Annotated in this window: 84 protein-coding genes and 2 tRNA genes; 60 read left to right on the top strand and 26 right to left on the bottom strand. The window is 58.1% G+C overall.

Annotation, left to right across the window (positions count from 1 at the left end):
• Window positions 1-129 precede the first annotated feature (129 nt).
• The 3 genes from K0H48_RS03535 (at window position 130) to ntrC (ending at window position 3,623) form a co-directional block, all read left to right on the top strand.
• Window positions 130-717, top strand: a complete 588-nt coding sequence (locus K0H48_RS03535; protein WP_257626826.1) for a chorismate mutase — start codon at window positions 130-132, stop codon at window positions 715-717.
• Between the two features lie 387 nt (window positions 718-1,104).
• A complete protein-coding gene (glnL, locus tag K0H48_RS03530; protein ID WP_017138631.1) occupies window positions 1,105-2,190 on the top strand; it encodes a nitrogen regulation protein NR(II) in 1,086 nt (361 codons plus the stop codon).
• Window positions 2,187-3,623 carry a nitrogen regulation protein NR(I) gene (gene ntrC, locus K0H48_RS03525; protein ID WP_017138632.1) on the top strand — a complete coding sequence of 479 codons (1,437 nt, stop codon included), beginning with the start codon at window positions 2,187-2,189 and terminating at the stop codon, window positions 3,621-3,623. Before glnL ends, ntrC begins: the two co-directional genes overlap by 4 nt.
• 622 nt (window positions 3,624-4,245) lie before the next feature.
• Here ntrC and K0H48_RS03520 read toward each other — a convergent pair.
• The gene (locus tag K0H48_RS03520) at window positions 4,246-4,686 is read right to left on the bottom strand and encodes a hypothetical protein (RefSeq protein ID WP_219266420.1); all 441 of its coding nucleotides are present in this window, start codon (window positions 4,684-4,686) and stop codon (window positions 4,246-4,248) included.
• Here K0H48_RS03520 and K0H48_RS03515 point away from each other — a divergent pair.
• Entirely contained in the window at window positions 4,685-5,140 is a 456-nt protein-coding gene (locus K0H48_RS03515; RefSeq protein WP_010563141.1) for a tRNA (cytidine(34)-2'-O)-methyltransferase, read from the top strand. The genes K0H48_RS03520 and K0H48_RS03515 overlap by 2 nt on opposite strands.
• A 160-nt stretch (window positions 5,141-5,300) precedes the next feature.
• Here K0H48_RS03515 and secB read toward each other — a convergent pair whose 3' ends face one another.
• From secB to K0H48_RS03500, 3 genes are read right to left on the bottom strand one after another with little or no spacing between them, the layout of a single operon-like run.
• Window positions 5,301-5,780 (bottom strand): protein-export chaperone SecB, encoded by a 480-nt coding sequence (gene secB / locus K0H48_RS03510; protein ID WP_083355711.1) that lies wholly within the window; start codon window positions 5,778-5,780, stop codon window positions 5,301-5,303.
• Between the two features lie 42 nt (window positions 5,781-5,822).
• Window positions 5,823-6,077: a glutaredoxin 3 gene (gene grxC / locus K0H48_RS03505; RefSeq protein WP_219266419.1), complete on the bottom strand. Its 255-nt coding sequence runs from the start codon at window positions 6,075-6,077 to the stop codon at window positions 5,823-5,825.
• Between the two features lies 1 nt (window position 6,078).
• The gene (locus tag K0H48_RS03500) at window positions 6,079-6,492 is read right to left on the bottom strand and encodes a rhodanese-like domain-containing protein (RefSeq protein ID WP_177024929.1); all 414 of its coding nucleotides are present in this window, start codon (window positions 6,490-6,492) and stop codon (window positions 6,079-6,081) included.
• Window positions 6,493-6,643: 151 nt separating this feature from the next.
• Between K0H48_RS03500 and gpmI the strand changes: the two genes are divergently transcribed.
• On the top strand, window positions 6,644-8,170 hold the full coding sequence (gene gpmI, locus K0H48_RS03495) for a 2,3-bisphosphoglycerate-independent phosphoglycerate mutase (protein ID WP_219266418.1): 1,527 nt from the start codon (window positions 6,644-6,646) through the stop codon (window positions 8,168-8,170).
• Between the two features lie 216 nt (window positions 8,171-8,386).
• On the opposite strand, the gene K0H48_RS03490 is transcribed toward gpmI, so the two are convergent.
• Complete coding sequence (locus K0H48_RS03490; RefSeq protein ID WP_219266417.1) at window positions 8,387-8,899, bottom strand: PBECR2 nuclease fold domain-containing protein; 513 nt, start codon at window positions 8,897-8,899, stop codon at window positions 8,387-8,389.
• Between the two features lie 242 nt (window positions 8,900-9,141).
• Here K0H48_RS03490 and K0H48_RS03485 point away from each other — a divergent pair, with 242 nt between their 5' ends.
• The 4 genes from K0H48_RS03485 (at window position 9,142) to K0H48_RS03470 (ending at window position 13,924) form a co-directional block, all read left to right on the top strand.
• Window positions 9,142-10,437, top strand: a complete 1,296-nt coding sequence (locus tag K0H48_RS03485; RefSeq protein ID WP_219266416.1) for a murein hydrolase activator EnvC — start codon at window positions 9,142-9,144, stop codon at window positions 10,435-10,437.
• Between the two features lie 30 nt (window positions 10,438-10,467).
• Window positions 10,468-11,781, top strand: coding sequence for a S41 family peptidase (locus K0H48_RS03480; RefSeq protein WP_138817256.1), 1,314 nt, complete (start codon window positions 10,468-10,470; stop codon window positions 11,779-11,781).
• A gap of 1 nt (window position 11,782) precedes the next feature.
• Window positions 11,783-12,568 (top strand): divergent polysaccharide deacetylase family protein, encoded by a 786-nt coding sequence (locus K0H48_RS03475; RefSeq protein WP_219266415.1) that lies wholly within the window; start codon window positions 11,783-11,785, stop codon window positions 12,566-12,568.
• Window positions 12,569-12,631: 63 nt separating this feature from the next.
• Window positions 12,632-13,924: a Vps62-related protein gene (locus K0H48_RS03470; RefSeq protein WP_219266414.1), complete on the top strand. Its 1,293-nt coding sequence runs from the start codon at window positions 12,632-12,634 to the stop codon at window positions 13,922-13,924.
• Here K0H48_RS03470 and K0H48_RS03465 read toward each other — a convergent pair.
• From K0H48_RS03465 to K0H48_RS03435, 7 genes are all read right to left on the bottom strand, one after another.
• Window positions 13,877-14,632, bottom strand: coding sequence for an ABC transporter substrate-binding protein (locus K0H48_RS03465; RefSeq protein ID WP_219266413.1), 756 nt, complete (start codon window positions 14,630-14,632; stop codon window positions 13,877-13,879). The genes K0H48_RS03470 and K0H48_RS03465 overlap by 48 nt on opposite strands.
• Before the next feature lie 66 nt (window positions 14,633-14,698).
• Window positions 14,699-15,469, bottom strand: coding sequence for an imidazole glycerol phosphate synthase subunit HisF (hisF, locus tag K0H48_RS03460; RefSeq protein WP_017138643.1), 771 nt, complete (start codon window positions 15,467-15,469; stop codon window positions 14,699-14,701).
• A gap of 9 nt (window positions 15,470-15,478) precedes the next feature.
• Window positions 15,479-16,216: a 1-(5-phosphoribosyl)-5-[(5-phosphoribosylamino)methylideneamino]imidazole-4-carboxamide isomerase gene (gene hisA / locus K0H48_RS03455; RefSeq protein WP_048723388.1), complete on the bottom strand. Its 738-nt coding sequence runs from the start codon at window positions 16,214-16,216 to the stop codon at window positions 15,479-15,481.
• 39 nt (window positions 16,217-16,255) lie between these two features.
• Window positions 16,256-16,513, bottom strand: coding sequence for a DUF2164 domain-containing protein (locus K0H48_RS03450; RefSeq protein WP_005783916.1), 258 nt, complete (start codon window positions 16,511-16,513; stop codon window positions 16,256-16,258).
• Complete coding sequence (gene hisH / locus K0H48_RS03445) at window positions 16,513-17,151, bottom strand: imidazole glycerol phosphate synthase subunit HisH (protein WP_219266412.1); 639 nt, start codon at window positions 17,149-17,151, stop codon at window positions 16,513-16,515. Before hisH ends, K0H48_RS03450 begins: the two co-directional genes overlap by 1 nt.
• Window positions 17,151-17,744, bottom strand: coding sequence for an imidazoleglycerol-phosphate dehydratase HisB (gene hisB, locus K0H48_RS03440; RefSeq protein ID WP_017138645.1), 594 nt, complete (start codon window positions 17,742-17,744; stop codon window positions 17,151-17,153). The genes hisH and hisB overlap by 1 nt, the downstream gene beginning before the upstream one ends.
• Before the next feature lie 268 nt (window positions 17,745-18,012).
• Window positions 18,013-19,674 (bottom strand): OFA family MFS transporter, encoded by a 1,662-nt coding sequence (locus K0H48_RS03435; protein ID WP_065930809.1) that lies wholly within the window; start codon window positions 19,672-19,674, stop codon window positions 18,013-18,015.
• A 326-nt stretch (window positions 19,675-20,000) separates the two neighbouring features.
• On the opposite strand from K0H48_RS03435, the gene K0H48_RS03430 reads away from it, so the two are divergent.
• From K0H48_RS03430 to K0H48_RS03295, 28 genes are all read left to right on the top strand, one after another.
• Window positions 20,001-22,217: an AsmA family protein gene (locus tag K0H48_RS03430; protein ID WP_219266411.1), complete on the top strand. Its 2,217-nt coding sequence runs from the start codon at window positions 20,001-20,003 to the stop codon at window positions 22,215-22,217.
• On the top strand, window positions 22,214-23,281 hold the full coding sequence (gene mutY / locus K0H48_RS03425) for an A/G-specific adenine glycosylase (RefSeq protein WP_219266410.1): 1,068 nt from the start codon (window positions 22,214-22,216) through the stop codon (window positions 23,279-23,281). The genes K0H48_RS03430 and mutY overlap by 4 nt, the downstream gene beginning before the upstream one ends.
• Complete coding sequence (locus K0H48_RS03420; protein WP_056860676.1) at window positions 23,278-23,550, top strand: oxidative damage protection protein; 273 nt, start codon at window positions 23,278-23,280, stop codon at window positions 23,548-23,550. Before mutY ends, K0H48_RS03420 begins: the two co-directional genes overlap by 4 nt.
• 103 nt (window positions 23,551-23,653) lie before the next feature.
• Window positions 23,654-23,729: transfer RNA gene (locus tag K0H48_RS03415), tRNA-Phe, on the top strand.
• A 208-nt stretch (window positions 23,730-23,937) separates the two neighbouring features.
• Window positions 23,938-25,143, top strand: coding sequence for an integrase arm-type DNA-binding domain-containing protein (locus tag K0H48_RS03410; RefSeq protein WP_219266409.1), 1,206 nt, complete (start codon window positions 23,938-23,940; stop codon window positions 25,141-25,143).
• Window positions 25,144-25,249: 106 nt separating this feature from the next.
• Window positions 25,250-26,299: a hypothetical protein gene (locus K0H48_RS03405; RefSeq protein ID WP_219266408.1), complete on the top strand. Its 1,050-nt coding sequence runs from the start codon at window positions 25,250-25,252 to the stop codon at window positions 26,297-26,299.
• A 109-nt stretch (window positions 26,300-26,408) separates the two neighbouring features.
• Window positions 26,409-26,663, top strand: coding sequence for an AlpA family transcriptional regulator (locus K0H48_RS03400; protein ID WP_219266407.1), 255 nt, complete (start codon window positions 26,409-26,411; stop codon window positions 26,661-26,663).
• Entirely contained in the window at window positions 26,664-26,969 is a 306-nt protein-coding gene (locus K0H48_RS03395; protein ID WP_219266406.1) for a helix-turn-helix domain-containing protein, read from the top strand.
• Window positions 26,966-27,439 (top strand): Rha family transcriptional regulator, encoded by a 474-nt coding sequence (locus tag K0H48_RS03390; protein WP_219266405.1) that lies wholly within the window; start codon window positions 26,966-26,968, stop codon window positions 27,437-27,439. The genes K0H48_RS03395 and K0H48_RS03390 overlap by 4 nt, the downstream gene beginning before the upstream one ends.
• Window positions 27,440-27,911: 472 nt before the next feature.
• The gene (locus tag K0H48_RS03385; RefSeq protein ID WP_219266404.1) at window positions 27,912-28,175 is read left to right on the top strand and encodes a hypothetical protein; all 264 of its coding nucleotides are present in this window, start codon (window positions 27,912-27,914) and stop codon (window positions 28,173-28,175) included.
• On the top strand, window positions 28,172-28,681 hold the full coding sequence (locus tag K0H48_RS03380) for a hypothetical protein (RefSeq protein ID WP_219266403.1): 510 nt from the start codon (window positions 28,172-28,174) through the stop codon (window positions 28,679-28,681). Before K0H48_RS03385 ends, K0H48_RS03380 begins: the two co-directional genes overlap by 4 nt.
• 106 nt (window positions 28,682-28,787) lie before the next feature.
• On the top strand, window positions 28,788-29,075 hold the full coding sequence (locus K0H48_RS03375) for a hypothetical protein (protein ID WP_219266402.1): 288 nt from the start codon (window positions 28,788-28,790) through the stop codon (window positions 29,073-29,075).
• Window positions 29,068-29,295 carry a hypothetical protein gene (locus tag K0H48_RS03370; RefSeq protein WP_219266401.1) on the top strand — a complete coding sequence of 76 codons (228 nt, stop codon included), beginning with the start codon at window positions 29,068-29,070 and terminating at the stop codon, window positions 29,293-29,295. Before K0H48_RS03375 ends, K0H48_RS03370 begins: the two co-directional genes overlap by 8 nt.
• Window positions 29,292-30,173: a toprim domain-containing protein gene (locus K0H48_RS03365; protein ID WP_219266400.1), complete on the top strand. Its 882-nt coding sequence runs from the start codon at window positions 29,292-29,294 to the stop codon at window positions 30,171-30,173. The genes K0H48_RS03370 and K0H48_RS03365 overlap by 4 nt, the downstream gene beginning before the upstream one ends.
• Window positions 30,160-31,962: a DUF927 domain-containing protein gene (locus tag K0H48_RS03360; protein ID WP_219266399.1), complete on the top strand. Its 1,803-nt coding sequence runs from the start codon at window positions 30,160-30,162 to the stop codon at window positions 31,960-31,962. The genes K0H48_RS03365 and K0H48_RS03360 overlap by 14 nt, the downstream gene beginning before the upstream one ends.
• A 336-nt stretch (window positions 31,963-32,298) precedes the next feature.
• Window positions 32,299-32,607: a hypothetical protein gene (locus tag K0H48_RS03355; protein WP_219266398.1), complete on the top strand. Its 309-nt coding sequence runs from the start codon at window positions 32,299-32,301 to the stop codon at window positions 32,605-32,607.
• Entirely contained in the window at window positions 32,604-33,212 is a 609-nt protein-coding gene (locus tag K0H48_RS03350; RefSeq protein WP_219266397.1) for a hypothetical protein, read from the top strand. The genes K0H48_RS03355 and K0H48_RS03350 overlap by 4 nt, the downstream gene beginning before the upstream one ends.
• A gap of 106 nt (window positions 33,213-33,318) precedes the next feature.
• Complete coding sequence (locus K0H48_RS03345; protein WP_219266396.1) at window positions 33,319-33,699, top strand: hypothetical protein; 381 nt, start codon at window positions 33,319-33,321, stop codon at window positions 33,697-33,699.
• A gap of 12 nt (window positions 33,700-33,711) precedes the next feature.
• Window positions 33,712-34,314 carry a tail assembly protein gene (locus tag K0H48_RS03340; protein WP_219266395.1) on the top strand — a complete coding sequence of 201 codons (603 nt, stop codon included), beginning with the start codon at window positions 33,712-33,714 and terminating at the stop codon, window positions 34,312-34,314.
• Between the two features lie 48 nt (window positions 34,315-34,362).
• A complete protein-coding gene (locus tag K0H48_RS03335; protein ID WP_219266394.1) occupies window positions 34,363-34,785 on the top strand; it encodes a hypothetical protein in 423 nt (140 codons plus the stop codon).
• 137 nt (window positions 34,786-34,922) lie between these two features.
• A complete protein-coding gene (locus tag K0H48_RS03330; RefSeq protein WP_219266393.1) occupies window positions 34,923-35,546 on the top strand; it encodes a hypothetical protein in 624 nt (207 codons plus the stop codon).
• 607 nt (window positions 35,547-36,153) lie between these two features.
• Window positions 36,154-39,918 (top strand): hypothetical protein, encoded by a 3,765-nt coding sequence (locus K0H48_RS03325; protein WP_219266392.1) that lies wholly within the window; start codon window positions 36,154-36,156, stop codon window positions 39,916-39,918.
• Window positions 39,919-41,279: 1,361 nt separating this feature from the next.
• Complete coding sequence (locus K0H48_RS03320) at window positions 41,280-42,086, top strand: TIGR04255 family protein (protein WP_069868853.1); 807 nt, start codon at window positions 41,280-41,282, stop codon at window positions 42,084-42,086.
• The gene (locus tag K0H48_RS03315; protein ID WP_069868851.1) at window positions 42,087-42,701 is read left to right on the top strand and encodes a hypothetical protein; all 615 of its coding nucleotides are present in this window, start codon (window positions 42,087-42,089) and stop codon (window positions 42,699-42,701) included. It begins immediately after the preceding gene.
• Between the two features lie 20 nt (window positions 42,702-42,721).
• Window positions 42,722-43,219 (top strand): hypothetical protein, encoded by a 498-nt coding sequence (locus K0H48_RS03310; RefSeq protein ID WP_219266391.1) that lies wholly within the window; start codon window positions 42,722-42,724, stop codon window positions 43,217-43,219.
• Between the two features lie 228 nt (window positions 43,220-43,447).
• Window positions 43,448-43,672, top strand: coding sequence for a hypothetical protein (locus K0H48_RS03305; RefSeq protein ID WP_219266390.1), 225 nt, complete (start codon window positions 43,448-43,450; stop codon window positions 43,670-43,672).
• Window positions 43,673-44,436: 764 nt separating this feature from the next.
• Window positions 44,437-44,637, top strand: coding sequence for a hypothetical protein (locus tag K0H48_RS03300; protein ID WP_219266389.1), 201 nt, complete (start codon window positions 44,437-44,439; stop codon window positions 44,635-44,637).
• A gap of 605 nt (window positions 44,638-45,242) precedes the next feature.
• Window positions 45,243-45,917: a hypothetical protein gene (locus K0H48_RS03295; protein WP_219266388.1), complete on the top strand. Its 675-nt coding sequence runs from the start codon at window positions 45,243-45,245 to the stop codon at window positions 45,915-45,917.
• An 8-nt stretch (window positions 45,918-45,925) separates the two neighbouring features.
• On the opposite strand, the gene K0H48_RS03290 is transcribed toward K0H48_RS03295, so the two are convergent.
• Together K0H48_RS03290 and K0H48_RS03285 are read right to left on the bottom strand one after the other, a co-directional pair.
• On the bottom strand, window positions 45,926-47,533 hold the full coding sequence (locus tag K0H48_RS03290; RefSeq protein ID WP_219266387.1) for a glycosyltransferase family 39 protein: 1,608 nt from the start codon (window positions 47,531-47,533) through the stop codon (window positions 45,926-45,928).
• An 88-nt stretch (window positions 47,534-47,621) separates the two neighbouring features.
• Complete coding sequence (locus K0H48_RS03285) at window positions 47,622-48,587, bottom strand: arsenic resistance protein (RefSeq protein ID WP_219266386.1); 966 nt, start codon at window positions 48,585-48,587, stop codon at window positions 47,622-47,624.
• 170 nt (window positions 48,588-48,757) lie between these two features.
• On the opposite strand from K0H48_RS03285, the gene K0H48_RS03280 reads away from it, so the two are divergent.
• Together K0H48_RS03280 and K0H48_RS03275 are read left to right on the top strand one after the other, a co-directional pair.
• Window positions 48,758-49,666 (top strand): alpha/beta fold hydrolase, encoded by a 909-nt coding sequence (locus tag K0H48_RS03280; protein WP_219266385.1) that lies wholly within the window; start codon window positions 48,758-48,760, stop codon window positions 49,664-49,666.
• A 72-nt stretch (window positions 49,667-49,738) separates the two neighbouring features.
• Window positions 49,739-50,152 (top strand): hypothetical protein, encoded by a 414-nt coding sequence (locus K0H48_RS03275; RefSeq protein ID WP_138817268.1) that lies wholly within the window; start codon window positions 49,739-49,741, stop codon window positions 50,150-50,152.
• Between the two features lie 550 nt (window positions 50,153-50,702).
• On the opposite strand, the gene gabP is transcribed toward K0H48_RS03275, so the two are convergent.
• Entirely contained in the window at window positions 50,703-52,094 is a 1,392-nt protein-coding gene (gabP, locus tag K0H48_RS03270) for a GABA permease (protein WP_219266384.1), read from the bottom strand.
• A gap of 554 nt (window positions 52,095-52,648) precedes the next feature.
• On the opposite strand from gabP, the gene K0H48_RS03265 reads away from it, so the two are divergent.
• From K0H48_RS03265 to K0H48_RS03245, 5 genes are all read left to right on the top strand, one after another.
• On the top strand, window positions 52,649-53,422 hold the full coding sequence (locus K0H48_RS03265) for an ABC transporter ATP-binding protein (protein WP_017138656.1): 774 nt from the start codon (window positions 52,649-52,651) through the stop codon (window positions 53,420-53,422).
• Between the two features lie 13 nt (window positions 53,423-53,435).
• Complete coding sequence (locus K0H48_RS03260) at window positions 53,436-54,188, top strand: ABC transporter substrate-binding protein (RefSeq protein ID WP_017138657.1); 753 nt, start codon at window positions 53,436-53,438, stop codon at window positions 54,186-54,188.
• A 77-nt stretch (window positions 54,189-54,265) separates the two neighbouring features.
• Window positions 54,266-54,961 (top strand): ABC transporter permease, encoded by a 696-nt coding sequence (locus K0H48_RS03255; protein WP_219266383.1) that lies wholly within the window; start codon window positions 54,266-54,268, stop codon window positions 54,959-54,961.
• A gap of 38 nt (window positions 54,962-54,999) precedes the next feature.
• Window positions 55,000-55,689 (top strand): ABC transporter permease, encoded by a 690-nt coding sequence (locus K0H48_RS03250; RefSeq protein WP_026013808.1) that lies wholly within the window; start codon window positions 55,000-55,002, stop codon window positions 55,687-55,689.
• On the top strand, window positions 55,670-56,857 hold the full coding sequence (locus K0H48_RS03245; RefSeq protein ID WP_219266382.1) for a methyltransferase: 1,188 nt from the start codon (window positions 55,670-55,672) through the stop codon (window positions 56,855-56,857). Before K0H48_RS03250 ends, K0H48_RS03245 begins: the two co-directional genes overlap by 20 nt.
• A gap of 241 nt (window positions 56,858-57,098) precedes the next feature.
• Here the strand turns inward: K0H48_RS03245 and bcsQ (K0H48_RS03240) are convergent, their stop codons facing one another.
• Together bcsQ (K0H48_RS03240) and bcsQ (K0H48_RS03235) are read right to left on the bottom strand one after the other, a co-directional pair.
• Entirely contained in the window at window positions 57,099-57,998 is a 900-nt protein-coding gene (bcsQ, locus tag K0H48_RS03240) for a cellulose biosynthesis protein BcsQ (RefSeq protein ID WP_219266381.1), read from the bottom strand.
• Window positions 57,999-58,165: 167 nt separating this feature from the next.
• Window positions 58,166-59,113 (bottom strand): cellulose biosynthesis protein BcsQ, encoded by a 948-nt coding sequence (bcsQ, locus tag K0H48_RS03235; protein WP_368862084.1) that lies wholly within the window; start codon window positions 59,111-59,113, stop codon window positions 58,166-58,168.
• Between the two features lie 343 nt (window positions 59,114-59,456).
• Here bcsQ (K0H48_RS03235) and K0H48_RS03230 point away from each other — a divergent pair, with 343 nt between their 5' ends.
• The 6 genes from K0H48_RS03230 (at window position 59,457) to K0H48_RS30925 (ending at window position 65,444) form a co-directional block, all read left to right on the top strand.
• Window positions 59,457-59,690 carry a DUF2790 domain-containing protein gene (locus K0H48_RS03230; protein ID WP_219266380.1) on the top strand — a complete coding sequence of 78 codons (234 nt, stop codon included), beginning with the start codon at window positions 59,457-59,459 and terminating at the stop codon, window positions 59,688-59,690.
• A 127-nt stretch (window positions 59,691-59,817) separates the two neighbouring features.
• Window positions 59,818-59,893 (top strand) — tRNA-Thr (locus tag K0H48_RS03225).
• 164 nt (window positions 59,894-60,057) lie between these two features.
• The gene (locus tag K0H48_RS03220) at window positions 60,058-61,386 is read left to right on the top strand and encodes an integrase arm-type DNA-binding domain-containing protein (RefSeq protein WP_219266379.1); all 1,329 of its coding nucleotides are present in this window, start codon (window positions 60,058-60,060) and stop codon (window positions 61,384-61,386) included.
• A gap of 912 nt (window positions 61,387-62,298) precedes the next feature.
• Complete coding sequence (locus K0H48_RS03215) at window positions 62,299-63,276, top strand: integrase domain-containing protein (RefSeq protein WP_219266378.1); 978 nt, start codon at window positions 62,299-62,301, stop codon at window positions 63,274-63,276.
• A complete protein-coding gene (locus tag K0H48_RS03210) occupies window positions 63,273-63,548 on the top strand; it encodes a hypothetical protein (protein ID WP_219266377.1) in 276 nt (91 codons plus the stop codon). The genes K0H48_RS03215 and K0H48_RS03210 overlap by 4 nt, the downstream gene beginning before the upstream one ends.
• Window positions 63,549-63,785: 237 nt before the next feature.
• Window positions 63,786-65,444 (top strand): hypothetical protein, encoded by a 1,659-nt coding sequence (locus tag K0H48_RS30925; protein ID WP_219266376.1) that lies wholly within the window; start codon window positions 63,786-63,788, stop codon window positions 65,442-65,444.
• Between the two features lie 372 nt (window positions 65,445-65,816).
• Here the strand turns inward: K0H48_RS30925 and K0H48_RS03200 are convergent, their stop codons facing one another.
• Window positions 65,817-66,677 (bottom strand): hypothetical protein, encoded by an 861-nt coding sequence (locus K0H48_RS03200; RefSeq protein WP_219266375.1) that lies wholly within the window; start codon window positions 66,675-66,677, stop codon window positions 65,817-65,819.
• Between the two features lie 513 nt (window positions 66,678-67,190).
• Here K0H48_RS03200 and K0H48_RS30665 point away from each other — a divergent pair.
• From K0H48_RS30665 to K0H48_RS03185, 3 genes are all read left to right on the top strand, one after another.
• Window positions 67,191-69,842: an AAA family ATPase gene (locus tag K0H48_RS30665; RefSeq protein WP_257626825.1), complete on the top strand. Its 2,652-nt coding sequence runs from the start codon at window positions 67,191-67,193 to the stop codon at window positions 69,840-69,842.
• 201 nt (window positions 69,843-70,043) lie between these two features.
• Window positions 70,044-70,748: a TOPRIM nucleotidyl transferase/hydrolase domain-containing protein gene (locus K0H48_RS03190; protein WP_219266374.1), complete on the top strand. Its 705-nt coding sequence runs from the start codon at window positions 70,044-70,046 to the stop codon at window positions 70,746-70,748.
• Window positions 70,749-71,603: 855 nt separating this feature from the next.
• Window positions 71,604-71,888, top strand: a complete 285-nt coding sequence (locus K0H48_RS03185) for a DUF3077 domain-containing protein (RefSeq protein WP_068931363.1) — start codon at window positions 71,604-71,606, stop codon at window positions 71,886-71,888.
• A gap of 211 nt (window positions 71,889-72,099) precedes the next feature.
• Here the strand turns inward: K0H48_RS03185 and K0H48_RS03180 are convergent, their stop codons facing one another.
• On the bottom strand, window positions 72,100-72,585 hold the full coding sequence (locus tag K0H48_RS03180; protein ID WP_200431112.1) for a hypothetical protein: 486 nt from the start codon (window positions 72,583-72,585) through the stop codon (window positions 72,100-72,102).
• Window positions 72,586-72,706: 121 nt separating this feature from the next.
• On the opposite strand from K0H48_RS03180, the gene K0H48_RS03175 reads away from it, so the two are divergent.
• Window positions 72,707-73,594 (top strand): AraC family transcriptional regulator, encoded by an 888-nt coding sequence (locus K0H48_RS03175; protein WP_219266373.1) that lies wholly within the window; start codon window positions 72,707-72,709, stop codon window positions 73,592-73,594.
• Between the two features lie 18 nt (window positions 73,595-73,612).
• On the opposite strand, the gene K0H48_RS03170 is transcribed toward K0H48_RS03175, so the two are convergent.
• The 4 genes from K0H48_RS03170 to K0H48_RS03155 form a co-directional block, all read right to left on the bottom strand.
• Complete coding sequence (locus K0H48_RS03170) at window positions 73,613-74,314, bottom strand: SDR family NAD(P)-dependent oxidoreductase (RefSeq protein ID WP_219266372.1); 702 nt, start codon at window positions 74,312-74,314, stop codon at window positions 73,613-73,615.
• A complete protein-coding gene (locus K0H48_RS03165; RefSeq protein ID WP_219266371.1) occupies window positions 74,311-74,532 on the bottom strand; it encodes a 4-oxalocrotonate tautomerase family protein in 222 nt (73 codons plus the stop codon). Before K0H48_RS03165 ends, K0H48_RS03170 begins: the two co-directional genes overlap by 4 nt.
• A gap of 342 nt (window positions 74,533-74,874) precedes the next feature.
• A complete protein-coding gene (locus tag K0H48_RS03160) occupies window positions 74,875-76,152 on the bottom strand; it encodes a hypothetical protein (RefSeq protein ID WP_219266370.1) in 1,278 nt (425 codons plus the stop codon).
• Between the two features lie 91 nt (window positions 76,153-76,243).
• Entirely contained in the window at window positions 76,244-77,530 is a 1,287-nt protein-coding gene (locus K0H48_RS03155) for an OprD family porin (protein ID WP_200431115.1), read from the bottom strand.
• A gap of 407 nt (window positions 77,531-77,937) precedes the next feature.
• Here K0H48_RS03155 and K0H48_RS03150 point away from each other — a divergent pair, with 407 nt between their 5' ends.
• Window positions 77,938-80,025, top strand: coding sequence for a TonB-dependent siderophore receptor (locus tag K0H48_RS03150; RefSeq protein WP_219266369.1), 2,088 nt, complete (start codon window positions 77,938-77,940; stop codon window positions 80,023-80,025).
• Window positions 80,026-80,350: 325 nt separating this feature from the next.
• Here the strand turns inward: K0H48_RS03150 and K0H48_RS03145 are convergent, their stop codons facing one another.
• The 3 genes from K0H48_RS03145 to K0H48_RS03135 form a co-directional block, all read right to left on the bottom strand.
• Window positions 80,351-80,569, bottom strand: a complete 219-nt coding sequence (locus K0H48_RS03145; protein WP_219266368.1) for a hypothetical protein — start codon at window positions 80,567-80,569, stop codon at window positions 80,351-80,353.
• A gap of 234 nt (window positions 80,570-80,803) precedes the next feature.
• Window positions 80,804-81,910 (bottom strand): agmatine deiminase, encoded by a 1,107-nt coding sequence (gene aguA, locus K0H48_RS03140; protein ID WP_219266367.1) that lies wholly within the window; start codon window positions 81,908-81,910, stop codon window positions 80,804-80,806.
• Window positions 81,911-82,031: 121 nt separating this feature from the next.
• A complete protein-coding gene (locus K0H48_RS03135; RefSeq protein WP_219266366.1) occupies window positions 82,032-84,941 on the bottom strand; it encodes an aminotransferase in 2,910 nt (969 codons plus the stop codon).
• A gap of 151 nt (window positions 84,942-85,092) precedes the next feature.
• Between K0H48_RS03135 and rfbB the strand changes: the two genes are divergently transcribed.
• From rfbB to K0H48_RS03110, 5 genes are all read left to right on the top strand, one after another.
• Window positions 85,093-86,175, top strand: coding sequence for a dTDP-glucose 4,6-dehydratase (gene rfbB / locus K0H48_RS03130; RefSeq protein ID WP_219266365.1), 1,083 nt, complete (start codon window positions 85,093-85,095; stop codon window positions 86,173-86,175).
• A gap of 41 nt (window positions 86,176-86,216) precedes the next feature.
• Window positions 86,217-86,762 carry a dTDP-4-dehydrorhamnose 3,5-epimerase gene (rfbC, locus tag K0H48_RS03125; RefSeq protein ID WP_219266364.1) on the top strand — a complete coding sequence of 182 codons (546 nt, stop codon included), beginning with the start codon at window positions 86,217-86,219 and terminating at the stop codon, window positions 86,760-86,762.
• 65 nt (window positions 86,763-86,827) lie between these two features.
• Complete coding sequence (locus K0H48_RS03120; protein WP_138817292.1) at window positions 86,828-88,636, top strand: ATP-binding protein; 1,809 nt, start codon at window positions 86,828-86,830, stop codon at window positions 88,634-88,636.
• Window positions 88,633-90,018, top strand: coding sequence for a sigma-54 dependent transcriptional regulator (locus tag K0H48_RS03115; RefSeq protein ID WP_065930830.1), 1,386 nt, complete (start codon window positions 88,633-88,635; stop codon window positions 90,016-90,018). Before K0H48_RS03120 ends, K0H48_RS03115 begins: the two co-directional genes overlap by 4 nt.
• 17 nt (window positions 90,019-90,035) lie before the next feature.
• Window positions 90,036-90,491 (top strand): thioesterase domain-containing protein, encoded by a 456-nt coding sequence (locus K0H48_RS03110; protein ID WP_219266363.1) that lies wholly within the window; start codon window positions 90,036-90,038, stop codon window positions 90,489-90,491.
• Window positions 90,492-90,636: the final 145 nt, after the last annotated feature.

The raw sequence follows: 90,636 nt of genomic DNA, 5'->3' as shown, positions 1-90,636 counted from the left end.
AGATCGCATTAACCCTGGGGCTGCTGCGCAGCCCAACGCAGGGCAAGCCTGCTCGCCACAACAACGCACTTCCCCGAGATTTTGTGTCGATATCCATGACGCGATAGCGCACTGCCTGCCACCTGATGTATGACTGACCCACACAATCGCGGGCAAGCCCGCTCCCACAGGAGATCCGCTTTGAAACATCGACTTGTGTTCGCTCTGTTATTTGTCAGCGTCAGTGCGAGTGCCGCGCCGCCCACTCTGGAACCCTTGCTCAACAGCATCGCCGAGCGACTGGAGATTGCCGATCAGGTAGCCCTGAGCAAATGGGACAGCCACAAGCCCGTAGAGGACAAAAAGCGCGAACAAGAGGTGATCGCCAGCGTCACCGCTCAAGCGCCCACGTACAAACTCGATCCCGCCGCCGCCGAGCAGTTTTTCTCGGCGCAGATCGAAGCCAACAAACTTGTGCAATACACCCACCTGTCCGACTGGCAGTTCCAGGGCAAAGCCCCCGACGACCCGCGCCCGGATCTGGTGAAGCAGATTCGCCCGCAACTGGATCAATTGCAAAAAACCCTGCTGCAGCAACTGGCCGACTTCACCCCACAGCGCACCGACCCGCAGTGCCCACAGTGGCTGGCGACCGCCATCCATGAGCCGCTGAATGACCCGACCCGCCAGCTCGCAATGATCCGCGCCACTGCCGAGCTGTGCATCTTCAAAGGTTAAAGCCTGCAAACCCAATCAAAACTGTGGGAGCGGGCTTGCTCGCGAAGGCGGCGAATCAGTCGATACATGTGTTAACTGGCACACCGCCTTCGCGAGCAAGCCCGCTCCCACATTTGGATTGGGCGCATTCAGATGTACCTTCCGCGCCTTCCTGAACAGACTTCCCAAAACCGCACTATATTGGTGCGATAGCCTGCACACTTCCCACCCATCCAGCCCATTTTGGTTCGATTCTTCCCGAGCCAGCTGGCAGAACGCCACAGTTTCGCGCCTAAAACCCTTATTTCAGGGGTTTAACGCTTCTTTTCGGAGCCTTGGTTTGGTTTTTGCATTTTCCTTGTATCAGCGTGTGCCTCAAGCCCGCGCCTTGCTCCAAAAGAGGTCCCGATGACCATCAGCGATGCACTGCACCGTTTGTTACTCGACAACCTGACCACCGCGACCATTCTGCTCAATGACGACTTGCGTCTTGAGTACATGAACCCGGCGGCGGAGATGCTCCTGGCCATCAGCGGCCAGCGCAGCCATGGGCAGTTCATCAGCGAATTGTTCACCGAGTCGGCCGAGGCCTTGAGTTCGTTGCGCCAGGCCGTGGAGCAGGCGCACCCGTTTACCAAGCGCGAAGCGATGCTCACCGCCCTCACCGGCCAGACCCTGACCGTCGACTACGCCGTGACCCCGATCCTGAGCAATGGCGCGACCCTGCTGTTGCTCGAAGTGCACCCCCGCGACCGTCTGCTGCGCATTACTAAAGAAGAAGCGCAGCTGTCCAAACAGGAAACCAGCAAGATGCTGGTGCGCGGCCTGGCCCATGAAATCAAAAACCCACTGGGTGGGATTCGTGGCGCCGCGCAGTTGCTGGCCCGTGAGTTGCCGGAGGAACACCTCAAGGACTACACCAACGTCATCATTGAGGAGGCCGACCGCCTGCGTAACCTGGTGGACCGCATGCTCGGCTCCAACAAGTTGCCGTCCCTGGCGATGACCAACGTGCACGAAGTGCTGGAGCGCGTGTGCCAGCTGGTCGAGGCCGAAAGCCAAGGCTGCATCACCCTGGTGCGCGATTACGACCCGAGCATTCCCGACGTATTGATCGACCGCGAGCAGATGATTCAGGCGGTGCTCAATATCGTGCGCAATGCCATGCAGGCCATCAGCAGCCAGAACGAGCTGCGCCTGGGCCGCATCAGCCTGCGCACCCGCGCCCTGCGCCAGTTCACCATCGGCCATGTGCGCCACCGCCTGGTGACCAAGGTCGAGATCATCGACAACGGCCCGGGCATTCCTGCGGAACTGCAGGAAACCATCTTCTTTCCCATGGTCAGCGGCCGCCCGGACGGTACCGGGCTGGGCCTGGCCATTACCCAGAACATCATCAGCCAGCACCAGGGCCTGATCGAATGTGAGAGCCATCCCGGCCACACCACGTTCTCGATCTTCCTGCCATTGGAACAAGGAGCCCCCACGACATGAGCCGTAGTGAAACTGTCTGGATCGTCGATGACGACCGTTCTATCCGCTGGGTCCTCGAGAAAGCCTTGCAACAGGAAGGCATGACCACCCAGAGCTTCGACAGCGCCGACGGGGTGATGAGCCGCCTGGCTCGCCAGCAGCCGGACGTGATCATCTCCGACATCCGCATGCCCGGCGCCAGTGGCCTGGATTTGCTGGCGCGCATCCGCGAGCAGCACCCGCGTTTGCCGGTGATCATCATGACCGCGCACTCAGACCTGGACAGCGCTGTCGCGTCTTATCAGGGCGGCGCCTTTGAATACCTGCCCAAGCCGTTCGATGTGGACGAGGCGGTGGCGCTGGTCAAGCGCGCCAACCAGCACGCCCAGGAACAACAAAGCCAGGAAGCCCCGCCGGCCCTGACCCGCACCCCGGAAATCATCGGTGAAGCACCGGCGATGCAGGAAGTGTTTCGCGCCATCGGGCGTTTGAGCCACTCCAACATCACCGTGCTGATCAACGGCGAGTCGGGCACCGGTAAAGAGTTGGTGGCTCACGCGTTGCACCGTCACAGCCCACGGGCGGCCTCGCCGTTTATCGCGCTGAACATGGCGGCGATTCCGAAGGACTTGATGGAGTCCGAGCTGTTCGGCCATGAAAAAGGCGCGTTCACCGGCGCGGCCAACCTGCGTCGCGGGCGCTTTGAACAGGCGGACGGCGGCACGCTGTTCCTGGATGAAATCGGCGATATGCCGGCGGATACCCAAACGCGCTTGCTGCGGGTATTGGCAGACGGTGAGTTCTACCGCGTCGGCGGGCACACGCCGGTCAAGGTTGATGTGCGCATCATTGCGGCGACCCACCAGAACCTCGAAACACTGGTGCACGCGGGCAAGTTCCGTGAGGACTTGTTTCACCGCCTCAACGTAATTCGCATCCACATCCCACGAATGTCGGATCGACGCGAAGACATTCCGACCCTGGCCCGTCACTTCCTCAGCCGCGCCGCGCAAGAGTTGGCGGTGGAGCCGAAGCTGCTCAAAAGCGAGACCGAGGAATACCTGAAGAACCTGCCATGGCCGGGCAACGTGCGCCAGCTGGAGAACACTTGCCGCTGGATCACGGTGATGGCGTCCGGGCGCGAAGTACACATCAGCGACCTGCCGCCAGAGCTGTTGAGCCTGCCGCAGGATTCGGCACCGGTGACCAACTGGGAGCAAGCGTTGCGTCAATGGGCCGACCAAGCCCTGGCACGCGGCCAGTCGAACCTGCTGGACAGCGCCGTGCCGGCGTTCGAGCGCATCATGATCGAAACCGCCCTGAAGCACACCGCCGGCCGCCGCCGCGATGCCGCAGTGTTGCTGGGCTGGGGCCGCAATACCTTGACGCGCAAGATCAAGGAGTTGGGGATGAAGGTCGATGGTGGGGATGATGACGAGGGTGATGAAGCCTAACTGATGATCGTTCCCACGCTCTGCGTGGGAACGCCTCCCAGGACGCTCCGCGTCCGAGCCTCACCGCAAGTTCAGTTCTGTGCACTGGTGACGCGGAGCGTCACGCGATGCATTCCCACGCGGAGCGTGGGAAAGATCAGGTGGAGTGCACCGCTTCAATGCACCATGAACTAGCATCGCGCACATCCCACACGCCCGAAACACCCGCCGAATTAAGAAAAGATCAAATCCCAAAAACACCAAAGCCCCGTATTCCGGGGCTTTGCGCTTTTTGGCGTAATTTTTTGGCACACATTGCAACTTCTGGCACGCGCCCTGCAATAACCCTTACATCACCCAGTTTCGGGGACCTTGGTACAGGCAGGCCGAGAATCCCCTCTTTACACCCGGGGTGCTTGATGCGGATCGCGTCGCGCCCCACACCCGTTTCGGGAACCTCGGTACAGGCAGGCCGGGGATTCCCTCTTTAACACCGAAGCCTTTGGCTTCACCCCGTTTTGGGAGCCCTGGTACAGGCAGGCCGGGAACTCCCTTCTTTACACCCGGGGCTGATGCGGCACAGCGCCCATAGCCCCAGCCCGTTTTGGGAACCTTGGTACAGGCAGGCCGGGGATTCCCTCTTTTATTCTTCGCGCAGATGGATCTGCAGCCGCCAGCGGCCTTCGGCCTTCTCGCCTTTCCACTCCCCGCGCAACGGCCGAGCCGCCACCAGGTTCAGCAGCAAGCCGCCATCGGTTTTGCGGATGCGCCAGTTAACGTCCTTGTCATTGACCTTGAGTTGCCCGCTGGCAGCCTTGCCTTGCGCGTCGAACAGCACTGCAACGGTGCCGTCGACGTGTTCGCCGTGCAGCTTGGGCTCGCTGTTGAACCATACCACCACGCCGTCTGCCGCTGTTTCCAGCTGCTGCAACTCGACCGGGTCCGGCGTGGTCAGGCGGCCGATCATCAGGCCCACCATCAAGCCGACAATCGCCAATGAGCCCAAAACCCTCGGCAATAGCTTCGGCCTTGGGTCGTCTTCAGGGGTAGAATGCAGCGCATCTTTGCCTTCGGAGCCGTGCATGTTTCACGTCATCCTTTTTCAACCAGAAATTCCGCCGAATACCGGCAACGTTATCAGGCTGTGCGCCAACAGTGGCTGCCACCTGCATTTGATCGAGCCTTTGGGCTTTGACATGGACGACAAGCGCCTGCGCCGCGCCGGGCTGGACTACCACGAGTACGCCACGCTCCAACGCCACGCCGACCTCGCCAGCTGCCTGGAAAGCCTGGGCCACCCACGGCTGTTCGCGTTCACCACCAAAGGCTCACGGCCGTTTCATGATGCCAGCTTTGCCGAAGGCGACGCCTTCCTGTTCGGCCCGGAAAGCCGTGGCCTGCCGGCGGAGGTGCTTGATGCCCTGCCCGATGGCCATCGCCTGCGTTTGCCGATGCGCGAGGGTTGCCGCAGCTTGAACCTGTCCAACACCGTGGCCGTCGCCGTGTATGAAGGCTGGCGCCAACTCGGCTTTAAATAACACATAAACAAAATGTGGGAGGAGACCTCTGTGGGAGCTGGCTTGCCTGCGATGCAGTCACCTCGGTGTATCAGTGATACTGAGGTGATGCTATCGCAGGCAAGCCAGCTCCCACACAAGCCCGCTCCCACATTTGAACGGTGTCGTTGCTCAGAACAGCTTATTGAACAGTCGACGAACCTTCCTGTTGCATGCGCTGCAGCTCTTGCGCGTACAGGGCATCGAAGTTCACCGGCGCCAGCATCAGCGCAGGGAACGAACCACGGGTGACCAGGCTGTCCAGGGTCTCACGGGCATACGGGAACAGGATGTTCGGGCAGAACGCGCCCAGGGTGTGGCTCATGGACGCTTCGTCCAGGCCCTGGATCAGGAAGATACCGGCCTGTTGCACTTCAGCGATGAAGGCTACTTCTTCGCCGTTCTTAACAGTCACGGACAAGGTCAGCACGACTTCGTGGAAGTCGCCTTCCAGAGCCTTTTGACGGGTGTTCAGGTCCAGTGCAACGCTTGGGGTCCATTCCTGACGGAAGATGGCCGGGCTTTTCGGCGCTTCGAACGACAGGTCACGCACGTAGATCCGCTGCAGCGAAAACTGTGGGCCTTGAGTTTCTGCTGCTTCGGTGTTCTGTTGGTCAGTCATCGCAGATCCTTCTTGATCTTGGGGTCTTTTAGGGTTTAGGAGTCAGACGAGCAGCAGCGCATCGAGTTTACCGGCGCGCTCCAGAGCGAACAGGTCATCGCACCCACCGACATGCTTGTCGCCGATCCAGATCTGCGGCACGGACGTGCGTCCCGCTTTCTTGGCCATTTCGGCGCGCACTTGGGGTTTGCCGTCGACCTTGATCTCTTCGAAAGCAACACCCTTCTTCTCAAGCAGGGCCTTGGCCCGCATGCAGTAAGGGCACCAATCGCTGGAGTAAACGACAACCTGGCTCATATCACTTCACCAGCGGCAGGTTATCGGCCTTCCAGCTGCCGATACCGCCGGACAGTTTAGCGGCAGTGAAACCGGCCTTGAGCATCTCGCGGGCATGGGTGCCGGCGTGCTGGCCTTGGGCGTCGACCAGAATAATGGTCTTGGCCTTGTGTTTTTCCAGCTCGGGCAAGCGTGCGATCAGCTTGTCCTGTGGAATGTTCAGGGCGCCGACGATATGGCCAGCGGCGAAATCCTTGACCGGGCGGATATCCACGACAACGGCCTCATCCTTGTTGACCAGTGCGGTCAGCTCCGACGTGCTCAGGCTGCGGCCACCGCGGCTCATTTCATGAGCGATCAGCAGCGCCAGCAGGATGACGAAGGCACCCGCGAGCAGGTAGTGGGCAGTGGCAAATGCAATCAGGTGATCAACCATCAAGGAGGTTCCAGGGCGTTAAAATGGCGGTAAGTATACACAGCCGTCAGGGTCGGCCAACCCCCGTAAAGCGGTGACGTGGTCGGAACTTCGCTTTAAACTGCGACTCCCTTTTCAATTGTCTTCCTTTATTAACGCCGCGAGAGGATCTATGACTACTACGCCTAAACCTTTGGTCCTGATAATTCTCGATGGCTTCGGACACAGTGAAAGCCACCATGACAACGCCGTGTACTCGGCCAAAAAGCCAGTACTCGACCGCCTGACCGCCACTGTGCCCAACGGCCTGATCTCCGGTTCCGGCATGGATGTAGGCTTGCCGGACGGCCAGATGGGCAACTCGGAAGTCGGCCACATGAACCTCGGCGCCGGACGAGTGGTATACCAAGACTTCACACGCGTGACCAAATCGATCCGCGATGGCGAGTTCTTCGAGAACCCAGCCATCTGCGCGGCGGTAGATAAAGCCGTAGCCGCCGGCAAGGCCGTGCACTTTATGGGCTTGCTGTCCGACGGCGGTGTTCATAGCCACCAGGATCACCTGGTCGCCATGGCCGAACTGGCCTTCAAGCGCGGCGCTGACAAGATCTACCTGCACGCCTTCCTCGATGGCCGCGACACGCCGCCGAAAAGCGCGCAATCGTCCATCGAACTGCTCGACGCCACCTTCGCCGCCCTCGGCAAAGGCCGCATCGCCAGCCTGGTTGGCCGTTATTTCGCCATGGACCGTGACAACCGCTGGGACCGTGTGGCCCAGGCTTACAACCTGATCGCTGAAGGCCAGGGCGAATTTCACGCCGCCACCGCCCAGGAAGGCCTGGAAGCCGCCTATGCACGTGGCGAGAGCGACGAGTTCGTCAAAGCCACCACCATCGGCGAGCCGGTCAAAGTCGAAGACGGCGACGCCTTGGTGTTCATGAACTTCCGCGCCGACCGTGCCCGTGAACTGAGCCACGTATTCGTTGACGCCGGTTTCAAGGACTTCGAGCGCGCACGCCAGCCGAAAGCCGAGTTCGTAATGCTCACCCAATACGCCGCCAACATCCCGGCCCCTTCGGCATTCGCGCCGGGCAGCCTGGAAAACGTGCTGGGCGACTATTTGGCGAAAAACGGCAAGACTCAGCTGCGCATTGCCGAAACCGAAAAATATGCCCACGTGACCTTCTTCTTCTCCGGTGGCCGCGAAGAGCCGTTCCCGGGTGAAGAGCGCATCCTTATCCCGTCGCCAAAAGTCGCCACCTACGACCTGCAGCCAGAGATGAGCGCGCCGGAAGTCACTGACAAAATCGTCGATGCCATCGAGCACCAGCGTTACGACGTGATCGTGGTCAACTACGCCAACGGCGACATGGTCGGCCACAGCGGCAACCTGGAAGCCGCCGTAAAAGCCGTGGAATGCCTGGACCTGTGCGTCGGTCGCATCGTCGATGCCCTGGAAAAAGTCGGCGGCGAAGCGCTGATCACCGCCGACCACGGCAACTGCGAGCAAATGTCCGACGAATCCACCGGCCAGGCCCACACCGCCCACACCACCGAGCCGGTGCCGTTCATCTACGTCGGCAAACGCGACCTTAAAGTGCGTGAAGGCGGCGTGCTGGCGGATGTGGCACCGACCATGCTGAAGCTGATGGGGCTGGAGAAGCCGAAAGAGATGACCGGTACTTCGATTCTGGTCTGAAACAGTTCGGGGGTTGCTCAAAGCGAGTAGCCCGTCAATAATGAACGTGAGCGCGAAACCAGTTGCCTCCAGCGGCTATAACTGGCGTAGGAACCCCGTTGATGGCTGGACATCAGCGTAGGGTGAGACCTCCACACCCCTGCTTGAGGGTGTGTATATGAATATCAAGCGCTCTAATTTAGGGCAGTTCGAGAGAACTGTCCTTTTCTTTGCCTGTTATAAAAGTTGGTAGCGTTTGTAAAGCAGTTCCCCATGGCGATGCTTATTCAGCGCCTTGGCATCGGTCTGCATGAAATTCCACAACACATTGCCTGCCTGGATATTCACCACCACCAGCATTTGTCGCTTGGTTTCATAAGCACCGATGAACGCCAGCCGAGCCGAGCCGTCGCTATAGGCGACACGCCAGATTTCCAGAGGCCCTGTCAGCGTATCCAGCGCAAATTTTACGTATCGCTCTCTGGCATCCTGCCGCTTTTCAACGATGTGCCGCAACGTCGTGCGCTGAATCAACACCCTGCCCAGAGGGGAATCTATACAAACCTGAGGGCATGCCGAATCGGTAATCCCCAGATTTGAAGCTACGATATCGACAGCATCGGTAATGTCCTTGCCCGCCAACACCTCCTCAAGTGCGCAAGAACGCAGCGCCCGATCGAGGCTACGCAGGTCGGGCAATCCGTAATCGAGCCAGGTTTGCTGGCCTTTTGACTCATGAATACCGGACATTGCCGATCGCGCCAACTGCCTGATTAGAGGGCTCGTGAGTCTATTCTCAGAAGCAAAAACCAGTGCAGGTGGAGCGTTTCAAAGCGTTTCTTCGATAGTATTTAACCTTCAAACCGCCCAATTAAATCGCCCTGAACGGCTTTTTATGACGAACGCCTTAAAGCAGTTGGCGTTGAGGCGTTTTTTTTGCGGCGCTTGGCGGGCATACTAGGCCGTCCCTTTCCCTGGTGTCGCCCGCCTCTATGCTTCGCGCCTTGATTACCCTCGCTCTAGTCTGCTTGCTCCAACCGGCGTTTGCCGATGAGCGCGCACAAACCCAACAACAGTTGGACGCTACGCGTCAGGACATTACCGAGCTGAAAAAACTGCTCGGCAAGCTCCAGGAAGAAAAATCCGGGGTGCAGAAAGACCTGCGCGGCACGGAAACCGAGATGGGCAAGCTCGAGAAGCAGGTCCAGGAGCTACAAAAAGAATTAAAGAAGAGCGAGTCGGAACTGGAGCGACTCGACGCTGAGAAAAAAAAACTCCAGAGCGCACGCGTTGAACAGCAACGCCTGATCGCGATCCAGGCCCGCGCCGCCTACCAGAGCGGCCGTCAGGAATACCTCAAGCTGCTGCTCAACCAGCAGAACCCCGAGAAATTCGCCCGCACCCTCACTTATTACGACTACTTGAGCAAGGCGCGCCTGGCGCAATTGAAGGGTTTTAACGAAACCCTGCGCCAGTTGGCCAATGTCGAGCAGGAAATCGCCGACCAGCAGTCGCAACTGATGGATCAGAAAACCGCCCTCGACACCCAGCGCGACCAGTTGGACAAGGTGCGCAAAGAGCGCCAGCAAGCCCTGGCTAAGCTCAATAACGATGTGAAGGCCCGCGACGCCAAGCTCCAGGCCCGCGAGCAAGACCAGGCTGACCTGGGCAAAGTACTCAAAACCATCGAAGAAACCCTGGCGCGCCAGGCACGTGAGGCCGAAGAAGCGCGGCAAAAAGCGCTGATCGCCCAGCAGGAAGCGGAAAAAAAGCGCCAGCGTGAAGCCGAGCTGGCCGCCACCACTGACGCGCCGGCGCCGCGTAAACCGGCGCGTGCAGCGCCTGGGCCGCTGGTTTCCAGCTCCGGCGAGAACTTCGGCGGCCCTTTTGCTTCAGCCCGCGGCAAACTTCCATGGCCAGTTGATGGTCGATTACTGGCACGCTTTGGTGAAACCCGTGGCGATGACACCCGCGCCAAGTGGGATGGGGTGATGATCAGCGCCGCTGCCGGCAGCCAGGTCCACGCCGTTCACGGTGGTCGTGTGGTATTTGCCGATTGGCTGCGCGGCGCCGGTTTGTTGGTGATTCTTGACCACGGAAATGGCTATTTGAGCCTTTATGGCCACAATCAGACATTACTTAAGTCGGCAGGTGATGTTGTAAAAGCCGGTGAATCCATCTCCACTGTCGGTAACAGTGGTGGCCAGGACACCCCGGCGCTGTACTTCGCTATTCGTCAGCAGGGCCGCCCGAGCGACCCTGCACAATGGTGCCGTTCCCAAGGATAGGGCTGCACCTACATTAGGAGTTCGTTCGACATGCTGCATTTGTCCCGCCTCACTTCGCTGGCCCTGACGATCGCCCTGGTGATCGGCGCGCCGCTGGCTTTTGCCGACCAGGCTGCACCGGCACCCGCCGCCACCGCAGCGACCACCAAGGCGCCGCTGCCGCTGGACGAGCTGCGTACCTTTGCCGAGGTCATGGACCGGATCAAGGCAGCCTATGTCGAACCCGTAGACGACAAGACCCTGCTCGAAAATGCCATCAAAGGCATGCTCAGCAACCTCGACCCGCACTCCGCTTACCTGGGGCCGGAAGATTTTGCCGAGCTGCAGGAAAGCACCAGCGGTGAGTTCGGCGGCCTGGGCATCGAAGTCGGCTCTGAAGATGGCCAGATCAAAGTGGTCTCGCCGATCGATGACACGCCGGCGTCAAAGGCGGGCATTCAGGCTGGCGACTTGATCGTGAAGATCAACGGCCAGCCGACCCGTGGCCAGACCATGACCGAAGCCGTCGACAAGATGCGCGGCAAACTCGGCCAGAAAATCACCCTGACCCTGGTGCGCGACGGCGGCAACCCGTTTGACGTGACCCTGGCCCGCGCGACCATCACGGTCAAGAGCGTGAAGAGCCAGCTGCTGGAGTCGGGCTACGGTTACATCCGTATCACCCAGTTCCAGGTCAAGACCGGCGACGAAGTGGCCAAGGCCTTGGCCAAGCTGCGCAAAGACAACGGCAAGAAGCTCAACGGTATCGTGCTTGACCTGCGTAACAACCCAGGCGGCGTGTTGCAGTCGGCGGTGGAAGTGGTCGACCACTTCATCACCAAAGGCCTGATTGTTTATACCAAAGGCCGTATCGCCAACTCCGAGTTGCGCTTCTCGGCCACCGGCAACGACCTGAGCGAAGGCGTGCCACTGGCCGTGCTGATCAACGGCGGCAGCGCTTCGGCGTCGGAAATTGTCGCCGGTGCCCTGCAAGACCAGAAACGCGGCGTGCTGATGGGCACCACCAGCTTCGGCAAAGGCTCGGTGCAAACCGTATTGCCGCTGAACAACGAGCGCGCACTGAAGATCACTACGGCGCTGTACTACACGCCGAACGGTCGCTCGATCCAGGCCCAGGGCATCGTGCCGGACATCGAAGTACGCCGGGCCAAGATCACCAACGAGGTCGACAGCGAGTACTACAAAGAGGCCGACCTGCAAGGTCACTTGGGCAATGGCAACGGCGGCGCCGACCAGCCGACCGGCAGCGCCACCAAAGCCAAGCCGATGCCGCAGGACGATGACTACCAACTGGCCCAGGCGCTGAGCCTGCTTAAAGGCCTGAGCATTACGCGCAGCCGTTGATATGCGTTTTGCCCTGATCATCGCTCTGCTGTGCAGCCTGGCAGGCGTCGCCCACGCGACGCCTGCCGGCGAACCGCAAAAAGCCTACCTGACCCTCATCATCGACGACCTGGGGCAAAACCTGCCCCGGGATCGTCGCGTGCTGGGCCTGCCTGGGCCAGTGACCACGGCGATCATGCCCGACACGCCCCACGCCGCCGAATTTGCCCGTGAAGCGCACAAGGCCGGCAAGATCGTGATCCTGCACATGCCCATGGACCCGGCCACCGGCCCGTTCGCCTGGCACCCCGAGCTGCCCATCGAAGAACTCGGCAAGCGCCTGGACGCTGCGTTCAAGGCTGTGCCCTACACCGCTGGCATCAACAACCATATGGGCAGCCGCATGACCGCCCAGCCGGCGGCGATGGCGTGGCTGATGGCCGAGCTGCAACGGCGCAACAAGTTCTTTGTCGACAGCCGCACCAGCGCGCAGACCGTCGCCGCCGCCGAGGCGCAAAAGATCGGCCTGGCGCATGTCTCGCGGGATGTGTTCCTGGATGACGAACGCACCGAGGCGGCGATTGGCACGCAACTGCAAACCGCAATCAAGCTGGCGCACAAACAAGGCTCGGTAGTGATGATCGGCCACCCTTATCCACAGACCCTGGCAGTGCTGGAGCGTGAGTTGCCCAAGCTCAAGGCGCAGGGCATCGACTGGATTGATATCAAGTTGATGATCAGTGTGCGCAGCAACCAAGCCATGGCGGCACACGGCAAAAACGGTACGTATCTTCCGGCGCGTAGATAGTTACCGCTCGGTACTGACTGCCCTGCTCGATAGTTGATGCTCCCATCAACTGGAGAGCCCTCCATGAAGCCTCTGCAATTCAACGACCTGCTCATCAGCTTTACCAGCGAGTTTCTACCGCTGTGGAACGACAAGGGTTCGGGCGCGCATAAAGCCGTCGGCCTCTGGCGGCCGAGCACCGCCTCCGATGCCCTGAGACCGTTTTTTACCTTGGGTGATATTGCGGTCAACCACTATCGCAATATCAACTACGGCAACGTTGTCGCCGTCGTCAGCGACGTGAACAACGTCGACGGCACGGCCCTGCGGGCGCCAGTCGATTATCAATTGGTGTGGCAGGATGAAGGCTCCGGTGCGCTGGGCAATGCGTCCCTCTGGCGCCCGCTGCCGCCAGAGGGCTATGTGGCGATGGGGCTGGTGTACGGCGTGGACTACGACAAACCCTCACGCCATGCCGTGCGGTGCGTGCGAAAAGACCTGGTGATGGCCGCTCAAGCGGGCGAATTGATCTGGGACGATAAAGGCAGCGGCTCCACCAACGACTTGAGCCTCTGGTCAGTGACACCTCCCCATGCACCTGCGGGCGAAATATACCTCGCGCCCGGCACCTTCATCGGCAGTGGCAGTTATGCCAGGCCAAGCTTTGAGGCCTATTCACTGCGCCTGACATTGACAGCGCTGTTGCACGACCTGCCGCCACCACCCGCGCTCAGCGGGTACGAAAGCCCGGGCAATGATGAGTCCATCCACGCGCCTCAGGTGTGTGAGCTGCCATGGTTCTGTGTCAAAGACCCGGAGTTGGCTGTGATCGAACAGTTTCAGGCATCGCCCATCTACCGCCTGGAGCGCACGGACCGCCACCTGTGTGTCGGTTTCGGGCACAACGCTGAGGCCACCAGTCAGCCATTCATGTGGACGGCCGCCAAAGGTGAAGTAGAAGGGACTGCCAAGGCACTGGCGGCCAACACCAGTATCGGTATGGGCAAAGAGTGGCCGGCGGGCGAACACGTCTTCGAATTGAGTTTTTCGGCGCACCTGGATCGCGACTTCACACACACGCAGCGCTCAGCGAAAGGCTGGAACCAGCCTTCGTCGCTGGAAATCATCACTTATGTTCCGCCGAAAAAAGCCGTTGCGGCGTACCTTGTCCAAAGCGAATACCGCCTGCTGCGACAGGACGGCAGCCAGGTTTCAAGCACCGCCAGCTATATCAATGGTGACAACATCTACATGAGCGATTATCCAAACGCCGAGGTGCTGCCTGATGAACAGCCTCTACCGGTAGAAGCGTCTCAACCAGAGCCCGAACTAGAGGTAACGGGCCATGATCTGATCGACACCACCCTCACCCCGTAACTGGTCGAGTGCTGCCTGAAGCTTGGCCACCACCTCATCCGGCACGTCTTTATTGAGCGCCAGGTACAACTGGGCGCTGTTGAAGCGCAGCACGGTTTTCAGTTGGGTCACCCCCACCTGGCGGGCCAGATAACGGCCCGCCGGATCACCGGTGGCCCACAGGTCGATCTGGCCATCCACCAGTTTTTGCGCATTGTCCTGGTCACGCAGTGCAACGATCGGCTTAAGGCCCTGCTTTTCCAGGGTCTGCGCAATGGCGTCACCCTTATAGGCGCCGATTTTGTAACGATGAGCCTGCTCAAGGTCTGTCAGTTCTATCTTGCTGTCGGCCCTGGCCAGCATCACCCAATCATCCGGACCGATGGGGCCGACCCATTTGAACAGGGCTTCGCGGTCCGGCAGGCGCGCCATCACAAAGACGCCGTAGCCGGGTTTTTCCAGGGCGAGTTTGTAGATTCGCTCCCAAGGAAAACGCAAAGTCAGGTTGTAGGAAATGCCGGCACGCTTGAACGTCTCGCGCACGATATCGACGGCAATGCCTTCGATGTTTTCTTCCTTGGCGAAGTTCTTGCCGTTTTTCGCCATGTTGTAGGGCGGGAAGTTTTCCGTCAGCAACACCAGGGAGGCGTCGGACGGTTCCTCGGCGTGAGCCAAACCCGTCAACAGAATGGACGTACTGGCGAGGGCAAGCAGAAGGGTCTTGAACATGAAGGCTACCGGAATCCATGGCAAGCGCAGAGAGTGCCCCGCGCCTGCCAGGGTGTCCAGCAGCGTTTAGCGAACGACGATACCGCGCGCGGCCATATAGGCTTTAGCCTCAGGCACGGTGTATTCGCCAAAGTGGAAAATGCTCGCCGCCAGCACCGCACTGGCGTGGCCTTCGATCACGCCGTCGGCCAGGTGCTGCAGGTTACCAACGCCGCCGGAGGCGATCACCGGAATGCCCAGCGCATCGCTGATGGCGCGGGTCACGCCCAGGTCGAAACCGTTTTTCATGCCATCCTGGTCCATGCTGGTCAGCAGGATTTCACCGGCGCCCAGGGCTTCCATCTTCATCGCCCATTCCACCGCGTCCAGGCCGGTAGGCTTGCGACCGCCGTGGGTGAAGATCTCCCAGCGCGGGGTTTCGCCCGGGCCGGAGACTTTTTTGGCGTCGATGGCGACCACGATGCATTGCGAGCCAAAGTGCTGCGCGGCTTCGCCGACGAACTCCGGGTTGAACACGGCAGCGGTGTTGATCGAGACCTTGTCCGCACCGGCGTTGAGCAGGTTGCGGATGTCTTGCACGGTGCGCACGCCACCGCCCACGGTCAGCGGGATAAACACCTGGCTGGCCATGCGCTCGACGGTATGGAGCGTGGTGTCGCGGCCGTCGACGCTGGCGGTGATGTCGAGAAAGGTAATCTCGTCAGCACCTTGCTCATCATAGCGACGGGCGATTTCCACCGGGTCACCGGCGTCGCGGATGTTCTCGAACTTGACGCCCTTGACCACGCGACCGTTGTCGACGTCCAGGCAAGGGATGATGCGTTTGGCCAGCGCCATGGTCAGTCCTCAGCCGTTGTAGGCGTCGCAGTAAGCCTGGGCTTCGGCGACGTCCAGAGTACCTTCGTAGATCGCGCGGCCAGTGATGGCGCCGATAATGCCGGGCGCCTTGGCGTCCAGCAGCGACTTGATGTCGCCCAGGTTGTGAATGCCACCGGAGGCGATCACCGGGATCCTGGTCGCGGCGGCCAGCGCTGCGGTGAACGGCACGTTGCAGCCCTGCATCATGCCGTCTTTGGCGATGTCGGTATAAACGATGGCGGACACGCCGTCGGCTTCGAACTGCTTGGCCAGGTCGATCACCTGAATGGTGCTGATTTCAGCCCAGCCATCGGTGGCGACGAAACCGTCTTTGGCGTCCAGGCCGACAATCACCTTGCCGGGGAACGCACGGCAGGCTTCGGCCACAAACGCCGGGTCTTTCACGGCCTTGGTGCCGATGATCACGTAACTCACGCCAGCCTTGACGTAGTGCTCGATGGTTTCCAGGGAGCGGATACCGCCGCCGATCTGGATCGGCAGGTTCGGGTAGCGCTTGGCGATGGCAGTAACCACTTCGCCATTGACTGGCTGGCCTTCGAAGGCGCCGTTCAAGTCCACCAGATGCAGACGACGGCAGCCCCCTTCTACCCATTTGGCAGCCATGCTTACCGGGTCATCGGAGAACACGGTGGAATCTTCCATGCGGCCTTGGCGCAGGCGTACACAAGCGCCGTCCTTGAGATCGATAGCGGGGATAATCAGCATCTGGCAAACCTTATTCGATATTCAGCAATGCTTGGGAAATCAGGGTTTCTCAAGCGACCACAGGTCGCTCTCGATGCTTTCGAACCTTTCTTTAAGGAGCGTCTGCGTGTCGAAAATCGCCCTGTTGTAATAGTGCGGCGCCACTTCGGTGGTGAACAGCTCAAGAATCTCGGCGACCTCGAACGAGCCTAACTTAAGCTCGAAACGGTCCTCCATGAAACGCTTGATCTTATCGGTAGCCTCACGCTCCTGTTCGGGCGTGAGGTTCAAGATCGGCGGCTTCGGCTTCTTGGCCATTACCAGCGACCATCCCACGCGGCGAAGTTCTGCAGCAATTGCAGGCCATGGGTATGGCTCTTCTCCGGGTGGAACTGCACGGCAAAGCGCGAACCGTCGGCCAGCGCTGCGGCAAAATCGACGCCGTAATGCCCGCCGCCCACCACCTGGCCCGGGTTACCGGCATTGATGTAGTAGCTGTGCACAAAGTAGAAGCGCGCCAGGTCAGGGATGTCGTGCCACAGTGGGTGATCGACGGTCTGGCTGACTTCGTTCCAACCCATGTGCGGCACCTTCAAGTGCGCGCCGTCTTCGTGCAGGTCTTTACCAAAGAACTTCACCTGGCCAGGGAACAGGCCGATGCAGTCGACGCCGCCGTTCTCTTCACTGCTGTCGAGCAAGGCTTGCATGCCCACGCAGATGCCGAGGAACGGGCGGTCCTGGCTGACTTCGCGCACCAGGCTGTCAAAGCCCAGGCGGCGGATCTCGGCCATGCAATCGCGAATCGCGCCAACGCCTGGAAATACCACGCGGTCGGCTTCGCGAATCACATTGGCGTCGCTGGTGATCAGCACCTTGCCGGCGCCCACGTGCTCGAGCGCCTTGGCCACCGAGTGCAGGTTACCCATGCCGTAATCGATAACCGCGACCGTCTGCATTACAGAACGCCCTTGGTCGACGGCATTTGCCCGGCCATGCGGTCATCGAGCTCTACGGCCATGCGCAGTGCGCGGCCGAAAGCCTTGAACACAGTTTCGATCTGGTGGTGGGTGTTGGTGCCGCGCAGGTTGTCGATGTGCAGGCTGACGAGTGCGTGGTTGACGAAGCCCTGAAAGAATTCCTGGAACAGGTCGACATCAAAGCCGCCCACGGTAGCGCGGGTGTACGGCACGTGCATCTGCAGGCCTGGGCGGCCGGAGAAGTCGATGACCACACGCGACAGCGCTTCATCCAGCGGGACATAGGCGTGGCCGTAGCGACGGATGCCTTTTTTGTCGCCGATGGCCTTGGCAAATGCCTGGCCGAGGGTGATGCCTACGTCTTCCACCGTGTGGTGGTCGTCGATATGCAGGTCGCCCTTGCTGACGATATCCAGGTCGATCAGCCCGTGACGGGCGATCTGGTCCAGCATGTGCTCAAGAAAAGGTACACCGATATCAAATCGGGCCTTTCCGGTGCCATCCAGGTTGATCGAGGCTTTGATCTGGGTTTCCAGAGTGTCGCGCTCGACGGATACCTTACGTTCGGCCATCACCAGCTCCGCAAAATCATTGGGCGAAAAAGGCAGCCATTATAGGGGCGCGGGCGCTAAACAGAAACATCGAAGGGGATAAGACTGACGAGTTGATGAATGCGCCCCAGCATGGTGCGCAAACATCGTTCCCACGCTCTGCGTGGGAATGCCGCTTGGGACGCTCCGCGTTCCGCTGTCGACGCTCGACTGAAGCCTTGCGCCATGGTGACGCAGAGCGTCACAGCCTGCATTCCCACGCGGGAGCGTGGGAACGATCAGGTCGGGATTAGTGGAACAACACCGCCGTCTTCTGCAGGGTCACCCACACACCCCACGCCAACGGAATACCCACCACCAGCCAGGCAGCAATGGCCATCGGCACAGTACCAGGAGCCGCTTTCCACTCCAGCGAAGTGCTGGCATCGGCGCCTTTGTCATGGCCCAGCGCCTGTTCGGCAGCCAGCTCGGCGTCGGTCATGAAGTACTTGTCGGCCACCGGGCGCACCAGCAGGTTGCAGAGGAAACCCAGCACCAACAGGCCTGCGAGGATGTACAAGGTAATGTCGTAGGCCGCAGCGCGCGGTACGCCGATGCTCAGCTGATACTCACGCAAGTAGTTCACCAACACCGGGCCCAGCACGCCCGCCGCCGCCCATGCGGTCAACAGGCGACCGTGGATCGCGCCGACCATCTGGGTGCCGAACAGGTCGGCCAAGTACGCAGGCACGGTCGCAAAACCGCCGCCGTACATCGACAGGATGATGCAGAACGCCGCCACAAACAGCGCCACGTTGCCCAGGTGCCCCAGGTTCGGGATCAGCGCATACAGGGCAAAGCCCAGGGCGAAGAACACGAAGTAGGTATTTTTACGGCCCAGGTAGTCGGAGAACGACGCCCAGAAAAACCGGCCACCGATGTTGAACAGGCTCAACAGACCAGTGAAACCTGCAGCGATGGCCGCAATAGAGGCCAACTGGCCCGCGTCCAGTTGACCGAACGGCACATCCACACCCAGCAACTTGCCACCGAATACTTCCTGCAGCAGCGGCGAAGCCATGCCGAGGATGCCGATACCGGCGGACACGTTCAGGCACAGCACCAGCCACACCAGACGGAATTGCGGGGTTTTCCACGCCACGTTCACGTGTACGTGACGGTGGGTGATCATCGCGTTGCTGGCTTTTTTCGCCGGGGCGGTCCAGCCCTCAGGCTTCCAGCCGGTCGGCGGCACGCGGTACGAGAGTGCGCCACCGATCATGAACACGAAGTAGATCACGGCCATGACCACAAAGCTCTGCCACACGCCCACGCTGGTTGGCGAGGCGAAATGGCCCATCAGCGCTGCGGCCAACGGTGCACCCACCATTGCGCCACCGCCGAAGCCCATGATCGCCATGCCAGTGGCCATGCCGCGCTTGTCCGGGAACCACTTGATCAGGGTCGATACGGGCGAGATATAACCCAGGCCCAGGCCGATGCCGCCGATCACGCCGGAGCCGATCCACATCAGCCAGATCTGGTGGGTATAAATCCCCAGCGCCGAGATCAACAGGCCGCCGCACCAGCACAAGGCCGATACAACACCGGCTTTACGTGGCCCGGCATGTTCCAGCCAGCCGCCCCAGATGGCTGCCGAGCAGCCCAGGAAGATGAAGAACAGGGTGTAGATCCAGCCCAGCATGGAGATGGGCCAGTCGCACTGGGACGAGAAGACTTGCGCGATAAAGCTCATGTCCGGCGCGCAGGCGACCGGCGCGGTGATACCCAGTGCTTTGGACAGAGGCAGCCAAAATACCGAGAACCCGTAGGCCATGCCGATACAGAGGTGGATGGCCAGGGCGGCCGGCGGAACCAGCCAACGGTTGAACCCGGGCTTGGCGATAATGCGCTCCTTGGACAGGAACGCAGGCTGCGCGGCAGTGCTGCCGGCCGCAGTGCTAGTGCTCATTGGTGTTTCCCCCAGTTATTAGTATGTGTCCGTCAGGCGCTCTCTCCCTCGACCTTGCACGCAGAGCGTTGGCCGTTGTTGTTGAGTAAAGCTCCATTTAAACGCGACGTTGTGTCGCAGACGACAGACGAACCCGCGAAGATTAGCACCAGTGGATGACAGAAAAACCAAACTGACATCACCTTTTTCACTCAATCTGATCTGTCTGGCGTAAAAATCCGATTTTGCCGGCGCTAGATACAATGTAACGATGCGTGAACTGACGCAGGCCTTCGGGCGTTATACTCTGCGGCTAAATTTTGAAATCGACATACAAGGACTCGCCCATGAAAGCGTTCGGCAAAATCCTGGGTCTGGTACTCCTCGGGCTGTTGCTGATCATTGTGGCCCTGGGCTTTGCCCTGACCCACCTCTTCGATCCCAACGACTACAAAGACGAGATTCGCCAGATTGCCCGCGACAAGGCCCACATCGAGCTGACGCTCAATGGCGATATCGGCTGGAGCCTGTTCCCCTGGCTGGGCCTTGAGCTGCATGAAGCCAGCGTAGCGACCCTCACCGCCCCGACCCAACCGTTCGCCGACTTGCAGATGCTTGGCCTGTCGGTACGCGTGCTGCCGCTGCTGCGCCGCGAAGTGCAGATGAGCGATGTGCGTGTCGAAGGCCTGAACCTGCGCCTCAACCGCGACAAGCAAGGCCATGGCAACTGGGAAGACATCGGCAAGAACCTGCCGGATGCGACCGAAACGGCCAGCGCCCCTGCTCCAGCGCAAGCCCCGGCCGAGCCCGAACCGGAAAAGCCGCCCAAGCCGATCCGCCTGGACATCGACAGCCTGACCATCAACAACGCCCGCGTTGAATACAACGATGAGCAGACCGGCAAACAGTTCAGCGCTGAAAGCATCCAGCTGAGCGCCGGCGCCGTGCACGAAGGCGCGAGCATTCCACTCAAGCTCACCGCCTTCCTGGGCAGCAACCAGCCACTGATGCGCGTCAAAACCGAGCTGAACGGCAACCTGCGCATCCAGCGTGCCCTGCAGCGCTACCAGTTCGAAGACATGAAACTTAGCGGCGAAGCCACCGGCGAGCCGCTGCAAGGCAAGACCGTGACCTTCTCCACCCAGGGCCAATTGCTGGTGGACCTGGCGGCCAACATCGCCGAATGGACCAACCTCAAGCTCTCCGCCAACCAACTGCGCGCCTTGGGCGAACTGAAGGTCAATGACCTGAACAAAACCCCACAAGTCAGCGGCGCGCTGTCGATTGCCCAGTTTGACCTGGCCAAGTTCCTCGACAGCGTCGGCCACCCACTGCCGCCCATGGCTGACGGCAGCCTGAGCAAGGTCGAGCTGGTCAGCCGCCTCAAGGGCACGCCCACCAGCGCCACGCTGGAAGACCTGAACCTGAAGCTCGACGGCAGCACCTTCACCGGTCGCATCGCCGTGGATGACTTCGCCAAGCAAGCCTTGCGCGTGCAGCTCAAAGGCGACACCTTCAATGCCGACAACTACCTGCCGGCCAAGTCCGAATCGGCCAAAGGCGCAACCGCCGCCCGCCAGGCTGAAGTGCAGAACAGCGAAGCCGGCGCCATGGCCGCCGGTGGCACCACACCGCTGCCGGAAGCGCCAACCAAAGGCGCGTGGAGCACCGACAAACTGCTGCCACTGACCCGCCTGCGCGCCCTGGACGTAAACGCCGACCTGGCCTTTGGGCAACTGACCCTGAGCAAGCTGCCGATCCAGAATGCAGCGCTCAAGGCCTCCGGCGCCGATGGCCAGCTCAAGCTCGACACCTTGAGCGGCGGCCTCTACAACGGAACCTTCCAGGCCAACGGCACGCTCGATGTGCGCCAGGACATACCGCTGCTGGCGCTGCAAACCCACATCAAGCAAGTGCCGGTTGAACGTATCCTGCAAGCCCAGGGGCAAAACCCGCCGGTCAAAGGCCAGGTCACTCTCGACAGCAACCTCAGCGGCCGTGGCAATAGCCAAAAAGCGTTGATCGACAGCCTCAACGGTACCGCCAGCTTTGTGATCAACAACGGCGCGCTGCTCAACGCCAACATTGAACAGCAACTGTGTACCGGCATTGCGCTGCTCAATCGCAAAACACTGAGCACTACGCCACAGGGCAAGGACACGCCGTTCCAGGAGCTGCGCGGCACCCTTAACTTCCGTAACGGCGTAGCGAGTAACCCGGACCTTAAAGTGCGCATCCCGGGCCTGGCGGTCAACGGCAACGGTGACGTCGACCTGCGTGTGCTGGGCATGGACTACCGCGTTGGCATCATCGTCGAAGGCGACCAGCGCGACGTGCCGGACCCGGCCTGCCAGGTGGGCGCCAACTTCCAGAACATCGAAGTGCCGCTGCGCTGCCGTGGCCCGCTGGAGCTGGGCGCCAAGGCTTGCCGTCTGGACAAGGACGGCTTGACCCAAGTCGCCATCAAAGCCGCCGGCAACAAGCTCAGCGATAAGATCGAAGAGAAGCTCGACAAGGTTAATCCGCAGCTTAAAGACGCCCTTAAAGGCCTGTTCAAACGATGAGAAACGAGCAGTTTTCACAGGCGGTGCTGGACTGGTACGACCGCCACGGTCGCCATGACCTGCCCTGGCAACAGGGCATCACGCCTTACCGGGTGTGGGTCTCGGAGATCATGTTGCAACAGACCCAGGTGAGCACCGTGCTCAACTACTTCGACCGGTTCATGGCTTCCTTGCCGACGGTCGAAGCCCTGGCCGCCGCGCCGGAAGATGAAGTGCTGCACCTGTGGACCGGCCTGGGTTACTACACCCGTGCACGCAACCTGCAGAAGACTGCCAAAATCGTGGTCGCTGAATACGGCGGCGAATTCCCCAAGGATGTGGAAAAACTCACCGAGTTGCCCGGCATTGGCCTGTCCACTGCCGGCGCCATCGCCAGCTTGAGCATGGGCCTGCGCGCGCCGATCCTGGACGGCAACGTCAAACGCGTGCTGGCGCGTTTTACTGCGCAAGAAGGCTACCCAGGCGAGCCGAAGGTCGCCAAACAGCTCTGGGCCACCGCTGAGCGCTTTACGCCCCACGATCGCGTCAACGCCTACACCCAGGCAATGATGGACATGGGCGCCACGCTCTGCACGCGCAGCAAGCCTAGTTGCCTGCTGTGCCCGCTGGAAAAGGGCTGCGAAGCCCACATGCTCGGCCTGGAGACGCGCTACCCGATCCCCAAGCCGCGCAAGACCATCCCGCAAAAGCGCACGCTGATGCCGCTGCTGGCCAACGCCGAGGGCGCGATTCTGCTGTACCGTCGCCCATCCACGGGCTTGTGGGGCGGTTTGTGGAGTTTGCCGGAACTTGATGACCTGCAAGACCTGGAGCACCTCGCCCACCAGCACGCGCTGGCACTGGGCGAGCAACAGGCACTGCCGGGGCTGATCCACACCTTCAGCCACTTCCAACTGGCCATCGAGCCCTGGCTGGTGCAGGTCGAGGAATCCGCCCATCACGTGGCCGAGGCCGACTGGCTCTGGTATAACCTCGCCACCCCGCCGCGCCTGGGCCTTGCCGCCCCGGTGAAAAAACTGCTGAAGCGCGCGGCCGACGTATTGAACGCAGGAGTTTCGTCATGACCCGCACCGTAATGTGCCGCAAGTACAAAGAAGAACTGCCAGGCCTGGAACGCCCTCCGTACCCAGGTGCCAAGGGCCAGGATATTTTCGAGCATATCTCTGCCCAAGCCTGGGGTGACTGGCTGAAACACCAGACCCTGCTGATCAACGAAAAGCGCCTGAACATGATGAACGCCGAAGATCGTAAATACCTGGCGGGCGAGATGGACAAGTTCTTTTCCGGCGAGGATTACGCCAAGGCCGACGGTTACGTGCCGCCTGCTCAATAATTGATCAAAAACCGGGGTCGGCACGTAAGCGACGGTAATAATTAAATATTTTTTGAAAACTTGCTTGACGACCCCCTGAAAAACCCGTTTAATGCGCCCCGTTGCCCAGATAGCTCAGTCGGTAGAGCAGGGGATTGAAAATCCCCGTGTCGGCGGTTCGATTCCGTCTCTGGGCACCACCTTTAGTTTTCAGGTGATGCCAAGCACACCTGAAAGCACCCAAGAAACCCGCCTAGTGCGGGTTTTTTGCTTTCTACGGTTCCCAACCGTTCCCTTGTAAGCCCAAACATATGTGAGTAGATTCGTGAGTAGATCCAGTTCGGTCTAGAAATCTACTCACACTAGGACGGCAATACGCCCGCCTGGTGCGGCCTGCAAGGAGGCTGCGTGCCACTCTCAGATACCACCATCCGTACCGCCAAGCCAAAGGACAAGCTGTACCGGCTGACAGACGCCAATGGCCTGTGCCTAGAAGTTACCCCGACCGGCTCCAAGCTATGGCGCTATCGGTACCGCTTCAACGGCAGCGCGAAGATGCTGGCGCTTGGCGCATACCCAGCAGTCACCCTGCTGAAAGCTCGTCAGCTTCGCGATGGGGCACGCCAGCTACTGATTGAAGGCACCGACCCCGGCGAGCAGAAAAAAACTGCCAAACAAGCACAGAAGGTCGAGGGGCTGACTTTCGAGACACTGGCTCGCGAGTGGTTTGCCTACAACGCCCCTCGGTGGGCGGAAAGCACAACCTACAAGGCCAAGCTGTACTTGGAGAATGATTTGATTCCATGTATCGGTTCTCGCCCTGTAAAAGCGATCACCCGGCCCGATCTGGTAGAGCTGGTGCGCAAGGTAGAGGCCAGGGGCACGCTCAATGCCGCCGGCAAGATCCGCCAATGGCTACACCAGATATTTCGGTACGGGCTGGCCAAGGGCGTCGTCGAAGCCAACCCAGCCACGGATCTGAGCGTGGTAGCAGCACCACCGAAAGCCGCCCGTCATCATCCACACATCACCTTTGCTGAGCTCCCAGAACTGTTGGCCAAGAGCGAAGCCGCGAACATCCATACGCTTACCCGGCATGCCATCCGCTTGCTAACGCTAACGGCCGTTCGCCCGGGCGAACTTCGCCAAGCCCCCTGGGCAGAGTTCGACCTGGAGCGCGCCACCTGGACAATTCCAGCCGAACGCATGAAAGCCCGCCGCCCTCACATCGTCCCTCTACCTCGCCAGGCCGTTGCCATCCTGCGCCAGCTCCAAGAGATCACTGGACGCTATGCACTGGTCTTTGCTGGCGCCAATCCCGATCGCCCCATGAGCGAGAACACAGTGAACAAAGCGTTACGGGGGATGGGCTACGAAGGTCAGCAGACCGGCCACGGCTTCCGTCACCTACTCAGCACGGAACTGAACGGTCGCGGGTACAACAAGGATTGGATCGAGCGTCAACTGGCCCACGGTGACAGCGACGAAATACGCGGCACCTACAACCATGCGGCCTATGTCGAGCAGCGCCGGGAAATGATGCAAGCGTGGGCTGACTCGATAGATGCGCTATGCGCAGGGGCCAATGTCGTGAGTATTAAGCTCAAAGCTTAGTGTTCCGACGTAGGGGCGGGTTTGCTTGGGACTGGTTGGAGTTTGCTGTTAACATTCCCGTACTGTGATTTTATCCACTACTTGAATGACTACGCCGGAGGGCGTGATGCAAACACGCACCGGCCGTATCCCGCTAAACCAGGTAGTCCAAGAATGGGGCAGCGACCAAGTATTGAATCCACGCACATTGGCGGGAGAGGTCGCTGCGGCCCTACGCACAATGATGCCGGAGAATCACCCCATACATGAAACTCACGCTTCGGCAGTATTACTTGCATCAACAAAAGGCAGCGCTTTTATTACATACGGCGCCTTAGCCGATTACTTTGATAGTTTTGATATAGGACAACCAGCAGAAACCATCAACACCAATCTTGGTCCCGCGCCGGCCAACGCCGTCCTCATATGGCGGCAGTGGATAGGCACGCTGACTACAGAGGCTTGTGAGCGAGCCCTAGGTGTCATTTTCAAAGCCCAGCCCATGAATGACAGCGCAAGCATTGCTATGACTGTCGAAGGGAACCTTGCCCATAGCCAATCAAAGCCACCAAGCACTCCTTCAGGTAGCGCGCCTGGCTATATGCAAATGCGCCAAGCGAGTCTTCGTCAAGAAGGAGAGCTTCGTGCTTCTGAGCAATTGGACATTGCCCAGCTTAGAGCCCAGCACCTAGAGGCAGCGAATGCCGTTTTGACGGGACGCCTGGCACTTTCAGAGTCTGATTTATCGAAAGAACGTGAAGCTAGGGGTACAGCGCTGCAAGCGCAACTTGCAGCAGAAGAGCGCGCGGAGGCTGCAGAGATAGAACTGGCTGAAGCCCCATCCAAAATAGCTGCGGACTTTGCTACTTTAGGGCGCTCACTTACTAAAGCATCAGCATGGTTCACTCCCCCTCCTTCAGGCCGGGGAGAAAGCACCAATCGAAATGCACTTCTGGTTGTGGCTGGCCTACTTGAGTTACTACTTGACCATCAACGGCCCAAGTACAAGCAAGATACTGCGGCAGATGCAATCGCCTTACGCGGTTGGCGCGGCGCGGGAAAACGCCAGGTCAACGATGTATTCGCAAAGGCGAAAAGAGAGGCCAAGGATGCTCGTTCAGAAGCAACCGCCAAGGCTGACGGAATTAAAGACACCAACACTTCTCGTCAGGATTGAGAGCTTTTTTTGCAATTGCAAAATAGCTTTTTGCAGTTGCAATGACCTCCTTTGACAGCGCCCTTACCGTGAGACCCATGTTCTCAACGCCACCCAAGGAGGCGCTAGCATGGCAAACACAACCCACCAAATCCGTAAGCACACCGAACAATCCTCAGCCCAATCTGAACGACCACTTCGCTTCATCAAGCTGGGCGAGGTCAAGGCTCTGACCACTCTCTCCACGTCCGAGATCTATCGCCGTATTGCTGCTGGGCGTTTCCCCAAACAAGTGATGCTGGGGCCGAAGTCCGCCGTCTGGATCGAGGCAGAAGTTATTGCCTGGTGCGACTCGTTAGTCGCTCTGCGAGTGGAGGCTGCGTAAATGGCCGACCAAAAAAAAGGCCAACCCAATAAGGCCAGCCCAGAAAAAACTCACGTAGAGAATACCAGCGGAACGGCACAGCGCGCTCGCCTTTTGGAGCGCCTGCAAGCTGGCCCGATTGATACCTTCACCGCCATCCGCGAGCTGAACATCGTTCGCCCTGGTGCCCGCATCAATGAGCTGCGCGGCCTGGGCCACAAGATCCTGACCCACCGCCTCACCCTGACCGACGATCAAGGGCGCACTCATCAGGGCATGGCGCTCTACTACCTCAGCACCAACCCGCCGGCGCAGGTGACAGCATGAACACAATCATGGCGACTCAAATCGGGGGCGAGCCTCGCGTGGATAGCCGCCAGCTCGCGAAGGAACTGGGAACCAAGCACAAAAACCCAATGGCGCTGATCGAGCGCTACCTGGCGAAGTTTGAAGAGTTCGGGGTTGTTCCGTTTCAAACGGAGAAACCCTTGGCCGGAACTGCCGGTGGTAGGCCGGAGCGATTCGGCTTGCTGAACGAAGATCAAGCGTTCTTCCTGCTGTCGCTGTCCCGCAATACCGACCGCGTTGTGGAACTGAAAGCGAGTCTGATCATGGCGTTTCGTGAAGCTCGGTATGGGCACGCCTGCCAAGCGTTGGAGGCGCTCAAGAAGGAAGCCAGCAGCAGTGGTCGCCGGCTGGCCCACTGGCGCTATGACAAGCCAGGCGTGTACGCGCACGTTGCTCATTTGAGGGAGCAACTGAAGCTGCCAATCGATTCTGAGGACTTCCGCCCATGACAGCTATGCTCATGATCAGCGATAAACGGTCGATAACTTTTGTTGCAAGCAGTCGTGCTCGTCGGTATGGTTCGCCCGTCACTGCAAATTCAGTGACCGGGCTTGGTAACCCGATCAGCAAAAGGCGCAACAGCGCCCCCATTACGATTGCAGGCGCTTTTTTTGTGCCCGCAGTTACGTGTTATGGCGGCTGTGCGTGGGAGGCATTCGTGCCTGCCGGGTTCCTTTTGCCCCGGTTTACCAACCTGCGTACAGCTGCCACCCATTCGCTTGGTAACGAACGTGGCAGCTCCTCAGCAGAAGGAGCTACACCGATGAAACACGCCCTCATTCCATCCGCAATTCGCGCATTTACTCACCGACGCATGGCCCTGAGCGCCCTCCGCGCAAACTCTAGCCTCGCAACTCGCCTCAAGCGTTACTCGCACCACATGAGCATTGCCCGCTCCCTAGAGTCTGCTGAGGGTGCGCAATGAATACTCCCGTCCGCACCATCCAAGAGATTGCCCACGACTCGCTTGAAGATCTCGAAAGCGCCCAGATCGCCCTACGCAAAGTTGAGGCAGTTCTCTACGCCGCATTGGCAGACAAGGGCACAAGTCAGCACGTCCGCAATCTGGTAGATGTCGCGTGGAACCTGGCCGCTGACGGCGCCAACACCGCCGACTGCAACCGCGAGGCAATTTCCGCCGCTCTGTCCGGGTGCGCTGGCCTGAACGCCGGGGGTGAGCTATGAGCCGCTCCTACAAGGAAATAGCCGAGACCGGCGTCCAGGATCTGTACGAAGTGACCAGCGCGCTCGAGAGCGTGCGCGCAATCTTCACGCTGATGCTTGAGGCCTTCCCCGAAGACAGCACGCCTCACGCCTTCGCGCAGTTGGGCACTATCGAGATAACGGACTGGAACACCAAGGTTTACCAGTGGTGTGAGTGCATGGAAAACGAGCTGGATGATGCGAACGCCGAGGCGCAGAACGCAGCGCCGTTGCCGCACTACCTGCTGGACCAGCGCAGTAACGAGGTGGCCGAGGCGATTTCTGCCGAGCGCACACACGCTACCCGCTGGTGGACGCACTTGAACGAGATGCGGCGCCGCAAGGAACTGCCTGACTGGGTGGCGGCGGGCGTCGGCACGCACGATGAACACGATCTGATGCTGGAAAGCCGGAAGGCCGTCAATCAGGCCCTATTCGGATCGGACGACCTGGGCGGCGCTCAGCAATACCGCGAGGTCGCCCTATGAGCCAGCACATGCGCTCACATTCGATCCTTTTTATCAGCCCCACATTTTGTCCAAGGCCACCGCGTACTCACGCCAAGCGCCGACGCCCTGACCTAAGAGGTTAAGCATGAAAATTCAAAACGGCGCACCTGCGTCGACGGGATCGGCTTGCCTGAAAAAAGCCACCGAGCTGTTTTACGTCACGCACCCGAAGGTGCCCAAGGCATTGCTGGGACCGTTCTTGACCGAGGCCGACGCCGAGTGTGGGCGCGTTGTTATGCGTAGTGCTGGCGCCCAGGTGACGGCCTGCCTGGTTGACGCAATTGACGACATTACCCGCTGGCACGGCGTGAACAACGGTCAAGTTTGTCGGGCCTTTGCTGGCGCTGGTGGCCGGGAGGTCAGCCATGGGTAACGTCACGCCGATCAAACGGAAAGGCGGCAGCGTGCCGCCCACTACGGGCGTCCACATCGACAGCGCCAGCTATGTGCTGCTGATGGAAACCCTGGTCGGCTTCCTGGAGCTGCGCATCTCTGAAGGCGATCAAGGCCGCCACTGCGATGAGCTGGAGCGCCTGACTCAGAAGCTGGAGAACTTGGCCAAGCGGTTTACCCCGCCGAAGGGGGCCGCATGACAGACGCAACGATCCAATTCCGTGATGCGCTCCAGGCCCTCTATGGCCCTCTCGACTGGCTACCAGAGCCCGACGGTGCAATCCACCGGTTCCGTGTGCCGGAGGATAAGCCTGGCTCGCTCAACGGTTGGTATGTGCTGTACCTGGACGGCATTGCATCCGGCGCGTTCGGTAGTTGGAAAGCCGGTGGCGCCAGCACCTGGTGTAGTCGCGAACCGGTAGACGCCCGCGAAGCCGCACAAATCCGCGAGCGGGTTGACCTGGCACGACGCCAGCGCGAAGCAGAGCAACACCGGCGCCAGCAGCAGGCCGCCGAGAAGGCTATTCACTGGTGGCGCAATGCGCGCCGCGCCTCACCCGACCACCCGTATCTGGTTGCCAAAGCAGTTCGCTCCTACGGCCTGCGCCAGCGCGGCACTGACCTGCTGATCCCGCTGTACCTGGATGGGTGCTTGGTCAACCTGCAACGAATTGCTCCGGACGGCGAGAAGCGCTTCCTGTTCGGCGGACGGATCAAGGGTACCTATTCACCGCTGGGCATCATCGAGCCAGGTTCTGTGCTTTGCATCTGCGAAGGGTGGGCGACGGCCGCCAGCCTCCACCAGCACGGCGGCTATGTCGTTGCCGCTGCCATGAACGCGGGCAACTTGATCCCGGCGGCGATGGCACTTCGCGCTCGCTACCCAGGCCAGCCAATCGTCATCGCCGGCGACGACGACCGGCTCACCGATGGCAACCCGGGACGCGCAGCGGCAAACGCGGCGGCAGCGGCAGTGGGTGGCCAAGTGGCTTTCCCTGAGTGGCCGGAAGGCGCACCCGACGACCTCACCGACTTCAACGACCTCGCCAACTGGAAACTCGCCCATGTCCAAGCCTGACACCAACGTGATCAACCTTCGGCCGGACGCGGCGACCATTGCGCCAGATCGCCCCTGCTGGGCGGTGTATGAGCATTGGGTGATCAATGAGAAGGGCCGCAAGCTGCGCCCGGGCGTTTACTGGCATAGCTTCAAGCGCGCCGCCGCTGACCAGGACGACGCCGAGGGCGATACCGGCGACCGGCCTATCACTGATGAGTGGATCTCCAGCCCCGTCACCGTCGTGGCCCGAACCACCAATAGCGACGACGGCAGCGAGGGGCGGTTGCTGCGCCTGGTAACTGAGGGCGGCATCAAGGAATGGATCATCGCCATGGAAGTGTTCGGCGGCAGCGGCGAGGACGCCCGGCGCGCATTGTTCGGGATGGGCGTCATTATCGCCCTCAAGAAACGCGGCACGTTCATGGAGTACCTGCTCGACCAGCATCCTGCAGAAGTGTTTGCCACCACCAGCCGGCCGGGCTGGCATGAATCGGGAGCGTTCGTGCTGCCTGGGCGAACTATCGGCAGTGCCAATGTGCGGTACCAGGCCAGCAACAAGGCCCAGGTACTTTTCAGCCGACGCGGCGAGCTCGCGCTGTGGCAATCGGAGGTGGCCGCCAAGTGCGCGGGCAACCCGGTACTGACGCTGGCGATCGGTTGCTCGCTGGCAGGCCCGTTGCTGAGTTTGGTGGGCGTGCTGGGCGGTGGTGTTCATCTGGTGGGCGACAGCTCAAGCGGCAAATCGCTGGCGCAACTAATCGGCTCGTCGGTATGGGGCGACCCGGGCGTGTTCGCCGCCAGTTGGGACATGACCAAGGGCGGCCTGGAGATCGAAGCGTCTAGCCGCAATGACACCATTCTCCCCCTAGATGAGATCAAGCGTGCTGATCCCAAGCGCGTACAGGAAATGGCGTATTCCCTCGCCAACGGTCAGGGTAAAGGCACCATGACCCGTGAGCGCGAAGGCCGCGCCAAATTGAGCTGGCGCCTGCTGACACTCTCGAGCGGAGAGCGCTCACTCTCTGAACACGCGGCCATATCCGGCAATGCCGCCCACGCTGGCGCCGAGTTGCGCATGGTCGACGTGAACGCCGGTACCCGTACGCACCGAGCCTTCGACGAATTGCACGGGCTTGAGGGAGCGGACTTTCACCGACAGCTCACCGTGGCGGTCGGAGCCCACCACGGCCACCTCGGGCCAGCGTTTGTGGAGCGCTTGGTTGCCGACGACGATAAGCCCGGGCTGCTCAGTGACTTTGACGGCATCCGCGCCCAGTTCATCGAGGACAACGCCCAGGCCGGCCGCGTGGCTGACCGGTTCGCCGTGATCGCACTGGCGGGCGAAATGGCCATCGCCTACGGCTTGCTCCCTTGGGCGCCCGGCACCGCCCTCTCCGACTGCCGTTTGCTCTACGGGGAATGGCTCTCCCGTGTCGGCGGGGGCAACGCAGAAGATCGCCAGATCCTGGCCGGCATTATCGACTTTATCGACAAGCACGGTAGCAGCCGATTCTCCGATGTCGACGCAGCGGAGGTGGACGCCAAGGTATTCAACCGCGCCGGATACTGGGAGCTGGTGGCCGGCAAGCGGCTCTATCTGTTCAACAAGTCCGCGCTGATCGAGGCCGCCCATGGGTTCGGCCTCACCCGCGTGGTCAAGGCACTGGAGGTTGGCGGGGCCCTGGCCAAACGCGACACCGACCGCGATAGCCGCAAAACCAAAAAGTACCGCATCCCCGCCGGCGGATCGGCGCGGCTGTACGTGATCGACCCAGAAGCCATGGACAGCGAAGGGGCCGGCGCATGACCACCGAATCCACCAAGTACGAATGCCCGAGTTCACAGGAACCTATAAACGTGGGGAACAGGGGGAACGGGGGAACAGCCAGTAAAACCGTGGGCTGCGGCCGTTCCCCCTTATTGAATGTATGGGGAACAGGGGGAACACAAACATGTTTTTGAATATAAGCGTGTCTGCGTTTTCCAGAATTTGGTTATCACCGTTCCCCACAAAAAAACGTGGGGAACAGAAACCCCCTCTGAAAGCCCCGGAAACATTGGCTGTTCCCACTGTTCCCCCGTTCCCCCGATTTTTTTCTAGAGACACATATGGGCAATGGAGCAATCAGGCCGAGGTGACGCCATGAGTCTACTTTCCCGCTTGCTCGATCACATGCCGCCAGCCATTGCCAGTGCGGACACGCCAAAAATGGATAGTCGGCCTCGCCCACGGCTGGTGCTGGCCAACCCTGTCGAGCGCACTCCCCGGCTCATCACAAGCCCACACGCAAGCGCCGCCACTGCCCCGCCCGAATGGCGGCAAGCCCGTGACCAGTACCTCAACCACATCATGGTTTGTCGGAGCTGCTACGCGCCCACCGGCCGCCATTGCACGGCTGGCGCCCACCTGCGCGCCAGCTACGACAACACACCTATGGAGGAGCACCAATGACGCCCAGCCTTATCACCCGCTTGTGCAACATAGGTATGAAACCCGGAGTCAGCGCCGCCACGCAGCTCATCACCACCCGGCGAATATGTCGCGCCATTGGTGACGAGCTCGACGTTATCCGCGGTGAACGGCGAGCCCTACGCCGGCAAGCGGGAAAGCTGAAAGCGTTTCGCCCATTCACCCGGCAGACCATTGCGGAACTGGAGGAGCAGGCCAGCGAACACCAGGAGGCTACCCGCAGCGGAGCGTGGAGCGCACTCGCAGGGTTTGGCCAATCACTAATGTTCGACCGCGAGGGGCTGGCGCAGGCGCTGGGCTTCGACCAGATGTGCGACCTGCTGGGCGTCAACCCCGTACATCGCCAGCAGGCCAGCGCAGACGGTGACACCAGCCTTCGCGGAGTGGCCTACCTGTCTCAGTTGGAGGACAGCGCCGACCGCAAGAGCGACGAATGGGGCGCCGGTGGCCCGCTGTATCAAGCCTGCCACGCCGCCATGATCCGGTTCATCAGGGAATGCCCAGAAGATCAGTTGCCCGACCCATTCGCCCCTGGTGCGCCGTTCGGCCCAAAGCTGCCGCCCGCCCTGAGCATCGTCGGCAAATGACCATTTCCCGCGCCACGTTTTGCGAATCACGAAAACGTGGCGCGACACCGAGCAACACCACCGGGCACAAGCCCATGACCAGCGCCAGCGGCGCATAGAGGAAAACATGACAGACCAAAACAGCAACACAACGGGCCAGGCGCGCACGCACCGGGAGCGCTTCGTCGAGGCGTGCAAGGTGACTGACTTCGTGATCAATCCGAAAGCGGTGGCGGGTTATTACGTCTGGGGCGTTGACCACATCGTCAAGGGTGGCCGTAAGGAGATCGATGGCCCGTATTACACCGAGGACGAGGCTTGTATAGCAGCAGATCTGATGAAGCCAATAGAGCCGTTCGCTCGAGCGTCTGTGTCAACCCATTGCTGGGCGTGGAATCCAGACCCGCGCCGCGAAAAGGCTATCCGTGACGACGCCATGGCATCCCGAATGATGCTCGCCATGCAGATCGGCGCCGAAGTACCAACCCACACCACCACCGACAAGTAGGAGAAACAAATCATGGCCGCACTTTCGATTGAATACACCCCGATGAGAAACATCAGGCTCTGCGCGCAGTTGCGACAATTCGGAAAGTCTTACCCGCTCGCCGTCCGCACGCCGGCGGAAGCCATAAAAGCCTTATGCGTGCAGATCCCCGGGCTCGAGAGATTTATCTCCAACGCCAAGTCGAGAGGTCTGGAGTTTGCAGTGTTCGTGGGCAAGAAGAATGTCGGAGAGACGGAGCTGGGTTTCCAGGGCGCAGGCGACATCATCATTGCGCCCGTGATCACCGGCAGTAAGCGCGCAGGCTCTCTTCAAACCATTGTTGGCGGGATATTGATTGCAGCAGCATACGTGCTGTCTTTCACCCCATTCGCTGCCGCGTCACCTTTTCTGTATTCGGCAGGCGCTGCAATGTCCATCGGCGGGATAATTCAGATGCTCAGCCCTCAGGCCGGAGGCCTAAAGACCAGCGCCGCGCCAGAAAATACGCCCGGCTACGCCTTCGGCAGTGCCAAGAACACCACTGCATCCGGTAATCCTGTACCGCTCTGCTACGGCAAGCGGCGAGTTGGTGGCGCGATCATCAGCGCCGCGATCTACGCCGAAGACCAGATGTAGGAGCCACGGAGCGGTGCTAAAGTGGCCGCCTCATGGAAAGGAGCTCTCATGCTGAAAATTACCGCTGTTGCCGCCCTGGTTGCCCTAATGGCCGGCTGTGCTACTTCTCCGGTACCCACGAAAACCGCTGTTGCGGTACCTCATGAAAGGGTTCTCGCATATCAGACGAGCTCCCCAGGTACCGGCACACTGTCGGTAACCCGAGACTCTGGCCATACGGGAAGTCTTTGCTCGGTGGGCCTTTTCGTAGATGGAAAAGTGGCCGCATTACTCAAGCCTGGAGAAAGGGTTGCCCTCCACGTCCCTGCTGGCTCGGTTGTTGTCGGCGCGGCATACCAAGGAAGCGGCATCTGCGGGATGGGTGCTGACAGGCAAGAGCGAGAGGCAATCGTCACGGACGGAAAGGTGAAAAACTACCGCATATCAACGAGCGGTGACGGTGTTTTAGACATTCTCCCCACCACGCTGTAACGGAAAGATAGGGCCGCCTCCGGGCGGCTTTGTCACGCTTTGAGACAGACGATATGGTCTCACTCAGACCAAATCGTATGTTTCGCTAAGCGCATCCAGTACGGGCATTTAGCCCACTTATCATCAAGGAAGAGTAAATGAAATCTCGTGAACTACATACTACACCGACTCTTATTATTACAAACTATAGAATAGTCCCGCATCCCGATGGGAAGTACCTACACAGTTTCACACCGGAAAATACGAATACGGTCTATCAGTTTATTGCGAATCATGAGCCCGTTCTCGAAGAAGGCCAGAGATACAATATTGGCTTCACTGTCGAAGATAATGCGAACTGGGTGGATATTTCCGCAACTGCTAAGGCTGACGATGTTGACCAGTTCAAAAGTCACTACGTTGCACGTCTGCTCGGTGAAGAAAAGCGTTCCGTCGAAACCCAAAAATCTAGGGATCGCGTCCAACATAACGCGACTGACGGTCACTATCTGGGTAAGAAATATGCTTGGCGAATTTACGGTATGGCTGTTGCGCGCGATACCTTCGATGACTACCTGGAGGAAACCAAGCACCCAAGCACTCCATGCCTTACGGAAGGCAGCAAGTCGACCGCCTACAAAGAAGACGGTCTTGCTGCCGCGATGGATCTGTTAATTCAAACAGCCACGAGAGTTAGCGGAAACCGATTCCGCTCACCACTTTTGCCCTCAAAGAAATGGTTCCAGATCAAAGGTATTTCGGCCATCACAGACAAAAAGTAGGTTTTCACCCAATCATTTCACTGAACCCGCCCTACCTGAGCTTCTGGGGTTCAGTGAATTTAGAAGTAGGCATCCGCTCGCCGATGCCAACTCACTGTCGGCCTTTGTTAACAGGGAGACGGGTTGGCCAACCTGCCCAGGGACTAACTTTTGCTAACAGGCGACGAATGTTGCCGCCGGCGCCAGGCCGATCCGATATCAACATTTGTCAACTTCGCCCCAAGTCCCGTACTCGAAAAATGTCAGGTTTTGTCAGGTTCTGGAGCCGCCCCAATATCGAGTTTGAGAAGTCGCCGGCGCTGACCAGATAGGCCGACAACCACATTGGCATAACTCCACGCAATTCTCTCGGGGACCGACAATCACACTTATGCGATACACCGCCTAAAAAATGAACAGCGGAAATATAGGAGAAGTAGCCAATCAGTCTGAAAAATAAATACATCCCATTTTCACCATTCAGATGGAGACATGCCTGCCGAGGCAAGGGCCTGTAGCAACGCTGCGTGCCTAGCGGTTCAGTTCTGCCGTGGGTTAGAGTGCGCTAACGCCAAGGAGCTGCGCCGTCTCGGCATTCACCGACACCATGCAAAGGGAGAAAAAAACATTGAAGTGGATCAGTGCACTTGAACTAGGGCAGTGGGCCGACACCCTCCAAGGCAGGGATAAGGTGCCCGAGTTGGTGGAGGACTTGATCTGGGCCACCGCCACCAGGGTGCGCCGGCTTCGTTTTTTGCACGGTGACATGGGGCAAGTTCGAGGTTTCGATGGCTATCTCGACGTTGATGCAACATCCCCGTTCGTGCCAGACGGAAAGTCAGTATGGGAGTTCGGAACCAACGGTACTGGCAAAACTAAGGCCGAAGCTGACTACAACAAGCGCACCAAAGAAGTCACTGCTGAAGATCGTGCTGAGCACACCTTGGTTATCGTCTCGCCTAGGACGTGGGACACGCCCAAGGTAAAAATTGAAGACTGGCTTGATGAAAAGAACGAGTTGGGTGAGTGGACGCGTGTCGTCTACCTCGATGGTCCGCTCCTAGAGAACTGGCTTGCGCAAAGCCCAGCAGTTGCCTCCCGTTGGGCGCGGCATGCATTCAAGCGCGCACCCCAACACGGCGTGCTAAGCACCGATGAGTTCTGGGAGTCTTTTTCTCGCCGCTTCGAGCCTGCGCTGGTTGAAGACGTTCTGCTCGCCGGCCGAGAATCCCAAGCTGAAGACTTGCTGCGAAATTTGACCCAAGGCAGCGGACGACTGGCATTCGCCGCCGACACAACCGACGAGGTTATTGCCTTTGCGGTCGCCGCGATACGCAAGGCGCCCGAGACAGTGCGCAAGCCGCTGGAAGCGCGGACCTTGATCGTTGAGACGGAGGAGGCTGCTCGGCATCTGGTTAATACAAGCACCCTTATCTACTTGCCCAGACTCGCCGCACGTAGCTGCGTAGGAATACTGAAGACTTCGGGGCCAACAGTGATAAGCGCCGGGGCTGAGGACAAGAAGATCGATCATGTCGATCTGTTACGACCGACCAACGCTCAGCTTGGTAAAGCATTCACCTACATGGGTATGTCTGAAAGCGAAGGATATGATACTGCCCGTAACTGTGGTCGGAGTCTGGCGGTATTGGCTCGACAGAAGCCAAGTGGTACCGCTGAGTTGCCGAGGTGGGTCGGCGATGCTGACGCTTTGATACCGGCCATGCTGGCGGGAGCATGGGTCTGCAATGTAGAACATGATCAACAAATTCTCAGTTCGCTCAGCCAGAAACCTTATGATGAAACCGAGGACGACCTGCTCAAGTTTCTGATCATGCAGGATTCGCCCATCGAGCGGATAGAAAGTTTGTGGGCGACGAAAGCCCCCGTCGATGCGTTTCTGCACCTCGCTCATCGGGTTGGGCGCAGGCACCTGGAGCAGTTCAAAGCCGCTCTGATCGCCGTCTTCCAGACGGCTGTGGCGTCTCATAAACCACCCACTGCAGACCAGCCCTTCGTGCTGCGCAGCAAGCGTGGCCAGGAAACCTCGCACAGTGAACAGCTTAGAAACGGATTGATGACGACACTGCTACATATGGCCGTGCTGCATAAGCATGCGGGCTTCACCGTTGCGGGTGGTGATCCGCAAGTTTTCGTAGACGACTTGGTGAAATCGATTCCTGGCCTGTCGAGCGACTCCACATTGATGGCAAGTCTGAGCCAGAATCTTTCGTTGCTTGCGGAGGCATCCCCCAGGTCTTTTCTAGAAGCCCTTGAGCGTCAGCTTGAGGGCGCCTCGCCGAGCATTTTGTCCATTTTCGACGAGCACCCCGGAATGCTCACTCCCGTAACATACCACTGCGGGTTGTTGTGGGCGCTAGAAGTGATCGCCTGGGATGCCACCTATTTTGAGCGGGCCGTGCTATGCCTTGCCAAGCTTGCGGCGATCGACCCGGGCGGCAGGTTAAGCAACCGGCCGATCAACAGCCTGCGAGCTATATTCCTCTCCTGGGTGCCATGCACTTCTGTGAATACAAAGCGTCGGTTGGCCGCTCTGCAATCCACCGTGAAGGCCGTCCCGAGCATTGCTTGGCCGCTCCTCGCCTGCTTGCTCCCCAGTTCAGGAGATACGAGCTCGCCAACCGAAAAGCCAAAATTTAGGGATTACGAACAGGATCACGGTGAAACCCTGACATATGGTTTGGTCTGGGAAAGCGAGGCCAAAATCATCGCGCTGGCGGTCGACGCAGCAGGCTCGACGCCAGAGCGCTGGATCACGTTGATTAACGCACTAAATCATTTCCAGGAGGATACTTTCGAGGCTACCGTCGAACGACTCAGTGAGGTGCTGAGCGTCGTTGACGCTGATGACCGAACGCAAATCTGGAAAGCCTTGAACGTGCAGGTCAAGCATCACCAGAAGTATTCGAGCGCGGATTGGGCGATGTCGAAGGAGCGGGCTGAACGCTTGGTGCCGCTGATCAACCAGTACGCGCCCGAAACGCTGGTAGAAAACCATACCTGGTTATTCGATGATTGGACGCCACCTGTGGAAGGCATGGACGACGAAGGCGCCGATTTTTCCCTGCTCATTGAAAATGCCCGTTTGCAGGCCATGAATGCAGTGTACGAGGCGCTCGGCGTTCAGGGCGTCCTGCAACTGGCGGGACGCGCTAAGATTCCGCACTTCGTAATTTACTCCGCGTTGCGCCTTGCGCTTTCGTACGAGGAACGCCTTGCGTTGTTCATAGGCCTACTCGCGAGTAGCGTGCAGGAGCTAGAGCTCGCAGCTGGAGCAGTTATGGCAGACGGGATCGCACGCTTCGAGGAGAGATGGAAAGAGGAGGCGCGTTCTGCGCTTCTAGGCAGTGGCTTGACTGTTGACCGTGTAGCGAGTGTGATCGAGCGTACCCCTCAAAATAAGCAGACATGGCTGTACGTCGAGACCTTCGGAAATGAAGTGGCGCGAGCCTATTGGACCTTAAAATCGCCATATCCCCTCGAAGTGAGCGCCGATGAGCTGCTTTATGCAGTGGCCAAATACCGTGAAGTCGGACGTCCTATCGCCGCCTTGAGCACAGTATCCCGTCGACTTGGTGAGATTCCGACACAGGAAGTCTTGTCACTGTTGATGGATGGAGTTGCAGAGCAAAACGCCAAGCCTGGTGCTCATCTGGCCACTAGTTTCTTCGACATTGAAAAGGTCATCAGGGCGTTGGCCGAGCGACCTGACATGACGGTAGAACAGATGGCGAGCATAGAATTTGCCTACCTACCTTTGCTGCGCCATGAGCCCAAAGCTTTGCATCGAATGCTGCTTGAGCAGCCGAGCTTTTTCATGGAGCTGGTGTGCTTGGTCTTCAGAGCCAAGGGGGCAGAGGCGGTGGAAGCATCTGAATCGCAAAAGGGGCGCGCCACTAATGCATACCAATTGCTGAAAAGCTTGAAGTCCTTGCCTGGACAGACAGATCAAGAGGTCAATCAGGATACATTGTTGGCATGGTGCCTCGAGCTCCGGCGCCTAGCAGCAGAACACAATCGGCAGGACATTACTGATCAGTTGATCGGTCAAGTATTGGCCCATGCCCCAGTGAGTCTTAAGGATGGCGCCTGGCCACACGAAGCCGTTCGGCATGTCATAGAGACACTCGCTTCTTCACAGGTAGAGCTTGGGATTCGCATCGAAAGGGTCAACATGCGAGGCGTGTTCAGCAAAGCACTCGGAGAGGGTGGCAACCAGGAGCGGGCTTTCGCTCAACAAGCACAGGAATGGGCGAAGGCGTCATTAGACTTCGGACGTACCCACGCAATGCTCGAGCTTATCGCTCGGTCGTGGCTGGCAGATGCTGGACGGGCAGACACGGAGGCAAAGCAGGACGCGATGCGTCATTGATCCGCGGTATGCGCGTTGCCTGGATTGAACGGGGATCAGTTATTTGTTCCCTTTCGCAGGAACGTTGCCTGTTGAGTAGTGGCTCACCTAAGGGCAAGCATGAACGTATTAACGCTGTCTCGCTGCTCATCGAGCAACAACAGGTCGCACGTCGGCCAAGTGGCCGATTGCTGCCTTAGTGAAGGAACGCTTCGGGTCGAAAGCAGCCAGTATCCAACGAGGTATCCACGAATTGACGATGATCCAAGTTGGATAGCCGGGCGGTAACCAAACACGGTGACCACCATAAGTGACCACTTGATGCTGTTCACTGACGCAAGATGCCCAATTGCGAAACAACCCCATGGAAGGCTCGCGTCAAGTGGCGGTCGACTAGCTTTCGCGCAGTGCTTCGCGCACGCCCCTCGCGCACCTGGTCGATGCGCGAAGCCCTCCCCCGGCAAGGTTTCACGCACCCTTCACGCAGCATATTCACGCACTGGGGCGGCGTGATGCCCAGGCCGGCCTGTAGGCTCCCCAGCGCCAGCGACGGCTCGCCATTGGAATGCGCAGTAACTGCGCAAATTGCGCACAGCAATTACGCAGATCGGTACGCACGGTTGGTACGCATTCTGGGCGCGTACCGGCAGCAGGTTCGCACTGAGGTTCGCACTTCTGGTTCGCACCCTCTTACGCGAACCAGGTGCGAACCCGGCCAGCGGTTACCACACTGGTTACCACGGGAAGTTACCAATGCGAGCGGTTGCCAGGCGCTGGTTTCCACTGTGGTTTCCAGACTTTTGCAGTGTTTTCCACTGGCAACCTGGCTAGGCCCAGACCAAACCCACGGCGCGGGGGTCGACTGGCCGGCGCGCACGATCCGCGCCGGCATTGAGTGTTGAATTCAACTCACCGTGTAGATACCAACACGCTGGCGCCGGCTTTTACTTTGACCACGCTTTGACGGAATGTAAGACAGGCGTGAGACGAAACCCACGCCGGTCGACCGTCTGAGGCTTATCCCGAGCGGCGCCCGTCAAAGAGCATGGCTTTGCCGTCTCACACCCCTGACAGCCCCCAGACAGTTCTCTGGGCTCTGGGCAATATTCACGGTTTCGTGCTGGTTAACTCGGACGAAAGCTTCGCTTTGAACAACAGAGTGCTGACCGCCTGCGCGCTACCTGAAACCTACAAATACGCCTTGATACTGATGTGGAGCCTCGCTTTTTTATACGAGATGCTAGGCGGGCACACCTACGCTGCTCTATAGTTAAAGTCATGCCAGAAGACGCGTCGATTTGAACGTTTGCCATCTGGCGCATGTCACAAGGATGTGAAAGAATGTGCACCCCTTTTTGTAGCTGGTCTGGCTGGGTCCAAGGATGATTGAACGTTTTGATTCCTCGCCGCTGATAGAGCTCATCGCTGAAGTGCGATGGACAGTAGACGCTGTCATGGATCTAAATGTCCCCTTCTATCAAGGTGCAAGCGCTAACTCTTCCGAAGAATTCTTCACTCGCCTCCATTCGAAGCTGTCTTCTATTGGTTATGGTGCGGCCGAGCGGCTAACTCCTGCCGGCTTTCCCCTAATGAACCAATCTGCAGCATTTCGATACAAGAGGAGCGTTGCTGAGGGGGAGTCACCAGATCATTCTGCTTCGTCAATATTCCAGGCAGGGGCTGGCCTTTTTTCTGTACATGCAGTCCAGCCTTATAAAAGCTGGGATCAGTTTAGGCCGGTTGTCCAAAAAGGCCTTGAAGCTTTTTTAGCTGCCAAGCCACCTGCAACTGGTGAGTTCAGCCTGGTGCTACGGTACGTCGATGCTTTCAAGGACGAACTGACTGATGGCAAGCCACTGAAAGAATTTCTAGCGGACGTTATGGGGATTAAGGTTTCCATTCCTGAAGCGCTAACGATTTTGTCGAAAGATGGCACGTCAATTGTGCCTATGATTCACGTCGTGATTCCTCTTGCTTTTGGTTCTTTTCAGATCCAAATTGCGGAAGGGGAGTTGCAAGGTGAAAAGGTTTTCCTCATGGAAAACACAGTCAGTATTGCCGCAAGTCACGGCGCGAATGTCGAAAAGATGCTCGCCTCACTGAACGAGGCTCGCGAAGTGCTTCACAAAAGTTTTGTAGGTTTGACGCAGCCCATCCATGCCGCGATGGGTCTTTCGGAGGGTACATAAATGGCGACTCTAGCAGCTAGCTTTAGCCCCACGTATCAGTCATTTAACACTTCCACTCGGACATCGATCGATCCTTTGATCTTTGATTTAAAGGCCTTGGTCCATTGGATAGCATCTTATAGCGCTGAGGCTTTCCAAAGCGTTCAGGATTTTATCGAGCATCTGAAAGGAAAATGCGTCGAATTCTACTTCCGTCCTACCTATGGTATGTCCACACCGTCTGCAACCTTGGGCATGGCCGAGCTTCATGAAGCCCTGGCTAGAGCGGTTTATATCGAGGAAATCGGGAAGGTCTTGCACGATCAGGCTGCGGCGCGTCTTCGTACTCTTGCGGCCTGTGACTATGGCTGGGATGGCCGTGATGCCGAGCCGATGTCGATCGAGTCGCTAGCATCTTTGCAGGAGTTTTTTGAAAAGGCGGGGTCATTTGCGAATGATTTTGGTTTTTTCTTAGGATACGAAGGCGAAATTCTGATTAGCTGGACCGCTAAATCAGGCGAGCTAATCGATATGGCTTTCTTCGATGGCCGAGCAGAGCTAGCCAGCGATACCGAAGAGTTAGAGTTTGCCATTGACGATCCTGAACTTTACGCAGCGCTCTCGAGCAAGTACTAAGGCTTAGTTCAGGTGAAAGTTTGAGCGAAGGGAATCTGCTGGACTTGTCAGTTTTGACAGCAGTTGAAGGAGGGGAAACCGTAGCGCGCGCGCTCTATCCACCTGAATGGGATGAGACCGTGCGCCGCGGTAGTCCTGGCTGTTTTAAGCGAAACAATACGTCAGTCACTCGTTGTGGGCAGATGAGTTTTGCAGACCTTCTTGCACGCTTAAAAAATGATGTTGAGAGGCCAGGTTCGGATGTCGTAATTCGGGCCGTCGGCTTGATCTCTGTAGCCCGAGTCAAAGCGATAGGAGCTGCTAATCAGAAGCCTATTCACTTTGAGGTCTGGGAAAAGGCTACCGAGAGCAATCCAGACCACGCAGAAATCTCTCCTTACGATGTTGCAGCCCAAAGCCTTCCAAACAAGGCAGTGCCTCGAGGATTAAGCAGTCAGCTTTCGAAGGCATTGGACCTCACATTGGTTACTCCAGATGGGGAAATAGATGGCTATAATCCCCCACATCATGATCCATGATTAACCTTCCAACGGCCAAATAAGTACAATCCACCAATGAATTGCCTACATGACCTGAGGCCTGCTGCCTCTCACGCATTTAGCAATACATCACGGTGGGAATTGTTCAAGCCAAGCACGTTCATCCTCTTCTGATTCCTCCAATCATGCTCACCGCTCCGGCCAGGCGCCCAAGCTGAGGATGATCAGGGAGCCGTTGCTACTTTTCACCCAGAACGGAGGCCCACCATGACGGACATCAAATTGATCGCCAGCCTGTTCGACCGCCTCAATCAAAACCAACTAGCCCTGGGCGCCGCAGTTGAGGAGCTTTCCAACTGGGTCGAGCAGCGCGGATCGGCGGAGATAGCAAACAACGTGCGCGGCGCTCTCGAAACGCTCGATGAGAACTTGGTGTTCATTCGCCAGGGCATTGCTGAGCTGACCGTCGCCGGCAGCCTTGGGCAGTCGTGACGCACGATAGGATTCTGGACAGGCTCTGGACGGCTGGAGAGGCCACCGTTCATCCAGCTCGGCACATGGGCTAAAGCCTGCAAGGGTTGGTGGCAGATCGGGTAGGCGTCCGGATAGCTACCTTGTCCAGAAACGGGGCGAGCCGCGACAGTCACTTGCGGGACAAGTGGCGCACCGTCGAACCGGGCAAACGCGGCCATAATCCTTGACCAGCCTTGACGAAATTCTTGACAGGTCTTGACGGATTTATCTGTCGCCACCAGCAACCGGATCGCTTAAAGCCAAGCAGGTCAAGGCTTTGCGAGCATTCGGGCTGCTTGACCAGCACCAGCCCCGTCTAAAATTCGGGGGCGGCCGTCAAGGTGGGTGCTCGATCAGTATTCTGGCGCGACGGGGTGGTGAAATACCGGACAAGAAAAACGCTTAGCGCGCCAGGCAATACTAGACAGACCCTAGACGGATTTCCGACGACAGAACACGGCCAAGTTGCCCGCAGCCCAAGCAATGCGCCTCTTCCAGCGTTAAAGGTGGCGTGCTGATGCTTGATGCTCGTCAAGTATTTTCCGGGGCTTCCAGCGACCTGACAGCAGGTCGGAGCAGGTGGTGAACGAGTTGTTCACCCTGGAGCGGAAGCCGGTCGACTTGCCAGCTTGGCCAACCCCGCTTTCCAGGTAGTTGCTCACGTTCCGCTGGTAACATCTGCAGATCATGCTGGCCCCGCTTCATTCCGGCGCCAGCATCAACCGCGCACCGAGGATAGAGCCGTGTCCGTTATTGACTGCGATTATCTACCCGCCGATAAGGTAGCGTTTCCGCCGGAGCTGGCGCTGCTGATTATCAGGAAGGCCAGCGCAATGGCTGCGGCATTCGAGGAGCAAGCGCTCGACCAGCTCACCAAGGACGCCCGGCGCGCCCTTTCGCGAGGAGCTGAGCCAAGGCGAGCCATCAGGGAAATGCGCTTGTAGCCGCGAAAGTGAACTGCCGGGATCTCGGTAGTATTTCCAGCACCTGCCCTACCGGAATGGGAGCCCAGGCTAATTACGGATAGTCCCGCACACCACCCGTTCGCGAAACACCCCATGAATGCCCACTACCCTGATCCGGGGTGGTGCTGGCGCGGGGGAATGGCAAGAACGCCTCAGCGTGGTGGAAGTGCCACACGGCGGCGCCACCCCAACCACCGCAAAAGCGAGGAGCCAACCAATGAGGCAATTCAAAAGGGCTTACCACTCGTCGGGCATCGGTAGAGGAGATCAACACCGTTTTCGGCCGCCGTGTGTGGGCTCAAAATAGGGCCACATTTTAAAAAGAGAGTAGATTTGTGAGTAGATTTACATATCGATCAAAGATAAACCCTTACAAACCGAGACCTGCAGCCAACTGTTCGATTCCGTCTCTGGCACCAAAATACCGAAAAACCCCAAGCGAAGATGATTCCTTGGGGTTTTTTATTGCCTGCGATTTAGTGGCCGCGGGCCAATGCCCCGCCCGATCCACACCCGAGGGTTATTTATCCCGCTGCTCGATCGTTTAGCTGTTACTGAATTTTCTGTTGCAAGGTAGTTATTTGATGAACCGGTACTTGTTCTGCGCGCTGTTGCTGCTGACGGCGTTGCTCAGTGGCTGCGCCACACAAATGGATGTCTCGATCAACGCAACACCGGATCCGGACTATCACTTTGATCGACAGGCGCTGGTGCTGGTGACCACGTCCGTGGGCGGCAGTCCACAAAACACGCTCAATGCCCGCTACTACCTGCGCGACATGGTCAGCGCCATGAAGGACCAGGGCTTTCGCGAGGTGTACACCGATGCCAGCCTGCCCAAGAATCATGCGCCAATCAAAATGACCATCATCCTGGATGTCGACAGCAAGCAGGTCACTTACCGCTACACCGCCACCGATTACGGCCAAGTGCCCACCAGCACCACCACCGAGTGCAAGAAGAACAAGAAGAAGGCCGACCAACTGACCTGCACCAGCAAGCCAAACACCACCTACGGCCCGGTGGGCACCTCGGAGCGCACCGGCTACACCACGCTCACCACCTTCACCGCCACCGCGCGTGACGAAGCAAGCCGGCGCGCGGTGTACGTGTTACGGGTGATGTCCTACAACGAAGACTGCCAGGCCGCCAAGATCGAGGCCTTCCTGGTCGAACAAGGCCTGCAGAACCTCAACTTCCAGGACCGCGTGCAGCGCAACTACACCGTGACGATGCCCGAGGGCTACCAGTGCAAGTAGGCGCCGGCCTACTTCAGTAGAAACACCATCAGCGGGTTGTCGTTAAGCCGCCCTTCGAAGTTCGGCGCCTGTTGCTGCATCGGCGTGCCCTTGAGCAGCGCCGCTTCTTTGCGCGGCACCAGCACCCAGGATGGACGCGGCAAGGTGGCGAGCTTCTCGGGCTCGTTACCGGCGACGAACAGCGGCTGCTCATCGTGGTCCAGGTTCATCATGTAGCGGATAGCCCAGGTGTCGCGGCCAAGGTCGACAAACACCAATGGCCCCGGCTGCGACGCGCGCAATGCCTCCACCTGGCTGACAAACTTGCGCGTGTCGTATTGCAGGTCCTTGGCCGGATCGATCACCACCACCAGCAGCAACCATTGCGCCGCCAAGGCGATCACACTGAGCCATACCAGGCGCAACGGGCGACGCCAGGCAATCAGCGCCGCCACTTGCAGCACCACCCACACGCCAATCAACGGCGGCAACGACACGTCGGGCCAGTAACCGTACTTCTGCCAGGTGTGCCGGCAGATAAACAACACAACCACGCACAACGCCGGTAGCGCCACGACAAGCCATTCGTAGCAGCGGCGCACGCCGACGAACCAGTTTTGCGCCTGGAGCAGCCCATAGGCCGCGACAGCGGCAAACATCGGCACCATTGGCAGAATGTAGTAAGCGCGCTTGAAGTGCGGCACCGACAGCCCGAGCAAGATCATCAGGCCACAGGCCGCCAAGCGCACGACCATTTGTACGTCTTCGTTGACCCAGCGCTCAGACCAGCGATGACGCAGCGCGATCATCGCCGCCAACGCCAACGGCACCACCGGGAAGTAACGGTACAAACTCAGCTTGAAGTAGAAATAGAACGGCTCGCCGGACTCGTCGAGGCGCCCGCTGACTTGCATCCTGAACACGTCATCGGCAAAGGCATCGCCACCGCTGACCCGCGCCAGCTTCATCAACGCCCACCAGCAGGCCGCGAGCAACGCCAGCCCGACAAAACCATGGATCAGCACCTGCTTGACCCGCTCACCCGGCCGGCCCAGCGCCCAGTAAACGCACACCACGCCGCAGACCTCGATAAGCCCCAAAGGCCCACGAATCGCGAAGGCCAGCACAAACATGGGGAATACAGCCAACTGTCGAAGCCGTGAGCCGAGACGCTCGCCCGTGTGCAGCAGGTAGAAGCTGCCTACGCATAACAGCGCGACCATCAGGTCCAGGCAGACCGAGCGCGACTTATCGAGCAGTTGGGTGGTGAGCAACGTGAGCAGCACTGTCAGCAACGCCCAAGGCCGACTGAACGGCACCAGCAGGCGATAGACCAGGGCGATCATGCCCGCCGCAGCCAGGGCCGTCGGCAGCACGTTGGCCAGGTGGTTCGGCGCACCGAACAGGCGGGCAAACACAAAGCTGAAGAAAGTCGCAGTGCCAGGATAATCCGGGTACGGCTGGCCGTAGGTGGTTGGGAAAAGACTCGCGCCATGGCGAAACATTTCCTGCATGAACAACGCCCAGCGCCCGTCAAAGCCTTGGGGTTGCTCGTCCCAGATGCCCAAGGTAAACAGCAATAAAGCGATCAGAAACAGGCCCAGCGACTCCAGGCGATAACGGCTGCGGTGGTCCATCGAATGTCCTTTCAGGTGGGGAACGCCGACTCCATGGTGCCGACTCCACCCCTGAATAACGCCTGAACAAATCCGAGTATTTATGGATCTATCGACCGGCGCGCCATACCAGCGCGGGAATCAGCCGGATGTAGAGTAGCTCGCCCACCAGCTCCAGCAGGGTTTGCAGAATCACCGCCGTGGCGGCCAGCCCGCGTACATCTTCAGGCAGCGCCAACGCCAGTGGCAGCACCACCAACGAGTTGCGCGTCGAAGCACTGAAGGTCACCGCCCGCGCCGTCACGGCGGGCAACGCAAACAGCCGCGCAGCCAGCGCGCCCATCAGCGGCGCCAGCAACAGGAAGCCGAGGTACACCGGGATCACCGGCAGCAACAACGCGATATCGCGCACCACTGAAGTGATCTGCGAGCCGATCACCACAAACAACACCAGCGCCATCGCCGGCACCGGCAGCCAGGCCCAGGCGTTGTTCCAACGGTTGATAACGCTTGAGCGCCGCGCCAGGGAGGTGGTCAGCACCGCCAGGATCATCGGCAGCACAATCAGCAACAGGAACGCCTCGACAAACGGCCCCACCGCCACTACCACGGCTGACTGCGCGCCCAGCATAAAACTCAGATACACCGGCAATAGCACCAGTTGCAGCAACAACAGCACCGGCGTCGCCGCCAGCATCAGCCGCGAGTCACCCTTGCCGATATGGGTAAACACCACCACATAGTCGATACACGGCGTGAGCAACACCAGCAACGCGCCCACCAGCAACGCCGGGCGCTCCACCAGGCCTCGGGTCAATGCCCATACCAGCAAGGGCACCAGAATGAAATTGGCCAGCAGCAATGCGCCAATGAAGCGTTTATTGCCCAGACCCTGGCGCAAGTCCAGAAACGGGATTTGCAGGAACATGGCGTACATCAGCACTGCAATGGCAGGCGTGACCAGTACGCCGAGGCCTTGGGCTGACAAGGGCGCCAACACGCCAAAAGCGGCCGCCAGGAGCACGGCGACGAAATAGATCGGGATTTGGTTGTGTTCGAGGGTGTCGCGGGTCATGGGCTGACTCTGGCTGATCAATAGATCGCAAGCCTAAGCACCGGGAGCGCCGAGGTCGAGCATCGCGACATTTCCTGCGCCCTTCACGCGCCAAATTTGTTAGTTTCGGTTTCTTATAAAAGCGCGCGGCCCTCAAGCCCACCCCAAAAGCGCAAGTATCGAGCCGACCCATGAACCTGCCCACCCGCCCTGCCCCACAAAAATTCTGCGAGCTCGCTGCCGACGGATACCCAATCGGCGGCTTCACCTGGCGCCACCCGCGCACCGACTTCGAACGCCCGGTAGTCATCATCAACGCCGCCACCTCGGTCCGCTGCCGCCACTATTCACGCTTCGCCGACTACCTGCTTGCCAACGGCTTCGACGTGATCACCTACGACTACCGTGGCATCGGCGAATCCCGCAGCGGCTCGTTGCGAGGCTTCAAGGCGTCGTGGTCGGATTGGGGCGTGCTGGATTTCGAGGCGATGCTGCAACGTGCGCAACGGGAGTTTCCGGGGCAGCCGATTGATGTGGTGGGCCACAGTTTTGGGGGCTGCGCGGCAGGGCTCGGCGCTTGCGGCGCGGTGATTCGGCGCATCGTGACGGTCGGCGCGCAGTTTGCGTACTGGCGCGATTACGCGGCGAGCGGGCGCTGGCGCATGTTTGCCAAATGGCACGTGGTGATGCCGCTGGTGACGGCCCTGTACGGCTATTTCCCCGGCAAGCGCTTGGGCTGGCTGGAAGATACGCCAGCAGGCGTGGTGCGCGACTGGGCCATGCCGACGCCGCGCTATGAAACGCGCCCCAGCGGACGCGGCCTGGGCGAGCTGCCCTTTGCCCGGGTAAAGGCGCAGTTGCTGGCCATTAGCATCACCGACGACCCTTTTGGGACTGTGGCGGCTATTGAGCGACTGCTGGGCTATTTTGAAAACAGCGCGCGCACTCACCTGCGAATCGCGCCCGAGGACATCAGCGAAAAAGCCGTCGGGCATTTCGCTTTTTTTCGCAGTGAATATCAGGACCGGTTGTGGCCGATTGCGCTGCAATGGCTGCAGAAGGGCGAGCTGGCGCCAAGCACACCCGGTCAGCGCGTCTAGATTCCCTTGGGATTTCCCCCAACCTGCGCTTCAATACCCTACCTCGATTAAGTACCCAAGGACGTTGAGCCCATGGCCTCGCCGAACAAGCAGCAAAAACGTGCCCACCGGGCCAAGGCCAAGGCCAAGCAAAACCGCACCCAGCGCGCCGTCGCGACCAAGCCGGATGCGTTCGCTGGCGACGACAGCCGCATTGACCTTGAGTCGGTGGATTTGACCGAGTTGTTTGTCGAGATGCGCGCCGCAGGCGAAACCAGCCAGCAGGCGTTGTGTGCGGCATTCCTGGCGCACCCACTGCTGGCCGTGGTGCTGGAGCAGGAAGGCGAAGAAGACGCGACAGATTTTATCCTGGCGGCGCTGATCGAATATCGCCAGTGGGCGACGGACACCGAGGATGAGGCTGCGGCGCTGGCGTGGATTGAATCCCCGCAGTTCCAGGCCGATTACGTGGCAGCCTCCCAGGCGCTGGCCAACGCCCAGGACTGATATAAAACAAAATGTGGGAGCGGGCTTGCTCGCGAATGCAGTGGATCAGCCAGCACATTCGGCGACTGACACCCCGCTTTCGCGAGCAAGCCCGCTCCCACAGGGTTCAGCGTTTATGGCTGATTCAGCTGACTGACACAAAACAAATGTGGGAGCGGGCTTGCTCGCGAATGCGGTGGGTCAGCCAGCACATTCGGCGACTGACACTCCGCTTTCGCGAGCAAGCCCGGCTCCCACAGGGTTCAGCGTTTATGGCTGATTCAGCTGACTGACACAAAACAACTGTGGGAGCAGCCTTGCTCGCGAATGCGGTAGGTCAGCCAGCACATCTAGCGACTGACACTCCGCTTTCGCGAGCAAGCCCGCTCCCACAGGGTTCAGCGTTTATGGCTGATTCAGCTGACTGACACAAAACAAATGTGGGAGCGGGCTTGCTCGCGAATGCGGTGGATCAGCCAGCACATCTGGCGACTGAAACACCGCTTTCGCGAGCAAGCCCGCTCCCACACTTTTTTGAGCTGCGGCGCATCTGGCACCGCAGTTCATCACATCAATTGAGTACCGCGGCGCCGGTTTTCTGCGCCTTGCGACGGCTGGCCACATACAGCCCAGCCAACACCACCAGCAAGCTCAGAATGCCGGTCGCGATGATCTCGACGCGGTGGGCTTCCTGGAACAGCATGATGGTCAACGTGCCGACGATGAACACCATCACCGCATAGGTCAGGCCCGGGAACAGCCACATCTTGAACACAATCTTCTCGCCCGCTGCCGTGCGTTTCTGGCGCATGCGCAGTTGCGATACGGCGATCACCAGGTACACCAAGAGCGCGATAGCGCCTGAGCTGGCCAGCAGGAATTCGAACACTGCAGCCGGGGCAACATAGTTGGCGAATACCGCCAGGAACGCAGCACCCGTCGACAGCAACACCGCCCAGTAAGGCGTGCCGCTTTTGTTGGTGCGCTTGGCCACGGCCGGTGCATCACCGCGACGGCCCAGGGAGAACAGCATGCGCGAAGCGGTATACAGCGCCGAGTTGAGACAGCTGGTCACGGCAACCAATACCACCAGGTCGACGATCAGCTTGGCATTCGGGATGCCCATGCGTTCAAGCACAGTCTGGTAGGAACCTACCGCCGCCAGGGTCGGATCGTTCCAAGGCACCAGGGACACCACGATGAAGATCGACAGCAGATAGAACAAACCAATCCGCCAGATCACCGAGTTGGTGGCCTTGGTGATTTGCTGGCCAGGGTTCTTCGATTCGGCCGCTGCAATGGTGACGATCTCGGTGCCCATGAACGAGAACATGGTGGTCAGGATTGCCGCCAATACCGCGCCCATGCCGTTGGGCATGAAGCCCTGGGTGTCAAACAGGTGCGAAACACCGCTGACCTGGCTGGTCGGCAGGAAGCCGAAAATTGCCGCAAGGCCGAGGATCACAAACGCTACGATCGCCACGACTTTGATCAGCGCAAACCAGAACTCGAACTCGCCATAGTTCTTAACGCTGAACAGGTTGGTGGCCGTGAGCAGCAAGGTGATGATCAGGGTAAACGCCCAGATCGCCACATCGGGGAACCAGGCATGCAGGATGGTCGCGGCGGCGTTGGCCTCCAGTGGAATCACCAACACCCAGAACCACCAGTACAACCAGCCGATGGTGAAACCGGCCCAGTGACCGATCGCACGGTCGGCATAGGTGGAGAACGAACCGGTGTCCGGCGAGGCCACGGCCATCTCGGCGAGCATGCGCATCACCAACACCACCAGCGTGCCCGCAGCGGCGTAAGCCAGCAGTACAGCGGGGCCGGCGGCTGCAATCGCGTGGCCGGAGCCGACAAACAAACCGGCACCGATGACGCCGGCAATCGACAGCATGGTGACGTGACGCGGTTTGAGCCCCTGTTCGAGGTCATTGGAGCTTTGCGTACTACTCATTGACACACCTTTGCGAGGAATTGCGAAAACGGTCCGCCCGGCCTGCACGCTTTCTCGTGAAAAGAATCCAACGGGGCGTTCTTTATTTTTTACGCAAGATTTGCGCCAAAATGTTACAGAGCCGCGATTGACGCGGGCTGTAGGACAATTCATCAGTTCACGCAAGTCGTTGAGAACAATGGCATTCCGCTATAGCGTTACCGTGCGACCCACCTGTGGCACGAAACCGCGCACCAAAAACACACACAAAAAGTACGTGACGCTCCATAAAAGGGCTGATAAGGACCGTTTGCCCGGTTAACCCTTCCAACACCCGGCCAAAGCTGGCACCATCGCGCCCTTTTTTACGCGAAGCCTGTGGATTTATCGGGTTCAAACGTCTGTAGGTTGTTGATAGCGCGACACGCTGCTGTGCCGATGCGACACCTTGCCGCAGACCACCCGTTAACCGTTCGCAGCGCTGTTGGCTGCCATCCGAACGCTATGCTAGCTTGGCGCCTCGCCAGGAAGGCGGCCCAACAGCAAGAATGCACTGAACACAATGAGGACCGCACATGGCTGAGGCCGCGCCCGCGCTTGAAATCCGCAACTTGCATAAACGCTATGGTGAGCTGGAGGTACTCAAAGGTATCTCGCTGACCGCCCGCGACGGTGACGTGATCTCGATCCTGGGTTCCTCCGGTTCCGGCAAGTCCACCTTTTTGCGCTGCATCAACCTGCTGGAAAACCCCCATCAGGGCCAGATCCTGGTGGCCGGTGAAGAACTCAAGCTCAAGGCCGCGAAAAACGGCGAGTTGATGGCCGCCGACGGCAAACAGATCAACCGCCTGCGCAGCGAAATCGGTTTTGTGTTTCAAAACTTTAACCTGTGGCCGCACATGAGCATCCTCGACAACATCATCGAGGCGCCCCGCCGTGTGCTCGGCCAGAGCAAGGCCGAGGCGATCGAAGTAGCCGAAGCCTTGCTGGCCAAGGTCGGCATCAGCGACAAGCGCCACGCCTACCCGGCGCAACTGTCCGGCGGCCAGCAACAACGCGCGGCGATTGCGCGCACCCTGGCGATGCAGCCCAAGGTCATCCTGTTCGACGAGCCAACATCGGCGCTTGACCCGGAAATGGTCCAGGAAGTACTTAATGTGATCCGCGCACTGGCCGAAGAAGGCCGCACCATGCTGCTGGTCACCCATGAAATGGGCTTTGCCCGTCAGGTTTCCAGTGAAGTGGTGTTCCTGCACCAGGGCTTGGTCGAAGAGCAAGGATCGCCACAGCAGGTGTTTGAAAACCCGCTTTCGGCGCGCTGCAAACAATTCATGTCCAGCAACCGCTAACGGAGCAACATGCATGCAGAACTATAAAAAATTCCTTCTGGCCGCGGCCGTTTCGATGGCGTTCAGCGCCACGGCCATGGCAGAGACCTTGAAAATGGGGATCGAAGCGGCCTACCCGCCCTTCAACAACAAAGACGCCAGCGGCAACGTCGTGGGCTTTGACAAAGACATCGGCGACGCCCTGTGCGCGAAGATGAAAGTCGAGAAATGCGAAGTGTATGTGTCCGACTGGGACGGCATCATCCCGGCCCTGAACGCCAAGAAGTTCGACTTCCTGGTGTCTTCGCTGTCGATCACCGACGAGCGCAAGCAAGCCGTCGACTTCACCGACCCGTACTACTCCAACAAACTGCAGTTCATCGCTCCTAAAGCCACAGCCGACTTCAAGACCGACGCCGGTTACCTGAAGGGCAAGATTATCGGTGCACAGCGCGCGACGCTGGCCGGTACCTACCTGGAAGACAAGCTGCCGGACACCACCGCCAAGCTCTACGACACCCAGGAAAACGCCTACCTCGACCTGACCTCCGGCCGTTTGGACGGGATCCTCGCCGACAAGTACGTGCAGTACGAATGGCTCAAGAGCAAAGACGGTTCGGCCTATGAGTTCAAAGGCGACCCGGTGGTAGAAAGCGACAAGATCGGTATCGCCGTACGCAAGGGCGACCCGCTGCGCGAGCGCCTGAACAAAGCCCTGGCAGAGATCAAGGCAGACGGCACCTACAAGAAGATCAACGACAAGTACTTCCCGTTCAGCATCGAATGATCTGAACGGCCTGACCGGCGCGCTTCTATAAGTAGCGCGCCGGCTTTCAGCAATGCCTGCCGCGATATGAAAACACCATGAATTTCGATCTCTACGGATTCGGCCCGGCGCTTGCCGCTGGCGCGCTGATGACCGTCAAACTGGCGCTCACGGCCCTGTGCCTGGGGCTGGTGCTGGGCCTTGCCGGCGCCTTGGCCAAGACTTCACCGTACAAGCCGTTGCAATGGCTGGGCGGCGCTTACTCGACCATCGTTCGTGGCATTCCCGAGCTGTTGTGGGTGCTGCTGATTTACTTTGGCACCGTCAACCTGATGCGTGCCCTGGGCGAGTTTTTTGGTAACCCCGACCTTTCTCTCAGTGCCTTTGCCGCCGGGGTTATCGCCCTGGGCCTGTGCTTTGGTGCCTACGCCACGGAAGTGTTTCGCGGTGCGATTCTCGCCATTCCCAAAGGCCACCGCGAAGCCGGTGTGGCGCTGGGCCTGTCGAAGGTGCGGATTTTCACCCGCTTGATCATGCCGCAGATGTGGCGCATCGCCCTGCCGGGCCTGGGCAACCTGTTCATGATCCTGATGAAAGACACCGCGCTGGTGTCGGTGATCGGCCTGGAAGAAATCATGCGTCACGCGCAGATCGGTGTGACCGTGACCAAGCAGCCGTTCACCTTCTTTATGGTCGCGGCCTTTATGTACCTGGGCCTCACCGTGCTGGCCATGACCGGCATGCACTTCCTGGAAAAACGCGCCGCCCGCGGCTTTGCAAGGAGCACCCAATGAGCGGTGACTACAGCTGGCTGTCGCACTTCGACCTGGGCCTGAACTGGGCCGTGATCATCAAGTGGCTGCCCAAACTGGCCCAAGGCGCAACCCTGACCCTGGAACTGGTGGCCATCGCCGTGATCGCCGGTTTGCTGCTGGCGATTCCACTGGGTATCGCACGCTCCTCGCGCCGCTGGTACGTGAGCGCCCTGCCCTACGCCTACATTTTCTTCTTCCGTGGCACGCCGCTGCTGGTGCAGTTGTTCCTGGTTTATTACGGCCTGGCGCAGTTCGATGCCGTGCGTGAGAGCTTCATGTGGCCGTACCTGCGCGACCCATTCTGGTGTGCCACGGCCACCATGACCTTGCACACCGCGGCCTATATCGCCGAGATCCTGCGCGGCGCTATCCAGGCCATCCCGCCGGGTGAGATCGAAGCGGCGCGCGCCCTGGGCATGTCCAAGCCCAAGACGCTGTTCTACATCATCCTGCCGCGTGCCTCGCGCATCGGCTTGCCGGCGTACAGCAACGAAGTGATCCTGATGCTCAAGGCCAGCGCCCTGGCCAGCACCGTCACCCTGCTGGAACTGACCGGCATGGCGCGCACCATCATCGCCCGCACCTACCTGCCGGTGGAGATCTTCTTCGCTGCCGGGCTGTTCTACCTGCTGATGGCCTACATCCTGGTGCGCGGCTTCAAACTGCTCGAACGCTGGTTGCGCGTCGATGCTTGCCAGGGACGTTGAAGCACGCTTCGCGGCGCTGGATGCGTTTTTAATCGAGCACCAAGGGCTGTGGCGACCACGGCCCTTTGCGCACCGGCACCTACCCTGGGAACACCAGCACCCCGAGCTGGCCCAGTGGCTGCGCCAGCGCTCGCTGGCCGATGCCGAAGCCTGTCACAACCACCCGTATGACCTGCCGGCACCCGCGCCTTTTCCACAGCTGGCTTTTCAAGCCGCGCAGCTCAGCGCTGTGGGCAAGTTGCCCGAACACGCGCAGGAGCCTGCCCGCCATCGCCTGAACGTGGATGTGCCCGGGCGCAAATGGCAGCAAATCGAGGCATTCGGCGCCGCACTGAATTTTGCCGCAACACCCCAGCATTGGCTGGATTGGTGCGCCGGCAAAGGCCACCTCGGCCGCCGCTTGCTGCAACCCGGCCAACAACTGACCTGCCTTGAATACGACCCGGCGCTGATCGCCTCGGGCCAGGCCTTGAGCGACCATCACGGCCTGGCCGTGACCCATCGCCTGCAAGACGTGATGGCCGATGTGGCGCTCAACGCCGAGCACACGCCCGTCGCCTTACATGCCTGCGGCGACCTGCATGTGCGACTGTTGCACGTGGCCAGTGCCGCGGGCTGCAAACAGCTCGCGCTGGCACCTTGCTGCTATAACCGCATCGGTGCCGAACGCTACCAAGCCTTGTCGACCGCCGGGCGCGCCTCGCAACTACAGCTTTCGGTCGATGACCTGGGGTTACCGCTGAGCGAAACCGTCACCGCCGGCAATCGCGTGCGCCAGCAACGGGACACATCCATGGCCCGGCGCCTGGGGTTCGATCAGTTGCAACGCCAACTGCGTGGCTGCGATGAGTACCTGCCCACGCCGTCCCTGCCCGCCGGTTGGCTGGATAAACCCTTCGCTGACTACTGCCAGGAACTGGCGCGTCTCAAGGATTTATCCACAAGTGAACAGGATTGGGCGGCACTGGAGGCACACGGTTGGCGGCGCTTGGCCGAGGTGCGCAACCTGGAGTTGGTCAGAGGATTGTTTCGGCGGCCGCTGGAACTGTGGCTGGTCTTGGATCGGGCGTTGTTCTTGAAAGAACAAGGCTACAAGGTTGAGATAGGCACTTTCTGCGAACCCACGCTAACGCCGCGCAACTTGATGCTGCTGGCCGAGCGCGATTAAGGGGCGAAACTTCCTACACGCGCCCTGTGGATAACTCTGTTGATGAATTCTTTACAAAGGCTGTAGCTATCAGCGCTACAGACCAAAACCCACCCTGGTCATTTTTTGTTCACAAAATAAAACGCACACAAAACAGGCAGTTGCAGCGTGTTGAGAACGGCTCCACAAAATGGCTGTTTCGTGACAGGCGCAACCAACCGATTGTGCATAAGCATTTAGCGCTAAGGGCATAAAGCGCGATTTATGCGGTTCTTTTCGGGGCTTTCAGCACGCGGCAAATCTCGTTGATATCGTCGCCAGCCAGCCGCTTTGTGGCGTTGTCCAACGGGTCGGCCGCAAACGCCAGCGCTTCGTTGATCGCCATATCGCGATGCACCTCCAGCGGCGCTTTGCCCAGCCGTTGCTTGAACGCCTCCAGCATGTCCAGGCTAAAGGCGTTGCTCTCATCCACTTGGTTGACCACCACATGCACCACCGGCGGGCGCTCACCCTCCAGGTGCGGCGCGAGCAATCCATCCAGATGATCAAGGGTGCCCAGGCAGGCGGCATCCGCCTGGGCAATAACCAGCACCACATCGGCGACGCTGAGCGCTTGATGGAAGTAGACGTTGTTACCGGCGGGCGTATCAATGATCACCGTCTGCCGCTCGCTCAAACCCAGGGCTGCCAGGCGCTGCGCCAACCAGCTGGGTTCGTGCTTGAGCCAGCGCTCAAGGCTCTCCTGCTGCTCGATGTCGATATCGCCAAAGGTTATGACCTGGCAACCGGCAAAGCCAAGCTGCTGCAACGGGCTCCACTGCCCATGCTCCAAGCTGGTACGGCCGATACCCGGCAAGGTGCCACTGACGCCAAAGTGATGGTGCAAGGCATTTTGCGGGTCCAGATCCAGCGCCACCACTGACTCGCCATGGCGCTGCAAACCGCTGCTCAACGCCGTGGCCAGGGTGCTGCGACCCACGCCGCCATTGATCGACACCAACGCCACCACTTTGGGGCGCAGCGCTGCAAGATGAGTCGATTGGGGAAGGGTATTTTCGTTTGCGGGCACGCTGCCAAAAAAGTGCATGCGTGCATTGATGCCATCGGCATCGTGGCTGACGTTCTTGCCGAACAACGTCAACAGCTCTTCGCTAAGGCTCATGGACAGCTCCTCACGACGCAGCTAAAGACGTGAAGGTCGGCAAGCAGGCACTTACCGCAGGTCTTATTATGGGCGTCTTAGTGAAGCATTCTGTGACAGACACGGGGAAGTGTCATTATTTTGCTGTTTTAACTGATCATTTTTTAGACAAGCGGTAAATGGTCAATTTAATGACCATTACTCGATAAATGCATGCGAACGCTCAGCGCCCGGCATAACGCACTCACATCCTGGGAACCGCCGCTGTTCAACGCAGGGTCAAACGGGTCGCGCCCATAGGCCTGCGCCTCACTGAACGAAACGTCACGCTGGACGGTGCCGAGTACGGCATCGCCCAGACGCAGCTTGAACACTCCGGCCATGTCCTCGCTAAAAGACTGGCCAGCGTCGACCTGGTTGATCACGTAAAACCGCTGGGGTGGCGCCTCCCCCGCAAGGTACGGCGCAAGCACCTCGTCCATCTTGGCCAAACGGCGAAACGAAGCGGCATCCGGCTGCACCACCACCAGCACCACATCGGCCACCGACAGCGCCTGGCTCAGGTACACCGTATTACCCGCCGGCACATCGATCACCACCGTGTCACTCGCACTGAGCCCCAACCCAGCCAGGCGCTTGGCGAGAAATGCCTGGTCCTGGCCGAGCCAGCGATTAAGGCTTTGCTGCTGCACAGCATCGGTCTCGCCAAAGGTGACCAGGCGGCAGCCGGCAAACCCGCGTTTAGGCAACGCCTGCCAAGTTTGATTAAGCAGGCTGGTAGCGCCCAGGCCGGGCACATCAAAGCCTGGGCACAAGTGATGACGCAGCGCATTTTGCGGGTCCAGCTCCAACGCCAGCGCCGGATGGCCCTGGCGCTGCAAACCACTGGCAAGCGCGGCCGCCAACGTGCTGCGCCCCACACCGCCGGTGGCGGAAACCACCACCACGACCTTGGGCGCCACCGCATCCGTATACACCACGCCACGCGGCCCCTCTACCGCCTCATGGCGATAGGGCGCAGCGCCCTGATTCAGCTGATGCAGCAACTGCTGAAAAGGCACCGCCACCTGCGACTCTCGCAAAGAAGGCTCAGCCAGCGCGGTATATAGCTTGGTGATGTGATCTGCACGCCCCACTGGCTGCTCCTCCCTGTTGGGCCAATGAATAACTGGGCCGCATTGTGTGATATCACAGTGATGGTGTCAGTATTCTGGTGTTTGTATCCAAAACCTTTCAGATGAGCGGCATGGCGCCATTTTTATGGCTCTGCTTTCGCCAGGAGATATACATTTATAAAACAACGCACTAGACGATCACTGTGTGTTTTTTAACCAATTCAAGCTCGCCGTTCGTATCAACACGTACACAGATCCCCACGCCATACACAACGAAACAAAACCCGCCCTGCGCGACACAGCCCGGATACCTGCCCGGCATTCAATGGCCTCACCCCACCATTGCACCTGCGAGGCCACCACCATGAACACCAACAACTGGAAAACCCTAATCGCCGCCAGCCTGCTTGGCTTGACCTTCACCGCCCATGCCGAGGCAAGCCATAAGCCGGATATTCAGCGCGTACTGTCGACCACCGAAGACACCCGCTCGGGATGCGGCGTGGTGAACGCGCGCATGACGTATCTGGACGCCAAAGGCGAGTCGCAGGTGTTGGCGTACATGAAATTTACGGACCAGTGTGGCGACGGCAATTGAGTCGGATTTGAGGCTGTCGAGGGTAGGAAAAAGCAGCAAGCGTAAAAAAACCTTGGTATCTGCAAAAATAGTCAGAATTCAGGGGTTTACAGAAGCTTGGCAATCGCTATAATCGTCGCCCTAACACGCCGGTATAGCTCAGTTGGTAGAGCAACTGACTTGTAATCAGTAGGTCCCGGGTTCGACTCCTGGTGCCGGCACCACATTAGGCTCCATTGCATTCCACCGAATGCTCTGGAAGCCCCGAGAACCCGCCCTTTGGCGGGTTTTTTCGTTCCAGGACCCTCTGTCGGGATCCAACAAAATCCCCCTTCCCCAAGGGTATGTTAGGGGTACTGCGATTTCCCGGTCAGGAGCGCGTACCCCTATGCCACGTCTAGCGATCCCCCTCAGCGACCTGCAATGCCGCACGGCCAAAACCCGCGAACGCGCCTACAAACTGTTCGACGGCGGAGGCATGTACCTTTTCGTCAAACCCAATGGCGTGAAGACTTGGCGCTTGAAGTACACCAAGCCCAACGGCAAGGAAGGTACGCTCATCATCGGCAATTACCCCATCGTTACCCTTTCCGTCGCACGACGTAAGCGAGACGAAGCCAAGGCGTTGCTGCTCGACAACCTCGACCCAATGGAAGAAAAGAAGAAGGCCAAGATCGTAGCCCAGCGGGCGGCACTGCTTTTCGAAACCGTTGCTCTGGAGTGGCACGCCGACATGTCCCGTCGCTGGACCGAAGGACACGCAAAAACCGTGATGAGCCGACTGCGTACCCACGTCTTCCCGCTGATCGGCCAACGGCCCATCGCCGAACTCGATACCCACGACCTGCTAGAGATCACCCAGCGCATCAAGGAACGCGGCACCATGGATGTGGCGTTAAGGGTACAGAACTACTTATCCACCATCATGCGCGGGGCCAAAAGGGCTCGGCAGATCACCACGAATCCTGCACTGGATCTGGCAGGCTCGATTCACGCGCCGCGCACAGTCCATCGCCCCGCCCTATCCCTCAACCGCCTACCCGAACTGCTACAACGCATCGACAACTACAACGGCCGCGAACTGACGCGCCTCGCCGTGCTGTTGACGTTGCATGTATTCGTCCGCTCCAGCGAACTACGCTTCGCTCGATGGAGTGAGTTCGACTTCCAACGTGCCATGTGGGAAATCCCCGATACGCGCGCACCGATTGAAGGGGTACGCAACTCCACACGCGGGACCAAGATGAACGGCAACATTCAAATGGTTCCGCTATCGCCGCAGGTCATCGAAATACTGGAGCGTCTGCGCAGCCTCAGTCGCTTTTCAGAGTTAGTGCTACCGGGCGACCACAAGTACTGGAAGCCCATGTCCGAGAACACGGTGAACACCATGCTCCGCAACGTCGGCTATGACACCAGCAAGGATGTGTGCGGCCACGGCTTCAGGACCATGGCCTGTAGCGCCCTGCTTGAGTCCGGGTTATGGACCGACGCAGCCATCGAAAGACAAATGAGCCACAAGGAACGCAACCGTGTGCGCGCCGCGTATATCCACAAGGCCGAATTCCTCGAACAGCGCAGGCTGATCATGGCGTGGTGGAGCAACTACATCGACGCCAACCGCCATGGGCATGTGACACCCCACGAATTCGCTCACCCGGTCGGCGACAACATTACCGCCCTACAAAATAGCCGCGGCGCATCCAAACGTGGGTAAGCCAATAAGATCACCGCAGTCGGCCCTTCCACGCGGGTCCATCCAAGCGGGGCTGCAAAGCCGCCCTGCTTGGATGGACCTCATTTAAAAAATCTAAAGCCCACGCGAATTGTCTGTGGAAAACCATAGATTTCCACCGGTGGATAATTTCATCCACAGCCACAGAACTCCCAAAAATCCGAGCCTTGACCCGAATTATCCACAGGCGTAGAAAAGATCGGGCAAAGCGCTGTCGTTGACAGCAACCCAGGTAGCCAGAACCTTTAAGGCTACGTCACACCGTGGTGGTTCACCCAAAGTGCGATTAGCGTCCGGCGGCTCGCACGGTCACAGCGATGTGATGGATGCCTACTTTTACCAGTGTGCGCACTGCGGCAACTTCCCCCTTTCATAGCTGCCCTGCAGCAACCTATCCGCTTGGCCATTTCATTGCGCCAACCTGCGCCCGTCTCTTTCTCCCGGAAAGAGACGGGCGCTCCTACCGCTGCTGCAGCCCAACTCGTACAAGGCTTTGCGGCATTCCCCTTCGTGACAATCGACGTGACAAACACCGAAGTCACCAGCAACAGCGATGTCGATGTCGATGATGGTGCCGCAGCCCACGGAATGGACTGCACCTGACTGACAGTCAGGCAAGCCCCGGTCATCGCATCATTGCCTTCACCCGACTCAGGATCTCGCGGCACCGGTCTCGTCAGCCAGTGCGGCCTCCACCCGCCCACTTCTTCGGAAGTGTTCAGGAGGCCAGATCATGAGATGCCCAAGCTCCCGGTCGTAAAGAGCCGCCAGTTCCGCGTTAGCGGACAACCCTCACAGGTCGCAGGGGCCTTGATCCCTGATAACACTCAACATTTGTGGCGGGATGACGTGGGGAAAGACTTTGAACGGCTTGGCTTCGAGAGGAGTTTGATCATGGCGTTAGTCGGTAGACGGGATGGGCGCAATTTTGGCTATGGTCGGCAGCTGAGCTATGCCGGGCCGCAAGCGCTAAAAGATCTGTTTGGCGGCGGGCATTACGGGACCGTCAAAGCGCACAGCGATCGTTGGCAGGCGTTCGTGCGCTGGTGTCGGTCGGAGGACGGCCCGGGATTTAATGACGCACGGCAGATTGATCGACAGACCTTGCTGGATTACGTGGCGCATCTGCGTCACTTGGTCGAGCTCGGCGACCTCTCCATCGCCACTGCACAGAATCGACTGTCCAGCGTCAACCGAACCATGGCTGCGCTTCGCGGTGATCAATATGTGAAAGTGCCGAGACCGAGCAAGGTGTTGGAAATGCAGCGCATCACCGTGCGCACGACAAATCCTCAAGGCCAAGATCACGAACACGTGATGCGCATCGTCGACGCACTCCGCGAACAGCATCCGCGTGCCGCCACCATCACACAATTGGCACGTGCCACTGGCATGCGTCTGCGCGAAGCGATTCTGGCCGACCTACCGCGACTCAAGCGTGAAGCCGAACACTACGACAAGATCAACATCCAGGACGGCACCAAAGGTGGCCGCGGCGGCGCATTCGCGCCTCGTTGGATCACGGTGGATGACCATATTCGCGAAGCGCTCAGGTGCGCCGAACAGGTCTCTCCCGACGGTAGCCGCAACCTGCTGGCACCGAACGAGAGCTACCTCGATTTCCAGCGGGAAATCGTCCGACCCGCCCGAGATATCCTCCATACGCACAACCTCAAAGGCTTCCACGAACTGCGCGCGGCTTATGCGTGCGAACGCTATGAGCAAATCACCCATCACTTAGCACCCATCAACGGTGGCAGGTGCAGGCGTCTCGATCCACACCTTGATCGAGAGGCACGCTTACAAATCAGCTATGAGCTGGGACACGGTCGTATCGACGTGGTATCGGCGTACATCGGTGGTCGGGTATGAATAAACCATTCGATATGGAGATCTTCTTGGCTGGGGTGCTGACTGGAGCACATGCCACACGCGAACGTCACATCCGCCAAGCCAAGACTATTCAAGCAGCCATTACTGAACGCTGGAACCGAGATAATCCATGGACATGGCAAAGAAAACACCTCGTTTGGTTTCTAAACCGTCACGTGAACCAGCACGCTGAATCGACGCGCTATTACTATCTACGGACCGTGCATTTGCTCACTCTTCGCTTAGGAAAATCCTGGCAATTCAACCTTTAGGCGAAGGTCAACAACCAAAAGATGTCATTCGGATGTGTCAACAAATTCGAGAGCGATTCAAATTACTCCATTTCAACCAAGGGTGATCGACCATTTTGTTTACATATGCTGGCGTGATATTCTCGCCGACGGCGGGCTGTGTGGACGGCGATTTGGAGACATTGAGCTGACAGATTCTAGATTGCTAGAACAAGGGGGTTCGACTCCTCCCTCGCCAACCCAATGAAGGTCTGAACCGTGTCTTACCACGTCGAATTAGGTTGGAAAATTTTCTCCAACCTTTCCCCACAAGGGGATGAAAAAACTAAGCTGTCGAGCCCACTTTTCAATGTTAAAGGGGCAAACTCTTTTTTGCGTACGCTTGGAGGCAATCCACGCGCACCTTACGCGCCAATAACAGTTGAGCCGACAAAAAATTTCCATCACGCATTACGGTCGTCGAAGAGTGAATTAGGTGTTGAAGGAAAGCAACTTTCTTTTACGATTTTTTTTGATCAAATACAACAGCGCCTTCAAGTAACAGTGGGCCTCAGAAGATACTTATCTTGCATATGCGCCTCAGTAAGAGTTCAGACATTTAGTGTCGATAGTCTCGCCGCCATTGTCGACCTGCAAGATCTTAAATCCCATAAAGGATTGTTTAGATTCGTTTGTGAAATTCTTGCCATCACTACTTCAGGCACTATTAGCACAAAGAAGCTTTCCGAGCTTCCTAAGATCTTTCCAGTCATCCAGATTATGAATCTAGGAACCCAGACGGAAGATACATCGCATCGCCTGGTGGAAATCCTAACGCGTCATACTATCGAAGAGCGAGATATAGTAGATTCGGTCATCCAAAAAAACAAAACGCATCAAATCGATAAAACCTTGGTGCTAATAGATAGGCAAGGAATTCTTTCCTATTTACCACCTAACTGCAGCACTAATCAGGTTGAAGGAAATCTTCAACGCTTTAAGAACGCCTCTTCTTTGATGGAATTTGCAAACGCAATCAAACGAGATGTTAAGTCCGGCTTTATTTCCAGCGACCTTATTAGCAGAATTATCAATGATGCAAAATATTTTTTGCCAGATAGTATTTCTGCTCAGAGGATGTGGGGGCTATTGATGAGTGAATTTAGTATGCAGTATGAGTTTGAGCAGCGGAGTGAATTAAGCATGATTTCAACCACCCGCAACATCCTAGTTGTTACAGTAACCGATATAGAAACTACTGCGATCCTGAACGCTTTCAATGAAAAGACAGGTCACTCAGCCACAATACATCCAGTTGATGGGCATCCTTATCATTGCTTAGGTAAAGTTGGGGGGTTTAACATTTTTCTATCTAGAAGTGAAATGGGGGCCTCTGGCATGGGCGGGTCTCAAGCAACTGTATCGCGCAGCATTAAAGCATTATCACCAGAATTCGTTATTATGGTCGGGATCGCATTTGGTATCGATAAAGAAAAACAGACAATCGGTCAAATTTTAGTTTCGAAGCAACTATATCTATATGAACTACAACGCATCAGCAAAGACAACTCTATTGCGCTGCGTGGAGATAAGCCTTCTTCATCAACAAAGCTGTTAAGTTGGGTAAATGCTGCGAAAGAAAGCTGGGGCGGGGCGAAAGTTGAGCCAGGGCTAATACTTAGCGGTGAGAAGCTTATAGATAATACTGATTATAGAAATCAACTTCAATCACTAGTCCCCGAAGCGATCGGAGGGGAAATGGAGGGGACAGGTCTCTATGTGGCCTGTCAAAGTGAAAAGGTTGATTGGATCCTAATTAAGGCTGTGTGCGACTGGGCTGATGGTAATAAAGGAAGGAATAAACGAGCGAAGCAAGAAGAAGCTGCAAAGTCGGCTAGTGCGTTTACTGCTCATTTGATTAGTGTAATGAAACCTTAAATCAGCTACGATTTTAGATCGGATGTAATTGGCTGCGGCGCTGTCAATTGACTTTGGCATGCTTGAGAAGTCCACACCGAGGTAAAAGCTTGCTTCAAGCTCAGCAATGCTAAGTTGTTACCACTACGTTAAGAGCTTTAGGCGGCTAGAGGATAGGGCAAAATGGAGGCTGCTATAAGCCGTTAAGAGTCTTGCAAGCGAATGGCTTTTCCCGACTTCAGCGGCCCACGAGCGGTGTGGAGTCGGGATGGAAGGGGTTCAAATCCCTATCTTAAGTGAACAATATCTAACCTCGATCGACCCAAAGCTACTTGTCGAAGAGCTAGCATAACAAAATCTGCCAGCCCCTTGTCTGGCTTTGACAGCAGTGCGCTAATTGAAATAGAAATCGCTGTTCAAGAATCGTTCTTTGTTTTCTCGCGCAACTTCTTCGATTTTGCTTCGAACCTCCTTGGTGTAAGCGTTCCATCTGGCGGGGTTGTAGCGTTGAATTGCTTTCAATACATACCACTGCGCCTGATTTAATTTGTCCTCAGCAGTACTAGTTCTTGCTTTTTTTAGAAGCTCATAATATTTATGGTAATCTTCTTTGCCGTTTGAAACCTCAAAAATCATAGACTTTGAATAATCGATAATTTCAAGCAGACTTTTTATTTCTTGCTTGCATCTTATTCTCCATATCTCATCTAATCCTTCTAGTTCCCGTTGGTGATAAGCGACAATTTCTTGTTCGTTTATTTCTTCAAACCACATTTTGTGGTTATATTCTGGAAGGCCAGCTATCTGTTTTTTGTCAGTATGCTGGAGATTGAGTCCTAGGATGCTTTTGGTCATGATTTCTTTCAATGCAGCATCCGCTGCTGGGGGATGATCCCCATTGATCACACTGTTGATTCTCTTCGTTATCTCTAATGCCGTTATATCACCATCATGAATTGCGACAATTGAAAATGCAGGTATCCTAAAATTGCTCTGCAGTTCATCCCCGTACTTCAAGAACCCGTAAAGGCTTGATAAAAGGTTCTTCCAAGCGCCTACTACCATGAACTTACATGCTGGTTTTGATTCGATTGTATGGATAATACTCTCGATGACCCCCTTGGCTACGGGATCCTCAACTACAACGTAAATCGCGGGTATAAATTTTCTTAGAAATGAACCAGACCGTGTTCCAGTTTTGACCCCTTGAATACCTATGCCGCTATTGAACGGTATTGGATCTGATTCGTTCATAAGCTACCCCTTTAGCATGAGTGTTGTTGGATGCTACATTGATCAGTTCGGCCATGGCAATTTTGATTATGTGAATTTTATGGCTTTACGCTATAAGTCCATATCGGTTGCTGCACTTTAATTCTTTTTGGAGGAAAGGGGGCGTGAACCATTTTACTAATTATCCGACAATCGAGTCACTCCCCCGCGCTTTGGAGACGCTCATCCGTTTAGAAAATCTTCTTTGCTCAGTGTACAAGCGAGACATCGATACCTCTGAACACGTCGCCTGGATGGAAATAGCATGTAAATAGGCTTTGTAGCGCTAACCATCGCACCTCAACATTTATCTTGCCCGGCCGGCGAAGCTCAGGCGCTCTTTTACTCAGCAGTGGCCAAAGCGGCCATCCCTGAGTTTGCGTGGTCTGGATTCTCCTGCATCGGGAGTGGCTTCTTCTACTTTAAGGGTATGGACATCACCGCACTGTGAAGGTAAAAGTAATGGCAAAATGCCAATAATAGGGATGTCGTCGCATGAATTCTGTCAAGGAAATCGTTGAATGGGCCGTCACGGGCCTTTCCGACTGGGAGGCCGACTTAGTCCGACGTCTTTTGGAAAATGGGACACTAACGGAAGACTCCACAAAACAGGTGATTGACAACGTCATCGCAAGCTTTGGGATTAATGAAGGTGGAGAGCAGAAAAAATGCACTGCCCCATTTTTTAAGAGCGAAACCGTAGACGATCTGCCGTCATCTGACCCAATCAAACTATGCAGCGTACATGCCGTAGAAAATGTCAACGCAATCTATAATGGATCGACACTACCGTTTAGTCATAGCGGTATCACTTTAATCTATGGTGAAAATGGCTCTGGAAAATCTGGATATACAAGGCTTTTAAAAAATGCTTGCTTCGCCAAACATGTCGAGCCAGAAATTTTATCGAACGTCTATAAAAACCAGAAAGGCCCGCAGGGCGCGAAAATTTCTTTTCTAAAGAACGGCGAACGATTGGTTTGGGATTGGTCCCCCGGAAAAACTTTGACAGATCTTTCGGTTATAAACGTATATGACTCTGACTCTGGAAAAATACTCTTAGAAAAAAACAACCAAGTCACTTACAAACCAAAAGGGGTAGAGATATTTGATGAGGTAGCTACTATAACTGAGGAGATTAAGAGGATAGTTTCTGGAAAACTCAAGGTAGCTAAACTCCCCGAGATTTCCGAAATTGAGCACTCACCTCTCCTTCATGGTTGGCTGAAAGCAATCTCTGACAAGACAACACCTCAAAGTATAAGAACAAAGCTTTCATGGGCCGATGAAAATCAGATTGAATTAGACGGCCTGGTAGTTGCTATTCAAGAAAATGAAAACGGTACTAGCACAAAGAAACTTGAGAAAATCACTACCTTGATCGAAACCCGAATCCCTAGGGTGATTTTGAAACTCAAGAGCTGTCTAGCTGTACTTAGTAGTCAAAAGGTTAGGGAAATCTCTGAGTTAGAGAGCGCTGTGGCTACCTCGAAACAAGCGTACGATTTAGCTATCGCGAAATTGGAAATAGCAGAGCCGTTGGACGGTGTGCATACCGAAGCATGGAAATTACTCTTCAACGCCGCAAAAGAGTTTTCAGAGAGCCATGCCTATGTTGGCAAAGACTTCCCCAACATTGATGATGGTGCCCTGTGCGTACTGTGTATGCAGCCCCTAGAACATGAGGCCGAAGAAAGGTTGTCGCGATTTGAATCATACATCATCGATAAAAGCAAAACGATATACGAAAAAAAGCTGGAAAATCTTCAAGCGGTTAAAAAGGCAATTAAAGATCTTGTTGTGCCGGATCAAGAATCCTACGAACCACTTTGTAATGACCTGATAGAGATTCTTGGCAATGATCATAAGGTGCGCTCGATATTCAAAATCATAAAATCAAGAAAAGATTATTTTGAACTGCCCGACGATCAAAATCACACATACCCCTCCGATCTAGTAGATGCTGATTTTCTGGCACAGACGTTGATGAAACTACTGGAACAGAAAAAGCAAGATCTGTTGCAAACGATTACCCCGGAAATACATAAAAATAATGTCACCCGACGCACTGAGCTTCAGCTCAACCACAACCTAAACAAATCTCAAGATTTAATTATCGAATATCAGCAATCGCTTGTTTTCAACAAAAAAGTCTCCGATGCATTAAACGCAATAAGAAGCACAAAGCAGAAATTCTCCACCAAGGCCAAGGCTATAATCTCACAGCTGGTCACCCCAGACTTTATTGAAAACTTCAAGGCTGAATTAGAGTTTATGGGGGTTTCCCTTGACGTAAAAATCTCCCCCGTCGTGCGTGACTCCGATACCTCTCATAGTTTTTCCATAGCAACCAAGCGCCCTGGAAAAATTCTTAGTGAGGGGGAACAAAAAGTAATTTCGTTATCCGCATTCTTAGCGGAAATTAAAACTTTTAGAAACGACGCGCCAATAATATTGGATGACCCGGTCAGCTCCTTGGATCATATATACCGGGAGAAAATCGCGGAGCGGCTAGCCAAAGAGGCGCTAACTCGACAGGTCATTACATTTACACACGACCTTTCGCTGATTATGGAAATCGAGGGAAAGTGCGATGATATCGCTCTTAGCCTCGGAAAAGGACCCGCGCGCTCTACCTTTACCATACGAAGAAATGGTACGGATTCAGGCATTTGCTACAGCAAAGCTCCTTGGCGCGGCATGAGTACAGCTCAACGTGCACAACACCTAGATGAAGATGTTCACACCATTAAGGTTTTATACGATAGTGATGTTGACAATTACAACCAGCGTGCGGCTCTGCTCTACTGTTTGCTACGGGAAGCGTGGGAATCGCTAATCGAGCAGGATCTATTTTGCCAGATCGTAACACGCGGCCGAAATAGTGTTCAAACACTTAGACTGGATCAGCTTAGCATTGAACCCACAGATGCAAATATCATCACCCAACAAATGACCAAGGCCAGTAACTGGATGTTCGGTCACGACAAATCTAGAGCATTAACAGAAAACCGGCCCGCTCCTGCGGAGGTTCTTGAAGACATTGCCAAGCTTAGAGCGTTCTCGAAAGAAGTTATTGCACGACGGAAACCTGCAGAGAAAGAGTTCGGCGATCAATTTAAACCACCCATGTGCGAGGTCGGCTGATAGCGTTAGTTCTACAACGCATTGAATCCCATCCAGGATTCAATGCGAGCAGCTTTAAGAGGCGCTAACGATTGCTTATAGCAGCACATACCTCTACCGGCTAGATTTTAGGCAGAACTTCAACAACGGCAATTATACAGATTTTTTCACCTACCTTTTCTAGAAATTTAACCTAGGGGCTTGCCAATAATGAGTACAACCATGGAAGACATCCTCTACGATGAAATGATTACGGATTTTTGCGAAGAAGTGATTATGAAAAACGCCGCCATTGCCCAATGCATCTATATTTTTGTTGAGGGCGACTCTGAGGAGGCAATATTTCAGAGGCTTCTGGAAGACTGTGGTTTGAATTTTAGTTCAGATGGCATATTTATCGCTAACTACAATGGAATCGGCAATCTGAAGCACGCTATTCGGCTATTGCGAAAAACATTAAGTCACGACAGACCAATCATCGTGACCTATGACGATGACTTACCCGGAAAAAAGGCATCTATGAATATTAGCGACACCTTAATCACTACTTTTAAAATCCCACAGACTCCAGTTGTAAATTACTCTGACGGAAGCTCAGGAGGTTCTCTTGAGGAGGCATTTACTCCTGAGAACTTTATGCAGGCTTGTTTTGAGAAAGATGTCATCGCAAATTTCTCACATGACATGCAAGTTTCTTTTCGATCTACATTTAAAATCAAAGAGCCATGGTTTTCCCAACTTGCAAATTTTATAGAACAGAACAACGGCAGAGCCTGTTCGATAAATAAAGTAAGATTAGCCGAACATATGGCAGAGTCATGTGTATCTGTACCCGATACTTTTAAAGCCCTAGCTGAAGCAGCATTAAGCCTGAGAAAAATTCACCCTATAAAGCACCCAAATGATATTGAATTACCATTCAAATAATCATGTAACTTATTTTACTTTACTCTCGAAGAACTTAATTGACCCTGATATTAGACACATGTGACTGGTCGCTTATGCGCCGACTCCTGCCTATTACCCACGGAGAAATAAGGCAACGTTCAAATTCTAGAGGTTTACCATGCCGTATTTTACTCTGGATATTTTACGTGCAGCCCGACAACTTGCTGACACCTTTAAAAGGTCCCTGATTCGATTCCACTGACAACCATAACTAGCTGATTTATTTATAGTTACCGTTTGGGGTACGTCAAATTTTCCACAGTCTTCCAGACCCGCAGAAAACCTAGCCTCCCCGAAACATACCGTTCGTCTGGTGCCGACACGATATCTCGAAGCCCCGCAACGCGGGGCTTTGTGGTTTCTGGGGTTTGGGAAAATCGAAAAAAGTCAGATCACCGTTTTGGCCGAAATGCCCAAAAAGTGTCCACACTTAAAATCTCGGGCTGCTTGCCTCATTCCAAATCTCGATTTCTATGACGCCTTACTCAGCTCAACGTCAGTCCCGCTAGACGTACTCTCCAAACCCACCGGACCACCAAAAGCCACCCTCACCCGCCTCCCAAGCTTTATTCAAAATTATGCCCAGCCAATAATTATGCCCCCCTCATAAAACCAATAATTCCCCCAGCCACCTATCCGAACCACCTCAACTGACCGAAAAAACAACCCATCAATTTTCCCGATTGCTCCCCACCCCTCACCACGCTAACCTCCCCCCGTCGCCACCACCCAGCGACCGGGCCTGAGAACCCGATTTGATGCAGGCGCCAACAGCGCCACGCATTCGTTTTCACAACGATCGTGCTGCTCTCAATCAATATGGGAGTTCCACCAATGACCGCAACAAATCCACCCGCACTCACCACCCTCGGCGTCACCCCTTTCTCCTTTCACTCCGACCAACCTCTGTTCCGCGTCAACAGCGGCGTTTCCCTGCATGAAGCCTTGCACCACGTTTCCGATTTGCTCCATGTCGCCAAGTTGCTCGCAGAGGATGCGGCGATGACGAAGGAGACGGACCGTTATGCCTGGGCGTCGCATTATTTGCAGGAGATGAGCAAGGCGGTGATTGATGATGTGGTGAAGGTGTTGGCGTCGCCCTGCAATGCTGAGCAGTAAGGGGTAAATGGGGTGGCCGGGCGGGCGGTATTGCGGGCAAGCCCGGCTTCCACATTTGAACGGGTCCTTTCAGTTGTGGTGGGCGGGCTTTTCTCGCGGTGGGTTGGGAGGTGGCTGCGGAAATGGGACTGCTGCGCAGTCCAACGCGGGGCAAGCCCGCTCGCCACAGGGTGTGTGTTGTTTGGTGTAATTGAGTTGGCAGGAAGCGCTTTTAGGCGAATTGGCCGCCTTTTTTGCGCAGGTAGATCATCTGCGCAGTCACGCCGATAACCAGCGCCAGTGCGATGCTGCCTTGTGCGCCGAGCAGCACGGGGGATTGCAGGTCTGTCACGAACGGGTGCCCGTCGGGCACGCGGCGCAGTGTTTCGGAGACGGTGGGTACCATCAGGAAAAATGCGGTCAGGCTCAGGAAGATTGTTTCCAGGTATGCGCGTGCGCGGCCCAGCCAGGCTAGGTGCCCTACTGCATATCCGGCCGCGAGCAGGGCAAGGGTGATGACGCCGATGATGTTGCTCACTGGCTGTTTGGCGACCAGGAATACGCTGAAGGCGCCGATCAGCATTGATGCCAGGTAGAACTTGCCGGGTGTTGAGCGGGGCACGATGCGGCCGTGGCGGATGAACATGTAGGCGGCCAGTGGGATGGCGGGCAGGCTGCCGAGGGTGTGGAGCCAGCCGAGGGGGGAGATTCCGAACATGGTGTGTGTCCCGTGTAGGTGGATGATGTGCATAAACGGGCCGCGTGGGAAACTTTTATCGCGATGGCGGCGGCGCGTTATGATCTGGGGATCAGCTTAGTGAAGGCGTGGCCGGGCAGACATGATGAATCCCCTCGATAACTTGATCATTCATCCGGAATTGCAGTTGGAGGGGCTGGCTAAAGGCGACCTGTTGTCGCAGGTGCTGGCGCAGATTCGTCTGACGGGGGATCGGGTGTATTCCTCTGCGTTGGCCGACCAGCAGCCGCTCGAGCTGGATGAAAATAGCGCGCATATCTGCGTGCTCCAGCAAGGCCAGTTGCAATTGGAGGGCGGCGACCAGGCGCCGATGACGCTGCAACAGGGCGATGTGCTGTTGCTGCCTCACGACCCCACGGGCATCAGGGTTACGGCGTGCGATGGGCCGGCCAGTGTGGTGGTGTGTCGGTTCTGGTTCGACGCGAGCAGTTTCCAGGCGATGCTGTTTGCCCTGCCCCGGCTTATTCATATTCGGCAGACCGAAGCCGCGGCCTGGGCCGAAGGGATCCTGCATTTTATGTTGCTTGAGGCCCATGACACGCAGCCGGGCGGGGCGTTGATGATTTCACGCCTGATTGATTTGGTGGTGATTCGCATCCTGCGCACTTGGGTGCAGCAAGGGGCTGCGTCGGGATGGCTGGGCGGGTTATCGGATGCGCGTATCGCGCGGGCGCTTAGGGCTATCCATGCAACGCCGGGCCAGCAGTGGCGCATTGATGCGCTGGCGGAGGTGGCCGGCATGTCGCGTTCCAATTTCTGCGAGCGGTTCAGCGCGTTGGTGGGGCGCTCGCCGTTGCGGTATCAGAATGAATGGCGGCTGACCCTGGCCAAAAGCATGCTCGCCAAGCAGGAAGGTCGCATCGGCGAGGTGGGTTTTGCGATTGGCTATGAATCCGAGGCCGCGTTCAGTCGGGCCTATAAAGCCTTTTTCGGGCGCTCGCCTCGTGATGATAACGCCCGGCAAGCCTAGGCCGGGCGTGCCGGTGTATCAGTGCCCGGCGCTTTGCCCGCCGTCCACGTGCAGGATCTCGCCGGTGACAAACCCCGCGCTCTCCAGGTAGGTGATCGCCTGGGCGATATCACTCACTTCGCCCATGCGCCCCACCGGGTGCAGTTGCCCCAGCGCCGCATGGGTGTCTTCGCCGTGCATCGGCGTCTTGATGATGCCTGGGCTTACCGCGTTCACCCGAATGCCGCGTTTGGCGTATTCAATCGCCAGGGATTTGGTCGCGGCATTCAGCCCGCCTTTGGTGAGGCTGGCGAGTACCGAAGGCACGCCGTCGATGGCGTGATCGACCAGGCTGGTGGTGACATTGACGATGTGGCCGGCGCCGTGTTTTTCCATCTCGGCGATGGCCAGTTGGGTGATGTAGAAAAAGCCGTTGAGGTTCACTGCCAGCACATTGGTGTAGTCGTCCTGGGTGTAGGCAGTGAAGGGTTTGGCGATAAAGATGCCGGCGTTGTTGATCAGGCTGTCGACACGCCCAAAGGTGGCCAGGGCTTCGCGGATGACGCGCTGGGCGGTGGCCGGGTCGGCGATGTCGCCAGGCACCGTGAGGATGTTCGGGTCGGTGGACGGCTGGATCGAACGCGAGGTGGCAACCACACGGTAATCCAGGGCGCGGTAGGCTTGGACCACGGCGGCGCCGATGCCTTGGGAGGCGCCGGTGATGATCACGACTTTGCTCATTTTGTTTCTCCGGTAAGGGCTTGGGATTTGCGGTATTCGGTGGTGGTGACGCCGGCGTAGCCCCAGTTATCGGTGTCGATTTCTTCGATGACGATGTGGGTCAGGTCCGGGCGCTTGTTGAGCACGCGTTCGAGGGTTTCGGTGAACTCGGCGATGACCTGGGCTTTTTGCTCAGGGGTCACGCCGTCACGGGTGATGCGCAGGCTGACGAAGGGCATGGTGATGGCTCCAATGGGCGGGCAGTGAGGCCAATTTAGGCCTGCGCCTGGAGCGGATAAAGATGGGCCGGAGTACTTCATTAGTGATGTGATGTAACAAGTGTTCACGCTAGCTCCACAAGATTTCACACCCTGTAGCCCTACTGGCTAAGTAGCATCTCTCGGTGTTTCCTAACCCCATCAACCCGCATCTTCGCGATGCAGGGAGCTCTAATGTCGTGCGTTCCTCAGCAGCGTCCGCAAAACTGATGCGGGGAGGCTGACAGCACGTAAGTGTCGTTTGTCTTACTGCCTGCTGTTACCTCCCTAAACGACGCCCAGCATCACGTAGTCGCTATTGCACTATTGATCAGCAGGCAAGGCACAGCGCAATGGAATAACGCAGCCCCCGGCACTCGATTTTCCAGCCGCTTTAAGCGATAGCGGCTGAATGTAGCGAAACCATGCGGGCGCCCCTATTACGTGTTTTTTTGATACGGGTTTAGGCACGGCCAAACGCATATCACTGTTACGCGTTGCGAAGCATTGGCCGGAACGTTTGGGCCAATCTTTGAAGTTGGTATTTATGAGTGAGTCCGGGCACAGCAAAAGAACATCACCAAATGAATATAACGGAAACGCCGTGATATAGACTCGCCCGTCACCAAATGTATTCGCACTCCAGGTAGCCTCATCAAATGCCATACCTTTGTACGCATCACCCACAATATAAATAGCAGATTCGCTTTGCCGTACACCTAAAATCCCGGCAGCCGAATAGGTGATCATACCCAGTGTGCCTGATGAAATAGTAATCACAAACAGGAATACCGCAATCGACGACAAAACCGAATAAAATACCCGCGTCCATAACTTACCGCTGAAGAGGTAAAACACGACAATCGGCAATAATGAAGCGATCATTGTGAGTGTCACAATACCCGCCACAACATTGACAGTTTCTGTCTCCAGATCACCAGAGTATGCGCGAAGTATCAATAGGGCCGGAGACGCACCCGATACCACAGTAAACATTACAAGAAACCAGACAACGGCAACAAAAACAACTGATTCGATTTTATTTTTATTAAAGCTTTTTTTATTACCCAACGCGACAAGACCCGCGTCTCTCAGGCATTTAAACTGAAAGCCAATTATCAAAATCAAAGCCGTTACGGAGGCTATACACAGCATCGTCCAAAGTATATTGGAGTCCGGAAAGTAAAAAATGCCGATTGCGAAGATGACAAACCCTGCTATCACAGGAGCTAGCAAACAAAGCGCTGCCGTTCTTTTGTCGACATCGCGTTTTCCAAACATGGATATTGCCAAACTGAAAAGAGAAGGTGTCGCTATCAAAACGAACATATAAGCAAACGATACAAATACAACCAGAAACAACCAGACAAACAATGAAGCCTGTACAGATACCGAGGCCATAAAAATGTCTGTTCTACCAATGGTCCTGACGTACACATACAGCGCGAGCACCCCCAATGCCGACCCCAGGAATGTCACGATAGGCCATTGCTCAGAAAAAGAGCGACTTAATCTATCTACGATAGTAATCAAACCGTCTTTAAAACTCTCTAAAAATAACGGCGTACTTTCTCTCACTGTCAGCGCTTGACTTTCACTCACACTATGATCCTTCACTTATTAACGTCCATAGAAAAACCCCGAACCAGTCGGGGTTTTTTATTGCCTGGAATCAGGCGCGACCTGCGATCAATTAGAAAACGTTGATCGGGTAGTCGGCGAACAGACGGATTTCGTTACCGCCTACGTTGTAGTTGCTGGCGTTGTTGGAGACGCGCAACCACGACGCACGAGCGCGCAGGCTCAGGTCTTTGGCTGGGCCGCTTTGAACGACATATTTGAACTGGTTGAAGATTTCACGCTCGGTGCCACTGCCACGGTTGGAACCGTCGTCAATGTTGGTGCCGCGCACGTAAGCGATGTTGTAGGTCAGGCCAGGCACGCCGAAGGCGCTGAAGTCCAGGCCGTAGCCTGCTTGCCAGGAGCGCTCGTCCTTGCCGTTGAAGTCGGACCAGTAGGAGTTGGCCAGCAAGATGGTATTGCCGCCGTCGCCGATACCGCCAGCGTTGCGGTAGCCGCCGTACAGGTAGCCGGTGTCGCCGGTGCTGCGCTGGTGAGCGAGGGTGAAGCTGTGCGGGCCAACAGCCCAGGTAGCGCCCAGGCTCCAGATTTTGTTGTCGCGGGCGTCCGCATCACCTTGGTTTTCCAGGGCGAAGCTGCGGTCCAGCTTGGTTTTGTAGCCGTTGAAGTCAAAGGTCAACGATTGCTTTTCTGGCAGGGCCAGCACGTAGTTGACGTTGACGTATTGCTTCTTCAGCACGTCCTGCATGTTGGAGGCGTACAACGCGGCCGACAGGCTTTCGGTGAATTTGTAGCTACCGCCGATGTAGTCGATGCTTTTCAGCGCGCCACTGTCGGAACCTTCGGCGCTCTTGCGGGCTTCCTTGGTGAAGTGACCAGCGTCCAGTTGCAGGCCGGCGATCTCTTTGGAAACGATCGAGGTGCCCTCGTAGGTTTCCGACAGCAGGCGCGAGTTGTCATATTGCAGGACCGGCACGGCTGGCATCTGCTGACCGTATTTGATCACGGTGTTGGAGATGCGCGCCTTGACGGCTGCGCCGCCTTTGGCCAGGTCGTTGGCTGCTTCGCCGCTATCGCCTTGCTTGAAGAAGTCGATACCGCCAGCGCCGCTGCGACCTTTACCGCCGTCCAGGCGAATAGCGTATTGGCCGATCACGTCCACACCCACACCGACGGTGCCTTGGGTGAAGCCGGACTCGAACTTGCCGATGAAGCCCTGGCCCCATTCGGCTTTGTCTTGCTTGCCGTTTTTGTAGTCACGGCTGATGTAGGCGTTACGTGCTGCGATGTTCAGGTGGCTGTCGTCCACGAAACCCTTGGATTGCTCCTGGTCGTTAGCCATTGCTGTCGATGCGCTCAAAATCCCCAGAGCGATCAGACTCATCCGTTGCTTCAACATTTCTTATATTCCTTATTACTGGTTGAGTACGCGCTGTGACACCAGGCTCCGTGTCGCTTTTCTGGTGTCGACTTTCTCCAAAAAAATAAGGCCCGCGGACGACTGAACTGCCGCGGGCCTTTTTTTATTGGATGAGTCATGGCGGTGAGCCACAGGCGTTGGGCGCAATCCTATGCGCGCGTTGAACTATGTGTCAATTTCGTGAATCGTCTGTATTTAGGCGAAATAATTCTAAGCGGTGCATTCCAAGGCCTTCGCTCGAGCCTGAAAAATCGTCTGATTCGTCAAGAAAACACATCATGTAACATTTTAAGCGAGGGTATGTTTGGGAATAGATAACCTGCGCAAATGCAAAGCATTACCATTCGCGCGCTTTTCTTTTTCCAACACTTTTGGATCTATTCCCCATGCCTGCCTCTCGCCTGACGCCCATCACTTTTGGGCTTTCTGTTTTGCTGTCTGCCGGTTTTGCCTGTGCCGCCACGGTCTTGCCTGAAACTTCGGTGAGCGCCGAAACCGACGAAGACGACCCGCGCGTCAAGGAGACCAATACCGCCACCCGCACGGCCACTTCGGTGCGTTACGTGCCCCAGGCCATCGACTCGGTTAAAACCGAAAGCCTGCGTTCCTACGGCACCAACGACCTGGGCCAGGCGTTAAGCGGCATTCCCAACGTCAGCAGTGGCGCCGATACGCGCTTCGACAGCCTGCGTATTCGTGGTTTTGACGCGAGCAATGACTTCTACCTGGACGGCATCCGCGACGACAGCCAGTACGTGCGCGACCTGCATAACATCGAGCGCATCGAAGTGCTCAAAGGCCCGGCCGCCGTACTGTACGGGCGCGGCGGCCAGGGCGGGATCGTCAACCGCGTGAGCAAACTACCCCAGGCGGGCCACACATCCAGCATCGAAGCCCAAGGCGGCAGCCAGGATTTGCGCAGCCTGTATGCCGACCTCAGCACCGACCCAACGGATAACATCAGCCTGCGTCTGAACATGGGCAATCAGGACAACAACAGCTTTCGCGACGGTGTGAGCGGCAATCGCCAGTTGTTCGCGCCGTCGATGAGCTGGCAACTGACGCCGGACCTGAACTGGCTGGTGCAATACGAATACAGCCGTTACAACCGCACGCCGGACCGTGGCATTCCCGGGGTCAACGGCCGCCCGGCCGATGTGAGCCGCAGCACGACCTACTTCGATAGCCGCGATTACATCGACGATAAATCCCAGTCCCTGCGCTCCAAGCTGGCCTACGAACTCAATGCCAACTGGCAGTTGCGCCACACCCTCGGCGTGTTCAAGCTCGACAGCGATTTCGACAACACCTACCAGGTCGGCTACGACCCAAAAACCAACAAGGTCTCGCGCCAGCGTTGGCAACAAGACCTGAACACTCGCAACGTGTTCAACAACCTTGAGCTGGAAGGCGGTTTCGACACCTTCGGCCTGGAGCACCGCCTGCTCACCGGCCTGGAGCTGGGCAGCCAGCGCCGTGATCCAAAGTTGTACAGCGCCACCGCCACCAACCGTGGCGGCCAAGCCGTGCCGAGCCTGGACCTCAACCAGCCCGACCGCCACTTGAGCCACACCGGGCGCATGAGTGTTTCCAGCAACAACCACACCGAAGTCGAAAGCCGCGCCCTGTACGTGCAGGACCAATTGCGCCTCAACGATCAATGGCAAGTGCTGGCCGGCCTGCGCTACGACCACTTTGAAGTGGACACCACCAGCAAGCTGCTCAACACCCAACAGGCGGTCGACAGCCGCAGCACCAGCCCGCGCATCGGCCTGGTCTGGACGCCGCTGGAACACCACTCGTTCTATGCTTCATGGAGCAAGACCTTCTCGCCAGCTGGCGGCGGCTTGATCGGCATCACCCCCAATGCCGCAGGCGCCGTCAACGACCTGAGCCCCGAGCTGACCAAGCAAAAGGAAATCGGCGTTAAAAGCGACTGGCTCGACGACCGCCTGAGCACCACCCTGGCCGTGTACGAGCTGGAACTCTACAACCGCCGCACCAGCGACCCACTGGACCGCACCATCACCCTGCTCACGGGCGAACAACGCTCACGCGGCGTGGAGCTGACCGCCACCGGCAAAGTCGTCGGCAACTGGTACGTACGCGGTGGCATCGGCCTGCAGGATGCCAAGGTCGTGAAGGACAACAACGGCTTTGAAGGCAAACGCATCAGCGACGTGGCCAAGCGTAACGCCAGCCTGTTTATCACCTGGAAACCGGAGATGGGCTGGTACGCAGAAACCGGCCTGACCCTGGTGGGAGACCGTTACGCCGACAACCTCAACACCGTGGTGCTGCCAGGTTATGGCCGCTGGGATGCGCTGGCCGGGTTCCGCCAGAAAGAATGGGACGTGCGCGCGGCGCTGAACAACATCGCCGATAAAAATTACTACGCCTCGGCCACCAGCGCAGCGCAGATCCAACCGGGCGAGCCGCGTAGCCTGGTAGTGACAGGCACCTACAGCTTCTAAGCCAATCACAATTCAAAAGTGGGTGCGGCCTTGCGTGATCGTTCCCACGCTCTGCGTGGGAATGCCTCCTGTGACGCTCTGCGTCACGACCTCAGAAGCGGGACGCAGAGCGTCCCGAGCTGCATTCCCACGCAGAGCGTGGGAACGAGCAGAGCAAGCCCGCTCCCACAATTGATTTGGGTGTTCTTCAGGTTTTGATCGTTCCCACGCTCTGCGTGGGAATGCCTCCTGTGACGCTCTGCGTCACGACCTCAGAGGCGGGACGCAGAGCGTCCCGGGCTGCGTTCCCACGCAGAGCGTGGGAACGATCAAAGCTGGGCTTTCTTTAGTTTTTTAGCAGTTCGCACAGCGCTTGCAGCTCATCCTCACTGAACAACCCCGCCGGGTAGCGTTCGCTCATCACGCGGCGCACATCAGGCTGTTGCTGCCTCACCTGGCGCGAGCCGTTTGCCTTCAACCATAGCGCCAGCGCATGGATCGCATCACCGCTAACCCGCGTCGGGTGGAACGGGCGCGTGTAGATCAGGTTGATATCGGCATTCATTCCAGCGCTCTCTCCTACTGCGTGAGCGGCTAACTTACTCAAGGTTTGTGACAGAACTGTGCAGTCATCACCTTGGGTCACTGTGGCAACACCGATACAAGAGCTATGCCAATGTCCCGTGTTTATAGGCATTCGGACACAAAAAAGCCCGCAACCTAGCCAGGCTGCGGGCTTGCTGTAAGCGCTTTAAACAGGTAGCGCTCGGCGTTCACTCAAACGCTGTTACAACCGCACTCAATTTTTGTGCGGTGCCGGCTGTTGTTGGGTCAGGCAATGGATATTGCCGCCGCCCAGTAACAGTTCGCGGCCCGGCACCATCACCACTTCGTGCTGTGGGAACAGGTTCTGCAGGATCTCTTTGGCCTGGCTGTCCAGCGGGTCGTCGAAGCTCGGCGCGATGATGCCGCCGTTGACGATCAGGAAGTTCACGTAGGAGCCGGCCAAACGCACAGTCGGATTACGTTCCTGGGAACCGTCTACCGGATCGACACCGGCGCATTCTTCTTCGGTGGCGTACAACGGGCCCGGGATCGGCATTTTATGCACTGTGAACGGGCGGCCTTTTGCGTCTGTGCTGCTTTGCAGAACGGCCATGGCGGCGTGGCAGCGCGCGTAGTTGGGGTCTTGCGGGTCATCGGTCCAGGCCAGCAACACTTCACCAGGGCGCACGTAGCAGCAGAAGTTATCCACATGGCCGTCGGTTTCGTCGTTGAACAGGCCGTCCGGCAACCAGATGACTTTATCCACCGCTAGATGGTCACGCAGCACCGCTTCGATCGCCGTGCGGTCCAGATGCGGGTTGCGGTTGCGGTTCAACAGGCACTCTTCGGTGGTGATCACGGTGCCTTCGCCGTCGACATGGATCGAACCGCCTTCCAGCACGAAGCCTTCGGTGCGATAGCGCGGTGCGCGCTCGATCTCGAGGATCTTGCCGCCCACCTGCGAATCGCGGTTCCACGGCGCATACAGGCCGCCATCAAAGCCGCCCCAGGCGTTGAAATCCCAGTTCACGCCGCGCACTTCGCCGCTGTTATTGATCACAAAGGTCGGGCCGGTGTCGCGCACCCAGGCGTCGTCGTTGGACATTTCCACCACGCGGATATTGGGCACATCCAGCCGCGCACGGGCGTTTTCGTACTGGCCGGCGGACACCGCGACGGTCACCGGTTCAAAGCGTGCAATGGCGTTGGCCACCGCGACATGCGCCGCCTGCGCCGGCTTGCCGCCCAGGCGCCAGTTGTCCGGGCGCTCGGGCCAGATCATCCAGGTTTGGGTTTGCGGCGCCCATTCGGCAGGCATGTAGAAGCCATCGGCGCGAGGTGTGCTGTGCAGGGTGGTCATGGCGTTCAGGACTCCGAATGGGGTGAAGGCCGACTTTATAACGGATAAAAATCGGCTTTAAAAGTGATAAAAGATCATAGTCGACAAATACGACAACCTTTAGCCGATAACAATCGACAACCTACAGTTGCTCATCGAGCACCTTCGACAACATGTCGACAAAGAAATCCACACTGCGTTTAGTCGTCACCATCGGCGGCTTGATCTTGAGGATGTTGAGGTAGTCGCCGGTGGGCTGCATGAAAATCCCCAACTCGCGCAGGCGATCACAGAGCAGCGCAGTTTCGACAGTGGCCGGTTCCAGCGTGTGCCGATCACGCACCAACTCCAGCCCCAGGTAGAAGCCGGACCCATGCACGGCGCCGACCAACGGGTGATGCTCGATCAACGCCTCCAGGCGCGCCTTGAAGTGCCCACCCACCACTTGGGCGTTTTCCCACAGCTTTTCTTCCTCCATCACATCCAGCACGGCCATGCCGATGCGGCAACTCACCGGGCTGCCGCCTGAAGACGAGAAGAAATACCCTTCGGCCTCCAGTGCCTCGGCGATTTCCCGGCGGGTGATCACCGCGCCCAACGGCTGGCCATTGCCCATGCCCTTGGCCATGGTGATGATGTCCGGCACCACGCCTTGCTCTTCAAAACCCCAGAAAAAGTGGCCCATGCGCCCATAACCCACCTGCACTTCATCGGCGATGCACACGCCGCCTTGGGCCCGTACCAAGGCGTACACCTGCTGCAAATAACCCGGCGGCAGCGAAATGCCACCGGCGTTGCCATATACCGGCTCGCAGATAAAACCCGCCAGCTGGCGCTGGCTCGCGGCGATCTTTGCCAGGTTGTGTTCCACACTGCGCACGTAATCCGGCGCACTGTCCTGCCCACGAAACTCGCCGCGATAGGTATTGGGCGCGGTCACCGGGTGCACCCAGTCCGGGCGGCTGCTCAGGGCTTGCGGGTTGTCCGCAATCGAGGTGGACACCGCATCCGCCGCCACCGACCAACCGTGGTAGGCCTCCAGCACGCTGAGCATGTCGCGCCCGCCGCTGTGGGCCCACGCCAGGCGAATGGCCAGGTCATTGGCCTCGGTGCCGCTGTTGACCAGAAACACCCGGTCCATACCTTGAGGTGCCAGCGCCAGCAAGCGCTCGGAAAACTCGGCAATGGCCGCGTAGTGAAAGCGCGAATTGGTGTTGAGCAATGACCACTGCCGCGCCGCCACCGCCGCCATGCGCGGGTGGCCATGGCCAAGCACGGCGACGTTGTTGAGCATGTCCAGGTAAGAGCGGCCCTGCATGTCGATCAAATGGTTGCGCCAGCCGCGCTCGATGCGCGGCGGGTCGACGTAATAGTGCTTTTGCGAGCGGGCGAAGCTGGCATCGCGCCGCGCCAACAGCGCTTCGGGGTCCAGCTCGGGCTGCGCATCACAGGCCAGCCCCAGCAGTGTCGCCGGCGATGGGCAAAGGGCCTGCCAGGCCTGCGCCCGGGACGGCGTGCAGAACAACGGCGGCTCAAGGTCGACGCGGCATAACTGCACGGTGAGCGGCGCGTGAACCTCACCCAGGACTTGCCCTGCCACCAGCACCGCGCCTGCCTTCAGGGCCGTGGTCACACCCCATAAACGCAGGTTCAACGCGGCGCTGTGTACGCACAGCACACCGTCGTCGCCGTGGCGCAACGTGCCAGCAAAGGGCGCCTCCAGCACCGTGCCATGGGGCAAGTGCAATTCCACATGAAGTGGAAAAGTGTCCGGCTCCGCGGCACTGTCGACGCAGGTTCGCGACAGCCGATATTGCCCATAACGGCTGGCTGCCAAGCCATGCACTGCCGCGGCTTCATCCAGCAACCGCCGGTCGATGCCGGGCGCCTCCCAATTGCCCGCCTCGAAATGCGGGCTGAGAACGCCCAGGTCGATCAACGCGAACTCACGGCCCACCAAGCCGGGCAGTAACGGCGCGAAGTCTTGGTCGGCAAGCGGTGTGAGCGCTTCACCGACGCAACCCAAAATGGCGGCCTCCATCAACTCGAAGGGCACGGAGGTCGCCACATAGAAAATTTCCCACTCGTGCTCGGCGTTTTTCTTTAAGTAGCCGTTGCCTGGGTCCAGGCGCTGCTGTTGTTCGCTGCTGAGCACCAGCACTGCGGCGCGGGCGACTATCAGCGGCCACAATGCCTGCAATTCTTCACGCGCCAGCGGCGTCACCGCGTGACACGCCTGGATCGCCGGCAACATCACAAAGGGATCACCCTCGGCATGGTGCAGCAGCGCCGCGCAGGTTACCGACAAGTCGGCAATGCGCCAGGTGTGTACCAGGTCGCCGAAATCAATCACGCCCTGTACCTGCCAATGCCGCTGGGCATCACGCTGCCAGACCACATTGTCATCGGTGATGTCCATGTGCACGGCCTGCCATGGCAGGTGCTCGGCCAGCGGCTGCAAGCGGCGGCCGACCTGCTCGGCCACCTGTTCCAGCGCCGTGCGCTGGGGCAGGTTTTGCAGTGTGGCCAACAGGTGGGCAATCAGCGCCTGGGCGTGACGCGGGTCCCATTGCAGGGTGCGCTCCAGGCCCGGATGGGTGAACGGGGCCAGCGCTAGGCTCATGCGCCCGCACAGGTCACCGAAACCTGTTATCACATCGCGGCCCAGATGCGGCAGATGGGTCAAAGGCTGGCCCTCGATGTAATCGAGCAGGCGCACATGCAGGGTTTGCCCGCCCAGCGCCACGGTGAGCAGCTCATCACCGCTGAGCGCCTTGATGACCTTGGGCACGCGAACATCCGCATGCGCCTGTAGCGCATTGAAGGCCGCGTGCTGTGCCTGCAACTCGACTGCGGCGTAATCACCCCGGCAAATTTTCAACACAAACCGGCCGCGCTCGCTGTCGACGCGGTAGTTGAGGTCTTGCTGGCTGCCCAGTGCGTGCAACGTGCCGGTAAGCCCGTAATAGTGCTCGAGCAGCTGCGCCGCCTGCTCTGCGTCTACGTGTGGGCAAGGCAAATTGGCGCGATGGATCAACGTGGCGAGCAACATTGTGACGACCTCGGTTTTTTTAAGCGTCTATATCGCCATTACCCAATGGCAGAAGGCAACCCCCTCACTCCGCCGCACGCTTGTGCCGCCCCGTTGCGCAACTCAAGCTATGCTCTGGCTTAATGTCTGTCTTGGAAAAAAGGCTCTCTGAATGCGTATTCTCATCACCGGCGGCGCCGGCTTCATCGGTTCTGCCCTGGTTCGTCACCTGATTCAACACACCGAGCACGAAGTGCTCAACCTAGACAAACTCACCTACGCCGGCAACCTGGAGTCACTCACCAGCATCGCCGCCAACAGCCGCTATGAGTTCGTGCAGGCCGATATCATCGACCAGGCCAGCGTCAGCGCCGTGCTCGCGCGCTTTGAGCCACAGGCCATCATGCACTTGGCCGCCGAATCGCACGTCGACCGCTCCATTGATGGCCCGTCGGACTTTATCCAGACCAACATCGTCGGCACCTACAGCCTGCTGGAGGCCACCCGCGCCTATTGGCAGACCCTGGAAGAACCGGCCAAGAGCGCGTTCCGTTTCCACCATATTTCCACCGACGAAGTGTACGGCGACCTCCACGGCGTGGACGACCTGTTCACCGAAACCACGCCATATGCACCCAGCTCGCCGTATTCGGCCAGTAAAGCCGCCTCCGACCACCTGGTGCGCGCCTGGCAGCGCACCTATGGCCTGCCGGTACTGCTGACCAACTGCTCGAACAACTACGGGCCATTCCACTTCCCTGAGAAGCTGATCCCGCTGGTGATTCTCAACGCCCTCGCCGGCAAGCCGCTGCCGGTCTACGGCGATGGCCTGCAGGTTCGCGATTGGCTGTTCGTCGAAGACCACGCCCGCGCCTTGTTGAAAGTGGTCACCGAAGGTGTGGTGGGCGAGACCTACAACATTGGCGGTCACAACGAGCAGAAAAATATCGACGTGGTGCGCGGCATCTGCGGCCTGCTCGAAGAACTGGCGCCACAACGGCCGGCCGGTGTGGATAAATTCACCGACCTGATCACCTTCGTTAAAGACCGCCCTGGCCACGACCAGCGCTACGCGATCGACGCGAGCAAGATCGAACACGAGTTGGGCTGGGTCCCGGAAGAAACCTTTGAAACCGGCCTGCGCAAAACCGTGCAGTGGTACCTCGATAACCTGGACTGGTGCCGCAGGGTCCAGGACGGCAGCTATCAAGGCGAGCGCCTGGGCAATACCGACCCGAAAGACCTGATCGCATAAGGTTCTGATCACACGACCTGTTCACCCGGCGAGGGAAACCAATGAATGTAATCGCGACCAAGCTGCCCGAAGTATTGATCCTCGAGCCGAAGGTATTTGGCGATGCGCGTGGCTTTTTTTATGAGAGTTTCAACGCCAAGGCATTTGCCCAAGCCACCGGCCTGCAGCTGGAGTTTGTGCAGGACAACCACTCTCGCTCGCAAAAGGGCGTGCTGCGCGGCTTGCACTACCAGATAGAAAACACCCAGGGCAAACTCGTGCGGGTAACCGCCGGTGAGGTCTTGGACGTGGCGGTGGATATCCGCCGCAGCTCGCCCACTTTCGGCCAGTGGACCAGCGTGCGCCTGTCCGCCGAAAACAACCGCCAGCTGTGGGTTCCAGAGGGGTTCGCCCATGGTTTTGTGGTGCTCAGCGACCATGCCGAGTTCCTCTACAAGACCACCGACTACTACACGCCTTCGGCTGAGCGTTGTATTCGCTGGGACGACCCGAAACTCAAGATTGACTGGCAGTTTGAGGGCACGCCAACCTTGTCCGCCAAGGATCAGAACGGCAAGGCCTTGGCAGACGCCGATCTGTTTGCATGACCGGCGAGTGCCTTGCACGCCGGCCCTAGGCATAATGCGCCTGTCCCCATAGGCGCATGACTCCCATGACTCCACCCCTCCCGCGTAGACCTCGCTGGCGCAGCCTCGCCTTATTGGCGTTGTGCCTGGCACCGCTGCTGTGGCCGCTGGAGCATCTGGCCGAGCGCTATTACCGCAGCGAACTGGCCGGGCAAAACCGTCAGACCCTCGACCTGTACGTCGCCAACCTTCTCGGCACCCTGCACCGCTATGAAGTGCTGCCGCAGATCCTCGGTGACTTGCCGGCCCTGCGCACCGCACTGGACGCGCCCCACGTCAGCGCCAACCTGACCAACGCCAACCTGCTGCTCAAGGACGTCGCCGCCCAGGCCGGTGTGGAAGTGATGTACCTGATGGACACCACTGGCAAGACCCTCGCCGCTTCCAACTGGGACAAGCAGGACAGTTTTGTCGACCGTAACTTCTCGTTCCGCCCCTATTTCAGCGAAGCCATGGCCGGGCGTCTGGGGCGGTTTTTCGGCCTGGGCACCACCTCGGCCAAGCGCGGCTACTTCTTCGCCGCCGCCGTGCGTGATGGCGCCACCATCATCGGCGTGCTGGTGGTCAAGGTCGACCTGGACCACACCGAAAGCTTGTGGGGCAAAACCCCCGAGCAACTGCTGGTGACCGACCATAACGGCGTGGTCATCCTCACCTCACGCCCGCAATGGCGCTTCCGGGCGACCCGGCCGCTCACGGCAGAAGAACGCCAGGCAATCATCGCCATCCAGCCCTACCCGACCCGCGACCCGCAACCGCTGGCGTTGAGCACTACGGCGTGGTTGCGCCAATCCACGGCCATCGCCGAAACCGGCTGGACCGTGGAAATTCTTGCGCCACGCTCGCTGATCAATCGCCCGGTGCGCACCGTGGTGGCCGTTGGCGGCGCGACGCTGCTGGTGCTGATGTTGCTGCTGGGTCTGATGATGCAGCGCCGTCGCCATTACCTGGAGCGCATCGCCTTCGAAGCCAAGGCCCGTCGCGAGCTGGAAGCGCGTGTGATCGAGCGCACCAGCGACCTCGAAGGCCTCAACCGCCGCCTCAAACAGGAAGTGCTGGAGCGTGAACACGCCCAGCAGGAACTGGTGCGCGCCCAGGATGACCTGGTGCAGGCCGGCAAGCTGTCGGCGCTGGGCACCATGTCGGCGAGTATCAGCCACGAACTCAACCAGCCGCTGGCGGCGATCCGCAGCTACGCGGAAAACGCCGAGATCCTGCTCGACCACGAACGCACCAACGACGCCCGTGGCAACCTCAAGCTGATCAGCGAACTGACCGGGCGCATGGCCTCGATCATCGCGCACCTGCGCGCCTTCGCCCGCCGCGACCGCCACGCCCCGGAAAGCGTGGCCCTGCAACCGGCACTCGACGATGCCCTGGCGTTGCTGGCCAAGCGGCGGCGCTCGATGGAAGTCGAGTTGATCCGTGACTTGCCCGAGGCGACCTTGTGGGTGCAAGCCGGCGAAACCCGCCTGCGCCAGGTGCTCGGCAACCTGCTGGCCAACGCCCTCGACGCCCTCACCGAAAAAGGCCCGCCGCGCAAACTGTGGCTGAGTGCCCAAACCACCGAACAGGGCGTCAACCTGTACATTCGCGACAACGGCCCAGGTTTTTGCATGGAAGCCCTGGGCCGCGCCAGCGAGCCGTTCTACACCACCAAGACCCGCACCCAGGGCTTGGGGTTGGGGCTGGCGATCTGTGACACCTTGATGCGTGCCTTTGGCGGCGAACTGTTGTTCGCCAACCACAAGGAAGGCGGCGCGCTGTTAACCCTGAAATTGCGTGCCGGCTCGCCGGGCGTAAGTCTGCAACCGTCTGAGGACCGCAGTGTATGAGTATCGATAACCAGATCCAGGTGGTGTTGATCGACGACGATCCCCACTTGCGTCAGGCCCTGTGCCAGACCCTGGACCTGGCCGGGCTTAAAGTCCTGACCCTGGGCGAAGCCACGGGCCTCACGGCGCGCCTGTCCCGCGATTGGCCGGGCGTGGTGGTCAGCGATATCCGCATGCCCGGCATGGACGGCCTGGAGCTGCTGGCTGAACTGCACGGCCAGGACCCGGACCTGCCGGTGTTGCTGATTACCGGCCACGGCGATGTGCCGCTGGCGGTGCAAGCCATGCGCGCCGGGGCCTATGACTTCCTCGAAAAACCTTTCGCCAGTGATGCCCTGCTCGACAGCGTGCGCCGCGCACTGGCCCTGCGCCGCCTGGTGCTGGACAATCGCAGCCTGCGCCTGGCCCTCAGTGATCGCCAGCAATTGAGCACGCGCCTTGTCGGGCATTCGCCGCAGATGTTGCGCCTGCGTGAGCAGATCGGCGCCCTGGCGGCGACCCGCGCCGACGTGCTGATCCTCGGTGAAACCGGCGCCGGCAAAGAAGTCGTGGCGCGTGCCCTGCACGACCTGTCGAGCCGCCGCAGCGGGCCGTTTGTGGCGATCAACGCCGGCGCCCTGGCGGAGTCGGTGGTCGAAAGCGAACTGTTCGGCCACGAGCCGGGCGCTTTTACCGGCGCGCAGAAACGCCGCATCGGCAAGTTCGAGTTCGCCAATGGCGGCACGCTGTTCCTGGATGAAATCGAAAGCATGAGCCTGGACGTGCAGGTCAAGCTGCTGCGCCTGTTGCAGGAACGTGTGGTCGAGCGTTTAGGTGGTAATCAGCTGATCCCGCTGGATATCCGCATCATCGCCGCCACCAAGGAAGACCTGCGCCAGGCCGCCGACCAGGGACGCTTCAGGGCCGACTTGTATTACCGTCTCAACGTTGCACCGCTGCGCATTCCGCCACTGCGCGAGCGCGGTGAAGATGCACTGATGTTGTTCCAGCATTTTGCCGACGAAGCCAGCAGCCGCCACGGCCTGCCGTTGCACGAGCTGCAACCGGGCCAACGCGCCCTGCTGCTGCGCCACAGCTGGCCGGGCAATGTGCGCGAACTGCAAAATGCAGCCGAGCGCTTTGCCCTTGGGCTGGAGCTGGCACTCGATGCCACGGCAGACAACCCCGCCGCAGGCGTGCTGACGTCAACCTCTGGCGGTTTGAGCGATCAGGTCGAGCAGTTCGAAAAAAGCCTGATCGCCGCCGAACTGACCCGCCCCCACAGCTCGGTGCGCAGCCTCGCCGAAGCCTTGGGCATCCCGCGCAAAACTCTGCACGACAAACTGCGCAAGCACGGCCTGAACTTCGCCGACAGCGCCAGCCACAGCGCCGACGACGAATGACCCGCCAAGAGACCGCCATGAACCGCGACAGCCGCTACCTGGAATCGATCCTTCACCACGACATTCCCCTCACCCGGGAAATGGGCCTAAAGGTGCTCGACTGGCAACACAGCCAACTGCAGCTGCACTTACCTTTGCAGGCCAATATCAACCACAAGAGCACCATGTTCGGCGGCAGCCTCTATTGCGGCGCCGTGTTGGCGGGTTGGGGCTGGCTGCACCTGAAGCTGCGCGAAGAAGGTGTTGAAGACGGGCATATCGTGATTCAGGAAGGGCAGATCAGTTATCCGCTGCCGGTGACTCAGGATGCGATTGCCATCTGCGCGGCGCCGCAAGACAAGGTGTGGAAGCGCTTTGTGGCGACGTACCAGCGCTATGGCCGGGCGCGGCTGGCGTTGGAGACGTGGATTGTGAATGAGGGCAGTGAAGAACGAGCAGTCAACTTTACTGGCCAATACGTGCTGCACCGCTAACCGCCTGCACACAAAACAACTGTGGGAGCTGGCTTGCCTGCGATGAGCATAGGTATCTACACAACTTTTAAAGGCAGTCAATTTCTCCTGTGGCGAGCAGGCTTGCCCTGCGCTGGGCTGCGAAGCAGCCCCAAACCCAGACGCT

This window comes from Pseudomonas sp. Xaverov 259, assembly GCF_019352915.1.
Classification (GTDB): Bacteria; Pseudomonadota; Gammaproteobacteria; order Pseudomonadales; family Pseudomonadaceae; genus Aquipseudomonas.
Note: the sequence above shows the minus strand (reverse complement) of the source record. Positions and strands in the feature narration are given on the sequence as shown.

What these genes read in the sequence shown, in the direction of transcription:
- K0H48_RS03350 (WP_219266397.1), top strand. Translation starts at nt 32,604, where the DNA reads ATGACGCCCAGCCTTATCACCCGCTTGTGCAACATAGGTATGAAACCC.
- K0H48_RS03435 (WP_065930809.1), bottom strand. Translation starts at nt 19,674, where the DNA reads ATGAGCACTAGCACTGCGGCCGGCAGCACTGCCGCGCAGCCTGCGTTC.
- K0H48_RS03355 (WP_219266398.1), top strand. Translation starts at nt 32,299, where the DNA reads ATGAGTCTACTTTCCCGCTTGCTCGATCACATGCCGCCAGCCATTGCC.
- K0H48_RS03405 (WP_219266408.1), top strand. Translation starts at nt 25,250, where the DNA reads ATGCAAACACGCACCGGCCGTATCCCGCTAAACCAGGTAGTCCAAGAA.
- K0H48_RS03500 (WP_177024929.1), bottom strand. Translation starts at nt 6,492, where the DNA reads ATGGTTGATCACCTGATTGCATTTGCCACTGCCCACTACCTGCTCGCG.
- K0H48_RS03190 (WP_219266374.1), top strand. Translation starts at nt 70,044, where the DNA reads ATGGAAGACATCCTCTACGATGAAATGATTACGGATTTTTGCGAAGAA.
- K0H48_RS03365 (WP_219266400.1), top strand. Translation starts at nt 29,292, where the DNA reads ATGACAGACGCAACGATCCAATTCCGTGATGCGCTCCAGGCCCTCTAT.
- K0H48_RS03450 (WP_005783916.1), bottom strand. Translation starts at nt 16,513, where the DNA reads ATGGCCAAGAAGCCGAAGCCGCCGATCTTGAACCTCACGCCCGAACAG.
- K0H48_RS03275 (WP_138817268.1), top strand. Translation starts at nt 49,739, where the DNA reads ATGGCCTCGCCGAACAAGCAGCAAAAACGTGCCCACCGGGCCAAGGCC.
- K0H48_RS03380 (WP_219266403.1), top strand. Translation starts at nt 28,172, where the DNA reads ATGAGCCGCTCCTACAAGGAAATAGCCGAGACCGGCGTCCAGGATCTG.
- K0H48_RS03170 (WP_219266372.1), bottom strand. Translation starts at nt 74,314, where the DNA reads ATGAGCAAAGTCGTGATCATCACCGGCGCCTCCCAAGGCATCGGCGCC.
- K0H48_RS03265 (WP_017138656.1), top strand. Translation starts at nt 52,649, where the DNA reads ATGGCTGAGGCCGCGCCCGCGCTTGAAATCCGCAACTTGCATAAACGC.
- K0H48_RS03155 (WP_200431115.1), bottom strand. Translation starts at nt 77,530, where the DNA reads ATGTTGAAGCAACGGATGAGTCTGATCGCTCTGGGGATTTTGAGCGCA.
- K0H48_RS03465 (WP_219266413.1), bottom strand. Translation starts at nt 14,632, where the DNA reads ATGTTCAAGACCCTTCTGCTTGCCCTCGCCAGTACGTCCATTCTGTTG.
- K0H48_RS03420 (WP_056860676.1), top strand. Translation starts at nt 23,278, where the DNA reads ATGACCCGCACCGTAATGTGCCGCAAGTACAAAGAAGAACTGCCAGGC.
- K0H48_RS03260 (WP_017138657.1), top strand. Translation starts at nt 53,436, where the DNA reads ATGCAGAACTATAAAAAATTCCTTCTGGCCGCGGCCGTTTCGATGGCG.
- K0H48_RS03320 (WP_069868853.1), top strand. Translation starts at nt 41,280, where the DNA reads ATGATTGAACGTTTTGATTCCTCGCCGCTGATAGAGCTCATCGCTGAA.
- K0H48_RS03230 (WP_219266380.1), top strand. Translation starts at nt 59,457, where the DNA reads ATGAACACCAACAACTGGAAAACCCTAATCGCCGCCAGCCTGCTTGGC.
- K0H48_RS03285 (WP_219266386.1), bottom strand. Translation starts at nt 48,587, where the DNA reads ATGACCCGCGACACCCTCGAACACAACCAAATCCCGATCTATTTCGTC.
- K0H48_RS03345 (WP_219266396.1), top strand. Translation starts at nt 33,319, where the DNA reads ATGACAGACCAAAACAGCAACACAACGGGCCAGGCGCGCACGCACCGG.
- K0H48_RS03295 (WP_219266388.1), top strand. Translation starts at nt 45,243, where the DNA reads ATGAACCGGTACTTGTTCTGCGCGCTGTTGCTGCTGACGGCGTTGCTC.
- gabP (WP_219266384.1), bottom strand. Translation starts at nt 52,094, where the DNA reads ATGAGTAGTACGCAAAGCTCCAATGACCTCGAACAGGGGCTCAAACCG.
- K0H48_RS03145 (WP_219266368.1), bottom strand. Translation starts at nt 80,569, where the DNA reads ATGAATGCCGATATCAACCTGATCTACACGCGCCCGTTCCACCCGACG.
- K0H48_RS03280 (WP_219266385.1), top strand. Translation starts at nt 48,758, where the DNA reads ATGAACCTGCCCACCCGCCCTGCCCCACAAAAATTCTGCGAGCTCGCT.
- grxC (WP_219266419.1), bottom strand. Translation starts at nt 6,077, where the DNA reads ATGAGCCAGGTTGTCGTTTACTCCAGCGATTGGTGCCCTTACTGCATG.
- K0H48_RS03175 (WP_219266373.1), top strand. Translation starts at nt 72,707, where the DNA reads ATGATGAATCCCCTCGATAACTTGATCATTCATCCGGAATTGCAGTTG.
- K0H48_RS03185 (WP_068931363.1), top strand. Translation starts at nt 71,604, where the DNA reads ATGACCGCAACAAATCCACCCGCACTCACCACCCTCGGCGTCACCCCT.
- K0H48_RS03215 (WP_219266378.1), top strand. Translation starts at nt 62,299, where the DNA reads ATGGCGTTAGTCGGTAGACGGGATGGGCGCAATTTTGGCTATGGTCGG.
- K0H48_RS03400 (WP_219266407.1), top strand. Translation starts at nt 26,409, where the DNA reads ATGGCAAACACAACCCACCAAATCCGTAAGCACACCGAACAATCCTCA.
- K0H48_RS03395 (WP_219266406.1), top strand. Translation starts at nt 26,664, where the DNA reads ATGGCCGACCAAAAAAAAGGCCAACCCAATAAGGCCAGCCCAGAAAAA.
- K0H48_RS03220 (WP_219266379.1), top strand. Translation starts at nt 60,058, where the DNA reads ATGCCACGTCTAGCGATCCCCCTCAGCGACCTGCAATGCCGCACGGCC.
- K0H48_RS03340 (WP_219266395.1), top strand. Translation starts at nt 33,712, where the DNA reads ATGGCCGCACTTTCGATTGAATACACCCCGATGAGAAACATCAGGCTC.
- K0H48_RS03360 (WP_219266399.1), top strand. Translation starts at nt 30,160, where the DNA reads ATGTCCAAGCCTGACACCAACGTGATCAACCTTCGGCCGGACGCGGCG.
- K0H48_RS03115 (WP_065930830.1), top strand. Translation starts at nt 88,633, where the DNA reads ATGAGTATCGATAACCAGATCCAGGTGGTGTTGATCGACGACGATCCC.
- K0H48_RS03330 (WP_219266393.1), top strand. Translation starts at nt 34,923, where the DNA reads ATGAAATCTCGTGAACTACATACTACACCGACTCTTATTATTACAAAC.
- K0H48_RS03315 (WP_069868851.1), top strand. Translation starts at nt 42,087, where the DNA reads ATGGCGACTCTAGCAGCTAGCTTTAGCCCCACGTATCAGTCATTTAAC.
- K0H48_RS03430 (WP_219266411.1), top strand. Translation starts at nt 20,001, where the DNA reads ATGAAAGCGTTCGGCAAAATCCTGGGTCTGGTACTCCTCGGGCTGTTG.
- K0H48_RS03120 (WP_138817292.1), top strand. Translation starts at nt 86,828, where the DNA reads ATGACTCCACCCCTCCCGCGTAGACCTCGCTGGCGCAGCCTCGCCTTA.
- K0H48_RS30665 (WP_257626825.1), top strand. Translation starts at nt 67,191, where the DNA reads ATGAATTCTGTCAAGGAAATCGTTGAATGGGCCGTCACGGGCCTTTCC.
- K0H48_RS03385 (WP_219266404.1), top strand. Translation starts at nt 27,912, where the DNA reads ATGAATACTCCCGTCCGCACCATCCAAGAGATTGCCCACGACTCGCTT.
- gpmI (WP_219266418.1), top strand. Translation starts at nt 6,644, where the DNA reads ATGACTACTACGCCTAAACCTTTGGTCCTGATAATTCTCGATGGCTTC.
- K0H48_RS03135 (WP_219266366.1), bottom strand. Translation starts at nt 84,941, where the DNA reads ATGTTGCTCGCCACGTTGATCCATCGCGCCAATTTGCCTTGCCCACAC.
- ntrC (WP_017138632.1), top strand. Translation starts at nt 2,187, where the DNA reads ATGAGCCGTAGTGAAACTGTCTGGATCGTCGATGACGACCGTTCTATC.
- K0H48_RS03475 (WP_219266415.1), top strand. Translation starts at nt 11,783, where the DNA reads ATGCGTTTTGCCCTGATCATCGCTCTGCTGTGCAGCCTGGCAGGCGTC.
- K0H48_RS03210 (WP_219266377.1), top strand. Translation starts at nt 63,273, where the DNA reads ATGAATAAACCATTCGATATGGAGATCTTCTTGGCTGGGGTGCTGACT.
- K0H48_RS03305 (WP_219266390.1), top strand. Translation starts at nt 43,448, where the DNA reads ATGACGGACATCAAATTGATCGCCAGCCTGTTCGACCGCCTCAATCAA.
- K0H48_RS03520 (WP_219266420.1), bottom strand. Translation starts at nt 4,686, where the DNA reads ATGCACGGCTCCGAAGGCAAAGATGCGCTGCATTCTACCCCTGAAGAC.
- K0H48_RS03470 (WP_219266414.1), top strand. Translation starts at nt 12,632, where the DNA reads ATGAAGCCTCTGCAATTCAACGACCTGCTCATCAGCTTTACCAGCGAG.
- hisH (WP_219266412.1), bottom strand. Translation starts at nt 17,151, where the DNA reads ATGCAGACGGTCGCGGTTATCGATTACGGCATGGGTAACCTGCACTCG.
- rfbC (WP_219266364.1), top strand. Translation starts at nt 86,217, where the DNA reads ATGAATGTAATCGCGACCAAGCTGCCCGAAGTATTGATCCTCGAGCCG.
- K0H48_RS03485 (WP_219266416.1), top strand. Translation starts at nt 9,142, where the DNA reads ATGCTTCGCGCCTTGATTACCCTCGCTCTAGTCTGCTTGCTCCAACCG.
- K0H48_RS03375 (WP_219266402.1), top strand. Translation starts at nt 28,788, where the DNA reads ATGAAAATTCAAAACGGCGCACCTGCGTCGACGGGATCGGCTTGCCTG.
- K0H48_RS03110 (WP_219266363.1), top strand. Translation starts at nt 90,036, where the DNA reads ATGAACCGCGACAGCCGCTACCTGGAATCGATCCTTCACCACGACATT.
- K0H48_RS03390 (WP_219266405.1), top strand. Translation starts at nt 26,966, where the DNA reads ATGAACACAATCATGGCGACTCAAATCGGGGGCGAGCCTCGCGTGGAT.
- K0H48_RS03535 (WP_257626826.1), top strand. Translation starts at nt 130, where the DNA reads ATGACTGACCCACACAATCGCGGGCAAGCCCGCTCCCACAGGAGATCC.
- K0H48_RS03180 (WP_200431112.1), bottom strand. Translation starts at nt 72,585, where the DNA reads ATGTTCGGAATCTCCCCCCTCGGCTGGCTCCACACCCTCGGCAGCCTG.
- glnL (WP_017138631.1), top strand. Translation starts at nt 1,105, where the DNA reads ATGACCATCAGCGATGCACTGCACCGTTTGTTACTCGACAACCTGACC.
- K0H48_RS03200 (WP_219266375.1), bottom strand. Translation starts at nt 66,677, where the DNA reads ATGAACGAATCAGATCCAATACCGTTCAATAGCGGCATAGGTATTCAA.
- hisA (WP_048723388.1), bottom strand. Translation starts at nt 16,216, where the DNA reads ATGCTGATTATCCCCGCTATCGATCTCAAGGACGGCGCTTGTGTACGC.
- K0H48_RS03245 (WP_219266382.1), top strand. Translation starts at nt 55,670, where the DNA reads ATGCTTGCCAGGGACGTTGAAGCACGCTTCGCGGCGCTGGATGCGTTT.
- K0H48_RS03150 (WP_219266369.1), top strand. Translation starts at nt 77,938, where the DNA reads ATGCCTGCCTCTCGCCTGACGCCCATCACTTTTGGGCTTTCTGTTTTG.
- K0H48_RS03490 (WP_219266417.1), bottom strand. Translation starts at nt 8,899, where the DNA reads ATGTCCGGTATTCATGAGTCAAAAGGCCAGCAAACCTGGCTCGATTAC.
- K0H48_RS03370 (WP_219266401.1), top strand. Translation starts at nt 29,068, where the DNA reads ATGGGTAACGTCACGCCGATCAAACGGAAAGGCGGCAGCGTGCCGCCC.
- K0H48_RS03480 (WP_138817256.1), top strand. Translation starts at nt 10,468, where the DNA reads ATGCTGCATTTGTCCCGCCTCACTTCGCTGGCCCTGACGATCGCCCTG.
- mutY (WP_219266410.1), top strand. Translation starts at nt 22,214, where the DNA reads ATGAGAAACGAGCAGTTTTCACAGGCGGTGCTGGACTGGTACGACCGC.
- rfbB (WP_219266365.1), top strand. Translation starts at nt 85,093, where the DNA reads ATGCGTATTCTCATCACCGGCGGCGCCGGCTTCATCGGTTCTGCCCTG.
- bcsQ (WP_219266381.1), bottom strand. Translation starts at nt 57,998, where the DNA reads ATGAGCCTTAGCGAAGAGCTGTTGACGTTGTTCGGCAAGAACGTCAGC.
- hisB (WP_017138645.1), bottom strand. Translation starts at nt 17,744, where the DNA reads ATGGCCGAACGTAAGGTATCCGTCGAGCGCGACACTCTGGAAACCCAG.
- K0H48_RS03165 (WP_219266371.1), bottom strand. Translation starts at nt 74,532, where the DNA reads ATGCCCTTCGTCAGCCTGCGCATCACCCGTGACGGCGTGACCCCTGAG.
- K0H48_RS03290 (WP_219266387.1), bottom strand. Translation starts at nt 47,533, where the DNA reads ATGGACCACCGCAGCCGTTATCGCCTGGAGTCGCTGGGCCTGTTTCTG.
- K0H48_RS03255 (WP_219266383.1), top strand. Translation starts at nt 54,266, where the DNA reads ATGAATTTCGATCTCTACGGATTCGGCCCGGCGCTTGCCGCTGGCGCG.
- secB (WP_083355711.1), bottom strand. Translation starts at nt 5,780, where the DNA reads ATGACTGACCAACAGAACACCGAAGCAGCAGAAACTCAAGGCCCACAG.
- K0H48_RS03335 (WP_219266394.1), top strand. Translation starts at nt 34,363, where the DNA reads ATGCTGAAAATTACCGCTGTTGCCGCCCTGGTTGCCCTAATGGCCGGC.
- aguA (WP_219266367.1), bottom strand. Translation starts at nt 81,910, where the DNA reads ATGACCACCCTGCACAGCACACCTCGCGCCGATGGCTTCTACATGCCT.
- hisF (WP_017138643.1), bottom strand. Translation starts at nt 15,469, where the DNA reads ATGGCGCTGGCCAAACGCATCATCCCTTGCCTGGACGTCGACAACGGT.
- K0H48_RS03515 (WP_010563141.1), top strand. Translation starts at nt 4,685, where the DNA reads ATGTTTCACGTCATCCTTTTTCAACCAGAAATTCCGCCGAATACCGGC.